Origin of the sequence: Sphingobacterium paramultivorum, assembly GCF_014109745.1 — a bacterium.
In the GTDB taxonomy this organism is placed as follows: Bacteria; Bacteroidota; Bacteroidia; order Sphingobacteriales; family Sphingobacteriaceae; genus Sphingobacterium; species Sphingobacterium paramultivorum.
The window spans coordinates 230686-346028 of record NZ_CP058555.1; the positions used below are offsets into that span (position 1 = coordinate 230686).

87 protein-coding genes (2 of these 87 only partly in view) are annotated in these 115343 nt (G+C 40.1%); 51 read left to right on the forward strand and 36 right to left on the reverse strand.

Annotated elements, in window-relative coordinates; genetic code table 11:
• The 6 genes from HS960_RS00990 to HS960_RS01015 form a co-directional block, all read right to left on the reverse strand.
• Nucleotides 1-608, reverse strand: partial view of a lipopolysaccharide biosynthesis protein gene (locus HS960_RS00990; RefSeq protein WP_159728119.1) — the 5' end (the start) only. It extends 835 nt beyond the left edge of the window; only the first 608 of its 1443 coding nucleotides appear in the window; it begins with the start codon at nt 606-608; its stop codon lies off the left edge, out of view.
• 3 nt (nt 609-611) lie between these two features.
• Nucleotides 612-1907, reverse strand: a complete 1296-nt coding sequence (gene tviB / locus HS960_RS00995; RefSeq protein ID WP_159728117.1) for a Vi polysaccharide biosynthesis UDP-N-acetylglucosamine C-6 dehydrogenase TviB — start codon at nt 1905-1907, stop codon at nt 612-614.
• The gene (locus HS960_RS01000) at nt 1895-2449 is read right to left on the reverse strand and encodes a UpxY family transcription antiterminator (protein ID WP_159728115.1); all 555 of its coding nucleotides are present in this window, start codon (nt 2447-2449) and stop codon (nt 1895-1897) included. Before HS960_RS01000 ends, tviB begins: the two co-directional genes overlap by 13 nt.
• Nucleotides 2450-2743: 294 nt before the next feature.
• Entirely contained in the window at nt 2744-5032 is a 2289-nt protein-coding gene (locus tag HS960_RS01005) for a GumC family protein (protein ID WP_159728113.1), read from the reverse strand.
• Between the two features lie 19 nt (nt 5033-5051).
• Nucleotides 5052-5810, reverse strand: a complete 759-nt coding sequence (locus HS960_RS01010) for a polysaccharide biosynthesis/export family protein (protein WP_159728111.1) — start codon at nt 5808-5810, stop codon at nt 5052-5054.
• Between the two features lie 528 nt (nt 5811-6338).
• A complete protein-coding gene (locus HS960_RS01015) occupies nt 6339-6812 on the reverse strand; it encodes a helix-turn-helix domain-containing protein (RefSeq protein WP_228280155.1) in 474 nt (157 codons plus the stop codon).
• 176 nt (nt 6813-6988) lie between these two features.
• On the opposite strand from HS960_RS01015, the gene HS960_RS01020 reads away from it, so the two are divergent.
• A complete protein-coding gene (locus tag HS960_RS01020) occupies nt 6989-8029 on the forward strand; it encodes a response regulator (protein ID WP_228280157.1) in 1041 nt (346 codons plus the stop codon).
• A gap of 212 nt (nt 8030-8241) precedes the next feature.
• Nucleotides 8242-9072 carry a universal stress protein gene (locus HS960_RS01025; protein ID WP_159728105.1) on the forward strand — a complete coding sequence of 277 codons (831 nt, stop codon included), beginning with the start codon at nt 8242-8244 and terminating at the stop codon, nt 9070-9072.
• A 34-nt stretch (nt 9073-9106) separates the two neighbouring features.
• Here HS960_RS01025 and HS960_RS01030 read toward each other — a convergent pair whose 3' ends face one another.
• Together HS960_RS01030 and HS960_RS01035 are read right to left on the reverse strand one after the other, a co-directional pair.
• Nucleotides 9107-9649 (reverse strand): hypothetical protein, encoded by a 543-nt coding sequence (locus tag HS960_RS01030; protein WP_159728103.1) that lies wholly within the window; start codon nt 9647-9649, stop codon nt 9107-9109.
• Entirely contained in the window at nt 9621-10139 is a 519-nt protein-coding gene (locus HS960_RS01035) for a carboxypeptidase-like regulatory domain-containing protein (RefSeq protein ID WP_153847640.1), read from the reverse strand. The genes HS960_RS01030 and HS960_RS01035 overlap by 29 nt, the downstream gene beginning before the upstream one ends.
• Nucleotides 10140-10637: 498 nt before the next feature.
• Between HS960_RS01035 and HS960_RS01040 the strand changes: the two genes are divergently transcribed.
• Complete coding sequence (locus HS960_RS01040) at nt 10638-12419, forward strand: right-handed parallel beta-helix repeat-containing protein (RefSeq protein WP_182331038.1); 1782 nt, start codon at nt 10638-10640, stop codon at nt 12417-12419.
• 260 nt (nt 12420-12679) lie between these two features.
• Entirely contained in the window at nt 12680-13210 is a 531-nt protein-coding gene (locus HS960_RS01045; RefSeq protein WP_159728096.1) for a cysteine hydrolase family protein, read from the forward strand.
• 115 nt (nt 13211-13325) lie between these two features.
• Here the strand turns inward: HS960_RS01045 and HS960_RS01050 are convergent, their stop codons facing one another.
• Nucleotides 13326-13712 carry a hypothetical protein gene (locus HS960_RS01050; RefSeq protein WP_159728094.1) on the reverse strand — a complete coding sequence of 129 codons (387 nt, stop codon included), beginning with the start codon at nt 13710-13712 and terminating at the stop codon, nt 13326-13328.
• A 304-nt stretch (nt 13713-14016) separates the two neighbouring features.
• Here HS960_RS01050 and HS960_RS01055 point away from each other — a divergent pair, with 304 nt between their 5' ends.
• The 6 genes from HS960_RS01055 (at nt 14017) to HS960_RS01080 (ending at nt 23399) form a co-directional block, all read left to right on the forward strand.
• The gene (locus HS960_RS01055; RefSeq protein ID WP_159728092.1) at nt 14017-14601 is read left to right on the forward strand and encodes an RNA polymerase sigma factor; all 585 of its coding nucleotides are present in this window, start codon (nt 14017-14019) and stop codon (nt 14599-14601) included.
• Between the two features lie 54 nt (nt 14602-14655).
• Nucleotides 14656-15864, forward strand: coding sequence for a FecR family protein (locus tag HS960_RS01060; RefSeq protein ID WP_182331039.1), 1209 nt, complete (start codon nt 14656-14658; stop codon nt 15862-15864).
• Between the two features lie 177 nt (nt 15865-16041).
• Entirely contained in the window at nt 16042-19581 is a 3540-nt protein-coding gene (locus HS960_RS01065) for a TonB-dependent receptor (RefSeq protein ID WP_182331040.1), read from the forward strand.
• Between the two features lie 34 nt (nt 19582-19615).
• A complete protein-coding gene (locus tag HS960_RS01070) occupies nt 19616-21367 on the forward strand; it encodes a RagB/SusD family nutrient uptake outer membrane protein (protein WP_182331041.1) in 1752 nt (583 codons plus the stop codon).
• Between the two features lie 11 nt (nt 21368-21378).
• Nucleotides 21379-22260 (forward strand): endonuclease/exonuclease/phosphatase family protein, encoded by an 882-nt coding sequence (locus HS960_RS01075; protein WP_182331042.1) that lies wholly within the window; start codon nt 21379-21381, stop codon nt 22258-22260.
• 65 nt (nt 22261-22325) lie between these two features.
• Entirely contained in the window at nt 22326-23399 is a 1074-nt protein-coding gene (locus HS960_RS01080) for an SGNH/GDSL hydrolase family protein (protein WP_182331043.1), read from the forward strand.
• Between the two features lie 431 nt (nt 23400-23830).
• On the opposite strand, the gene HS960_RS01085 is transcribed toward HS960_RS01080, so the two are convergent.
• From HS960_RS01085 to HS960_RS01100, 4 genes are all read right to left on the reverse strand, one after another.
• Nucleotides 23831-24280 carry a DUF1569 domain-containing protein gene (locus HS960_RS01085; RefSeq protein ID WP_182331044.1) on the reverse strand — a complete coding sequence of 150 codons (450 nt, stop codon included), beginning with the start codon at nt 24278-24280 and terminating at the stop codon, nt 23831-23833.
• A 217-nt stretch (nt 24281-24497) separates the two neighbouring features.
• Nucleotides 24498-24674, reverse strand: a complete 177-nt coding sequence (locus HS960_RS27090; RefSeq protein ID WP_394353591.1) for a KilA-N domain-containing protein — start codon at nt 24672-24674, stop codon at nt 24498-24500.
• Between the two features lie 50 nt (nt 24675-24724).
• Entirely contained in the window at nt 24725-25147 is a 423-nt protein-coding gene (locus tag HS960_RS01095; protein ID WP_182331045.1) for a hypothetical protein, read from the reverse strand.
• Nucleotides 25148-25160: 13 nt separating this feature from the next.
• Nucleotides 25161-26786 carry an ISL3 family transposase gene (locus HS960_RS01100; RefSeq protein WP_182329677.1) on the reverse strand — a complete coding sequence of 542 codons (1626 nt, stop codon included), beginning with the start codon at nt 26784-26786 and terminating at the stop codon, nt 25161-25163.
• Nucleotides 26787-26855: 69 nt separating this feature from the next.
• Here HS960_RS01100 and HS960_RS01105 point away from each other — a divergent pair, with 69 nt between their 5' ends.
• Nucleotides 26856-27323, forward strand: a complete 468-nt coding sequence (locus tag HS960_RS01105; RefSeq protein ID WP_159732720.1) for a helix-turn-helix domain-containing protein — start codon at nt 26856-26858, stop codon at nt 27321-27323.
• Between the two features lie 113 nt (nt 27324-27436).
• Nucleotides 27437-27817, forward strand: coding sequence for a helix-turn-helix domain-containing protein (locus HS960_RS01110; RefSeq protein WP_182331046.1), 381 nt, complete (start codon nt 27437-27439; stop codon nt 27815-27817).
• Between the two features lie 63 nt (nt 27818-27880).
• Here HS960_RS01110 and HS960_RS01115 read toward each other — a convergent pair whose 3' ends face one another.
• The 8 genes from HS960_RS01115 to HS960_RS01150 all read right to left on the reverse strand — a co-directional run bounded on the left by HS960_RS01115 (nt 27881) and on the right by HS960_RS01150 (nt 38295).
• Nucleotides 27881-28168, reverse strand: a complete 288-nt coding sequence (locus tag HS960_RS01115; RefSeq protein ID WP_202883728.1) for a hypothetical protein — start codon at nt 28166-28168, stop codon at nt 27881-27883.
• A 233-nt stretch (nt 28169-28401) separates the two neighbouring features.
• Nucleotides 28402-29409, reverse strand: a complete 1008-nt coding sequence (locus HS960_RS01120) for an AlbA family DNA-binding domain-containing protein (protein WP_182331047.1) — start codon at nt 29407-29409, stop codon at nt 28402-28404.
• A 15-nt stretch (nt 29410-29424) separates the two neighbouring features.
• Nucleotides 29425-30093, reverse strand: a complete 669-nt coding sequence (locus HS960_RS26740) for an HNH endonuclease (RefSeq protein WP_202883729.1) — start codon at nt 30091-30093, stop codon at nt 29425-29427.
• A gap of 125 nt (nt 30094-30218) precedes the next feature.
• Nucleotides 30219-31067, reverse strand: a complete 849-nt coding sequence (locus HS960_RS01130) for a hypothetical protein (protein WP_182331048.1) — start codon at nt 31065-31067, stop codon at nt 30219-30221.
• 165 nt (nt 31068-31232) lie between these two features.
• Complete coding sequence (locus HS960_RS01135; RefSeq protein WP_182331049.1) at nt 31233-31817, reverse strand: hypothetical protein; 585 nt, start codon at nt 31815-31817, stop codon at nt 31233-31235.
• 42 nt (nt 31818-31859) lie between these two features.
• Nucleotides 31860-34925, reverse strand: coding sequence for a TrlF family AAA-like ATPase (locus HS960_RS01140; RefSeq protein WP_182331050.1), 3066 nt, complete (start codon nt 34923-34925; stop codon nt 31860-31862).
• A 77-nt stretch (nt 34926-35002) separates the two neighbouring features.
• Nucleotides 35003-35890 (reverse strand): hypothetical protein, encoded by an 888-nt coding sequence (locus tag HS960_RS01145; protein ID WP_182331051.1) that lies wholly within the window; start codon nt 35888-35890, stop codon nt 35003-35005.
• A gap of 74 nt (nt 35891-35964) precedes the next feature.
• Nucleotides 35965-38295 carry a YecA family protein gene (locus HS960_RS01150; protein ID WP_182331052.1) on the reverse strand — a complete coding sequence of 777 codons (2331 nt, stop codon included), beginning with the start codon at nt 38293-38295 and terminating at the stop codon, nt 35965-35967.
• Between the two features lie 160 nt (nt 38296-38455).
• Between HS960_RS01150 and HS960_RS01155 the strand changes: the two genes are divergently transcribed.
• Complete coding sequence (locus HS960_RS01155) at nt 38456-39325, forward strand: HEPN domain-containing protein (RefSeq protein ID WP_182331053.1); 870 nt, start codon at nt 38456-38458, stop codon at nt 39323-39325.
• Nucleotides 39326-39328: 3 nt separating this feature from the next.
• On the opposite strand, the gene HS960_RS01160 is transcribed toward HS960_RS01155, so the two are convergent.
• On the reverse strand, nt 39329-39691 hold the full coding sequence (locus HS960_RS01160) for a helix-turn-helix domain-containing protein (RefSeq protein WP_228280159.1): 363 nt from the start codon (nt 39689-39691) through the stop codon (nt 39329-39331).
• A 464-nt stretch (nt 39692-40155) separates the two neighbouring features.
• Here HS960_RS01160 and HS960_RS01165 point away from each other — a divergent pair, with 464 nt between their 5' ends.
• From HS960_RS01165 to HS960_RS01180, 4 genes are read left to right on the forward strand one after another with little or no spacing between them, the layout of a single operon-like run.
• The gene (locus HS960_RS01165; RefSeq protein ID WP_182331054.1) at nt 40156-40509 is read left to right on the forward strand and encodes a hypothetical protein; all 354 of its coding nucleotides are present in this window, start codon (nt 40156-40158) and stop codon (nt 40507-40509) included.
• A gap of 1 nt (nt 40510) precedes the next feature.
• Complete coding sequence (locus tag HS960_RS01170) at nt 40511-41839, forward strand: TlpA family protein disulfide reductase (protein ID WP_182331055.1); 1329 nt, start codon at nt 40511-40513, stop codon at nt 41837-41839.
• Between the two features lie 6 nt (nt 41840-41845).
• Complete coding sequence (locus HS960_RS01175) at nt 41846-45070, forward strand: SusC/RagA family TonB-linked outer membrane protein (RefSeq protein WP_182331056.1); 3225 nt, start codon at nt 41846-41848, stop codon at nt 45068-45070.
• Between the two features lie 10 nt (nt 45071-45080).
• Complete coding sequence (locus HS960_RS01180; RefSeq protein ID WP_182331057.1) at nt 45081-46454, forward strand: RagB/SusD family nutrient uptake outer membrane protein; 1374 nt, start codon at nt 45081-45083, stop codon at nt 46452-46454.
• A gap of 57 nt (nt 46455-46511) precedes the next feature.
• On the opposite strand, the gene HS960_RS01185 is transcribed toward HS960_RS01180, so the two are convergent.
• The 4 genes from HS960_RS01185 to HS960_RS01200 form a co-directional block, all read right to left on the reverse strand.
• A complete protein-coding gene (locus HS960_RS01185; RefSeq protein WP_182331058.1) occupies nt 46512-46820 on the reverse strand; it encodes a hypothetical protein in 309 nt (102 codons plus the stop codon).
• Between the two features lie 163 nt (nt 46821-46983).
• Entirely contained in the window at nt 46984-47646 is a 663-nt protein-coding gene (locus tag HS960_RS01190; RefSeq protein WP_228280161.1) for a DoxX family protein, read from the reverse strand.
• 106 nt (nt 47647-47752) lie between these two features.
• Nucleotides 47753-48625: a hypothetical protein gene (locus HS960_RS01195; RefSeq protein ID WP_182331060.1), complete on the reverse strand. Its 873-nt coding sequence runs from the start codon at nt 48623-48625 to the stop codon at nt 47753-47755.
• Between the two features lie 21 nt (nt 48626-48646).
• Nucleotides 48647-49639: a helix-turn-helix domain-containing protein gene (locus HS960_RS01200; protein WP_182331061.1), complete on the reverse strand. Its 993-nt coding sequence runs from the start codon at nt 49637-49639 to the stop codon at nt 48647-48649.
• Nucleotides 49640-49955: 316 nt separating this feature from the next.
• Between HS960_RS01200 and HS960_RS01205 the strand changes: the two genes are divergently transcribed.
• The 10 genes from HS960_RS01205 to HS960_RS01245 all read left to right on the forward strand — a co-directional run bounded on the left by HS960_RS01205 (nt 49956) and on the right by HS960_RS01245 (nt 55923).
• Complete coding sequence (locus HS960_RS01205) at nt 49956-50096, forward strand: hypothetical protein (RefSeq protein ID WP_157626165.1); 141 nt, start codon at nt 49956-49958, stop codon at nt 50094-50096.
• 76 nt (nt 50097-50172) lie between these two features.
• Complete coding sequence (locus HS960_RS01210) at nt 50173-51057, forward strand: lysophospholipid acyltransferase family protein (RefSeq protein ID WP_182331062.1); 885 nt, start codon at nt 50173-50175, stop codon at nt 51055-51057.
• A 46-nt stretch (nt 51058-51103) separates the two neighbouring features.
• The gene (locus HS960_RS01215; protein WP_182331063.1) at nt 51104-52135 is read left to right on the forward strand and encodes a LytS family sensor histidine kinase; all 1032 of its coding nucleotides are present in this window, start codon (nt 51104-51106) and stop codon (nt 52133-52135) included.
• On the forward strand, nt 52132-52875 hold the full coding sequence (locus HS960_RS01220) for a LytR/AlgR family response regulator transcription factor (protein WP_153847823.1): 744 nt from the start codon (nt 52132-52134) through the stop codon (nt 52873-52875). The genes HS960_RS01215 and HS960_RS01220 overlap by 4 nt, the downstream gene beginning before the upstream one ends.
• 34 nt (nt 52876-52909) lie before the next feature.
• Entirely contained in the window at nt 52910-53203 is a 294-nt protein-coding gene (locus HS960_RS01225; protein ID WP_182331064.1) for a helix-turn-helix domain-containing protein, read from the forward strand.
• 74 nt (nt 53204-53277) lie between these two features.
• A complete protein-coding gene (locus tag HS960_RS26855) occupies nt 53278-53472 on the forward strand; it encodes a hypothetical protein (protein ID WP_228280163.1) in 195 nt (64 codons plus the stop codon).
• 321 nt (nt 53473-53793) lie between these two features.
• The gene (locus tag HS960_RS01230) at nt 53794-54435 is read left to right on the forward strand and encodes a DUF6266 family protein (RefSeq protein ID WP_182331065.1); all 642 of its coding nucleotides are present in this window, start codon (nt 53794-53796) and stop codon (nt 54433-54435) included.
• An 89-nt stretch (nt 54436-54524) separates the two neighbouring features.
• A complete protein-coding gene (locus HS960_RS01235) occupies nt 54525-54923 on the forward strand; it encodes a hypothetical protein (protein ID WP_182331066.1) in 399 nt (132 codons plus the stop codon).
• The gene (locus HS960_RS01240) at nt 54842-55474 is read left to right on the forward strand and encodes a CHAP domain-containing protein (RefSeq protein WP_159727969.1); all 633 of its coding nucleotides are present in this window, start codon (nt 54842-54844) and stop codon (nt 55472-55474) included. The genes HS960_RS01235 and HS960_RS01240 overlap by 82 nt, the downstream gene beginning before the upstream one ends.
• A 134-nt stretch (nt 55475-55608) precedes the next feature.
• The gene (locus tag HS960_RS01245; RefSeq protein ID WP_182331067.1) at nt 55609-55923 is read left to right on the forward strand and encodes a hypothetical protein; all 315 of its coding nucleotides are present in this window, start codon (nt 55609-55611) and stop codon (nt 55921-55923) included.
• Nucleotides 55924-56040: 117 nt separating this feature from the next.
• On the opposite strand, the gene HS960_RS01250 is transcribed toward HS960_RS01245, so the two are convergent.
• A complete protein-coding gene (locus HS960_RS01250) occupies nt 56041-56496 on the reverse strand; it encodes a PA2169 family four-helix-bundle protein (RefSeq protein WP_153847829.1) in 456 nt (151 codons plus the stop codon).
• 221 nt (nt 56497-56717) lie between these two features.
• On the opposite strand from HS960_RS01250, the gene HS960_RS01255 reads away from it, so the two are divergent.
• Nucleotides 56718-56903, forward strand: a complete 186-nt coding sequence (locus tag HS960_RS01255; protein WP_046675215.1) for a CsbD family protein — start codon at nt 56718-56720, stop codon at nt 56901-56903.
• 111 nt (nt 56904-57014) lie between these two features.
• On the opposite strand, the gene HS960_RS01260 is transcribed toward HS960_RS01255, so the two are convergent.
• From HS960_RS01260 to HS960_RS01270, 3 genes are all read right to left on the reverse strand, one after another.
• Nucleotides 57015-57173 carry a hypothetical protein gene (locus HS960_RS01260; protein ID WP_182331068.1) on the reverse strand — a complete coding sequence of 53 codons (159 nt, stop codon included), beginning with the start codon at nt 57171-57173 and terminating at the stop codon, nt 57015-57017.
• Between the two features lie 228 nt (nt 57174-57401).
• On the reverse strand, nt 57402-58133 hold the full coding sequence (locus HS960_RS01265; RefSeq protein WP_153847831.1) for a PRC-barrel domain-containing protein: 732 nt from the start codon (nt 58131-58133) through the stop codon (nt 57402-57404).
• 44 nt (nt 58134-58177) lie between these two features.
• Nucleotides 58178-58360: a hypothetical protein gene (locus HS960_RS01270; RefSeq protein WP_153847832.1), complete on the reverse strand. Its 183-nt coding sequence runs from the start codon at nt 58358-58360 to the stop codon at nt 58178-58180.
• A 215-nt stretch (nt 58361-58575) separates the two neighbouring features.
• On the opposite strand from HS960_RS01270, the gene HS960_RS01275 reads away from it, so the two are divergent.
• The 7 genes from HS960_RS01275 to HS960_RS01305 all read left to right on the forward strand — a co-directional run bounded on the left by HS960_RS01275 (nt 58576) and on the right by HS960_RS01305 (nt 74756).
• A complete protein-coding gene (locus HS960_RS01275; protein ID WP_182331069.1) occupies nt 58576-62478 on the forward strand; it encodes a hybrid sensor histidine kinase/response regulator transcription factor in 3903 nt (1300 codons plus the stop codon).
• A 149-nt stretch (nt 62479-62627) separates the two neighbouring features.
• A complete protein-coding gene (locus HS960_RS01280; RefSeq protein WP_202883730.1) occupies nt 62628-65204 on the forward strand; it encodes a glycoside hydrolase family 5 protein in 2577 nt (858 codons plus the stop codon).
• A gap of 201 nt (nt 65205-65405) precedes the next feature.
• Complete coding sequence (locus HS960_RS01285) at nt 65406-68390, forward strand: SusC/RagA family TonB-linked outer membrane protein (RefSeq protein WP_202883731.1); 2985 nt, start codon at nt 65406-65408, stop codon at nt 68388-68390.
• Between the two features lie 32 nt (nt 68391-68422).
• Nucleotides 68423-69988, forward strand: a complete 1566-nt coding sequence (locus HS960_RS01290) for a RagB/SusD family nutrient uptake outer membrane protein (protein WP_182331070.1) — start codon at nt 68423-68425, stop codon at nt 69986-69988.
• 111 nt (nt 69989-70099) lie between these two features.
• Nucleotides 70100-71152, forward strand: a complete 1053-nt coding sequence (locus HS960_RS01295) for a DUF5111 domain-containing protein (RefSeq protein ID WP_182331071.1) — start codon at nt 70100-70102, stop codon at nt 71150-71152.
• 36 nt (nt 71153-71188) lie between these two features.
• Nucleotides 71189-72211, forward strand: coding sequence for a glycoside hydrolase family 53 protein (locus HS960_RS01300; protein WP_153847836.1), 1023 nt, complete (start codon nt 71189-71191; stop codon nt 72209-72211).
• Between the two features lie 64 nt (nt 72212-72275).
• Nucleotides 72276-74756: a glycoside hydrolase family 2 TIM barrel-domain containing protein gene (locus tag HS960_RS01305; RefSeq protein ID WP_182331072.1), complete on the forward strand. Its 2481-nt coding sequence runs from the start codon at nt 72276-72278 to the stop codon at nt 74754-74756.
• A 98-nt stretch (nt 74757-74854) separates the two neighbouring features.
• On the opposite strand, the gene HS960_RS01310 is transcribed toward HS960_RS01305, so the two are convergent.
• Together HS960_RS01310 and HS960_RS01315 are read right to left on the reverse strand one after the other, a co-directional pair.
• The gene (locus tag HS960_RS01310) at nt 74855-75409 is read right to left on the reverse strand and encodes a hypothetical protein (protein WP_182331073.1); all 555 of its coding nucleotides are present in this window, start codon (nt 75407-75409) and stop codon (nt 74855-74857) included.
• A gap of 163 nt (nt 75410-75572) precedes the next feature.
• On the reverse strand, nt 75573-76382 hold the full coding sequence (locus HS960_RS01315; protein WP_182331074.1) for a metallophosphoesterase family protein: 810 nt from the start codon (nt 76380-76382) through the stop codon (nt 75573-75575).
• A 165-nt stretch (nt 76383-76547) separates the two neighbouring features.
• On the opposite strand from HS960_RS01315, the gene HS960_RS01320 reads away from it, so the two are divergent.
• From HS960_RS01320 to HS960_RS01340, 5 genes are all read left to right on the forward strand, one after another.
• A complete protein-coding gene (locus tag HS960_RS01320; protein WP_182331075.1) occupies nt 76548-77270 on the forward strand; it encodes an aspartyl protease family protein in 723 nt (240 codons plus the stop codon).
• Between the two features lie 482 nt (nt 77271-77752).
• On the forward strand, nt 77753-80164 hold the full coding sequence (locus HS960_RS01325) for a TonB-dependent receptor (protein ID WP_182331076.1): 2412 nt from the start codon (nt 77753-77755) through the stop codon (nt 80162-80164).
• Between the two features lie 227 nt (nt 80165-80391).
• Nucleotides 80392-81879 (forward strand): tetratricopeptide repeat protein, encoded by a 1488-nt coding sequence (locus HS960_RS01330; protein WP_182331077.1) that lies wholly within the window; start codon nt 80392-80394, stop codon nt 81877-81879.
• Between the two features lie 118 nt (nt 81880-81997).
• A complete protein-coding gene (locus HS960_RS01335; RefSeq protein WP_182331078.1) occupies nt 81998-83482 on the forward strand; it encodes a TlpA family protein disulfide reductase in 1485 nt (494 codons plus the stop codon).
• A 416-nt stretch (nt 83483-83898) separates the two neighbouring features.
• On the forward strand, nt 83899-87963 hold the full coding sequence (locus tag HS960_RS01340) for a two-component regulator propeller domain-containing protein (RefSeq protein ID WP_228280167.1): 4065 nt from the start codon (nt 83899-83901) through the stop codon (nt 87961-87963).
• A 56-nt stretch (nt 87964-88019) separates the two neighbouring features.
• Here HS960_RS01340 and HS960_RS01345 read toward each other — a convergent pair whose 3' ends face one another.
• A complete protein-coding gene (locus HS960_RS01345) occupies nt 88020-88874 on the reverse strand; it encodes a heparin lyase I family protein (protein ID WP_182331079.1) in 855 nt (284 codons plus the stop codon).
• A gap of 61 nt (nt 88875-88935) precedes the next feature.
• Complete coding sequence (locus HS960_RS01350) at nt 88936-90138, reverse strand: glycoside hydrolase family 88 protein (RefSeq protein ID WP_228280168.1); 1203 nt, start codon at nt 90136-90138, stop codon at nt 88936-88938.
• A gap of 360 nt (nt 90139-90498) precedes the next feature.
• Here HS960_RS01350 and HS960_RS01355 point away from each other — a divergent pair, with 360 nt between their 5' ends.
• The 5 genes from HS960_RS01355 (at nt 90499) to HS960_RS01375 (ending at nt 100921) form a co-directional block, all read left to right on the forward strand.
• Nucleotides 90499-93657: a SusC/RagA family TonB-linked outer membrane protein gene (locus HS960_RS01355; protein WP_182331080.1), complete on the forward strand. Its 3159-nt coding sequence runs from the start codon at nt 90499-90501 to the stop codon at nt 93655-93657.
• Between the two features lie 26 nt (nt 93658-93683).
• The gene (locus tag HS960_RS01360; protein ID WP_182331081.1) at nt 93684-95564 is read left to right on the forward strand and encodes a RagB/SusD family nutrient uptake outer membrane protein; all 1881 of its coding nucleotides are present in this window, start codon (nt 93684-93686) and stop codon (nt 95562-95564) included.
• Between the two features lie 155 nt (nt 95565-95719).
• Nucleotides 95720-97078, forward strand: a complete 1359-nt coding sequence (locus HS960_RS01365; RefSeq protein WP_159727941.1) for a sulfatase family protein — start codon at nt 95720-95722, stop codon at nt 97076-97078.
• A 21-nt stretch (nt 97079-97099) separates the two neighbouring features.
• Complete coding sequence (locus tag HS960_RS01370) at nt 97100-99778, forward strand: DUF4962 domain-containing protein (RefSeq protein WP_182331082.1); 2679 nt, start codon at nt 97100-97102, stop codon at nt 99776-99778.
• Nucleotides 99779-99910: 132 nt separating this feature from the next.
• Entirely contained in the window at nt 99911-100921 is a 1011-nt protein-coding gene (locus tag HS960_RS01375) for a LacI family DNA-binding transcriptional regulator (protein ID WP_182331083.1), read from the forward strand.
• Between the two features lie 120 nt (nt 100922-101041).
• Here HS960_RS01375 and hepC read toward each other — a convergent pair whose 3' ends face one another.
• Nucleotides 101042-103036 (reverse strand): heparin-sulfate lyase HepC, encoded by a 1995-nt coding sequence (gene hepC, locus HS960_RS01380; RefSeq protein ID WP_182331084.1) that lies wholly within the window; start codon nt 103034-103036, stop codon nt 101042-101044.
• A gap of 196 nt (nt 103037-103232) precedes the next feature.
• Here hepC and HS960_RS01385 point away from each other — a divergent pair, with 196 nt between their 5' ends.
• Both HS960_RS01385 and HS960_RS01390 read left to right on the forward strand, forming a co-directional pair.
• The gene (locus tag HS960_RS01385; RefSeq protein WP_182331085.1) at nt 103233-103919 is read left to right on the forward strand and encodes a hypothetical protein; all 687 of its coding nucleotides are present in this window, start codon (nt 103233-103235) and stop codon (nt 103917-103919) included.
• Between the two features lie 328 nt (nt 103920-104247).
• Nucleotides 104248-106497 (forward strand): alpha-L-fucosidase, encoded by a 2250-nt coding sequence (locus tag HS960_RS01390; RefSeq protein ID WP_182331086.1) that lies wholly within the window; start codon nt 104248-104250, stop codon nt 106495-106497.
• Nucleotides 106498-106684: 187 nt separating this feature from the next.
• Here the strand turns inward: HS960_RS01390 and HS960_RS01395 are convergent, their stop codons facing one another.
• Entirely contained in the window at nt 106685-107050 is a 366-nt protein-coding gene (locus HS960_RS01395; protein ID WP_182331087.1) for a lipocalin family protein, read from the reverse strand.
• 276 nt (nt 107051-107326) lie between these two features.
• Between HS960_RS01395 and HS960_RS01400 the strand changes: the two genes are divergently transcribed.
• From HS960_RS01400 to HS960_RS01415, 4 genes are all read left to right on the forward strand, one after another.
• Nucleotides 107327-110233 carry a glycoside hydrolase family 2 TIM barrel-domain containing protein gene (locus HS960_RS01400; protein ID WP_202883732.1) on the forward strand — a complete coding sequence of 969 codons (2907 nt, stop codon included), beginning with the start codon at nt 107327-107329 and terminating at the stop codon, nt 110231-110233.
• Between the two features lie 46 nt (nt 110234-110279).
• Nucleotides 110280-111191, forward strand: a complete 912-nt coding sequence (locus HS960_RS01405; RefSeq protein ID WP_228280169.1) for an alpha/beta hydrolase family protein — start codon at nt 110280-110282, stop codon at nt 111189-111191.
• A gap of 253 nt (nt 111192-111444) precedes the next feature.
• Nucleotides 111445-114630, forward strand: coding sequence for a SusC/RagA family TonB-linked outer membrane protein (locus HS960_RS01410; protein WP_202883733.1), 3186 nt, complete (start codon nt 111445-111447; stop codon nt 114628-114630).
• Between the two features lie 15 nt (nt 114631-114645).
• Nucleotides 114646-115343, forward strand: partial view of a RagB/SusD family nutrient uptake outer membrane protein gene (locus HS960_RS01415; protein ID WP_182331088.1) — the 5' end (the start) only. It continues 1171 nt past the right edge of the window; the window shows 698 of its 1869 coding nt (coding positions 1-698); it begins with the start codon at nt 114646-114648; the stop codon falls past the right edge of the window.

Genomic DNA, 115343 nt, shown 5'->3' on the forward strand with positions numbered 1-115343 from the left:
CTTGTTTTATCAAATATCAAAGCAGGACGCCAGTCTGAATATATCCAATGAAGTATGGTAGATAAAAATGTAGTAAATAAACTCATCCATACCAGACTCCAAACCCCATATCCGGTCTTAGCCAAAATAATTCCTAAAATTCCCCCTGCTAAAGATGAAGGAATTTGTATGTTTGTTTGTGTTTTAAACCTCATCTCTTTTACAAGACAGGTGTTTTGTACACCAAAGAAAGCATTTAAAATAAATATCAGACTATAAACACGAATGATAGTTGTAAGGACTTGCTGATGGTAAAACGATGAAATAAGAGGGGCGCAAAAAAATAATATAAAATAAAGTATTGTGCTCCCTATCAAATTAAAATAAAAAACGGTAGAAAAATCTTTTTGATCTGCATCGGCCGTTCGTATAAGCGAAGAAGTAAGGCCACTGTCTAGTAATGTATTTCCGATGGATATAAATACCGATAACATAGCTATTAACCCAAATTCTGCCGGGGTTAAAATGCGGGCAAGCACTATGGTTATAAAAAAACTAATTAGTTTAGAACCAAATTGCTGACCTACTGACCATATTAGGCCAGAGATGGTCTTTTCCTTTAAAGTCATTTGTTATAAGCGTGCACTTACCATGGTATTTGGCAAGACTGATTTGATGTCGTAAACGACTGTATTTTCTTTGCAGAGCTTTGTAAGGTCCAGGTGTTTAAATTCCTGATGAGCAACGGCTATTAAAATTGCATCGTATTGTCTCTTTTTCGATTCCCCGTTCTGACAAATCACGCCATACTCTTGTTTAACTTGATCTGAATTGGCCCAAGGATCGTGAATGCAGACCTTTACTTTATATTCTTCTAACCTCCTAACTATGTCGATTACCTTTGTATTCCTTACATCGGGGCAATTTTCCTTAAAAGTAAATCCTAACACCAACACTTCTGCATCTATGATATGCGTGCCGTTATAGATCATTTGTTTAATAAGCTGATCTGCTACATAAGCTCCCATTCCATCGTTTACGCGACGCCCAGCCAAAATAATTTCAGGATGATAACCAACTTCTTGTGCTTTCTGTGCAAGGTAATACGGATCAACACCTATACAATGCCCACCTACCAGACCTGGTCTGAAATTCAGAAAATTCCACTTTGTACCTGCAGCAGTAAGCACTTCAGTGGTATCTATACCCAGCCTGTTAAAAATCATCGCTAATTCATTAACAAAGGCAATATTGATGTCTCTTTGTGTATTTTCTATAATCTTTGCTGCTTCTGCAACTTTTATTGATGAAGCTTTGTGGGTGCCTGCCCCAATTACAGATCTATAAAGATTGTCAATTGTAGTGGCCGTTTCAGGTGTAGAGCCCGAAGTTATTTTTAATATATTGGCAACTGTATGTTCCTTATCACCAGGGTTGATCCGTTCTGGCGAATATCCTACGAAAAAATCTTCGTTATAAACTAGTCCTGATTTTTCTGCTAAAACAGGAACACACTCATCTTCTGTCACACCAGGATATACAGTCGATTCATAAACAACAATATCTCCTTTTTTTAATACACTTGCTACTAGAGTGCTAGCCTTTATTAATGGCGTTAAATCTGGTCTATTATTTTTATCAACAGGTGTCGGAACGGTGATGATAAAAACTTTACAAGAATTTAATTTGTCTTTTTCGCTCGTGCAATACAGTCCATTTTGAACTGTATAGTCAAAAGTTAGCACTTTTTTGAGTTCTTCTTCACTTACCTCTAAAGTACAATCTTTGCCTTCGTTAAGTTCATCCACCCTTCGTTGAAGAATGTCAAAACCAATGACTTTATGCTTTTTGGCAAACTCTACTGCGAGTGGAAGTCCAACATACCCAAGGCCAATTATGGCTATTCTTACGGGTTCTATCTTGTGCATAATGCTGTGTTTAAAGGTGAAGCTTTTATAAGATGATTAATCTCGATACAGGTTACCAATGCGCATTCTATATGGTCAAGCGACATCAGGACTGTTTTTCCTTGTACTTTGATTATTTTACCTTCATGATTGTAGAATAAGCCACTTTTAATTCTTACTCTATCACCAGGCGAAAGATCTTTTAGGTTAATTATTTCAAGGTTATTATATGTTTTCACCAGTTCCTTAAGCTGTTCAATTTCTGACTCCCTTATCACAGCTGGCTTCCCCATAAAATAGATATAGTTAACTACTCCAAGCGTATATCTGACCTTTGTAAGCTCTCTATCATCTATTTTAACAAAAACATAACCAGTAAAAAGTGGTACACTTACCATCTTTTTTCTATCCGCCCATTGGTTTTCTGTAGTTCTTAAGGGACAGAAAGTATCAATCCCTTGTTCCTGCAACAACTTATCAACCTTTTTTTCCCAACGAGGACGTACATAAATAACCAGCCAGTTTTTTTTAAGTTTTCTTTTGTAATTTAATGCCATTTCCATTGTCAGATTTGTTAAGAGGTAGTAAAAAAATGTGTTGTTTTATTAGACCCAATAGAGTTTTCCGGACATTGTGTAAATACTAGTTTGCTACTTTGGGGTGCAAGGCTTCGCCATATCACTTACAGTGATGAGCGTGTGTTTTGTGAAGTAATTAGATAAAGGGTAAATTGGAGGCGGCTAAAATAATTATTTAAAGATCATTTATTTCAAATCAGGTGCAGCGTAAGTTTGTTTTTATAATAGTTATTGCTTTAAATATTGTAATAGATCTATTTTTTTCTTTTAAGAAGCGTGTTAGTTAGGCATGGCATATCCGTAGCCACCATAACCATACTTTTGGTTCTTTCCTCTTTTAGCGTCGTTAAATACTACCATTAGATTTTTAAGCTTATTTTCGTCGTTAATATCTTTCAGGATACCTAATTGATCGTTATTCGTGTAATTATATCTTACCAGGTAAATGCTTACATCTACATAAGGCGCTAAGCTGAAAGCATCAGCTACTTGTCCAACAGGGGATGTATCTACAATTATATAGTCAAAGCGTTTTCTTAATTCACTTAGGAGTTCATCAACTCTGGAGCTCATTATCATTTCTGCTGGGTTTTTTGGAATTTCTGAACACCCAATTACACTGACATTATCTGATAATAGACTGGGTTGGATAATATCATCTACAGAAATACACTCATCATCAAGATAATCTGTAACTCCTAGCGTTGATGATAATTTTAACTTTTTTAATAGTACGGGGCTCCTCAAATCAAGTTCTACAATAACAACTTTTTTATTAAGCATTCCTAATGTAGTCGCCAAATTGATGCTAAAAAATGTTTTTCCTTCCCCTTTCATACTTGATGTAACCAATATCATTTTATGACGTTGATTTGTCATAAAGCTTAAATTCATGCGTATGTACCTAAATAGCTCGGAAATAGTGGAGCGATGGTCTGTTTGAAAAACATTGGTACTTTTATCTAGATTGTGGGAAAGTTCACCTAGCAATTTTGCACCTGTAAGCTCAATTGTTCTGGCATCCCTCACTTTATTGTTAAAAAATCCCCTAACATAAATAAACCCTGCAGGTATTAAGCATCCGAAGACAAAACCACATAAATAAAGCATTTGTGCTTTTGGAGCAATAGGTGTCGTATTATAAGCTGGTCTATCTATAACTTGTGATGTAGGTACAGTTGTAGACAATGATAATGCTGTTTCTTCACGTTTTTGCAACAAGTAATGGTATAGCCCAGTTTTCACACTTTGATCTCTACTTCTTTCTAAAAGTCCTCTTTCTATTGTAGGGACAGATTTACTTTTACTATAGAATTGCGAATAATTTTTTTGTAAATTTTTGTTCTGAATATTAAACCCACTTTTAATTGACTTTAAGTTTTCCAGAATGTTGCTTTTTAAACTTGATAATTGCTCATTCAAATTTAAAACAAGAGGATTTTCAGCATTAGCTGTACGAAGCATTCTGTTTCTTTCTAACTGTAAATCATTAAACTTTCCGATCATTACATTTAGTATAGGATCTTCTATTCCCATGGCGCTTGGCGCTAAACTGCCTTGTGCCTGATTGCTTTGAAAATAACCTTCTATAGATTTTACTAGGCCGAGCTTTACAACTGATTCCGCTAACAATTGATTGTATTCAACCGATCTTGTTGCATTTAATTGCGCATCTATACCGAAATCGGTCACTTGATTTTGTTGTTTGAAGTTCTCTACATCTTGTTCCGCTCCGGCGAGGTCATTTATTAAATATTTTAATCTGTTATCTATAAACTTAATTGTATTTTGAGCGATAATATTTTTATTGTTTACATTATTAGTATTATAGTTTTCAATAAGATTTGTTAAAATATCTAATCCCCGTTGCGGAATATTATCGTTCAAACTAATTACAATAGTATTAGCATCTTTAACTACAGGAACTATATTCAACCTAGCTAAGCTATATGACTCTGTCAGTTTATACAGATCTTGAAATTGAATATTTATTTTTCCATATTCAGGTTTAAAAGCAGGACCTTTCTTTATTAGTATTGTGTAGTTTTTATTTTTGATAGGTTGATTATAGTTTGCAATCATATTAATATTACCAACTGTTAAACGAAATTGGTTGTTGTTAATAGATGTAATTTCTATAGCTCTGGAATAAGCTCCTTTTTTCAATTCCTGTACTTCTACTTTAATAGGTAATGTATTACCGTATAACTCTTTTGTTTTAAAACCTACTTTCTGAAAGTATGATGTCTCAAGATTCAAATCTTTTAAAACTTTAGATATCAAATCTCTTGATCTGAAAATTTCAGTTTCATTTTCAACTGTTTTAGTGGTTTGAAACATGTTCAAATCGCTAAAAGCAGTGCCGTTAGACATAGAAGCACCCTCTTTATCGTCTTGTACTAACAATGTGCTACTAATTTTATAAACAGGAGGTGTTATGAACAAGAAGCCATAAACGAAAGCTATTGCTGTCGTAATGCTAATTAAAAAATAGGGCCAGTTTTTGGTAAAACTTTTCAAAGCTTCTGCAACATCTTTAGGGCCGTTTAAGTTCTTTTCTGCAAACATGATCTTATTCCTTAAGTAATTAATTTCTTAAAATGGATGAAATCAGGACAGCAACTGCCGATATAGAGGCAATAACAATAGGCATAATTCTCGTGCTAGGGCTATACTCTATAGCTTTAGATTTATCCGGCTCCACATAAACTATATCGTTTTGCATCAGATTAAAAAAGCGATCATTAAGCACATCTTCTTTGTTTAAATTCAACCTTTTCATTATTCTTTTCCCATTTTGCTCTCTAATGACTAATACGTTTTCTCGTTTACCATAAACCGTCATATCACCTGCCATACCAAGCGCCTCTAATAAATTAATATGATCGCCAGGTATGATAAAGCTCGAGGGTTTATTTACTTCTCCGATTACGGTAATCTTAAAATTTAAAAGTTGTACTTCAACCATTGGTTCTTTGACATATTTAGCTAGTTTTTCTATTAATGCATCCTGGGTTTGCGTAATAGTCAAACCTTCCACTTTAATATTACCTATTACGGGGAGAGTAATCGTTCCATCTTTAGCTACTCTGTAACCTGCCGGTCCTTCATAGGTAGCTCCTGCTGCATTTTGGCGGTTAACCGTAAATAGCGTGTTTGATTCCGGGTTAAGACTATTTATATTTATCCTCAAAAGATCGTTTTGTTGTATTTTTATTGATTCGTCTTGTATCGTTTTCTCGGCGGTTTGCGGAGCTAAATTGCTGAAATAAGCCAACTCTCTTTTTTGCGCACATGAGCTAAAAGTGAGTATATATATAATAATTAACAGGTGTTTTGTTTTCATGATTTTATATCTTAAAATGTGCAAAACTTCTTGACAACTAAGGTATATAGAAAACTATCAATAATTTATGCGGCAGATTACTTTGTATTTAAAGTGTATAAATGGTATACCGGTTTTACAATAGTTTACGGTTTTGTTCAACAGATTTACCAGGAGTTGTAAAAAAAGTGAATTACTATATGTATAATACTTGGTTGTATTTAATGTTTGATGAATGTAATTTTTGTTGTATATCAATTTGAGAAAAGTAGTAAAACAGGATATTTGCATTTCTCAGTTTAAACATTTTGATTTCTTTACAGTTTTAAACGACAGATAACCAAAAGAAAAATGCATATAGCAGATAGAATGGGGGAGGAGCCCGTCAGGTATTGTGTAGTCTTTATGGTGAGGTATATAAAGATGGGTACAAATCGGGCGTTATATCCTAAGCACGATCATAACCAAGTTTTAGTGACCTTAGTACATATAAGCTAACGGAAAAGATAAAAGGGATGTTTTTTTAAAGAAGATAGCGAATTAAGAAAGTTATTTGGGGTTTTGAGAGTGATTTTGATTTATTAGACACTCGTTATATTTTTCTAACAGAAGGATATATTTTCTTATCCAATAGTCAATCTTCTCATTTTCTTTGGATGGGTTTTGTAAAGGATGCTGTTCTATTTCAGCCTCTGAACTTGAGCGAAAAACTTCGGGAAAATCAGAAGAAAAATCATAATTAGTATAAGAGCCAATTCTAACTAATATATCAAAAGGTAAAGTATCATGCTCAAACCATTTGTATAACGTACACCTGCTAATCTTCATATATTTGGCCAGCTTACTTATATTATGACCTTGCTTTCTAATAATGGATTCTACAATACTACCTGCATGTTTTTGCGAAGAATCTTTTGAGGCAGCTCTGCTGCTTTCGGGATTTAAACCAACTTTAAAAAAATCCTTCCCCGATATGATAGCGTTCATAATTCTCTTAATTTTTAGGCCATAATTACTTTTCATATAAATTTCCTTCAAATGTTCTTTGTGTGAAATGATGCTTGTCAGGGTTTATAGTGACGATGGTCACATATTTTGATCGGTTTTGTCGCTGAAAAGCTATGTTTTTTAAGAAAAAATTGTCGCAAAGCAGAATTAGAAGTAGATTTATGAATTATCTTATACAGGTATTGACAAAAATGAATAATATTTTAATTATCGAAAATGATCTGGATTTACTGGGTAAATATTCGGATTTATTAAAAAATTCAGGGTATGAAGTAACAGCAGCATTTAATAGCGAAATAGGGATTAATCTAGCATTAAGTAAACATCCTAGTTTAATATTATGCAATACTGTGTTGTCAAATATAGATGGTTTTGGTGTATTATCTATATTGTCAAAAAATCCATCAACTACTAAAATACCCTTCGTCTTTTTAAATGCTTTATCGACTCCAGATATGGTAAAAAAAGGGATAGCATGTGGCGCTGATGATTTTGTCACCAAGCCATTTCAGGGCGATCAGCTTGTTAGATCTGTAGAAGGTCGAATTAACAAGAATAAGAATCAGACATCATTGCCGATTAGCGAGGCGAATAACAATCATCCCCATAATGGTACAGGCTGGGAAAAACTGTTCGATCTTATTTCTCAATGCAAAATACGAAATATCAAAAAGAAACAAACGTTGTATTACGAAAGCGATCATTCGCAATGGCTTTATCTATTGATCGAAGGTTGTATTAAAACTTTGAAACTAACAGACGATGGTCGACAAATGATTACAGGGTTGTATAAACCAAACAGTTTTATTGGTCTGGATACTTTGTTGCTAGATGATCCTTGGCTTGAAAGTGCCGAAGCTACTCAGGATTCATCTCTTTATCTTATATCTAAAAGTGCAATTATTGGCTTGTTAAACGAACATGTTGGACTTAATCAACACTTTATTAAAATATTATCAGCCAATTTACGCGAAAAAAAAGATCAACTCGTCGAGCTTGCTTATGAGTCTGTGAGAAAAAGACTTACACAAGTATTAATTAGGTTAAATAAGAATGCAGTCCCAATAGACCAAATAGATATTTGTAGGGACGAACTTGCTGGACTTGCCGGTATCGCTACAGAAACGGTTAGTAGAATACTTACCGATTTTAGAGAAAGAGGATTAATAGAAAGAAATGGAAGTCAGATCCACATTATGGATCTTGGCGGTTTAATAAAGATGAAAAGCTAAACAAACGGTTTACAGCCCCGTTTTCATCAGAACAATTATAATTACCTTCCCTAAAATGCCTGTATAAGGTGTTCTCTCCAAATCTTGAAAAATGTATATCATCAAATTATCTGTGAAGCATATTTTACGCTAACGATCAGTGTTTTAACTGATAGCCATCATTGTATCTGTATTATTCTAAAAGTAATTTTAGCGAAAAATGATGAGGATGTATGGAAAAAATTCTGGTAGCTACAGATCTTTCGGCTGGTTCTACTTCAGCCATTCATTTTGCCTATAAATTGTCACAGTTAAAAGGTGCTAATTTGATTATTGTGCATGTTTATCATCTTTTGAAACCCAAAAGCTGGAGACCTCATAGGTTTGAAAATTACCGTCAAGTCAGAAGAGATTTTATATTAACTAAGTTAAACAAGTTTTTAGATCGAATTTTTAGTAACATAGAAGCGCCTGCCGTCAATTTTGAGATCGACCTTCAGATGAATCCAAATACAGTGACCACTATTTTGAGATGCGTGTCCAAGCATAAATGTAGCTGTATATGCCATGGTATTCAGGGGGGAGGAAGATTAAAAAAGACGATTGGTGCCACAGCAAACAAATTAATTGCGAAATCTCCAGTTCCCGTGATTAGTGTGCCTAGTTTTTATAAGACAAAAACTATAGATAGTATTTGTTACGCTTCAGATATGACTAATTATCAAAAGGAAATCAAGAAGATTGTAGAGTTTGTAAAAACACTTAATTTTGAAATTAAATTATTGCATATTGTCTCTCCAAGAGAAATTATGCTTAAAGCTACGCTTTTAGAAGCGCGGTTGTTCAAAAGAATAGGAGTTGCGGTTAAGGTTAAATATGCTCTCAGAACCTCGACGAACACTTTAATTGAAGATATTGATCTTGCGGTTAGAAAAATAAGACCGTCTCTAGTTGTTTTTTTTATAAATAAATCTAAACATTATTTAAACCCAATACTTTATGCTTCAACGACGCACGAACTATCTCGCTTGAGAAAAATTCCGATATTAACTTATAAAAAGTAAATAAATCCCTAAGAGTGGCGGTAAATACTAGAAATTACTTCTTTTGTTTTTTCATTTCTTCTATCTCTCGCTTTAGCTGGTCTCGATCTTCTTTCTTTGAAAGTTCTAGCTCTGTTGCAGAATAATCATAGTTGAAAAGTCTTGCTTTAATCTTGGTGCTATTGACAAAAATACCAAAGTCAATGTTTGCTATAGTGAGAAAACCAGCACTATTTCCATCAATTTCGATACTTCCAAATTTTGAGAGTTTTGCCAGTTTTGTATGAAAAGACCCGTTGTTATCAGAAGATATTTTTTTAAGTGTATTTCCTTCAGAATCTAAAAATCTTATCTCGGCATTGATTACCTTTCTTTTTGTCTTAGCTGCAGTGACAACGCCTGAAATTGTTACTGAGTCCTGAGAAGTGTTCTCGTCTAGAAAGCTTGAAGCTTCATATCCTCCGAGAATCTTAACTTTTTCCGTTCTCGATTGGATGATAGAACAGGACGAGAAACAAAAGATCAAAAAATATAGTGAAATTTTAAAGCCCCAAACCTCATTGCTACATCTATTTATGTTTTCTATTTGCTTTTTCAACTTCTTTCCTCAACTTTTTCTGATCCTTTTTTGAACCTATTTCATTAATATACATGGGCTGCCTTGGTAATTTTATGTCTAAGACATAGGTTTTAAAATTTGGCGCAATGTAAACATGTTCGATAGTCATCCCCGTTCCAAATGTATCTACAATAATTTTTCCATGGAGCAATCCCTCGGATGGGACCGTTAGCGAAAATTCTCCATTTTTATCGGTGATGGCTGTACCAATTGTATCACTCTCTGAACTAAGAAAAAAAACTTTAGCAGAAGGAACATTTTCATTATTATGGCACATTCTTACTTTACCTTTTATTAAAGGAAATACCTCCTCATCTGTATAACCTTTACCTCGTTGGCTATAGCTGCTGCAGTTGTTTTGGTCTATATCAACCCAGTCATTATAATTCTTCTTTGTAGAACAGCTAAAGAGGGTAAGCAAAAGAAGAAGTTTAAAACCACAAAGGTTTAACTTTATGCGTAATGCCATTAAAAATTTGGACCTTTTTTATATTTCAAAAATAAACAAAAAATCTTTATATGAATAGGTTCCGTTGTAAACAAGACGAAATTTTTAGCACCACCAAAAGCTGTTTTTTTACTTGCTTGTACCTACCTCTAAAATCTAACTCATTTCAATATTAATAATTTTTGTGAGTTGGGTTTCATTTATATCTATTTATTATTTTGATTCTTGATTTCTTTAATCTCTTTTTTCGAAAGGGGGATTGTGCTTGTTATAACTCCATTTATAGTAAACAGCTTCACAGATATTTCTACTTGTGAATAAAATCGACCCATATCAACTTTAGCGATTTCAAGTTCACCTAATGAATTTCCATCGGATCCATTTATATTAATATTCCCGACAGTAAAGACAACTCAGACTTTTCGGTATCTCCTCACTACCGCTTACATACCCCTTCTTTTCCTCAGTTTGCGGTGCAAGCCAGGCTACTTTTGCTATATACTTTAAAAGAAAAGAAATATGGCAAATCAATTTTTAGTTAAGAACACGATGGCAGATATGCGTGCATTATCTGCAAGTGAAATCACAGCATTGCAAAATGGAACCTACAATGGGGTGGAACTATTAGGCTATTACGAAAAAGGAGATACAGCGGCACCGATTATTTATTACTTAGCTCCAGTAAGTCCAGATCCCGGAGCAGACGATGGTGGTCGTGTTATTGCTGTTCAAAGTAACAAGCTGATACACGAATTTGTGGATCAGATCGATGTACGTTATTTTGGCGTCAGTACCACTATTACTGACAATACCGTACAGCTTCAGAAGCTTGTGAATGTCGCTATTATAAAAGGACTGAATGTATACTTTGATGGGTTTTATGCAATCAAAAATATTCAGATTGACCAGGCAAATAATATCAAATTCTATTCGAATAACGGCGGTTTGTATCAGTATGTGGCTGGACGGAATTTTATCAACCTCACTAATTCCTCAAAAGTTGCATTTGAAGGGCTTAAATTAAAGGGGGTCGGTCAATTTGAAATTCCGCAAGGTGAAAGTGGAACCTACTACCACAATGTTTACATCTCCGACTGTAGCGAAATTTCATTCGACCGCTGTGAAGTCTTTAATGCGACACGAGGAGGTATACTCAGTATTCGGACAAATTATCTATCTGTTGACAATTGCCGTTTTTACCAAAATCGGAGCATGTTTGACCTGTCCTTTGGCTATTCAATTACCACCACAGCTCGGAGTATCGGATTTACCTGCACCAATTCCAGTTTCATCGGCAGTAATAGCTATGGTATCCATTGTATGGGCGGCGGAAGCAATTATATCATCACTGGCAATCGGATCTCAGATAAAAGTGAATACGGTATTGTATTTTACCATCTCGGAACTGATTTGGATCCATTGCAAGTAATAGACGATATTGTCATTTCCAACAATATTGTTGAGAATATCTCGGATGGTACAGGTACAGACGCAAAAGGGATGGGCATCTATCTTCAAACTGTTGAAAAGGCTGTTGTCAGCGATAATATTGTAAGAAATACCTTGATTGGAAGAAATAAATGTACAGTAAATAGGCAGTTGAGCCCGGCGGCGATTTCGATCAATGGATCCCGTGAGGTGACCTGTACCGGCAATCTTGTTGAAAAATCGACGATAGACGGGATCGGTGTTACCAATTCTGTCATCGGTAGCCGTGGTACTATTATAGCCAACAATGTTATTTTGGCGGTTGAGAAAACGGGCATCTCATTATATACGGTCAACAACTGTTCCGTACAGGGAAATATTATCGAGGGGAATGGTTCCAATGAGGCAGGTATCGATATTCAATCTTCTTCGGCACGCAGATCATCAGATATCAATGTGAGTGGAAACCAGATCAAAAGTGGATTTAAAAACGGTATCAACACATTTAAATCGACAGGAACTGGATTTGAAAGGATAGCTATCACAGACAATCGGATCAGCAATTGTCAGCTCTATTATATTTATCTCTCGGCCATCAATGTATTAAAATGTACGGGGAATACCATTTCGAATGATACTGTAACTATGGTCGCTGGAGGTTCTGGCATACGTGTCGATGCAAATGAAAATTTACTTGTTTCGGATAATGTTTTGATCGGCTCTCCAACTGTAAAACTTAAGCGCGGACTACAAAGCAGCAATAATATTTTTGGAAAGATTACCGACAATATCATCCGAAATATTGAAGATCCTACTTACAGGTTATATACCACTGGTGAGAGCTTGGATATTTCTAATAATTTGGTGGAGTAAGTGTTGACGCAGTAATGGAATAACGCTCATTTTCATATCAAATAGCATACGAGAAAGGGAGGTTCACATAGATTGTAAGGGCTCGGTTATAAAGATATAATTGAGCCCTTCTTCCTTTTACTTCGAATCCCCTGGTTTGATTGCTTGAATTGTTCCTATATAAAAAATGTTTTTATCTAAATTTTTGTCCGATACCAGACGGATGATGTTGAATAATGAACATTCGGTATATTTATCAATAATATAGATTTAGTTTACAAATGAGAGCCTTATTAATTATAGATATGCAACTGGGGAGTTTTAGACCCTATGAGCTGAGGCAGGATACCTTTGCTGTTATTGATCGGATAAACAGACTTTCTGATGCATTCAGAAAGAACGGAGACCTGGTCATTTTTATTCAGCATGATGGGACAAAGGAAAACTGTTTCATGCCGGGGACAGAAGAGTGGTCTTTGTTACCTGAGTTGATTAGAGGGGTCGCAGACATATGTGTCTCTAAAACAGCCAATGATTCGTTTTATAAAACAGAACTTCAATCATTATTAACAATTAGCGGAGTGAAGGAACTGATCGTGACCGGATGTGCTACAGATTTCTGTGTGGATGCCACTATAAAATCAGCCTTGACGAGAGACTATTCTATTACCGTGGTTGCTGATGGACACACCACCGCCGATAGGCCCATGATCTCAGCTCGGCAAGTGATTCAGTATTTTAACTGGCTATGGTCAGAGATCACGCCAACAGAAGGGGGGATTAAAGTAGAAACGTGTGATGCAATTTTATAATTTATATCAAAACAAGATAACACTTCTAAGATATAGAGAAGATAATCCTTAAATTATGGATTATATAGCAACAGGAATTGATACTGTTATATTATATTCACTGATCCGCTGTCAACTAACTGAGCGGTTTAATCCATTGGGGTATACCGATAAACATATCATTTACAAATTTTCCTGTATACCGTTGCATTCCAGTTTCTTCCTTATCAAAGTAGGTCTTTATTTTTGAGCATACTTTAGGATTGTAGCATAACTTGACTCGGAAGTTTTCGATCCATTCGGCCCGTATAACGATGGTAATTAATTTTTTCGTATCTCTGGACAAGCCTATTACGGTGATAGCTTGGCACATCCCAGCATACCAATCGATAATATACACCTTGGTGCCCGGGCTAAACTGTTTCGTGCCATAACGGGTTTGCAGTTTTCCTTGACCATAGCTAATTTCCTGTTTGATGTTAGCTACCAATGTCCATAATGGTATAGGTTCTAAATGATCCATATGACTTTACTGGTTTTTGAATTTACAGAAAAGAATCTAACATGGCAAAATATAGAGCTCATTAACGATGATTTCCATCTCTATTTGTAATCTTGGTATTACATTGCCCAGATATATAGTGTCGGTTGTGAATAAACTTTTTTGGAAGAATGGCCTATAGATCGGTTTGTCGGGAAGTAGTCCTGTTGAAAACTGACTGAAATTTTGGGATACTCATATTTCATTTTGAAATAACCTTGCATTTATATAGATTTAATATAAGTTTTGTTGCTTAGACCAAGTGTAACCTAGGGAAAATATAACCATGGATTTAAATGCAGTTCCATTGAGTCTTGATGAGTTTAATCGCTTTAAATTGGGAGACGAGAAGGTTTTTAAAAAGATTTTTGATTTTTATAGGCCTTTGATGTATCACAAGGTACGTCGTGTATGTTCTTCCGAATTAGACGTGGAGGAGGTTATGCAAGAGATTTTTGTGCAACTTTTTCTAAAACGGAATTCAATCCCTTCTGCGGAAGCTATCTTTCCATTTTTATTTTTAGTAGCAAAGCGAACGGCCATCACTTTGTTTCGAAAAGAGCTGTCTAGACAAAAATATCAAGTATCACAATTAGCAGAATGGGATGAACTGAGTGATGAATTAGAGCGGACGATCGCTCATAAAGATTTAGATAGAGTGCTCAAGACGATTGTATCCTGCTTACCGCCACAGCAAAAACTTGTATTTCATAAGAGCAAAATAGAGGAAATGAGTTATGCAGAAATTTCCGAAGAAATTGGTATTTCCAAAAATACCGTACGCAACCATCTTGTAGCAGCATGCCAGTTTGTACGTTTGAAACTTGATGGCTTACTTTTAATCCTTTTTTTAATAAAAAATATCTTTTGACTAGTTCATCGATCCTAGTTGTACGAATAATATTATAGCGTACAATAGATAAGGATGTCCAAAGTAGAAGCATATAAGATTATTATCAGCCAATTTTTGGCAAAAACATTAGACGAGTGTGCAAAGCAAAATTTTGCCAATTATCTCAATGACCCGGATTTTTTGAGTGCGTGGCAACAGCTTATGGACGAGGGAGAGATAGAGCAGTCTCCTGACAATCAAATTGCGCATGATAATCTTTTTAAGACAATCATTGAAGACGAAAGAATAAAAGACCAAGTTGTTCCCAGTCCAATTATAAAGAAATCATCAAATCACATTATAAAGTATGTTAGTATCGCAGCTATATTGTTGCTAGTTGGTATATCTGCTTCGATCTTCTTCTTTATACGAGAAAATAGACCGGATGACCGGGCAATGTTCAGCAATCTACCTGCGGTAGTTCCCGGATCCCAAAAAGCCGAAATAATTTTAGAAAGTGGCGAGCGTATAGATCTCGAAAAATTGAAATTGGATACGATCATAGATAATGGTGCGTTTGAAATTATCAAATCCGACAAAGGTATTATATCCTATCGTCTGAAAAGCTCAGGGACTAGCAATCAGCAGACAGCGTATAATACAATCGTTACGCCACGAGGTGGAGAATATAAGCTGCTATTGGCAGATGGCACAAAGATTTGGCTGAATGCCGCCACTACACTGCGTTATCCAATTAGTTTTAACGGTGATGAAAGGAAAGTACAATTGCAGGGTGAAGCTTATTTTGAGGTTGCTAAACAGGTCTATCAAGGAAGACGGGTGCCCTTTATTGTTCATGCAGGTAATCAGAAATTGGAAGTTTTAGGGACAGCATTTAACCTTCAAAATTATGGCAAATCGATTGTGACAACTTTGGTGGAAGGCAAGGTGAAATTAAATGTTCAAGATAGCCCACAGGACAACCTCTACTTAAGTCCTGCTGAACAAGCTGTGTTTCAATTTACAAGCAAAAAGTTTCTAAAGACGGCTGTTGACCCGCGCTATTTCATTGCCTGGAAAGAAGGAAAATTTGCTTTTTACAATACACCTATTGACGAAGTCATGGAAATCATTAGTAGATGGTATGACGTGGAAGTCCACTTTGATTATCATCCCGAAAGCTTTGCTTTCTCGGGCACAGTGTCAAGATATGATAATATCGACAAACTACTCCGTACGATCGAACTAGTCGGAGATATTCATTTTGAATTGAAAGGGAGGAAAATTTATGTGAAAAGATAACCCATAAAGAAGAGTTCAGGAGCGTTACGACCGCCCCTGAATTTGTCTTCGAAAAGACCAGGCTGAAAAAGATTTAATAGACTTAAAAACCATTACAACCGTATGCAAAAGTACAAAAAAAAACGGTATGGAGATCCTTTGCCTAAAAGTAGGATCTCTGCCAAAAAAGAATTTGCTATGAAAATGTCATTAGCGATTCCCTTGTTGCTGGCCTCTAACCTCCAGTTGAGTGCAATTACATTTGGGCAAGGAGTCAATTTCCAAAAGAAAAATGCTAAACTCGAAACCATATTAAAGGTTTTAGAAGAACAGAGCGGTTACAATATTCTGTATAAAGCTACTCTGCTAAGCAATGCCAAGCGTATCGATGTCGATTACAAAAATGTAACTTTCGAATATGCATTGAAGGATGTGCTTGCAAACTATCAGATCGTCTATAAGATTATGGACAATAATGTCGTATTAAGCAAGCCAGCTTCTACAGCAGCGGGAATCCCGTGGAATCGATATGTTCCAGGTCTCAATAATACTCTTGTCCTTCAACAGCGTCGCGTAGGGGGAAAAGTGGTCGATTCAAAGGGCAATCCAATTAGCAATGTTATTATAACGGAGAAAGGAACGGATAATAGAACAACTACCGACGACAATGGTAGGTTTGAGATCCGCCTTAAAACAAATAATGATCAGCTTGTATGTTCAATGTTAGGCTATCAGTCCAAGGAGGTAAATGTAGATGGACAAAATGAAATTCAAGTTAGCCTAGATGTCGCTATTACTGCAATGGATGAGGTCGTTGTAGTCGGTTACGGTGAACAGAAAAAAGTTAACCTAACCGGGGCGGTGAGCCAAATATCGGGTAAGGAGTTTGAAGATCGTCCTGTCACACAGCTTACCCAAGCCCTTCAGGGCAATATTCCCAATCTCAACATTGTCTTTGGATCAGGAAAACCCGGTACAAGTGGTTCAGTCAATGTGAGAGGAAACACATCCATTAACGGTGGTGGTCCATTGATTTTGATTGATGGTATTCTAGGTACCTTGGATCGTATTAATCCCAATGATGTAGAGTCCGTAACGGTGCTTAAAGATGCTTCCGCAGCGGCTGTTTATGGAGCGCGTGGTGCCTTCGGTGTTGTTTTGGTCACAACAAAAAAAGGGGGTAAAAATGGAAAGACCTCCATTGAATATAATAATAATATTGGTTTCACTACCCATGCCACAAATACTGATTTCATCACGAGTGGTTATTGGAATGCGAAGATCAACGATGACGCTATGTACAACGCATTAGGGTATCGGACCACGCGTTATACCGATGAAGATTATGAAGAATTACTTGCACGTGTTAACGATAAGACTGAAAATCCGGATAGACCCTGGGTTGTGGTTAAGAAAGATGCTAGTGGCAATGACATATATCGTTACTATGCCAACTTCGATTGGTTCAATTATTTGTACAAAAAAACAAGACCAAAAAACGAGCATAATCTTTCTTTTTCTGGATCTTCTGGCAATACACGTTATGCGATATCTGGTTCCAAGGCGAGTGAACAAGGGATATTCAATATTGATCCCGATAAATTTGGACGTTATAATCTACGTGCAAATATCGCGTCAGATATCCGAAGCTGGCTGACCATCAGCAATAGCACACATTTTTTCAAATCCAGCTATGATTGGGCCGGACTGGAAAATAATTTCAGTACCGTTGCCAACAACGTGAGCAATAGTCCGACCTACCATTATCATGCGATGTACGTGCCGCGAAATCCGGATGGCACACTTACGGGGTATTCGGGTATTAATAGTTATCCTATTGGGTACGGCCTGCACAATGCGCTCGAAAGTGGCACAATGCATGGCTATACGCGGGGCACAGAATTTACCAATATGACAGAAGCGGTTTTGAAATTGGGAAAAGGTCTATCCCTAACTGGAAACTATTCCTATCGTGAATATCGTTCTGACTATTCCTACCGACAGACCAAACAGTATTATTCGAAATATCCGGGACAGCTCGAATTGTCTTCACTCGGAGCTTTGAATCAAGATAAGCTTCGGGAAAATATGGGTAAATATGCTTGGCATTTTATCAATGTTTTTGCTACTTACCAAAAAGATTTTGGCGATCACCACCTTACTGTAATGGGCGGTTTTAATCAAGAAGACCGTTTTTATAAGCGCATTGGAGGAATCGGTCAGGATCTATTGTCTGAGAATTTAAATGATCTTGATTTGGTGATCGGGGAGAAGCAGTTTGAGGCAGGTGGCGATGAATGGGCAGTACGTGGAGGGTTCTATCGTGCCAATTACGATTACAAAGGCAAATACTTGCTGGAGGTAAGTGGTCGATACGATGGTACCTCACGTTTTCCAAAGCACAGTCGTTTTGGATTCTTTCCATCCTTTTCTACAGGCTGGCGCATCAGCGAGGAGAAGTTCTTCGCTCCACTGAAAAACAAGATCAATAACCTGAAGATTAGGTATTCGTACGGCTCACTTGGTAACCAGGAGGTGGATACCTATGCTTATATTTCATCCATGGGTACAGGTCAGATCTCCTATTTAGTCAATGGTCAAAAGTTAAATGTTGCCAATAGTCCCGCTCCGGTAGCGCCCACATTGACTTGGGAAAAAATTACCACCAGCAACATTGGCCTTGATTTTAGTTTACTTAATAACAAGCTCGATTTTCAATCTGATTTTTATGTCCGGCAGACAAAGGGTATGCTTAGTAAAGGCAAAACCCAGCCGGCTGTATTTGGTGCATCTGAACCCAAGGAGAATGCAGCCGACCTCAAGACCAAAGGTTTTGAGCTTTCCCTTTTATGGAAGGACCATTTTGATGTAAGCGGAAAACCTTTTAATTATTCCGTTAGGGCAATGCTGTCAGATTATCAGGCTGAAATTACCAAGTTTGCCAACGATGCTGGGCTATTGAGCAATTATTATACAGGACAAAAATTGGGCGAAATATGGGGGTATCATTACGACGGATTTTTCAAGACAACCGAAGAAGCACAGGAGTATGCGAAAATCGTCAATCAAGATCAGATCAATAGGCGTCGTGTTCAGGCTCCCACAGCAGACTTGCGTATGCTTCAGGCAGGAGATATTAAAATCTTGGATCTCAATGGCGATGGTATTATTGATGCTGGCGATAATACGCTTTCCAATCCTGGTGATCGTACCATTATCGGAAATGATCAACCGCGTTATTCCTATGGGTTAAACCTAGGAGCGAATTGGAATGGCATTGATCTTTCCGTCTTTTTTCAGGGAGTAGGGAAGCAAAACTGGTATCCTAATCTTGAAGCACAAGCTTTTTGGTCCGTTTATGCCAGACCATACGATTCATTTATTCCGTCTAATTTTCAGGATAAGATATGGTCGCCAGAAAATCCTGATGCTTATTTCCCTTTTTTACGCGGCTATACAGCGCAAAACTCTGAACTCTCTGTCGCCAACGATATGTATATGCAAGATATAGCCTACCTAAAGCTGCGTAATCTGACTGTAGGTTATACATTTCCAGTCACACTTACTCAAAAGGCAAAGATCAATAAGCTACGTGTGTTCTTCAGTGGAGAAAACCTACATACCTGGACGAAGTTGAAGACCGATTACATCGATCCCGAACAAGTAATGAGCGATAATACGGGGCGGAGTTATCCTGTAGGCCGCGTCTATTCTTTTGGAGCTCAGTTATCGTTTTAATTTATACATGACGATTATTTAAAATGAAAACATCATGAAAAGAAATCTTAATATTTTTACACTTATTGTTGGACTTGTGGTTGGCTCATGCAACAACGACTATCTGGAACGATATCCCATAGCAGAGCTGGCCCCTGAAAACTATTTTCGGACCGCTTCCGAGTTGCAGACCTTTACCAATGCTTTTTATGCAGATCTTCCTGATGCGCTGGCCATACATTACAATACACCGGGTCAGGGCGATGACGAAGCACGTAATACGCTCGCTTCTGAGTTTCAGGGCACCCGTACTACTCCAGCAAGTGGAGGAGGGTGGACATGGACGTCCCTTCGCCGTATAAATTTCTATCTTGAAAATTCGCACAAATGTGCAGATGAGGCAGCACGGTTGCAGTATGATGGTATTGCTCGATTTTTTCGTGCATATTTTTATTACGACAAGATCGTTCGCTTTGGTGACGTACCATGGTATGACAAAGTAAATCAGCTGGATGATCCTGCGATGTTCAAACCTAGAGATTCACGTAAAGTTGTTTTTGCTAAATTACTTGAAGATCTTGATTTTGCTATCGCCAATTGCAGTACAGCCAAAAGCGCTCAATTGATCAGCAAATGGACCGCTTTGGCTTTTAAATCCCGCATGTGTTTATTTGAGGGTACATTTCGCAAATACCATGGCTTGGGCGATTGGGAAGACATGCTTCAGCAAAGTGTGTCTGCCGCCGACGAGTTAATGAAGTCCAATACCTACAGTATCTACAAAAGTGACCCAAATAAAGCCTATCAGGAGCTGTTCATTGCAGAAGATGCCAATCCTGCAGAAATGATCTTGGCGCGGCAGTATAGCGCATCTGTTCCTTTTGTCCATTCTGCGAATTTCTATATTTTGTCCGCTTCTTACGGCCGTCCGGGTATGGTTAAAGAGCTTGTGAATAATTACTTGATGAAAGATGGAAGCCGATTTACCGACAAGCCTAACTTTGATAAACTATCGTTTTACGAAGAAACGCAGAATCGCGATCCGCGGCTATCGCAGACGGTTCGCACACCTGGCTACAAGCGTATTGGTGCGAATACAACATCAGTTCCTGATTTTGCAACATCAGTAACAGGTTATCAATATATTAAGTATATTCTTGCACCGGGCTTTGATGCTGGGCAAAGCACCAATGATATGCCCATTATCCGTTATGCAGAAGTATTACTTAACTATGCCGAAGCAAAGGCCGAATTGGGTACAATCAATCAGAATGATATTGACAGATCCATTAAATTACTTCGGGATCGTGTCAATATGCCCAATTTGGTGTTGGCCGATGCCAATTCCAAAGCTGATCCCTATCTTTTGGCTGCTTATCCCAATGTTAGTAAGAGTGGCCAAACAGGGGCAATCTTGGAAATTCGCCGAGAGCGCCGTATCGAGCTTGTAAAAGAAGGTCTACGCTACAATGACTTGTTACGCTGGAAAGAAGGAGCGAAAGTTGCCAAACCATTTTATGGTATGTATTTTCCTGGAGCAGGCGAATACGATTTGGATCAAGATGGCAAATTGGACCTGGTGATTTACGAAGGCACTGCGCCTACCAAAAAACCTGGTGTCCAATATCAGAAACTAGGTGAACTGGTTTTGGAAAATGGAAAAAATGGTGGCCGTATTGTCAATTTGCCGGACATCCTCAAAAAATGGACGGAGGAAAAAGATTACTACTATCCAATTCCGACACAAGAACTACAGTTGAATACCAAGCTCGAACAGAATAAAGGTTGGGATAAATCAGGTACTTAAAGAAAAAGAAAATGAAAAATTATAAAAATTTATTTGTTATTGCCGTCATTGTAGCTGCGAATGTGTGTATTGCAAATGCGCAGGAAACATTAAAGATTGTCTCGTATAATGTCCTTTATGGATTAAAGAAAGATTCGGTCAATATCGATCGGTTTGCAAACTTTGCAGAGGACTGGAAGCCGGATGTGATTGCCCTGGAAGAAATGAATGGATATACGCAAAAAACACTGGAACAATTGGGACAGCGTATCGGTCACGACTATGTCTTACAATCTAAGGAAGATGGATTTCCTGTGGCCATTACCTCCAAGTATCCTTTGGTCAATTTTAGGAAGGTCACTGAAAATATGTGGCATAGCTACATCTATGCGAAAATAAAAGGCATACACTTTTTTGTCATTCATTTTTCGCCATTCAGTTATGAGAAGCGATTGAAGGAAGTGACCGATATCTTGGCGCAAGTCAATGAGATCCCGAGTAACGAACCTATACTCATTATGGGCGACTTTAATTCCCTGGATATATCGGACAAGGACAAATATGGAAAGGAAGTTTTGGACGCAATGAAGCAAAGTGAGCAAAAACATGATCACATCCGTAACTTGCACAATGGAGCGATCGATTATTCTGTATTGGGGAAACTACATGAAGCAGGGTTTAAAGATACTTATCGTTTGTTACATAAGGAGTTTGAAAGTTCTGTTCCGACTTTTAAGGATGGTAATGGGAATATCAAACAAAAGAATACCGGTCATCCTAAACGTATTGATTTTATTTGGGCCAATTCAGTAGCAGCCTCACGGGTTACCAAAAGCGGTATTGTCAAAAATGAATATACACATTATATTTCTGATCATTACCCAACATTTATAGAGCTTAAGCTCAGTAAATAATAAAATTCGTCCCCATAGGGGGCGAATTTTATTACGATTTTTGTTCATCATTAATTTAAAGTGCAATGAAAAAAAAGATCAATACGCTTCTCTTTATCATCCTTATTTGTAGTTCATTTTCTAGCTATGCGCAACAAGTTATTCCTGCATCTAAATTTGAGATTCAAGGTAAGCCTTTTGAAAATACCCCTAGATATCACCGTGTAGACACATTAAAGTATAAAAGCCTTCCTGCTGCCGTAAAGAAATTGTATACACACGCTACTGGAATGTATGTCACTTTTAAGAGCAATACCGGTAAACTATCCTTGAGATGGAAAACAGTCGATGCGGAATTGGGTAATAATTCGACCCCAATTATGTCACGGGGATTTGATGCATATGTGAAGGAAGCTAACGGCTGGCGCTTTGCCGGGGTGGCCCGTCCCGATCTCAAGAAAGCAGAAAGTAATGCTATAGTGGTCGAAGATATGGCTAACACCGAGAAAGAATTTCTTCTTTATTTTCCTTTGTACAAAGAATTATTGGATTTCGAGGTGATTATTGATGAGAAAGCTTCCTTTTTAGCCACTAGACAATCTTTTAATAAAACGGTGGTGGTTTATGGGTCAAGTATTGTCCATGGAGCCTCAGCAAGCCGTCCAGGCTTAGCTTATCCGGCTCAATTAGGACGCAGATTAAATGCTAATGTGATTAACATGGGAGTGAGCGGAAATGCCCGTATGGAGCCGGCTGTCGCAGATATGCTCGGTGATATCGGTACTGTTGATTTGTTCATTTTGGATTGTGTACCAAATAGTAGCCCCGAGGAGGTGAAAGAAAGAACCTTTAATTTTGTAGCGCGGCTTCGTAAATCTCATCCGGGTGTACCTATATTGTTAATAGAAAGTATTACACGGGAGATAAGCAATTACAATTTGAAGTGGAAATCAAGATTGACTGAGCAGAATAAGAATTTTAGATTACAATATGAAAAACTGCTGCAAGCCGGATATAAAGACTTGTACTACTTGCCAACCGATCATTTAATAGGCGATGATTCGGAAGGAACCGTGGACGGTACTCATCCGACGGATGTCGGATTTGAAAGGATGTTAAAAATAATTGGTGCTAAAGTAGGGGCAATTCTTCATGATTAGTTACGTTGAAAATTCTAACTCTGTCGCGGAATAATCATACTTGAATAGTCTAGCTTTTATCTTGGTGTTATTGACAAAAATACCAAAGTCAAAGTTTGCTATCGTGAAAAAACCAGCACTATTTCCGTCTATTTCGATACTTCCAAATTTTGTGAGTTTTGCCAGTTGACCTCTCCTCTCAAAACAGGACATTTTAAAAGTGGAGTTTCGGACGTCTGGTTAAATGTGGTTCGGCCAGTGCAACCAGTTTGATTTAATAATCTGACCCCAACTCGGATAGCATTCGTTCGTGATTATTCATAAAATACTTCATCAGCTTATACTGTTCGGTAATCTGATATGAAATTGGCTTTATTCCATTTTCAGATACCTGCCGTAAAACGAACCCCTTATAACGCCTGACCCATGTAGCGGTTTCATGGCTTTTTGGGTTACGCTCCAAACTGCTTTAAATGGTGGTTGCAATGTTTGTATATGAACTGACCTAATTGGGCTTTGGACATTTTACCAAAGAACCAATGTACAAATGTATCTTTTTCAAATGTTTCATATCGCTCGATTAATAATTTCCAATTTCGTTTCTCCATTTCTAAATCATGTATGTCTTCATTTACGATAAATACAGCGGATGTGGGGGCATTTTTGCCAAAACTTGTTGTTTCATCTTTCAATATCCCCTTTATCGCATTTTGACCAAACATTCGCCCTAAAAATGAACGCTTAACCTTTATGTATCCTTGGTAATATTGTTCACATAATATACAATGCCTAACCATTTGCATTACTGTCATTTTTCCCCAAAGAGCATCGCTGTCCTCGTGTAATAAGTTAATTCTTTCGATGACCGCTTCTCTTATGTTTTTCTCAAATATTGATTTCATATTAGGAATATTTATCCATTCTATCTGGATTTTGATCATTTGCAGTCTTACAAATTTAACAGATTTGTTCTTCGATCGACTTTGCATAGGATAAGAAATAGATTTGCAAATGTCCCTCTATATCTTCCAGCTTTTACGATCATCCCTACAGCCTTCGCTCGTTCAATCCATTGGCCCACAGACATAATGAATCTATTTGTCCCCGCTTCCTGTTCAATTACCCCGAATTCGGGGTAATTAAAACGGAATTATTTATCTTCTCCCAAACCCTCAGATACTCTAATGTATTTTTATTAGTAATCCATTTTCCAATTAGGCCACTTCCTTCACGAAAAGATGCGGTCATATCAGTCAGATTAATGTAGTCAATTTCATTTTGAGTGAATACAGCTATACTTGAATTCTAAAATTGGCTATAATCTAGCCATTCCGTTTTCCTTATTACTAGTCTTCATCATTCCATATCAACAGTTCGCAGATTCTTTCAATATTTAAATTGTTGTCCCGATTTATCTTCTCCAGTCTTACTTTAAAATTTTCGAGTTCCTGTTTTACAATTTCAATTGCTGATTTTAAAGATGAGATTTCAAATGAAACTAATACATCTTTTGGTGTGGGGGCAAAGTGTTCGTCAAACTCTTCTACAGTAAAATCAAGCGTAATTATGTTCGTGTCTACTTTTACTTTTGGTTGCGGATGTCCTGCATAAAAGCCATCTTTTCCATTTGTAAGTTTTTCCCAATAATGGATATCTGAAAGATCACCACAACATTGTGGAAAATATTTGTCCTGCTGGTCGATGCGAAGAACATAGCCTCCAAAAAATGCACTTGCTTGTTGGGTATTTCGGAGTAATGGGTTCTTCATCAATTTTGGTGAATTAGGCTGATTTAGCAAGAACCATTTTTCTTAATAACTCAAAGCCTGCCTTCCCATACATTTTCCTTTTGATGTTTTTTATTCGGTTTACCTGGCCTTCAACTTGACCATTGCTTATGGATGTTATGACAGCATTATTAACTGCCTGATAGTCCTTTATGAGGTTTTTAGCAAAGTTTTTCAAACCACATTCTGATTTTATCGCCTCATCAATCCAATTTTTTAACAGACCGTCCTGTTTGCTCTGAAACAATCGCTTAAAACCCTTTACCTGCTGCTCCAATTGTTTTATCTGCGGAAATTTATCAAACAGTAATTTCAAAAATTCCTTGTCATCATTTCCCTTAATTTGCTCTAATTCCATATAGAGCATCAAGGAGAGCCTCGCCGGTGACCAGGTTTTTGCTACTATGGGAGTTACTGTTTTGGTTCTAGTGAATGGCTGCATTTGATAAACTTCGTTCATCTTGTGGCAGAACTGTGTGTATTTTCCGTTGAAACCCATCTCTACAATTGTTTCATGCAGTTCGCGGTATGTTTTACCTCGGTTCTCTTCCATCAAGAGAAAGTTAATAAAAGCGTCCAGGTTGGTTGAACTTCTGGATTGCCTTTTTGTAAGTGAGTCCATTAAAACGTATCTTCTAACAGTGCCACGCGCGAGCTTCGTAATTCTGGCAATCTGTCTTAGCGTAATACCGTTTCCGTGTAGCTCTTTAACTTTGTCAAAAAGATACTTTCTAGCGACACTATTATTAGCCGTCGAAATGTTCGGCTCTACGATTTCTAATACTCTTTTAGCTGGCTGCTCAGTCTCAGCTGATGTAGATCGTTCGCTTTTGGGATCATTGTAAAGCTTAAATATCTCCCTTAGTTCTTTTCCTTTTGATTGAAAAATCCTTTTGGTTGCTTCTCCAAGGTTCAACAGTAAGTGAAAGCGATCTGCAACCTGGTTGGCTTGAGGGGCGCCCGCTTTTATGCCCAAAGCATATGGTCCATATCGATCCCTGGAAACTGTTTTTATTTCCGGATGCTTTTTTAGCCATTCGGCGAGGGTGCCCGATTCACGATCGGGCAGCAGGTCGATAACTTCTTTTCTTTTTAAATCAACAATAACGGTTCCGTAGGTCCTTCCTTTTTTGAAAGCCCAGTCATCTACGCCAATTACACCAGATGTTAATGAATTAGGTTGTATATTGACTCTTTTGATCACCCGTAAAATAGTGGACGGGCTGACAGGTAGTCCAACATAACCGCTTATTGATGCGCCTTTATTTCCGCCCAGTTCAAGTGCCATTTTAAAAAGAAGATCATTAGAGCGCATAAGTCTTCTATAATAAGGCTTGATTTCACAGTGGAAGCGTTCAGTAAAAATCTTTCTTGGGCAGGCTATATTGTCACAGAAATACTTTCTAGCACGCAGCTTGACTTTCGTTATATGTCCGGAAATAGGAAGATCCAAAAGAGTCCTAAAATACCTACTGTGGATCCTAATACTCTTCTTTTTGCAAATAGGACAAACTGAATATTTTTGATAAGCACATGTATTAATACAAAGTTCTCCTGGAGAGGAATATATTGTGTGAGCTTTTAGCTGTAAATTAGAAGGAAGGATAAAATGTGGAATCATGACATAAAAGTATAATAATAAATTACACATTATTATCCATATATTTGTTTGTTTTCAAAAAGAAATATCGTGGGAAAATCAGTCTTAAAAATTCAAAGATCAGAGGCAGGAGAAATAAAAAAATTATTAAATACAAATGATGCTTACGTTGTCGGCGTAAGACTGTATTTGGTATATCTGGTTGCCTTGGGACATTCAAGCAGACGGCTATCGGAACTCCACAGTATCAGTTTCAAGCAGATAACAAATTGGGTGCACCGATTTGAAAAGGAAGGTATAGAAGGATTAAAAGATAAGAAAGGACGAGGGAGGCGTAGCGGGTTGTCGGAAGAACAGCTGGAAAGAATCAAAGAGCTGGTAATAAAAGAAACGCCATTGAATCATGGATATCAATCAGAAAAGTGGACCGGACCTCTTTTGATACAGTGGATTAAAAGAGAATATGGTTTAGTATATCAAAAGGCGCAAATTTATAACTTGCTAGCCAAGGTTGGAATTATCTTTGAAAAGAAACTTGGCCTAATATCTAAAGTGTAATTATTTATTGTACTTTCACCAAAATTGATGAAGAACCCATTGCTCCGAAATACCCAATTTGTTTAAACTGGCCCGCAATCACCGATACAATTGGACCTATATCGCCGATACGAATGGCCCGTTATGCACCGATATATACAGCCTTGGGACATTCAAGCAGACGGCTATCGGAACTCCACAGTATCAGTTTCAAGCAGATAACAAATTGGGTGCACCGATTTGAAAAGGAAGGTATAGAAGGATTAAAAGATAAGAAAGGACGAGGGAGGCGTAGCGGGTTGTCGGAAGAACAGCTGGAAAGAATCAAAGAGCTGGTAATAAAAGAAACGCCATTGAATCATGGATATCAATCAGAAAAGTGGACCGGACCTCTTTTGATACAGTGGATTAAAAGAGAATATGGTTTAGTATATCAAAAGGCGCAAATTTATAACTTGCTAGCCAAGGTTGGAATTATCTTTGAAAAGAAACTTGGCCTAATATCTAAAGTGTAATTATTTATTGTACTTTCACCAAAATTGATGAAGAACCCATCCGACCGAAATGACTGGCACAAATCAAACCGTAATATCCACTTGTTCTCGTTCGTATGTTCCTGCCCTCATTTCGTGTGTATGGTCAATTACAAGTTTCGTTAAATTGCTGTCTGTGATTTCAGAAAGTCGGTAAAATGATGATCCGGCTAAATAGGGAGTTAAATCGTCTTTAAAACCTGCTTTTTTGTGGCTTTCAGCATTATATTTATCCCATAATATAGGGTATTCCCAATAAGGATATTTGTCTGGTGTTGGAATGTCCTTATTGTTATATCCAATTTCTATTACAGGTATTAATTCGAGTGCCATTGTGTGTCTATTGGATGCCGTGCTATAAACCTTCCGAAACCTAGCCAAGGTTGCGAGGCTTTTTGAGTAAATATAATAAAAAGAAAAACAATAACTTTTGGTGGATAAAATAGGAGAGAAACACAATACTTAAAGTTAAAAATTCAAAAAGGTATGTCCTATCTTCATATATATATATTATGAAGGTTTTTGTGCTATGCAATAACACATCTTTGACTATATCAACTATTGAATCAAAAATCATCATCTTCAAGAAATCTAGCAATCAGTGACTCCCTATCGTTGGCTAATAAATCTTTCGTTTTGTGTAGATCAAGATTTTCATTTATTGGTATCAATGCTTCTCTAAAGCTGTGATTCAACTTTCGAAAATCAACTCGATATTCAGAAAATTTAGTTGGAAGGTTTTCTCCGGAAATAAATATTGTGATATTACATTTAAAATTTGGATTTCTTAAGTGCCATACATTAATAGCTAAAGTTAATTTGAGAGATGGATTGAGCCCGAAACATAATAATTTCGTTGGATCTGGTTGAACAAAACTATCGTTGCTTTCTTCAAATATTCCACCCGTAGTATTTATATATAATTGAATATCTTTCCCTGGGATTGAAGGAGAAAAATTGAAGAGTTTGAAATCAAAATGTAAAATTAAGTCGCCGTCTTTTTCGATAAAATATAATGGTTTTAGGTATCCCTCAATGGTTGGAAATTTAACTTGATTAAACATTGATTCAACAAGATAATGGGGGGCAGGGAGAGATTGTCCATCTATTCTTATAGGATATTGATCATTATACTGATGAGGTTTGTTTTGGCTTTCCTGTACTTCGAAGATGTATACATATTGATCATTTTCTTCTAATACGATTACATTGACGCCAACTGGCATATAAGAAATAGATCTAATGATTTTATTTACAAGCTTATCTTTCTCATTGTAAACTTTATTTGGCTGTAAATCACCTTGTGCTATTTTTACTTTCTTATCACCTTTTGTTATTTCGGATTCACGTGGCGACCCCCAAATTAAAATTCCACCTTCCGAATTTAGGAAAGAAGCGATAGCTCGAATTATCTTTTTATTGAGGATATCGTCAAATGATTTTGTATTATCCTGTCCACTCTTAAATTCCAAAGTAATGGACTCTTCCCTTTCTTGTTGGAAAAAAGACTGGATATCCGAATAGGTAAGATCATTCAGAGATTTGCTGAAGTAATATGAACAATAGTCTGTCATAGTTATAAAATAAGCTTAAATTACTTTATTCCCTTTTCCCATATTGCAATCCATACAAGCGGTAATAAGGTTTTCATACGTATCTTTACCCCCATCTGAGTACGCAATTTTATGATCTAAGGACAATTTTGCACCATCTTGCGGTGTTCGGCCACAATATTGACAAGTATAGTTATCCCTTTGAAATATTTCAAATCTCAATGATTTTGAGATTAACGATCTTTTCCTCTGACCTGTACTTTTCTGCTTTCTATTGTGGAAAATAAAGTGATTATATTCTGCACACTCGCTAAAGTGACCATAAGATCTATTTTTAAATTTATTTGTGTTTCTATAATCGTCGCATTCTCCATCTGTACTTGCTGTATCAATAGCAAAGGGTAGTGCAAATTCACTCTCAAAGAGATTTACTTCGGGACACATATGTTGATAATAAATGTGGATATTCGATTTCTTCCAAATGTTGACAGGACTTTGAAGCGGAATGGCCTTTTGTTCGAAATCTTCGGGGATAATACCTTCTTTTATTAATGTCGTTATTTCAGAATTATGGTAATTCAAATACTTGAAATCTGCATAAAAATAGATAGTCAATGCCCTCCTTGTGCAATAATTTGTAATTGGACACCTCAATGTCTGGCATTTTGATGTTTTGCTTTTTAAAAAATATTCTTCTTTATTCATACTAAGGTATATCTTCTATATTGATGACTTTATTGCCTTTTCTTATTTAATCTTTTTGAAGAATTGATAGTAAGATGCTTCTGATATCAAATTATAGCTAGTATTATCCTTATTTAACAAAAATATTATTCCGCATCTGGATCTGGGTAGCCAATGAATCCTTCATAATGTAACGCTGAAAATATTTTAAGAGCTATGTCGTTCAATCGACCGATTAGGTGAGTATATAATTCTACTGTTGGTATATTCTCATGGTATGAAAATGGATCGGTCCATTTTACACTTTTCCCATTTCGGAATACAAAATGAGCTTGACCAAACTTATAGTCAAAATCTTCTCCAAAATATATGAAATTTGAATGAACAGTATTTCTAAACTTTCCGAAAAAAGTTAGGAATTCTAAATCGTTTTGTTTATTTCCATCATAACCCTTAGCGATTTTTAGGAGATATCCATATTTCGTTGGCATTGGAAGTAAATTGATTGATTTTATTTTCAATGTTTTTTTAACTTGTTCCCAGTGTTCTTTAGGAACTTTATTTTTTATCTCTTTAAATTTTGTATTAAAATAATCTTCTTTCTTTTTATCAGGACATACATGATTGAAAACTGTTGAAATTGCTAATTCAAAAAGTGACCATGCCATAATATATACTCTATGATTCATAGAATAAAAACATCCATTCAAATCTCTAATATCTTTTGTCAATGCTTTTACTTCTAGTAAATGACCTCCATATCTAGAATCGACGCCATCTTGACTAATTAATAGGGAATCGTTTATTAAATATGACGTTAAATATGATGTATACGAAATATAATATTGTTTAACATTATTATAACTCATACGGAAATAATCCTTTCTAATATCGCCCTCCTGGTAATTGAGCTGTTGTATTAATTCGTCAAGTTTATTTCTCCAGTTTTGGAGAAAATCAAGTTGGCTTTTAATTAGTTCTGGAAATGCATTCATATTTTTAAACTTCGGTTAGATATATAATTAAAGTAGATATATGGACCTTTTTGATGGGATCAATTCATTTCTAATAGAAATTAGGCCGAAAAAGTATCGGCAAAACTTTTGAGAAAATAGTATGAAAAATAGATCAGTCACTTTTTTTTGTTTTAAGATTGAGATTTATAATAGATGTTGTCCAGTATAATCTCCAATTTTTGTAACTAAATATTCAATGAATTTTTCTGCAGAAATTCTTTTCACAGACTCGAAGATATGAATAAACTTATTAGATGTTTTTTCATTATTCTTATAGCCTTTGAGTTTCTTTACATATACATCAATAACTCGATACAATTCCTCAAAAGCAAAAATAATGTTGGCTTCTTCCAATTCAACAATTTCAATATCTTTGACTTCGCGATCTATTATTTTAAAAAATAATACAAACGGTAGATTACTGTCTTGTGATATATCAAATGCATGAAGAAAAATTTCGTTAAAGCCTTTTAATTGTCTTTTATTTTCAGAGTGCAAAAAGAAAATTGATAGTTCTTGTCCTGATAAACGATCTAGTTTAGTAAATCCGCCTTGATTTCTTAAGACTTGTTTTGTAGCGTTATCACTGAAGTCATATAGAATAAAAGCAAATGCTTTTGCTCTATCATTCTTTAAGTGCTCTTCGCAGATATCAAGAAATCTTCTTAAAAATGTGTCAAATGAGTGTCCGATACCTTGACCTTTCCCTTGTTCAAAAATTGGAACCATAGTGTTTTTACGCCATTAAATTTATTTGTAATTATATTGTTTTTATAAGTGTGTTCTATATTTTACACGACGATTATCAAATGCCTTCATCTTTCCTTCTAAGATATTTACAATATGGTTATTAATCGTTTTATCTTCAATGGATCCTGCATCAAATGAAATTGAATGATCGTTCTCTTTATCTATATTCATATAGATTATTTGTTCAGCATCAGACACTATAGCGAGATTTGGATTGTGAGTCACCATGATAATCTGCCTAAATTTCTTTGCTCTCTTTATGTATGGAACCAAAATTTCGGCAACACTTTGATTGTCAAGATTATCTTCTGGTTGGTCGATAATGAGCGGTTTATTATCTTTATCAAGAACGAGGTAAAATATCAATAATAAACCACCTTTTTCACCGGGAGATAGTTGATTAAGGCTCTTATTATTTAATCGAAGATCGTATTCTGGTTTCAAGTAATCCATAGAAAATAAGAAATTATAAAAATCTCCTTGTCGCCCATCTTTTATGAAGAGCTTACCATTAAATAATTCCGTTACAAATCCTATTATATCATCGATATTGTTAAAATTGAATTTATTGATAAGCTCGTTAAGGTATTCATCTCCATTTTGGTAAAAGTCACCATATCTATTTACAAATTCGAAGAACCTAATATGAAATAATTTATCCAATTTAAAAGAAGTTTCGATTGTAATATTTTGCCCATCTGCAAATTCTTTTAGAACATAAGTAATCGCGCCCTTCATTTTATTATAAATCAATTGTATTTGTTGCTTAAGATCAAATATTCTTGAAAGTGCTTCATTGCGTTTTTTTATCTGCTTCTCCAATTCTGTAAGTAGAGAATTTTCTAGGTATTCGAGCTCAGTAGTGAAGAATAGAAGAGTCCCCGGGGTAAATTCGTCACCCAGTACTTCCTTCTCCTTTAACTCGAAGTCCTTAATTTGATTTAGATATTCTTGATATTCCCTGTAAGGTTTTTCTAATTCTACCCCGATCTGTGTTTTATTTAAAAGATGTTGGTTTAATTGGAATGCTAGACTTATTTCCACCCCATCATTTATCACAGAAATAGGAGATATAAGACTTTCACTAACTTGTATTTCCTTTGTAAATTGTTTGATTTGGTGTTGAATAATACTCGTGTCAATAGTAAGTTGTATTGTCTTTTCAATATCTATTTGAAAGTGATCAAAAGTATTTTTTTTCTCATTCGTCCAATTATCAAAATACTGCTTCTGGTAATTTATTTCTTTGAGCAATGCATCTAAATCAGTATGTGATATTTTTTGATTTCTCAGGTTATCTTGAACAGATTTTATTTCACCTTCAAGTCGATTTATTTCGTTACTTATTCTTGAAATGTTCTCAAGCTTGTTTTTCTGTTCTACAGAAAGATTTGGATCTTCCTCAGGATTCTTAACAATTATTAATTGATCCTTCGCCTTTTTTAAATTATCTAAATCTAATTGTCTAGATCTCTTATTATTTTCTAGGACCGTTTTGTATTCAATTTTTTTCTTGTTTTCTAAAATAAGAATTTCTTTATTTAAAAGATTAAGCTTACCAATTTCTAATTCTATTTGTTGGTTTATTAATTCAGAGCTATATTTTTCTAAATCATCGAAGCTTTTCCTGCCAAGTTTGTCCGTGTCATCTAAACGAGAGAAAACCACCTTATTAATCTCATCTTTGAATTTGGTATCTTCGCCATTACACAGTTTTTCAAGGTAAGCTTGCGGGATATATTTTACTCTTTCAATATCGGAAAGATCTACTAATTCGTTTAAATTTTTTGAATTGACAGAATTATCAAACCATGTAAGGCTACCCTCAAAGTTCTCAGCATAGCCTTTTTGACAAAATTTTTCTTGGTTTAAAAATGAAAAATCTTTTCTATCAACATGTGCGTTACCTAGCAATCCAATGATATCAGCTAAAGCACTCTTCCCTTTACCTTTATTCCCTATAATTACTGAAAGCTCCAATCCTAGGGGTAACTCGAATGATGAGAACCATTTTCCCTTATTTTCTTTATACTCAGGGATCGCACTAATTTTAAGAGATTTGAGATATTTTCCTTTTGCCGAAACTATCCTTTTGAATAACTCTGGTTGTTCCCCAATAAAAACTCTATCTTCTGGCTCAAATAATATTTGTCTAATTCCTTCAAATGTTGCGTCAGCTTTTACCCAACAATACCTTGCTTTGTCTGGTTCAAATAGCTTCTCAAAATCATGAGCATCGGAACCCCATAAACATGGTTTTAAAGATTTAAATTCTTTTAAAAATGATTCAAGACCTTCTGACTTTTTGCCCAAGGCGAACTGAATTGTATTTGGGTTAGAACTAAAAAAAGCATGAGCTCTAGAAAGAAGCACTTTTCTCGTAAGATGCTCTTGCGAATTCCATGCTATTTCGGTCAAATCCTCATCTGCTGGTATTACAATTAGATATTTATTTTTAAAAGTGTTGTTCCCTGTCAAAATATTGTTAATATCTCTATCATCCACCACAGCATTTGTCATTCCAACCTGTAAAGCTGATCCAAGAAAATTGGGTTGTTCCTCTTTTAACCTGTCGCCGAGCTCTATCAGGTTGTTCAACTTTAGCGGTCTAAATTTGTCTTTTTCTTCAACATCAGCCTCATAAATGAATTTAAGATCATGAAGAAAGTTTTCTTCAATTTTTGTAATTGACACCTCATCCGAAAATATGACGTGCATATTAACCCTGCCATTTTCAGTTGATATCTTTTTACCATCCCTAATTTTATTTATTTGAATAATCTTGTTTAGCCTAAACTCGATATTAGGTAAAACAAGAATTTTTTTTATTTTTTCAATTTCTTGGGCTGAAAACAGCATTTTCATTTTCTCAGGCTGTGCCAAATACTCCAGCCTTATTTTTTTGTAGCCTTCTATCGTAAAGTAGTCCGTAATGCCAATAATGTGAATTTTCTTTTCAATAGCTGTTTTAAACAACTGTTGAACATAATTATCGAAATCATCACCATAATTATTTAATAAGGCTGAATATGGTGTATGTACGTGGAAATCGGCTTTGCGCCAGATTGATCCAAATGTTTTGCTCATATATTTAAAATTGTTCTTTTGGTAACTTTGTTAAGATAATTGTCGATGAGTGTTTGTAAGCTTTATTGGTGAGGGATTTATTTTTTCAGCAGCTTACTTATGTCAAGCTGTTCAATTTTCTCGACATGTGTAGAAATGATTTTTATCCCATGCAGCATCTCCTGTTTTTGAGAAAGCAATAACATATCATTTGTTATCTCCAGAACTTTTTCTTTAATAATAGTATAAGTATTGTAAACAAATAAGAGAACAGGTTTTGCCTTTCTTCTAACAGACGTTTTGTATGAATAGATCGGTTGGGAGAGTTTCGTCAATGATTTTTCAATTATAGATTTGTTTATAATTGTTTTAAAATATTTAATTTCAATAACCTGGTCAATAAATTTTTTGTTTTTTGATAACATTAGAATATCTATTTCGGCTGAATTTACCTTTCTATGTGTCAAAATTTCAAATGATACGTTATTATAAGCTTCAAAAACTTTATAGATTCGAGACTCAACATTCATATAATCAATTAAGGGGCTTCTAAAAAATGGTTCTGACAATTCAGAACTAGAAGAATTAATCTCAGAAATCTCTATTTGAGCTTTTTCAATAACTTCCATTGGAGTCATAGCCTTAAGTTCCCATTTTAATTTTTCCAATTCAGTGTCGAATTTTTCATCAATACGTTTCTGTCGTTTGAACCACCTTTTAAGGCCATAAATCAGTGAAATAATTCCAATTGTAAAAAATAAAAGTGACAGATATAGAATAGCCTGCTGAACAAATAATACCTGTTTACGTTTTACTAATATAATTGACTGAACTTCTGATTGCAGGCTAAAAAATACTTTATTATCCAAAAAAATGTTAAAATCTTCCTTTAAAAAGTAGTATAGTAATACAATGCCAAAGACAATTAGCATTAAACCTATAGAAACCAAAAATTTATTTATATCGGCGTATTCTATCTTTTCCAAAATTTGTCGGTTAATGCTTTAATTTAATAATTATATTCTAAAAATAAATATTTGTTTAGAAAAATTTATAAATCTTATTTGGATCTGAGACCACAACACCTTTTATATTTTAACCCACTTTTACACGGACAGGGATCATTGCGACTTATTGATAACTTTGGATTAAGTTTTATAGCTTTTCCTTTAGCGTGTGCAAAATAATCTTTACAAGCTTCGTCTAACTCATGGTCGAAAGACCAGGGTTCGTCTAGATATATTAAGAAATCAACTATATTTCCACTTTTGGCAAAACTTCCTAACCCTAGCCAAGAATCACATTTCTGTTGATATTTCTTTAAAATAGAATAAGCTTGAACTTTGTCTTCGAGATTGTTTAAATCAATGTTTTTGAAAACCTGATAGCTAAAGCCAAACTCTGGAGCAGTTGTTGTTGCAATACTCTTATCGGAATTTTCCTTAATAGAATCTTTTTTTATTTTAATCATATGATCAACAAGATCCTTTCTGGTTTCTCCTGACCAATCTAGAAGGTTGAAAATAATATCCACAATATATGAATGTTTACTACCTTTTATTATTTTGGCAAGATGATCAAATTTTGGGTCTTTCCATCTATTAAGAATAGGATCATTTTTATCAGAAAGAAGGTGCGATAGACCTGTTTTAAAAGGGTAATAATTTCGATCTATAATTGCGCCAAAATCTGTATCAATGATTCCTCCACTATATTTATCATTCTTCCATAGTTTATATTTTAAATGATAACCGAGAAATGCAAGCTCTTCATCGGCAAAAAAATAGTCCATCAACGCTATTCTTTGACGCACATAATAAAGAAAATCATATGGATCGGGAAGGTAATGTACTAATAGTTCTAGGTCAAATATTGACAAAACGAGTGGAAATGGTGCTTCTTTTTCTTTAGAAAGAAGAGTCCTAACTTGATGAACTAAAGAGGGGTGATTTTCAGTTGTCAATCCCATAATATACACTTCGTTTATTTCTTTGTTTAGATGAATTTCATTACCATCTTTATCAGTGAATTTTGCACCTTTCCCTAATATACGTTCTCTTGAAACAAGCCCCTGGTCATAGGCATCTTGGACAGCTCCCTTAAAATCCTTTTTTAACTGTTCGAATACCCCTCTTTTGGCGTTCATTGTAACCTTTTTAGACTTGACTTGAACGCAAATAGCTTTGTTTCCTAATACGCATAGTACATCGATATCTGTATCGGGTTCTCCTTTTTTAGTCGTGACTAGAACGGATTTAAACGTATTTTCTTCACCGAAAACTTTAGAGAGTAAGTCAAAAGAAATCTCCTCTCCAACATTTCCACGATGTTCTGCGATTTTATTAATGTAATTTTTATCATCATACATCCAATAAAACGGAGATTCATAAACAGCTTCGGCAACGAGAAAATTAATAGGTACGAAATAACTACTAGAATCAATTTTTATAAACGGTCGAGAGTTTAGTACATTGAAATAGCCGGGTCCATTATAATCTTTATTTACATCATTTGAGGGACTAAAAGAAAAGTTTGCTATAAAATTATTGAAGCTATTATGTTCACTGAAATCTTCATTTCTTACAATAAATAAGTCAAGTAAATTTTTATAGAAGAAATCCCAATCTTCCTTATCAGCCTCCATCTTGTCAAAGCCTTTTTTAAATAGATTGTGGTATTGGTAAAAAGTGGCCAGCACATATTGTTGTCTTGTTATTTCATCAATTTCTTTTTGCGAGTGATGCCTTTTTAGTTTTTTTGATTCTTTTTCAGCTATTTTGGGAAAGGTCTCCCTCAGATCAAAGAGGTTTACTTTTTTTGATTTTTCATGTAAAATAGCTTTTACTTTGTTTACTAATATTGAGGATTCTTTTATATCAAATTTTTTATTATTCCAAAGCCATTCTTTGTCATATTTATATTTCTTCTCTAAATATTCAAGGTATTGGAAATCGTATATTCCATCTCCTGCATAAAACATTGGCTCTACCATACCACCATTTTTAGCAAATATGTCAGGTTCGTTATTAAATAGATTTGAAATATCTTCACCTCTACTTTGTTTTTCAAACATTTCTTTAAGCTGTGTCGACTGTGGTGAGTTTAAGGATATTTGTAGCTCATGCATGACTTCATAGGTCTTTTCTTTTAGTTCAATAACTTTTTCAGGAGAATCGGGAGTTGTGAAATCTATTTCATTTTGGACTAAAAAACCTATTATCAATGCACATTCTTTAACACTCAGTTTTTCTCGATAATTTACCAAATGTATTTTATCTAAATCATGATGAAAGTCTTCAAAAAGTATCATGCATAATGCATATATAAATCCTTTGGTATTAATTATTTGCTTAAGCTTCTCTAAGACTTGTTCTTTGGATAAATCTAACATACTTTTGATGTTTTTTATATGGCTTATTGGTTATTTAATTTAATGCAAAAAAAAGAAATCAACAAATTAATATTTTACGGAATCCCGTATTAAAATACTTTACAATGATTTATTAAAGTCGCGCTTTTTTGATTGAAAGTAATTTTCTTAAATTTACCCTATGAACCAACTGTCTCATTTACCCCAGCATAAACAAGACGAATTAGCTGAAATTGTCGGAATAATCTGTGAGATAACAAATCCGGCTAAGATCATTCTGTTCGGAAGTCACGCTACTGGCAAGTGGGTAGAGGATGAGTATATCGATAAAGGAACAACCTATACCTATATTAGTGACTATGATATTTTGGTGGTTCTATCTGACAAGGAAAAAGTTGAGGAAGTTGACGTTGCGAGTAAGATTGATAATCGTACAGGGAAGTTTAAAAATGAGGTAAGCGCAATTGTACATTCAATTTCTTATATCAATAGCGGTTTAGAAAGGGGGCAATACTTCTTTAGCGATATTGTCAAAGAAGGGATAACGCTCTATGATAGCGGAGAACATTCTTTTGTCGAAAGTAAGCCTTTGACTAATGAACAGCTAAAGGAACTTGCTGTTGAAGACTTTAATAAATGGGTTAAAAGTGGCTCGAGGTTTTTAAAGGCTACTAAATTATTATATGAAGAATTTCTAGCAGATAAACTACCTTTGAATGAAGTAGTTTTCATTTTAAATCAAACAGCAGAAAAGTTCTATGGAGGAGTTTTATTAGTTTATACGGGTTATAAACCCAAAACTCACCGTATTAAAGCGTATCGTAAATATGCTAAGCATATTTCTGAAGATCTCTATCGAGTCTTTAGAGATCCACGCACGGACAGTGAGGAGAATAGATTGTTTAAAATATTAAACGATGCTTATATCGATGCTCGTTATAAGGATGATTATTATATCGATCCCCAGGATTTGAAGAAATTAATAAGTAAAGTTGATAAATTAGAAGAAGTAGTCATTCGGTTATGTGACGAGCGTATCGAACAACTTTAAGAATTAAGCCTTTCGATCTCTTCTTAGTGGTAAATGTTTGGGAATTTTGATCTCGAAATCAAATACCTCCCTAGGTTGAACTTCTAACGCTTTACAGATTGCAATCAAACCACTTACTGACATGTTGTTACTCCCTCGAACGATCCGGTGGACCTGACTATAGCTAAATCCAGTGCGATCTTGAATATCCTCAAGAGTAATTTTCTTTTTATTTGAAATAGCCCAAAGTCTTTCTCTAATAATTTCTAAATTTTCCTTGTCTATGTACTGTTCAGCCATAAACAAATAGACATCTAAAATAAAAAATTTATTATACCAAATTTGGAATAATATTATTGTTTTTCTTATCTTTGTATAGTCATTCATTGGTAACAGCGTGAGAAACTGAAAACCAAAAATGAATGAAAATTATAAACTTAAAAAAATACAAAAAATTCGTAGAGAGGACCTCCCTTATTAATTTGATAATAGGGTCGCGTAGTTTCTCACGCTCAGCCTTTGAGCAAGGGAGGTTTCTCTTCTATTTGTATATAGGGACTATAGCATTTAAGAATCAATTGATTCTTAAAATTTGCCCTCCGGAATAGTTTTTAAATAATTATTCCTTTTCGAATTCAGGTTCGGAAAGAAATAAATCAGTCTACAAAAGTCTGAACTTCTTTAACTGATGCGGTGTCGTTTCTATTAAATCCTCGTGTAATTGTTTTATAACCGCATTTGAGACGCCATTTTATTTACCTCGCGTAACTTTTTTCAAAGGGACTATTATATGCGTTAATTTAACGCAATGGGATCATTTTGCTTAAAGTTATGCCCTAAAAACTTAAAAAATGAAACCCAAATGCAATTACATTCTCGCGTTAGAAAGAACTCTTTATGACGTTCATCTATCTGATTATTACCCTTTAAAAGACATTGAAGGTTTTTGGAAACAATATCCAATTGGTATAATCAGACACAATCTTATTGAACTCCAGTCAAAAGTAAATTCAGAACAGCTTTCTGCATTCTCACTAGACTTATTGAAGGCTCTTGTTGCTTATCTGACAGCGCATTTAAGCAATTTGGATTTGGCTCCGCTGTTCCTTTCGGAAGTTTTCGAAACAAGCAAAGAAGAGTTAAAGACAACCAAGGAAATCTCCGATTTCTTTAATCGCGTATCCTCATCCAACCCCAATTCCTAAAATGATGAAAAAATTAAAACTAGAATCCAATAGCAGCGCATTACTGCATATGCAAATACTAAAGATCTCGGTACTTGTGATCTTATACTTCTTAGTTTCTATGTTTAGTTTATCAGCTCAGACGCCCCGCAAGGACAGCGGGGCCAATGGGCTTTTAATCAAACCGTTGAAAGTGGGGGACAGTATCCCACAGTCCCTTTGGGATTTGCCAATAGACATTGTTAATGCTCCATCTAAAAGTGATCCATTTAAACTTAGTCAGTTTCGCGATAGGAAATTAATCATCATTGATTTTTGGGCAACATGGTGCAGTCCCTGTATCAAGTCTATTCACAAGCTGGATAGCCTACAGCCAATTTTTAAAGATGAATTAGCGGTATTTGCGACAAGTTATGAAGATCGAGATCGGGTAAATGCTTTTCTGAAAAAACAGGGAATTAAACTGTTCTCGGGTACAAAAACAGAATACCTGAAACAATATTTTCCCCATAAAATGATTCCGCATCAGGTATGGATCAAAAATGGCAAAATCATCGCTATTACTGAAGGATCTAATGCAACAGATGAAAATATTCGGCGCGCTTTGAAAGACGATTCTTTTAAGTTGGCGACTAAAAATGATCGGCTTGATTATTCGCGGAGCCGATATCTTACAGATTTTATAGACACGGCTGATATTAACAGTTTCGCTGTTTCTACATTTAGTAGCGGACAAGATGGCCTCGGAAGCATTATTTCGGAAAAAATAATACAAAACAAAATCTTTGTCTATTATATCAATGCTGATCCCATTTCCATGTTTATGCGGACCTTGCAACAACCCAACAATAAAACTGTCATCACCAATAAAAAGCTTTTGGAAATTGATAAGCTTCATGGCTTGGAGGCTATGTTCTGTTATCAGTTGATCAGCAGGGATACCACCAGATCATACTGGGTAAAGCAAGTCGTAAACGATCTATCCCTCCAATTTGACGTCAAAATTGAGCGCAAATTACTCACCAAGGATTGTATCATTATTGGCAAATTAAAGGAAAATAGCCCTAGAGAGAGCATTTCTAGCACTGGCCGTCCGCAGGTTTTTCAAGACTTTGTTAACCAGCTCAACTATTCGACACGATGGAAAATGGATCAACCTCTTTTTATAGATGAGTCGGGATTTACGGGTAAAGTGTCGACGCCTTACTATAAAGACCTCCAATTTGATCTTGATAAGCTCAATCAGGCCCTGAAACCTTATGGTCTTATTGCTTCGAAAAAGAAAAGAAAAATAGAGGTGCTCGTTCTTGCGGAGAACAATACAGCTGAAATTAAGCCTAATATAAGATAACCCATAATGAACCCTATACTAAAACTAAATAGCGGGATCAAAGTATACTTTGTGCTCGTCATCATATCATTTTTATCGGTCAATTTTGGCTATAGCCAAAATAATCTAGGTCTATTGACAGGAATACTACGCGACTCTTCCACAAACGAGACGATCGAAGGTGTTACCGTGGTACTTGTCGGTCAGTCAACAGTAAAAGCGTCTACCGATAATAAGGGCAAATTCGAAATTAAAACAAAAGTGACAAAAGGAACCCTGACCTTATCGCGGGTAGGGTATCGACCTAAGACAGTAGCATTTGATCTAAGTGCATCCAACACGATAGAAATTGGATTAGCTAAAGCTGAGAACATGTTACAAGAGGTGTTGATCAACACAGGATACCAGCGTATTTCAAAAGAAAGGGTAGTCGGTAGTGTCGATGTGATCGGAACAGAACTGATCAATCGGAATGTCGGTGCAAACATAATCCAACGTATCGAGAATCTATCTCCAGGATTATTGGTTAATCATGGAGATGCTGCGGCACAGGATGCCTTTCTGATCCGTGGCCGCAGTACCATCAATGCCGAAGCCAAACCTTTGATCGTACTGGACAACTTTCCGTATGAAGGTGATCTGGAAAATATCAATCCCAATGATATTGCCTCCGTATCTGTTCTTAAAGATGCAGCTGCTGCCTCCATTTGGGGTGCACGTGCTGGTAATGGTGTTATTGTACTGACCAGCAAAAAAGGAAAAATAGGAGCGACCACAGTCTCCTGGAATAGTAACTTGTCCTATAAGGGAAAGCCTGATCTCGATCACCGCAAAATAATGTCTTCGGCAGATCGCATCGCTTTGGAAAAGTTTCTTTTTGACAATGGCCGATATGATGCTTATAAAAATCCGACAACCTTAGGCAATAGAATTGCTGTAGTGCCAGATGCGGTGGAACTGATGATTGCCAACGCGCCTGATCTTGATGCGCAGTTAGCACAACTGGCTGGTCAGGATGTGAAAAAAGATCTTCGGAAATATTTTTATCAGGGCACACTAAATAGTCAAAATGCCGTGAATGTCAGTGGTGCAAATGACAGGATGCAGTATTACATTTCGACTGGTTTGGATCAAGGGCGTAGTCAATTGGTTGGTACATCCAATCAGCGATTTACACTGCGTTCCAACAATCGCTTCAAAGTAACGGATCGGCTCGGATTTGAAACGACAATCAGTTATATCCGTACAAACAACAAGAATGGAAATAATGATGGGATGGGAACAGCACCCTCTGGTACGTATACCTTATCACCGTATGCACGCTTGGCTGATGACAATGGGAATGCGTTGCCCGTGTATCTGAATTATAGAAAAGGATTTTTGGACACCGTGGGTAATGGCCGCTTGTTGGACTGGACATATCGTCCCTTAGACGAAATAAATCGCGAGACGCATTCCACAGATAAGCAGGATTTACTTTTCGCTGTCTCGGCGGACTATAAAGTTCTCGATGGATTGCAGGCTTCGCTCCAATACCAATATCAGCATCAAGCCGGCAACGGTCGGGATCTATTTTCCGAAGAATCGTATTATGCACGAAACAATATCAACGATCTTGCACAGATCAATCGTACCACAGGCCTGGTCACCTATCCATTTCCATTGGGTGGCATTATCTGGCAAAATTATAGCAGCACCCGCAGCCATCAAGGGAGAGGGCAGCTCAATTATTCTAAAAATTGGAAGCAAGAACATCAACTGGATGCGATGGCCGGATTTGAGATCCGTACAATTCGGACTCAAAATGAAAACTACCAAAACATAGGTTACAATGCCGAAAACGGCGCCCTAGCTAATCAAGTGGATCTGTTGATTTATTTTCCACGGCGGACAACTACGGCAACGAGGCGAATCGCGTTCAATGATTACAAGGATGGGGCAGTAGACAACTTCTTGTCTTACTTTGGCAATTTATCTTATCGCTACAAAAATCGGTATGATGTATACGCCAGTTTACGAAAGGATGAAGCGAATCTCTTCGGCCTCAATACAAATGACAAGGGGACACCATTATGGTCATTAGGTGCGGCCTGGGATATGGCAAAGGAAGATATCGGATTGGACAAACTGTTTTCCCGCTTTAAACTTAGAGGTACCTATGGTGTCAGCGGAAATATTGCACGCAATGCCAATGCGATATCGACCATTACATTAAATACAAGCGGTACTACGCATCCTTTCCCAACAGCTTATCTCAATACCATAGCGAATAGTAAACTTTCTTGGGAAAGAGTGAAACAGTGGAATGCGGGGATTGATTTTGAGTTTTTGAATAAGCGTATTAAGGGAACGATCGATTGGTACACTAAAAAAGCGGTCGATCTACTTGCCAGTACTCCAGTAGATCCTACCTACGGTGTGTCAAGTGTCTACATGAATGTGGCTGATATGAAGGGACGCGGCATTGATATTCAGATCAACACGCAGAATATTAAAGGCGCACTGAGCTGGGAAACCGTATGGATGTATAGTCATACAAGTTCCAAAATAACAAAGTACTTATTGCCGGTAGCGAGCACAAGCCAGCAATACCTACCGATCACCTTAGCAAATCCGCTGGAGGGCAGACCGCTATACAGTGTGTTCGCTTTGAAATGGGAGGGACTTGATCCGGCCAATGGCGATCCACAGGGTTTATTGGCAGGAAATCTTTCGAAGGACTACAATGCTTTGTATAACCAGACGCCCTTGGAAGATCTTGTTTTCTTTGGCACTGCCCAGCCGACACATTTCGGCGCGGTAAGGAATAGATTGACCTATAAACAGTTTGACCTTTCTTTTAGTATCAGCTTTAAATTCGGTTATTACTTTAGAACAAACTCGGTCAATTATACCAATATGTTTGCCGGTGACTGGTACGGGCATGCAGACTATGCGGCTAGGTGGCAAGAAACTGGGGATGAAATGTACACAGCTATTCCTTCTCTTGTGTATCCGGCTAATGTGAATCGGGACAATTTTTATAAATACTCAGAAGCACTCGTGCAACGTGGCGATCACATCCGTTTTGATGACATCAATATTGGCTATTCCATTCCTAAACTCGGAAAATTGAAAAACGTAAGAGCCTTTCTATATTTCAGCAATCTGGGAATGCTATGGAAAGCGAATCACCGCGGCATTGATCCTTACTATAACAATAATCCAAGAGAAGCGAGACAGGTCGCGTTTGGTCTAAATCTATCACTTTAATTTTTAACACATGAAATCAATTATAAAACTGTTGATAATAAGCCTACTGTTCAGTGGATGCAGCAAGGAAGAGTTTCTCAATGAAAAGCCGAAAGATTCATTAATCATTCCGACCACATTGGTTCATTTTCAGGCACTCTTGGACAGAGATGCCTATCTAAATGGAACAAATGGTCAAGGGGTGACACCACAACTGGGGGAGTCAGGTGCAGATAATTTTTATCTGCTGGATGCTGACTTCAATGCCAACTTGCGCCCCCAGATGCAAAACTATTATACCTGGGATGCACAGCCTTATACAGGCGTCGAAGTATTGGACTGGCTATATCCTTACCGTGCGATTTTGGCTACAAATACGGTTTTGAATCATTTAGATAAGATCGCTGCATCACAAGCTGATTTAAATTATCTTAAAGCGCAGGCTCTATTTCATCGTGCCCATTTATTCTATCAGTTAGCACAGGTCTTTGCACCGCCATATCGTAAAGGGACCGCCAATGATGAAAAATCAATTCCCTTACGAATGACAGATGATATCAATGAAGATTTGGTGAAGTCTACTGTATCGGAAACTTACAGCCGTATTGTAGGTGATCTGAAGGAAAGTGTGCAATACCTGAAGGAAAATAATGATTTCCCGACAAGACCTTCCAAACAGGCAGGCTATGCCTTATTGTCACGTGTGTATTTAACGATGCAGGACTATATGGAAGCGGAAAAATATGCTGACTCCTGCTTGGCTATCACAGATTTTCTCTTGGATTATAATCTGATCAATATGGCGCTGACAGAACCGCTGACAGGCAATAATCAATCGGGCATCATCAAACCGGAGGTGATTTATTGGACTGGAATGCTGGCAGATCCGTATCAATATTATCCAACTACATTTTTGAGTGCCCTAATTCCGGATCAGCTTTATAATAGCTATGCCGATAGTGATCTGCGCAAGAAATTGTTCTTTGAAAAGAGACCGAATGGTTATCGGTTTAGGGGAACATATAATTACTTCTCTACCCGGAGTAATTATTTCTCGGGATTGGCGGTAGACGAAATCTATTTAAATCGGGCGGAATGTCGTGTAAGAAACGGTAAAGTCTCAACGGGACTTGATGATTTAAATCATCTTTTGGAGAGGCGCTGGGAAAAGGGGAAATATGTGCCTGTTGAAAATCTTTCTCAGGCAGAAGCCTTGAAAGCGATTTTAGAGGAGCGAAGAAAAGAATTGATTTTTCGTGGAGTCCGTTGGTCTGATCTGCGACGGTTAAATATCGAGGGGGGCGATATCACTTTGGAACGAACGGTAAATGGAAACAAATACGTTTTGCCACCCAATGATCCGCGCTGGACCTGGCCATTTCCTTTGGAAGTAACTGCAAAATAATGAGAAGCTCCGTGAAAGACATTGCTTTCACGGAGCTTCCTTTGCTAACCAAAAATATTACGGCTCTGCATGATAACGAGTCGCATCTGCGGGAGTTACATCATTGATAACTGATGGGGCCGTACCCGGTTCGAAACCTTTTGCACAAATCTCCTCAAGAACTGGCTCACAGCCATTTGATGGTTCGTCGGTTGGACCACCAGACAGTAATTGATACGTACCATCAGGTTGTCTTTCATACCAATCCATTGGATCGGCATATTTAGTGGTGTTTGCAGATGTCAACGACCAAGTTGATAATCCGGCTGCAATGGCTAATCCCAGAATAGGCATCACATTTGTCTTGATAAATTTAATTAGGTTCATAACCTTAACTTTAAATGGTAAATAAGTTGTTTTTAACCGCCTGTAGCTGCCAATTTTTTCTGTCCGTAGCCATCAGCAGGAATACAGGGTAATCCATGTCTTTTGGCAGACGTGCCCTTCACTCCGATAGCCTTGCATCAGAGATCCGCTGTGGATTTTGGTGCTATTCTTTCGTATGCTTGTGCTTACATTTCAACCTATGCAGGGTTTCCCTTTTTCGATTTCTCATTAATGGGATCGAGTTGGTGATTTTATAACGATCTATGTTATTTTGCTTGTCGATATGAAGTTTAGATTTTAATATCCACCATTGGAGTACAAAGGCCCAGCTGCTGATCAGTAGTAGAAAGACGTTGAATACAAAATGTTTTTTCCAGCCAATCTGAATGATCAGACCGCAATTACAGGGTAGCTTGTCACTCCATACATGTAATATGGCCAATCCGACATAGACTGTAAACGCCATCATTAATAGTGCTGATAATCCCAGCCCAAATAACCGGGTGCGATGATAGCCGATCAATAGTGCGGCAGTAAGCTCACTACCTGGTATAGCGTATGCCAAGAACATGGCAAAAGGTCTTGGGAATGGCTGACGAAGCATGCCTTCCATATTTTGGTCAAAACCTGTAATCTTGTTGTAAGCGACGAAAATCCAGAGGCCCATCATAAAGGAACCATAAAATGTCACCGCGATTTCTTTCCAATGAACTAAGCAAAAGCGAGCAAGCGACATGGCCAATCGTAACAATAGTTCTATTGCTTTTTTCGATTGTAATGGAATCTTATCAAGCTGAACATCTTTATTGTTGATATGTCTATTCATTTGGTTCATGTTGCTTACCAAGTTTTACAATACTAAATTACCTCCTTATACAGCCCCAGTGTTAGGCCAAATTTGATCGAGCGATATGCCAAGTTTGATCGGCTCCTTAGTAGCCTTCATAATCCGAAAGCAGATAGGGGTAGCCTTTTGGAAATTCATGATAGACATGGAGGTAGGCCAATACAAAAGGGCATACCCAGCGCCGGTTGAGCAGGTCGACAATTGATGACAGGTTAAGCGGATCAATGTAGGTGCTGTCATAACGCTGAAGGATTTCGCTGATATCAGATTTGATCTGCTGGCGCCGACTATTTTTTTCTTCGTAGTCTAGATCCCCATACAGGATAGCCCAATACATATCTTGCAACTCTACAATGTAGAGTAATTCACCATGCCAATAATCCAGCTTAAAGCCATGTTTTTTTAGAATTGTGAACAAAAGTTCCAGACAGTGATGTACGTCCATCTCATCGAGATAGGGTGGCGGAAAGGCCGTGAAAGCGATATTAGCCCATTCTTTGCCAACCTGATTATTGACATAAGCTAGCTGGATCATGATGCCTTCACATTGCACTTCGTCAAAATAGTAAGCATCGAACTCATGGTCTCGGTAGAGAGCAGAAGTAAAGGTAATTTCAATCAAAATGCTGGATAGGATATAGAAGAGCTCCAAATGATCATTGCCCAATGGAGGAAAGGTGAGGTAGAGGTATTCATCAAAACTGAGCGCTGATTCGGAGCTGATTTCCTGATCCGTTTCCGATCGCCTACAGTCGATCTCTGTGGACGGATAATCATCCACATGGAGAAATTCGTGGTAGAACTCATAGCGGCAGACCATAAGCTCCTGATGGAAGGAACTTTCTCGCCATCCTTCCGGAGCCAACAAGGTCATCAGTTGTGGTACGGCCTCATAAGTATCCTGAAGAATGGCTTGGGTGATTTTAGTGCCTAGTTTTTTGTTGTTGTTAAATTTCATGTTTAAGTTTATCGGTTATTTTTAGCGTTTGAGATCTTTTTCAATTTCGGCCTTAAACTGCGATGCAGTTTTGCCGGTCAACTTCTTTATAAACCGGTTGAGTTCACTCGGACCACTAAATCCGGTCTCATCTGCGGTAGCACCCAGTTTATCATGCTCCACGATGGTAACTTGTACGAAGGCCAGCAAGCGCATATTGCGTTCCTCCTGCATGCTGATACCGTAAAATTGATGGTATTGGCGGCTTAGACTCGCTGGATCGACACCTAGGACCTGAGCAATTTCATGGATGCGCGTCTTCGCGCCTTCATGAAAGACGATCACTTCGAGCAGTTCTTTCGCTTTCTGTGGGAGAGGAAGGATCGGATCCTCTACCTCGATGAGCTTAAAGCGGCTGAGATGAACCAGGAAAATTAAGTATCTGAGCAGGATATGCTCGTTATTTAGCGTATTGGGGTTAAGCTTGCCAAATAGAATGCGCAGATATTTGATGGTCAGCGGGCCGACCCTAAAGTCTGCACTTTTAAGTGTTGCCGCAGACTGTTCCTTCTTGGCTTGTATAAGATGTCTGATAAAAGCGAATTGCTGTAGGACAGGTGGTCTGAACATGCCCGCATCGACAATAAAGCCAATCAAAATGTGGTGGCCTACTGGCAGGTGTAGGTTGTAAATGCCTTTAGCGAGGTAAAAATATGCACCTTTTGCTTCTGATAGTTCGAAGGTAAAAGATTGATCCATACGTTTGCCGTAAATATGCCCTGTGCTTAACTGGGGATAGATGAGATGCAGGTCGTTCATGGTGATCTCCACCTGGAGATCTATTGCCTCGTTGATCCAATACTCGTAATAATAGAGGTAAGCATACCGCCCATCGAAGATCTGCTCGCTAATCTGGTTGTCGGTAGATTGCCAATGCATTTGCTCTGCATTGCGGATGGGGTAACTAAATGTTTGCTGAGGTTGGTTGACTGCGCTAAAACCCTCATCTAAAGAAAATTTGTAAGTTCTTTTCATCTCGATTATATAAATAGTTAAAAGATGATTTTATGAAGTTTAATTGGAGGGAGCCAAATATAATTGTACATGACTTGTTTTTTAATGCAGTTGACGGAATTAAATTTCAGATGACATTTTTTGATTGTGGATGACAGATCTAAGCTGTATTTGAATTGTAAGTGACATTAACCGGTATATGTACAATTTTTTTTGAAAGGATTTATTTGTTCTAACATATTTGCCACCGTCGGATCCGATATGGAGTAGTCAAGTGTTCGACAAAGGGAAGGTACAATCCTTTGAAGGACCAATTGTAAATCAAAGATAGTATGAAATGAAAATCTTGAAAGATCAGGTATTCAATGGCATAGATCAGGCAATGGAAGCGCAGCCTATTTTACAATGGGATGAGCTGCAATCTTTTATTTCCGGTGAGATCAAAGATGAGGAAAGTTGTCCCATCTTAACTTTCTAATTCGCGCAGCCAAATACCCTTGAGGGAGGAACGAAAACAGGGATGTTTTCTTCCTCCCTTCAATAAATCGCCTTAAATGATATATTCAGAAGACAACCACAGCTGGAGCTATGCGCTATTTTCGGCGCATCTGCACCGCTACATGCCCCGATTGAAATGGGAGCAACACCAATTTATTTACCAACAATGGTGCAATTATCATTTGCCCAAACCCTTGCATTCTAATCTGATTTGGAATACTGACGCTATAGAATCGCTCCCGAAAGCCGAACCGAGCATTTTGGTACTATATCACTTGGGGATGCATGCCTATATCCCCCAAATACTAGCTGAAAATAACATCCAGTTCGATATCTTAATGGATAGAAAAGTATTTGCAAAGCATCAGGAAGAAATGTCAGCACTTCGTGATCTATGTCATGAAAAGGGAACATTACACAGCTTTTTGATGAGCGACGATCCAAGTGTACTATTGAAGGCCAGGACGACGATGCGTGCGGGGAGACACTTGCTGATATTTGCCGATGGAAATAGTGGAACTAAAGATACGCTGGAGAGAAAACTGAAAGTTAGTTTTTTGGAAAGCTCTATCTATGTACGCAAAGGTATTGCTGTACTGAGTTTTTTACTTCAAATGCCGATTGTCCCACTAGCCCATTCCGTCAAAGACGGCCGCTATTACCTTTTTATGGGGGAAGAGATTTTTCGATTGAGCCACGAAAGTAGAGAAGATTATCTATTGCGCAGTATGCAATTGCTGTTTCAATTCTTAGCCAATCAAATCAAGGATGAACCCTGGCGTTGGGAATGCTGGGCATATCTACATGTTCTCAATTGTTATAAAATCAAATCATATATAACGCCTAACTTTAGTTTGAAACTAGCAGAAAATATTCATATTCAACTCGAAGAAAGGAAAGGAATATTTAACAGAAAATATTTTTGTTACCAATTTGAATAAAAATATTTTTTTAACTTAAACTTGTTAAGTAAACTGACGGGTTACCATGCGAAACATACTTCATTTGGCGTATCAGAATATGCTTGTTTTTGCTTTTATGTTGACTTTAGTAGGGTTGGCAAATTTGTTATGGAGTGAAGAAGCTATTCCCTTCATCCAGATTGTAATCGCTGCATCTTTGTATACGGTATACAGTTATGTGATAACTGTACTGTACTTATATATCTGGAAAGAAGGGTATAAACGAAGAATAGTCAGCGTTGTGCTGTATGTCCTTATTTCCCTGACTGTTATCCCCTGTGTCCATACCTTAATTTATACGATACTTCCGAAGGTTAATATACATTTCTCCCGTCATGTGCAATCCGCTAATCTGCCAAAGTTTTATTTTAGGATTATCAGTGGATATCTGGTCGCTAATTTATTGGCGGCAGGAGTTTTCTTTCGTTATAAAGCATCGCTGTTAAAAAAGGAGAGAAATGAGCTGAATAAGGACTTGGGACAATTTAGGGAAAGGGCTTTGGGTATTCAATACACCTCGCATTTCCTGACAACGATATTCCTGACGAGCTTTGGTAAGATGTTGATCGATGAGGAACCATCCGATAAACGTACCAAAAGAGATATCATCCAGTTTTTGGCTTATTTGCTGGAAATCGAGAAAAATGGTGAACTCAAACCTTTTGAGGAAGAGCTTGACGAGCTCAATTGTTTCGTTCGACTACTACAGGATTACTATGGAGAAAGAGCCGTTCGCTATGAGCCTACAATAGGAAAGCCTACTTACCCGGCAATACCAACAGGCATATTATTCTTCCCGTTGGAAAACTGTCTAAAACATGCCCTTATATCGGCAGATTATCCAATCGTATTTACGCTCCTTGGCAACGGGGTTGAAATGTCTTTGTGTTGCACAAACCATTGGGCGCCCAAAAGTGATAAAATCAGCACTGAAACTGGCTTTGGATTACTGCGCGCGAAACTGGAACAAGTAGATTATCAGACCACACTGGAGACACAGCAACAAAATGGGGTCTTTTCTATACATATTAAACTAAAATTTTTTGAAAAGAAATGAATAAGCTAAATTATAGGGTATTGATCGTGGACGATGAACCCAGTTCGTTGGTATATGTGCTGATGTCCTTAAAAGAGCTTCCTTTTATCAATGAGGATATCGCGATCGTGAATAAACCCGTGCAAGCCATTGAATATTTGAAAGAAAATGAAGTGGATATTTTGATACTGGATATGGACCTTGGCGATGCCGATATCGATGGAATCAAACTGGCTAAATTGATCCCTAATCCGCCATTGATGGTGGCCTGTTCTGCGCATACAGATTATGTCTTTAAAGCCAATGAGGCTGGTATCTATACTTATTTCAGTAAAAAGATTAGTTTTAACGCCTTAAAGGCGAAAATGGAAGATGTAGTCGAGATGGTCGACAAAAGATTGGATGTGAAAACGCGTGATGTAAAAAGCCTAAGGATGAAAAGTCTCGAAAACAAAATGATAGAAATAGAAGTTGATCAAATTTACTATGCTTTTGTCGACGATAACAAAATAGATATTTTCATGGCAGAAGAGGCCTATCGATGTGGTGGAAACCTTAGAGCATTACAATCCGAGCTTCCGGTCGCTAAGTTTGCGCGTCCACGACGTAATACCTTGGTTAATTTAGCGAAGGTTGATCTAGTACGCACAGATGAATTATACTTGATGAAACCAAGAAATACTTTTCCTATTTTAATGACGAGATCGTATAAAGAGAATTTTAAACACCAATATGAAGTATATAAACAAAATAATAAGTAAAGGGTAGGCTGCCCTCATTTCATGGTATCGACCAATGGAATATTTTATGTCACAATTGGATGAAATCGTACAATTGTTGCGAGAAATCAATGCAAAACTATCAGCACACCACCTCTCTTCGGAGTCTGGACAAATGACAAAGTGGAACATTGATGAATTGATGACCCGCATGGCCGTGGTGTCAAGATTAGGTATCTCCGAACGAACCTACAACCGCTGGGTAAAATCGGGAGTCCTTAAGCCCATTTACCTGGGTAACAAACATTACTACCGCGAAAAGGATCTACAGGATGCAATCAAGCGGAGTATCGCTAAGGGACTGATTTGAGTCCTAGTGTTTAGTAGGCTGATCTTTTATGAAAAGGTTGGCCTTTTTTTATTCTCTTTTTTCATAGCTGATTTATGGCCAATTCTTTACTTGTTGTGGCGCATTGGTTTGGTATTGCTAGTATACTGACCTGCTATTTCCTTACTGATAGCTTACCTAAACTAGCCTACTTCATTGCATATCCTTTGGTCTTTCTCTGCATATCCTTTGCTATTTCTCTGCCTATTCTCTGGTATTTCTTTGCCATTTCTCTGCCTATTCTTTGGTGATTCTTTGCTGTTTATCTGCTTAGATCTTGTCATATTAGCAATGCAGCGGCCTTTGAATGGCCTCAAAATAGCCTCCAACTGACAAGGAATGACTAATCCTGAAGCGGGCGAGACTGTATCGAAACCGCTCGAAAAATACAGTATTTCCCAACATATAGCTCGGTTTTATGTCGCCATAAATGGCAATTTCAGGCAAATGGCGTCAGATGGCGTCGTTAGACCAAATGCGCTTCTAAACCACTTTACCTTAGTGTCATGATATCGATATCGTGGCTGCCTGCAGCGCCACATGATGGTTAAATATTTTAAAAAAATAATAGTATGGCAAGATTTATAAAAGGAATTCACGGGGCCTTCCAGGGTAAGGTCGGCAACATCGTAGGTTCGTCGTGGCGGGGTATAGACTATGTACGCTCGCTACCAAAGAAAAGTTCAAAGGCAGCATCGGAAGATCAGCTGGCACAGCGCATGAAATTTGGGATGACAACCAGTTTTCTCAAATCCATTAAAGATATCCTGATGCTGGGTTTTTCGGACAGCAAACAAAGAAACAAAACGGGCTACAATGTAGCTTTCCAACAATTTATCAATAATGCGTTTCAAGGGGCTTATCCCAATTTTACGGTCGACTATAGTGTCGTGAAAATCGCAAGCGGCGGTTTGGCCGCTCTTGTAGGGTTGCAGACAGTTGAATCTTTTCCGAAGGTATTGTCTTTGACCTGGGATCCGATCGGAAACCGCTTCAATGCGTTTGACGATGATCAGGTCCTTGTGATTCTGTACGACGTAATAGAAAACCTCTTTTTTGCATTTGAAGGTGCAACACGACTTGATGCCGCAATGGATATTACGCTGCCAGACAGCTATACCGGTAAGACAATAGTCGGCTGGACATTTAACATCCATCGGGACGGAGTGATGACATCAAGCAGCCAGTATTTAGGTGAATTTGTGCTCACCTAGCTGTGTGGATTTATGGAGACTGCTCTTTCGGGAGCAGCTCTTTTTTTGAAACGAATTGATTCGATAAGGTAAAATTTAAAATCAAACAAATGAAAATAGTACAACAACAACAACAACAACAATTGGTCGCGGATATCGAGTATATCTATTGGCCTTTGACAGGGAGATGGGTACTGGGCATTAGTCTGGTCTGTCTTATGGTATTTTTTATTGCTGCAGGCTTTCTGCTGCAAGCGATAGATCCCACGGCAGGGGTATTGGATATTGGTATTCTTTCGGTATTGTTCTTTGCCGTTTTGGCGGCACTATTGATTATCTACTGCTGCTTTTGGCTACAGGAGATCCTCTGGCAGCCTTTTAAGCTCTTTCGTCAGCAATTTAGTGTTCACTTTAATCAATTGACATCATGGCAAAAATGCGTTATTTATTTTTCGGTTTTCTTTCTGTCGCTGTTCTCTTTCTTGGCGGTGCTGGCAATGCTGCTATAGCCGATAAGGAGCAGTCAGGCAGTTATGCTGAGCTCCCAAGTACCAGCCCTGGGCTGGAGCAGGTGGATGACCCATCAGTGAAACGCTACGCCAGTTCGGGTGTACGCGAACGCATTGTCGATATTGCGGTACACGAAATTGGTGTGCAGGAAGCCACAGGCAATAACGATGGCAAGCGGGTAGAGGAATACCTAGCGTATACCGGACTTGGAAAGGGGGATGCCTGGTGTGCCGCTTTTGTCTCCTGGTGTTATGGCCAGACGGGCCTTGCTGTTCCGCGCAATGCCTGGAGTCCGGCACTTTTTCCAATGGCCCGGCGTTATACGGCCCAGCAGATCAGGCAGGGAACTGTGCGCCAGGCAGATCTCTTCGCTATATATAGCCCCAATCTCCAGCGTATCAACCATGTGGGTATTGTGCGCAAAAAGGAGGGAAGCTGGATACTGACCGTGGAGGGGAATAGTGCGGACCAAGTGCTTTCCAAGCGACGCCCTTTGATAACTATTTATGCCTTTTCGAATTGGTTGGACTGCGGGGAGGGGATATGGTAAGGTATATTTACAAGCGGTTGCTTTTTTTTATTGTCTTCTTGTTTTTCTGTTCCTGTAAGCTTTATCGAAACAGGGGAAAGGAAGATCAGCGAGAAGAGCGAATTCAATCACATTACAAGCGGCAAGTGGATGTTGTGTACAAGGAACTAAAAGACAGTCAATCGCGGTATTGGCATTTTTGGACGAATAGCAGTTTCCGCTTTCACCCAGATAGTGGTCTGATTGGACAAAACGGTCAACTGGCGATGCTGGAATCTAAAGTAAATACACGCGCGAAAAATGAGCTTTCCACAAGCAGCAGCGATAGCTACATGCAAACGAAATATGTACTCAGCACAGATAAACGTAGCGCATGGGCGGTCCCTAAGCTTTGGCTCATCGGATTTGTTTTGGTAGCAGTTGCTATTACCTGGAAATTTCGAAATTTTTTTAAAACATTCTTGCGCTGACAGTGGTTTTTTGGATACCTTAAATAAGTTAGATGATTGTATTTATATAGGCTAGGTATGGTTTCCTAGCCTATTTTTTATTCGATATTTTTGTGATTTACTCATCAATGCAAAAATTTAGATACCGCAAAGAATTTTAATATTTTCATGGGCTTCGCGCTGCTGGCTGAGTTGAATCTGGATGAGGTTTTTGGCCCCAATGGATAGCTTGTTTTCCTCTGCTAGCGCTTTCTCATAAACTTCACTGAAAACCGCTTCTCCCCGCTCACATTGCTCCAATAAATGCTGCATATTGCCACCCGATAATTTTGATTTGATCACCATCCACAGCCGGAAAAGTTCGCCGCTCAGTTTCGTCCGGTCGGTGGCGTCTTGACCGGCAAACTCAACCAGCGGACTGAGTTCGGCAATGAATTTTTCGGACTGCGCAGCGAGCTTTTTGAAGACAGCTTCCCGGGCACCTTCGCCTTGCTCATTGGCCAGATCGACCGCCAGCTTGTATCCTTCGATGCGGTCATTATTGATTTTTATAAGCTCATTTAAAATATTAGGGTTGTTCCGATTACTTTTCATTTTTTCGTGATACTGTTTTTAATCTTTATGCTGTTTTTAAAAGGAACAAGGTAGATTAATCATTAGTTTGTCTTTATTTCTTTTATAGTAATTATTGTGGTTTATAAAATGAATAGCTGAAATAGAAGATTCGAAAGAATATTTTAACATTTGATAACATTTTTTTTTAAACGATTTCAGCTGCAGGATGTTCTATTTATAAAAAAACGAAAGGAAATATTATGAGCGAATTAACATGGAAAGGTCGTTGGAACGAAATTAAAGGTAAGGTAAAACAACAATATGCAGATCTTACAGATGATGATTTACTATATGCAGAGGGAAAAGAAGATGAGTTGGTAGGTAAACTTCAAAAGAAAACAGGAAAAACACAAGATGAGGTGAATAGCTGGTTGAACGGTTTGTAGAATAGTGTTTTTAGGTTAAAGGCGGATAGCAGCAATGTTATCCGCCTTTTTTATGCTGTTTTATTATATCCTGGCAAAACTCGATAAGCGTAAATTCAACGAAAACGGAGTTTACCATAGCAACCAGGTAAGAATCGCTAGAAAACCACCCCGGATAAGTAATTCCTGAGTAAGCTCCTCGCGGTCAAGTTTATACCAGCTATATTTTTCATTATACCTCCTGATGGTTTGCCTGTTCTTTTCGTTGACGATTTTATATGTTGCTTTCATAACCGATTTGTATTGATTTTCTACAAATCCTGCAATTTTAATGCAGTTTATATGACGTTAAAGGGATTTCAGTAGTTATTTTGTGAGATAGGTTATAAAATACTGGCGGTTTGGGTATTTTAACGAGTCAATTCAGGAAATACGGCCCGATAAAACAGCTATAAATAGACATCAGGTATAGATAAGTGCTGTTATCTATACCTGATGTAATAGTTATACCTGATTGTCCTATAGTTCACTGTTATTGTCAAGCGTACCGGGCTCATGTCCGGTACCTTGCTCATATCGGGCAGCCACTCTACGGGTGCGCTGCCTCTGATCTGTAGGAAGACTTTCCGTCTTTTTCCCGCCGCTGTAGAACGTATCTTCACTAAAGTGATAATGATCATAGAATTCAGTCGGGTGATAGCTGATGTCGCTCACGATAAAACCGACGTCGCCGGTACCTTCAAACACATGACGGACGGATAGCTCAGTTTGCGGATCAACTTCATCTGGTCGGTAAGCAGGTAAGCGGATTAACTGATCTTCACTGACAGCTATGACCACAACTTCGCCATCATCGGCGGGATTATACAGATAATCCGTTGCGGGTTCCTCTGTTGGTATTTCGTCTATAGTTAGGATCACGCTATGATCGATCGGTTCGACAGGCGGAGTGGCGTAAGCTTCCTCATTGCTGGCCTGAATCTGTGTGCCATCGTAAAGCGACGCCAGTCCAATGGGGGCCAATACCTTTTTATCTTCGTCAATAACAAATTCAGCGTCATGGAGATCGATTATAATGTAACGGACCTGTTGGCTTTCAGGGTCAAAGAGCAGATCATCTACCTTGCCGAGCAGTTGACCGGCCTCATTCTTTACTTTCCAGCCCCGGATATCAGGTTCGCCGTCGACAATTTCGTAATCGCTTCCACCGAGTTCAATTAAATGATTATATTTTTTTTCTTCTAATGCCATGTCTTCAATTTTTTTGGTGATCAATTCTTATATGCAACGGAGGTCTAAAGGGTATCTCTTTGCGGCGCTGTTGTGTTAATGCTTGTATCGGGAGTGGGTTTATCTAACCTAGCGTCACTGTTGTAACGGTTTATAAAATACAGGACCAAGCCCAGCGCGATAAGTGAAAGCAGCAGCCATAGCCACCAGGGGGCTCCGTTTCTCGGTTTTACTTCTAAATGTGCCATATATACTTTTTTAAAAAGAACAACCGCTATAGGGCTTCGTTTGAAAAATTTTGAGTTGGGCAGGATTGCCGGGTAAAGAATATCAGCTGGAAAACGGTCCAAAAGTCAGAAACGGATCATCGACGTACAGGATGCTATTTCCGCTTCGGACGATTGATTGGATAAGTGGCATTCCATTTGAAATAATTAAGTTTGTGGTATAGCGCTTATAAAAAATGCAATCTCTTTATTTCTATTGGTCACTTGTCTTTTCCTTTGTGGGTACGGCTGTTTTCGGGCAATCGCTGGATTATCCCTCTTTTCGGAATATTTCCTTGGGAACGAATGCAAATACAGTTCATTCTTTTGCACAGGATAGCTTGGGGATGCTTTGGCTGGGAAGTAACAATGGGTTATTTAATTATGATGGCTATGCGCTGCAGCCGCTCACGGGGACCAAATCTCCTTTTCAGACTTTCGTTTACTGCATTGCACTGATCGATAATAAACATTTCGCATTGGGGACGGGGCAGGGGGTGCTGCTCTATAACTATCAGTTCGACCGATTTGAATCTTTTCCGGCAGGGGGACCTGGAGATGTCAGGTCTTTGCTACTTGTTGACGACACCTTGTGGATAGGTTCAATAAGTGGTTTGTATTGCTATAATACCAAGACACGTAAACTTATTGATTATCATAATTTATTTCCAAAGAATAAATCAAAAACCGCCGTGTATGCACTGGAAAAGGTGGGCGATAGAATCTTAATCGGTACCTATAATGGACTTTTTGAGTTAAATCCAGCGAGAAAAGATATTGTGCCTCTACCGCTCCCAGATTATAGGCCGGGGAGTAATCAATTTGTGAATTCTATATTTTCTATTCCGGAATCGGCAAGTACCTATGTTGGAACAGAATACGGCCTGTATCGCTATAATACGAAGAACCATACGCTTCAGAAAACTCCGGTATTACAAAATCATCCCATCAAAGCAATGGCTTCCAAAGATTCCAACACCTTGCTTGTCGGTACGGATGATGGTCTTTTTACGTATCAGCTGGATCAGCAGTTGGTTAAACGGATCAAACATGATTCCCGGAATAGAAACTCGCTGGCCAATAACATCGTGTGGAGTATCTTTAAGGATCGGTCGGAAAATATCTGGCTGGGTACCGACCTGGGATTTTCCTTATGGTCCAACCGCAAGGTGGAAAAAATACTGCCGATCTATCAATTGACAGCGAGCAGCGACGGCAACCGTTTTTATAAAATTAACAGGGATCGCAATGGCTGGTATTGGCTGGGAGGCGATAATGGTTTGATCCGTGTACGTGGGCTGGACGACAAAAATACGGAAAGCAACTGGTACCGTATGGATGCCAAGACCTATCGTCTGGCACACAACCGTATCCGGGATATATTTGAGGATCATACGGGATTGGTGTGGATAGCCTCCGACGGTGGCGTCAATGTGTTTGATGCGCATACGAAACAGTTTAAAACCTTTACAATCGTCGATGCCAGTGGAAGACGAAATGCGAAATGGTCGTACGACATCTTGCAAGATGGACAGGATAATCTCTGGGTGGCCTCCTATATGGGGGGGATATTTGTTGTCAACCGAAGCCGTTTATTGGAGGCGACGGGCCCGGTCATAGCAAACCGTAATTTCAGTAAAGCTGACGGTCTTCTGGAAGATTTTGCCAATCAGATCGTTGACAATGGAAGGGGGAAGATCTTGGCGCTGTTCTATAATAAGGGGATCAGTAGCATTGATGTGGCCACAGGGAAAATAACGGAGCTTAAAGACAGCGCTGGGCATGCATTGGATCAGGCGACCTTTATGCTGAAGGATGGGCAGCAAACGGTGTGGGTAGGGGAACATGGCGAATTGAGGCGAATTGCTCCGGACGGGAAAAATACATTGCTTCGTTTTGATCCTGTTGGTAAAGGAGAAGTAACTGCCATGGCCGAGGTCAAAGAAAGCATCTGGCTGGCAACGAGTACTGGAGTATGGCAGGTTAATAAGCAGAGTTTAAAAACGGAATTATTAAGATACGGACAAAGGATATCCTCGATGTACTACGATGCCGAGCGGGAACAAGTGGTGCTGGGAGGAATTGATGAGGTGGTCCTGTTGCCCGCGCAAAATGAGCTAGCGGATCTGGATGGTTCCAAAAAGATTGTGCTCACCGCAATGTATGTCAATAATGAACGTTTCGGTAATTACGACTATGGCTTACGGTATAAAAACGAGATCACTTTGGCGCATGATCAGAATAACCTCCGGCTTGAATTTTCCGATTTGGATTATGGGAATCATTTGGGCTATCGCCTAGCTTATGCTTTTAAAGGAAAAAATGAAACCTGGATTCCGATGGAACGGGGTGATAACAAAGTGCTTCTGTCCAACTTAAGTTCGGGTAACTACGACCTTCAGTTGGCTAAAGTGGATGTCGCCGGTCATGTTGTGTCGGAGATTTATACCTACCATATTCAGATCCGTTATCCATGGTATGCAAGCTATTGGGCCAAAGCTGCTTACGCCCTCATTGTTATTTTCCTGCTATTTTGGGTTGTCAATTTTTTCAGGGTTCGCAGTACACTAAAATGGGAAAGGCGCGAACGGAGAAAGGTACTTGAGCTCACAAAGATGAAAATGGACTTCCTGACAGCTGTGTCGCATGAGCTGAAAACCCCTTTAAGCCTGATTTTGGCTCCTGTCAGCCAAATGATGCGGCAGACAAAGAACAGTGACAAAAAGAAGCAGTTGGATGGTGTTCATCGAAATGCCTTAAAAATCAGCCATCTCATCCAGGAATTGATGACTTTTGATCAGGTCGAGCAGCAACAGACGCCCTTGCAGGGCTTGCTTACCTCTCAGGTGGATCTGGTCGCTTATAGCAGGCAAATTATCACTGACTGGCAGCAGGTTCCGGAGTACAGTACCGTCCATATTGACTTTGTTGCTGATGTAGAGAGCTTTTTTATACAGACCGATGTAGCCAAACTGGGGTCGATTCTCAACAACCTCATTGCTAATGCCTGTAAGTATAATCGTCCGGAGGGTAACGTGGAACTGCAGCTGAAAGTAATTGGTCCAGATGTCAAGCTTATCGTTCGGGATACGGGAATTGGTATAGCACCCGAAGACCTACCTTATGTCTTCAGCAAATTCTATCGTTCTTCCCTGAAAGAAGTGAGTGCTGTACAGGGGACGGGCGTTGGTCTGTACCTGGTCAAAAGTTATTGTGAGCAGTTGGGCTGGAGCGTTGATATAGCGAGCGATCAAAAGGGCACAGCCGTAACGCTTAGTTGGAAACATGACTATGTAAACGATAAGGAGGCGACCGATAGCATACCTGTAGGGGGTAAACGAAAACTACTCATCGTAGAAGATAATGCCGAACTCGCTGATTTTTTACGAAATGCCATGCAGCCACATTACGATTGCCGCATTGTGAGTGATGGTAGCGAGGGCTTACGCTTGATTGACGGACATGCTTTTGTGCCCGACATTATTCTCACTGATGCCATGATGCCCAATATGGGGGGGATTGAAATGGTGAAAAAACTACGACAAAATATCGTGACGGCAACTATTCCGATCATTTTGCTGACAGCACAAAACGATGAGCTGATCAGACGCGAGTGGGTTGCCGTCGGAATAGATGCTTATATGGCGAAACCTTTTGATCTGGACTTGCTCCAGATACAGCTATTGCAGCTCTTGGATAGGAAAGATAAGATTGTCGCTCAATTGCGTATCGACGAAATAAGTAAACCCACAGAATCAATAGCTGTACATTCACCAGATGAAAAATTTCTGACCAATGTGACGCAGCTGATCGAAGAAAATTTGGACGATTCGGAATTTTCGGTACAGAGGCTCAGTGAGCTCACGGATGTCGCCGCCAGACAACTCCATCGTAAAATTAAGCAACTAACAGGTTATACACCGGTGGAATATATACGCAGCATTCGTATCAAAAAAGCAGCGCTGTTATTACAGCAAAAAAAGTTTACCGTTTCCGAGGTGATGTATATGGTCGGGTTCTCCAATGCTTCTTATTTCTCAAAATGCTTTCAATCGGAATTTGGGATGTCACCAAAGGTATATATGGAGGGTTATTTGTAAATGACTGATTGTTAGTGTTGTTTGTTGTGTTGGGGGCTGAAAGATGTCCAATTTGTGTTGTTCTTTGTCCGATATGTGGCCTTAAAAAATAATCACGTTTGATAGGTTTGTAAGAGTAATAACCAAAAAATTATAAATCGATACAATCCATGCGTGTAATTATTTTATGCTGCTTTGCTCTTTTGGGCTATATCAATTCTTACGCTCAATCTAAGGCGATTAAAAAGGTCCCTACAGTTTTTGTTGACCGTGAAGGTGTCATGCGCTGGTCCGACTCCAAAGCTGAAGCTTCATTTTATGGCGTCAATTATACCGTTCCTTTTGCCCATGCCTTTCGGGCTTTGCACAATAAAGGCTTCGATCGAAAGCAGGCTATTGATCGCGACGTTTACCACTTCGCCCGTTTGGGATATAATGCTTATCGTATCCATATCTGGGATGTAGAAATCTCCGATAAAAATGGTAACCTGATCAACAATGAACACCTTGATCTATTGGACTATCTACTTTTTAAACTTCAGGAAAGGGGAATTAGGATCCTGATTACGGGAATGACCAATTTTGGTAATGGTTATCCTGAAAGAAATATAAATACAGATGCATTTACGTATCATTATGATAAGTGTGCGGTGCATGCTAATCCACAGGCGATAGCTGCACAGGAAAAATACATTACCCAATTACTTCATCATGTTAACCCTTATACCGGAAATGCTTATCAGACGGACCCCTATATCATTGGCTTTGAAATAAATAATGAACCTTGCCATACAGGTGCCATTCAGACAACGTCGGACTATATCGGTCGAATGGTGAAGGCCATGAAGAAAAGTGGTAATAAAAAACCAATTTTCTACAATGTAAGTCATAATATGGAACATGTTAAGGCTTATTTTGATGCTGATATCCAAGGGACAACTTATCAATGGTATCCTGTGGGACTGGTTGCTGGACGGGAGCGTCAGGGGAATTTTCTTCCTTACATTGATCAGTACGATATCCCTTTTTCAAACTTGAAAGGCTTCTCCAACAAAGCGAAAGCGGTTTACGAATATGATCCTGCTGATAATCTCTACAGCTATATGCATCCCGCGATGAGCCGCACATTTCGTTCGGCGGGATTTCAGTGGATCACTCAGTTTGCTTACGATCCGATGGATATTGCAGCCTACAATACCGAATATCAGACACATTATCTCAATTTGGCTTATACCCCGGCAAAAGCACTGAGTACCATGATCGCTGCGGAGGTAGCTTACACGATACCAAGAAATAAAAAGTTTGAACAGTATCCTCAAGACACCCTATTTGGCGATTTTAGCGTCAGTTATGAGCAGGATCTCTCCGTGATGAATGCGCAGGATAAGTATTTTTACACCAATAATACGACAGTAAGCCCTTTAAATCCAGTGAAATTGCAACATATTGCCGGTCATGGTTCATCACCTGTGGTGGAGTATGGCGGATCTGGTGCTTATTTTTTAGATCGTCTGGAAGATGGTCTATGGCGTTTGGAGGTTATGCCGGATGCAGAAAAAATCGCTGATCCTTTTGCAAAGCCATCGCTCGATCGTGAGGTGGTACATATCCTGTACCGGTCACAGATAATCGATATTCGGATTCCTGATCTAGGCGACCTTTTTACCGTCCGGTCACTGTTAGGGAAAAACAACAGCGATGAAGATATTTCAGTCGCTAAAACAAGTTTCAGCGTTGAGCCTGGAGTATATCTGTTAAAACGTAAGAATCTCCAGCTGAAAAATAGCTGGCTAGCTTCCTCGCCCTGGAAAAATGGCTATTTGGGCGAATATTACGCGCCAAAAACTGAAGCGCTGAAGCAGCCTTTATTGATACACGAGCAGCCCGAAGTATTGGAAAAAGGGCGCTCTACCAAATTGCAGTTCCGTTATGTTTTTGAAAAACAGCCCGATTCCATTATTCTACAAACGGATCAGGTTTCGTTTTGGAAAGATCATAATCCCCACATCAAGTTGTTCTCCAAAGATAACCGTACCTATGAAGCGGACATCCCGGCATCCTTATTAGTGGGCAGTGAATTGAAATATACAGCTACTGTGTTTGTGGGTGGTGAAAAAATCACCTACCCAGACAATCAGACTGGAGCCCCACTGGAATGGAATTATCGCGTCAATAGTTATTGGACGGTGGGCTTATATGAGCAGCGTGCGTCTATAGGACTTTTTGAGTCCTTGTCCAAAGTCTCTTCATTGGAAACTTTCGCTATTCCAGAAACGGCTTACATGACTGCGCAACGGGAGCATCATGATCTCAATAAAGTTCCTTTTTGGACGTATACCTTTCATGCCAAGGATTCGGGGGTACAGTATTTTTGGGTAAAAGATATCAAATCGACAATTGCTGAACGGCCTGCGGGTATCGTTGCTGCCACAAAGCTCTGTATACTCTTGAAACATGAGGGCGGGAATCCGCTACTGAATGCTGGTTTTGTGACAAAAAAAGGGTATACCTATGTGGAAAACATAGCTATTGGGGCATCCGGCGAAACATTGGTCCGTATGGATCTAGCCGACTTAAAGCTCGTGCCTACGGCTTTGCTACCTGCTCCTTATCCTGTATTTCTCGAACGGTTTTTTAAGCCCACGGTTCCGGTTCAATTTGACAAAAGGGATATCGAAAAACTAATCGTTTCAGGCGAAAAGATGGAAGGGGTGGCACTATCTATAGCTGCGATATGGCTCGAATAACGATAAAGCTGCTTAATACCACCGATTATTAGGGCATGGATAATAATCCGTCAGGCTGTAAGGATCAAGGTTTGTAGCAGGACGACGACCTGAAAAAAACGGCTGCGTTTTTTTAGGGGAAGGCTTAACAAAGCGATAAGGAGTACAAAGAATATAATAAAGGGAAAGAAAACAATTATAAACACATCTAAATTTTAAACAATGAAGGGTTTTGCATTTAAAACAAGTTTATTGGGCTTGTCCTTGCTATCCTGTCTTGGGGAAACGCAGCTTTATGCTGCAACGAAAGGGGAAAGCAAGTGGATCAGGTCGATGCAACAACAGGATGTCCGTGGGGTGGTCCGCAACGAGCATGGACAGGTGATGGCAGGTGTAACAGTACTGGTGGCCGGAACTACGGTGGGCACTTCAACAGCGAGTGATGGCTCGTACCGTATCTCATTGCCCAAGGGTAAATCCCAGCTTCTATTCTCTGTTGTAGGCTACAGTAGCCAAACCTTGACGGTTGTAGGGAGAACATCCGTGGATGTTAGTATGGTGCCTGCGGGAAATGTGCTGGAAGAGCTCGTCATCGTAGGTTATGGTAGTACGACAAAAAAGGATCTAACAGGTGCCGTTAATACGGTCGGAAGCAAGGATTTTAACAGTGGACTTGTCGGCTCTCCCGAACAGCTGATCAATGGAAAAACAGCTGGTGTGCAGGTGATGTCCAACAGCGGTTCACCTTCTTCCGGGAGTACGATACGTATCCGTGGAGGAGCTTCCTTGAGTGCCAGTAACGATCCATTGATCGTATTGGATGGGGTACCTTTGGAGACTGGTGGTATTAGTGGCAATAGTGGCAATTTTCTCAGTCTGATCAACCCGAATGATATCGAAAGCATGACAGTGCTCAAAGATGCATCATCGACAGCAATATATGGATCCCGAGCGTCAAACGGGGTATTATTGATTACCACAAAGAAGGGTAAAGGAGATGCTTTGCGGCTTTCTTTCTCTTCAATCGTGTCCATGCAGCAGGCTATGGGAGTGGCTGATATGATGTCGCGCGACGAGTTTGCCTCGCTGATCAATACCAAAGGGAGCACTGCCCAAAAGGCATTACTGGGCAATGCCTCAACAGATTGGCTGTCTGAGGTTTTTCAGGATGCCATCGGGACTGATAATAACTTAAGTCTACAGGGAAAGATCGGCAAAACCTTGCCTTTTCGTACATCGGTGGGCTATTATAATCAGCAAGGGACTTTGCGGACCGACAAAACGGAGCGCGTGACGGGCGCTTTGGTGTTAAATCCCACTTTTTTTAATAAACACCTGACCGTAAATTTAAATGTTAAAGGTGCCCATAACAACAACGGTTTTGCCAATACCGATGCGATATGGTCTGCTGTAGCGTTTAATCCTACGCAACCGATTTATTCTGGGGCAGATGCTTATGGCGGCTATTACGAGAGTTTGGATAATGCCGGTCTTCCGGCAACAGGTGCAAACCTCAATCCACTGGGATTGCTCAAGCAGGAAAAACACCGTAGTACAGTCAATAGAGCTGTGGGTAATCTTGACCTCGATTATAAATTCCATTTGCTACCTGAATTGAAAGCGCACGTAACACTCGGATATGACTATGCCAAAGGAAATGGATCGAATCTTATTCCGGCAAGTGCGGCCAATAATTTTACGATTGGAGGTGCTTTTGACCGTTATGAACAGACGCTTAAAAATAAATTGTTTACAGGCTATCTAAACTATAACAAGTTCTTTCCGGAAATTAAAAGTACAATTGATGTGACAGCAGGCCACGATTATCAATATTGGAGTGCCCGACGGCCACCTATAGTATACTATAACGAAGCTGGTGATATACGCTCGACTGCTATTGCATCTGACGAACGACATACCCTGATTTCCTGGTACGGACGGATCAATTACAATTACGATAGCCGTTATTTATTGACGGCTACGGTCCGTAAGGATGGAACTTCCCGATTCAGTCCCGAAAACCGCTGGGGAACATTTCCGTCAGTCGCCTTGGCCTGGCGTCTTTCGCAGGAGTCTTTCATGAAAGGAATCTCTTTCCTGGACGATCTAAAGCTCCGTGCGAGTTACGGTATTACAGGACAGCAGGAGGGAATCGGAAATTACGAATATTTGCCGGTATACAATTTGGGAACAGCCTATGCACAGTATCGTTTCGGCGATCAGTACCATCTGGTGTATAGACCATCGGTTTACAATAGGGACTTACGCTGGGAAACGACCAAAGCATTTAACTACGGCCTCGATTTCGCTTTGTGGAAAAACAGGGTGTCTGGTGCAATAGAATATTACACAAGAAAAACACATGATCTATTGGCTAATGTGCCTGTAGCCGCGGGAACCAATTTTGACCAGAATGCGACTATTAACGTAGGTAATGTCGAAAGTAGTGGCTTCGAATTTCAACTGAATACCGTGCCCATACAAAAGGATGATTTGCGCTGGGAAGTCAATTTCAATGCGACTAATCAACATACAAAAGTGACCAATATAGCTCTGGTGCAGGATGCGAATGCCGTGGGAACTTATGTGGGACCGAATGTCAGTGGTCGTGGTATCCAGATTCTGACAACGGGGTATCAGCCTTACATGTTTTATGTCTACAAACAGTTGTATAATGAGGCTGGCAAGCCGCTGGAAGGTGTATATGCGGATCTGAATGGTGATGGAGCGATCAACGAAAAAGACTTGTACCGCTATCAATCGCCGGCAGCAAAATGGCTCTTCGGTTTCAATACGCAGTTAACCTACAAAAAATGGACAGCAGCAACGACGCTACGTGCAAATTTGGGTAACTACGTATTCAATAATACCAAAATGAACCTTAGTGCTTGGGAGACAGTTCAATATGTCGATGCGTCGATCAATAACTTACATCGGGATTACTTGAATACCCAATTCCAGACCAGACAATATTATTCGGATTATTATGTCGAAAATGCTTCCTTCCTTCGGATGGAAAACCTGTCGGTGAACTATAATTTTGGTCAGGTAGGTAAGATCTCCAATCTACGTGTGGGTGCAGTAGCTCAGAACGTTTTTATTGTGAGCAAATATAGCGGTATGGACCCTGAGGTTCCGAATGGATTCGACAGCTCGTTCTACCCACGCTCAAGAACTTTCTCCTTGAGTCTCAATATGGATTTTTAATGGCTACCTCAAAAAAGAAAACTTATATAGCGATGAAAAATATAAAAAGATATTGTTTTGGATTGTTGGGTATAATCGCATTGCTGCAATCCTGTACAAAGGACTTAAACCAGTATCCTACTGTAGAAACGACTTCGGAGTCGGTATACACCTCTGTGGATGGTTACCGGGCTGTGCTTGCTAAATTGTATGCCTCATTTGCCGTTGCGGGCAATGGACGTGGTGATGCCGATCCGGATATGGCGGGCAGCACGGCTTCTTGGGGGTACCTTCGGGTGTATTTTAACTTGCAGGAGGTACCGACTGATGAGGTGATCTATACATGGGCCGGAGGCGACAATATGACCGATATCCAGTATATGACCTGGGGAGCTTCCGATACCTGGGTCAATGCCATGTATTATCGGATCTATTATACGGTAGCCATCTGTAATGAATTTCTACGGAATGCAACAACAGAGAAGCTGGCGACTTTTAATTCGGCCGAACAGACACAAATTTTGGAGTTTGCAGCCGAAGCGCGTTTTCTGCGTGCATTGGCCTATAGTCATGCCATGGACCTTTATGGGAACGTTCCTTTTGTGACCGAAAAGGACCCGGTAGCTGCATTTTTTCCACCACGGATGACACGAGCTGATCTCTTTGCATTTATTGAAAAAGAATTGACAGAGATCGAAACGATCTTACCGGAAGCACGTCAAAATGAGTATGGCCGGGTAAGCCGTGCTGCTGCCTGGTCCCTATTGGCCAAGAATTATCTGAATGCTCAGGTTTATACGGGCACAGCTCGTAATGCCGAATGCCTAAACTATGCGAAAAAAGTGATTGATGCTGGATATTCCTTAAATGCGAATTATAAGCAGGTATTTAATGCTGATAATGATAAACGGACCAATGAAATTATTTTCCCGATAGAGGCCGATGTAGCGCATACAACGACATGGGGTGCGACAACGTATCTTGTCAACGGCCCTATTGTTGGAAGCATGAAATCATCGGATTACGGTGTGCTTTCCGGCTGGAATAGTTTTCGTACACTTCGCGAATTTGTGGCACTCTTTCAGGCGGAAGACAAAAGAGGTGATTTTTGGAAAAACGGCCAGTCCCTGGATGTCGAAGACCCCGCTGCCTCGAGCCAGGGATATGGGCTTGTTAAGTTTACAAATTTGAAAGATGATGGTACCTATACGACAGATGAAGGTTTGGTAAGTACTGATTTCCCGATGATCCGCTTGGCCGACGTGTATCTAATGTATGCTGAGGCCGTACTGCGCGGTGGCGGAGGAAGTGTACAGGAAGCGATCAGGTTGGTCAACAGTATCCGTCAGCGGGGGTATGGTAGTTCGGCCGGAGCCATAGACCAGGCGCAGCTGACGCTGGATTTTATCCTTGCAGAACGCGGTCGTGAACTGTTTTGGGAGTGTACGCGTCGTACTGACCTGATTCGATTTGGGAAATTTACCGGTAGCAATTACCTCTGGCAATGGAAAGGCGGTGACATGAACGGCCGTTCTGTGGATGCAAAATTCAATCTGTATCCGATTCCAACCACTGATATGAGCGCTAACCCGAATTTGATTCAAAATCCTGGCTATTAGCAGTGGCTGGCATTAATAACTAAATCTATGGGGATATACTGCTATTTGAGCACACATGCTGCGGAGAGTATCCAGGTATTCCCATATGGACTTTTAAAGATAATGATACCTATGAAACAATTGACACTCTATATCCTGGTGTTGCTTTTCGTTGCCTGTAAAAAGGAGGGTGGGACACCGGCTGTCAGTGGGATAAAACCTGCAGTGTTTTACAGCAGTACAACAGAACTGGTCTTAAAATCTACTGACCGCAAGGCCGTGGCCCTGCAGCTTGTCTGGGATGAGGCGATTTTGGCCAGCGATGAACCAATGGCGCAGTCGGCTTTAAAAAATAAAATAGAAATTGCTGCTGATCCATCTTTTTCTGCTGTCACCAAAAGTATCGAGCAGGTAGCAAGCTCGCTCAGCTATACGCATGAACAATTGAATAACCTTGTCACGGGAATGGGATTTTTGCCCGATGAAAAGAACGTGTTTTATGTCCGTATTGCTTCACGATTGGGAACCAATACAGATTGGCTCTACAGCAATGTGATCGCCCTGACTGTTACAGCTTACCAGCCCGTCGAGGATGCTGCCTATCTCTATCTATCGAATAAAGAGTTTACGCAGTTTCCATGGAAACTGTGTTCGAGAAAGGAAGATGGTTTTTACGATGGTTTTGTGCGTCTCGACCAATGGTACAACTTCTATTTGACCAATGCGGAAAGCGCGAGTGCACCGCTCATCTATGGTTCTTATCCCCTGGATGGTAGCCAATACATCTTGTATAGCGGAGCTGATCGCTGGAATTGCTGGACGAGTAAAGGTGGGTACCTATACTTGACAGCCGATCTCAATAAATTGGCCTGGAAAGAGACTTCCGTAGAATCCATGACGGTAACGGGCGATTTTAATGGTTGGAGTGCAACAGCAACGCCAATGGTATATGACCAGACGGCGAAGGTTTGGAAAGCAACCATCACGACAACGGCAGCTGAACAATGGGGAATTAAGGTATTGATCAATGGCAGCTGGACTTGGTTTTTTGGCGCAGCAGAGGGCGATGGAAACTGTGCCTTGTATACGGCCGATGGAACTGGCTTCGCTTATGATAAGATCGGTACACATACATTGATTCTTGATCTAAGCGATCCAAAACAATTCAAATATCATGTGGAATAAAATAGATCGAGACGGGTTCTTAAACGAAATAATCGGATGAAAAAAATAAAAATAATCTTGGCCTTGGTAGGCTTGTGTTTGGGCTTGTCTAGCTGCAACGACAAAGATAATCTTAAGGTGGATGTACCCACAACACATTTGGCAAAAGGTGCGGACGTGAGCTGGATTACTGAAATGGAAGCCTCAGGTATGCAATTTTTTAATGCAGGAGGCAGCGCAGTGGATGGGCTGAAAATCTTGCGTGGACTGGGGATGGATGCGGTACGATTGCGTGTTTGGGTAGATCCTCAGCAAGGCTGGTGCAACAAGAATGATGTACTGGTCAAAGCTCGTCGGGCGCATCATCTGGGCATGCGCATTATGGTGGATTTTCATTACAGTGACACCTGGGCGGATCCGGGACAGCAAACAAAGCCTGCCGCATGGAAGAGCTTATCGTTTGATGGTTTAAGGAAGGCTGTTAGTGATCATACAACGGAGGTCCTTCAATTGCTAAAAGATAGCGGTATCTCACCTGAATGGGTGCAGGTAGGTAATGAAACGGGCAATGGTATGCTTTGGGAAGATGGAAAAGCCTCTGTCAGTATGGCTAATTATGCCACATTGAATAATGCCGGCTATGATGCGGTAAAAGCGGTGTTTCCGGCAGCAAAAGTGATCGTACACCTGCATAATGGATTTGACAATGACTTGTTTCGTTGGATGTTCGACGGTCTGAAAAACAACGGTGGGAAATGGGATGTAATTGGCATGTCACTTTATCCGACCCCAGAAAACTGGGAAGAGCGCAATGCGGCCTGCATCAGCAACATCAAAGATATGGTTGCCCGATACAATTCAGAAGTGATGATCTGCGAGGTGGGGATGAGCTGGGATGAAGCAGATAGTGCTGAAATATGGTTAAAGGATCTTTTCAACTTGGTTAATAGCGTGCCCGATCAGAAAGTACTGGGTATATTCTATTGGGAGCCTTTGGCGTATGGTGGGTGGAATGGTTATACCCTGGGTGCATTTGACAATAATGGGCGGCCAACAAAAGCATTGAATGCTTTTAAATAAGGTATATTTAAGCCGCTGAATGACAATGAAAAAATTGAACTGTAGACTATAAACACATGATTTGATGATGAGATTACTGCGTACGACTTACTTTTTGTTTCTTTTATTCTTACTTGTTCCGGGCAATTCGCACGGACAGTCTACCCGCCAATCCTTCTTGTTGGAGAAAAACTGGCGTTTTTTTCAGGGTGAGGTTGTTCACGGGGAATCAGTAGCATTGGATGATAATACCTGGAAAAATGTCACTGTACCGCATGATTGGGCTATTTTCGGGCCTTTTGACCGGTCACACGATCTGCAGGATGTTGCAGTGACACAAAATGGAGAGAAAAAGGCAACGGTAAAAACGGGCCGGACTGGCGGTTTGCCTTATGTGGGGGTGGGGTGGTATCGTACCAAATTTGATATTCCACAATTCAATCCCGTCAATAAACGCGTGGTACTGAAATTTGATGGTGCAATGAGCGAAGCCCGGGTCTATGTCAATGGAAAGGAAGCCTGCTTTTGGCCCTACGGTTACAATGCTTTTCATTGTGATGTGACCGAATTTCTACATCAGGACGGGATGAATAATACGGTTGCTGTACGGTTGGAAAATAAAGCGCAGTCATCACGCTGGTATCCCGGTGCAGGACTTTATCGCAATGTGCATGTAATCGTGACGGAGAAGATCCATGTACCTGTTTGGGGCACGTATATCACGACGCCTTTTGTGTCGGACAGTTTAGCCTCAGTTAAGCTTGAAACCAGTTTGAAGAATGCTGATGGCAAGTTGGTACGTATGGTAACTGCGATTTTGGATGCAACTGGACAGGTGGTTGCGCAGAAAGAAAACCAACAAAAACTAAATTATGGCAAGCCTTTCGTACAAAATCTTGAAGTGATAAACCCTGCCCTCTGGAGCCCCGAACATCCAAATCTATATCGGGCCTCCACACAAGTATTTGTAGAAGGCAAATTGACAGACAGTTTTGAAACCCGTTTTGGGATTCGGGAGGTACGTATTATTGCCGACCGGGGATTTATGTTAAATGGAAAGGTCCGAAAGTTTCAGGGGGTATGTAATCATCACGATCTTGGACCATTGGGGGCTGCAATTAATGTTTCGGCTCTTCGTTATCAATTGGAATTACTCAAAGATATGGGCTGCGATGCCATTCGTACGGCACATAATATGCCAGCTCCGGAATTGGTTGCCCTATGTGACGAATTGGGCTTTATGCTGATGATTGAACCTTTTGACGAATGGGATATTGCTAAATGTAAAAATGGATATCATCGATTTTTTGCGGATTGGGCCGAACGGGATATGGTCAACATGATCCGTCATTTTAGAAATAACCCATCTGTCGTGATGTGGAGCATTGGAAATGAAGTGCCCACACAATGCAGTGCTGAAGGCTATAAAGTAGCTTCGTTTTTACAGGATATATGCCATCGTGAGGACCCGTCCCGACCAGTGACCTGCGGTATGGATCAGGTAAGCTGTGTGCTGGAAAATGGTTTTGCTAGTCTGTTGGATGTTCCGGGGTTAAACTATCGCGCGCACCGTTACGAAGAGGCTTATGCCAAATTACCCCAAAATCTAGTGTTGGGTTCTGAAACGGCGTCAACAGTGAGCTCAAGGGGCGTTTATAAATTTCCGGTGCTAAAAAAAGGTGATATGTTGTATTCCGATCATCAGTCGTCTTCTTACGATATGGAATATTGCTCTTGGTCCAACCTGCCGGATGAGGATTTTGCCCTGGCGGAAGATCATCATTGGACCATGGGGCAATTTGTCTGGACTGGCTTTGATTATCTTGGCGAACCTTCCCCTTACGATACAGATGCCTGGCCCAACCATAGTTCCATGTTCGGTATTATTGATCTGGCGAGCATTCCCAAAGACCGTTATTATCTGTACCGAAGTTTATGGAATAAAAATGTGCATACACTGCATATAATTCCACATTGGACTTGGCCTGAGCGTGTGGGAAAAGAAACCCCTGTCTTCGTGTATACAGATTATCCAAGTGCCGAACTTTTTATCAATGGGAAAAGTCAGGGAATACAGCGCAAGAGTAAGGCTTCTTTACAGGAACGTTACCGCCTCATGTGGATGAATACGGTCTACGAACCCGGAGAAGTCAAAGTAGTGGCTTACGATGAATCTGGAAAACCAGCGGCCGAAAAAATAATACGGACGGCGGGAAGAGCCTTCAGGATTGAAATGGATGCGGTTCATGATTCCATTTCTGCTGATGGCCGTGCATTAGCCTACATCCGTGTCAAAGCAGTGGACAAAGAGGGGAACCTCTGTCCACGGGCCGCAGAACTGGTACAATTTGACGTAGTTGGCGATGGTACATTTAAAGCCTTGGCTAACGGTGATCCAACCAATCTGGAGGCTTTTCATAAACCGCAGATGCATTTATTCAATGGACAGCTTACCTTGATTGTGCAGGCAGGCGAAAAATCGGGAAGGATTCAGATAAAGGCGAAATGCAAAGGTTTAAAAGAGGGGGTATTAAACGTACAGACTGTAAATTCTAAAACGTTTTGACCGTAGCTTTTGTTTAAATGATACCTTAAATAAGTTAGTGCGTTGATTGTATTTTAACAGAAAGGCTAGATCGATATCGATCTAGCCTTTTTTGTGCATTATTTTCGCCTAATCTGTAGCTTGACACCTAGGGCCAGTCCAATGTAATCATCAAATTTAAGATACTTGTTCTGTACGCCGCTAACGAGGTAAAGATCGCTGGTATGAAGATCATAATAGAATTTTATGCCTTCAAAATAAGAACTGTTGGATTTGATTTTATAACTGAAGTCCTGTCCTACAAAGATATTGATGCGTAGCCTGGTCGAAAACCGATAATAGCTATTCGGGTATTTGTCGGGTTCTTTATACCAAAATTGTTTACCCAAGGTCGTATTGAGATAAGCGCCGGTACGCAAGGGATGATAAGTAAACTGTTCACTGAGTTTAATTTCCCAAGGGGTATACGATTGACGCAGCGTTAAGGTAAGTTTAGCCCGGTCTGTATCGTATTTTGGTACATAGCCAAGCAGGAAATCTGTCGACCACTGCTTGTGTCGGCCATAATCCCAGCCTGTTCCGGCAGAAAGCAGTCCTATGGATCCTGCGTATTGAAGCATATAGCTTGATGGAACAAGGCTAAAGGCGGCTTTTTTTAGTTCTTTAGATCTCATGTTTCCCGTTTTGATGCTGTCCGTTGTGATGCTATTCTCCTGGAGGGTGTCCGTTTTGTTGCCAGCCAAGCTTGTTCGTGGGAGATAGTGGTGTTCGGAAGCCTGAGCCATATTGTGAACTGAAAAGAAAAGGGTAACAAGCGCGAAAGATCGTATTTTTGATTTAGTAAGAAACAAGTTCATGGGTATAGTGATCCTTAGTGATTGTAAAAATTAGAAATTGACGTTTACCGATATTGGGAGTACCGTAATAGATGATACCATCCTTAAAAATATCTTCTTCTTGATAGATATGATCGTGGCCATTGGTACAATAAAGGAGATTGGGGAATTGTTTTATACTGTATTGGAAGACCGAAGCCACATTGTTGTTAAACTGATCGGATGTGGGTCTGGCATGCATGACGACAACTGTTTGATCAAAACGTGTGGTATCTTTTTGACGCTCTTGCTCAATAAATGAAAAGTCGGGAACGGGATTGGAGTAATCTGATTCCAGCGCATTGGTATTTAAACATAAGAATTTTGTTTTACCTGCAATAAAACTATAATTGGCTGTGCCAAACACCTGTTCGAAGATCTCTTCGCCATTGGCGAGACAATCGTGATTCCCCAAAAGGGCGACATAAGGTTGTTTCAGCTTTTCCAAAATATCACGCTGCCACAAAAATTCCTTGGTAAGTCCAAAATCGCTAATATCGCCGCCGTGTACAATAAAATCAATGTCATTTCTTTTATTGACTATTTTTACAAAATCGTCAAGTTCATCGTGCCAGCGCTGCGAATCACTGATAAAAGCGTAGCGGATGGTATCCTGATTAGCATAATCATGTTCGATTTTGACGATATTATCTGCATTAATATGTTTTCTTCCATCGATTTTTCCTGAATAAGGGTGGATGTCAAACATGTTGCAACTGTTGGTAAGAAAAGAGAGAGAAGCTAGTGTGATGAATTTATAGCGCTTTTTCATTTGAATTCTTTTATTGACTTTTTGAATCCAAAAGTAAGTTTTAACGAACGAAAGCACAGTTTTTACCTTTTATTATTACTCTGAAATGATATTAATGGACGCTAGAAGGAGATTGCTGGGTATCTGGTTAGATCAATAGATTGAAAGGGATTAATTTCGCTACGAGTGCAAAAATTTGTTCCCGCAGAACAGATTCGTACTGATGTTTCAGTAGATTTCGCAGGTATTGGCGGGCAGATGCAACAGGTGGTCTGGTCAGCAGGCAATCGCCTTCAGATAGGAGGCATTGTACTCAATGGATTGGAGGCTCCAGTTTCTGAAATGGACGATATGCAACTGGAAGATGGCAGTCCTATCTTCGGTTTGCTGGGCATCGGCGTATTGAAAAACTACCAGTTTACATTAGATTATGGACGGCAGGAGTTATTGCTCGAAAAATTGGACGAACGTGGTGAGCTGCTTGCAAAGTCAATCGAGAAAGGGCCTCTGCTTGCGCAATATCCTTTACGTTTGAAACGGCATATTCCGATTGTGGATATTGCTATTGGCGGAAAGATGTATCCAATGGGAATAGATTGTGGTGCAAATGCCAATGTATTGAAAAAGACATTGGAAACTGAACTAAAACCTTATATTGATTTCGAGGAAGGTGAGGTGGATATCAAAAAGGTGAATGGAACAAGTCAAGGCAATCGTATAGCGTTTCTAACGCATGCAAAAGTAGGTGAGCTGGCTCTGCAGGATATGTATACTGTGATTACAGATCAGGCTATCGGTGGCGGAACAGGTAACGATGCCTTACCGATAGAAGGCTTATTGGGAACTCCGTTTTTAAATCAGTACAAGATGACAGTAAACTTTCATAAGAATATAATCAGTTTTTATTGATATGACCGAATTTTAAGGACAATTATTATTCAATTCTAATCCTAAAGGTGGCCGATTTTATCGGCCACCTTTTTTTACGAGGTGAGGCTGCTTGGAGAATTAAGCGACTTTTAAAATCTTTATCGATAATTTCCTTCTGGATAAGGTTGGTCCGATAGGGCTGACCTTTTTAGCTTGTAGGCTGATCGAGATAAATAGGGTAGCCACAACCCTGATATGTACTGTTACAGGATGTTGAAAATAATTTGTCGCTATAAGGTTAGTTATTTTGAGAATACATACGCTTTGTTACAGTTTTTTTTGACAGTGGATTAAGCGTGGAATTTTCCGATAGCCAATCAATAGGCCAATAAAGCGAGTTGAGCACCGTATTATTTAACCTGTAGGTTAACAGTTAATTGGATTATTATTTATAATTAGTCTAATTAGTTTTAATTAAACATCAAATAGTATTATATTCGGCTCCATAAATTTTTTATGGAATGAAATCTATACATATTGCTGTAGCGATGTTATCGCTTACCGGTGTCGCCAATGCACAGACAGCCAGTATCTTTGGAAAGATTACGACTTTGGATGGCAATCCAGCGGAATCTGTCAACCTAACCATTAAGGGAACGAACAGACAGACACAGACAGATAAAAATGGTCACTACAAATTTGAACGCCTAAAACCGGGCAGCTATCAGCTCGTCACCAGTTTTACGGGTTTAAATTCAATTGAAAAAACATTAACCGTTGAAGGCAATAAGCCAACTGTGCTTGATTTTGTCCTCAATGAAAACTATGCGCAGTTGCAGGAGGTACTCGTATCTGCATTCAAATCCAACCGGACGCTAAGCTCTGTCGCCAAAATGCCGCTGAGCAATCTCGAAAACCCACAGGTATACAGTACAGTCTCTCATGAAGTAATGAAGCAGCAGGCCATTACCAATTTTGATGATGCTTTGCTGCGCAATGTATCGGGTATAAGCCGTACCTGGGAATCGACAGGACGGGGTGGCGATGGTGGTGCTTATTTTTCGCTGCGAGGTTTTGAGGCGCAAAGCAACCTGGTCAACGGGCTTCCGGGTTTGTCGAGCGGTATCCTTGATCCAGCGGGTGTAGAGGAAATACAGGTGCTTAAAGGGCCTTCGGGAACGCTTTTTGGCGCTAGTTTTTACGGTTACGGGGGCGTGATCAACACCATCACCAAAAAACCTTATTTTGATTTTGGTGGTGAAGTGGCCTACAACTATGGTAGCAACGACCTGCATCGTGCAACCTTAGATCTCAACTCACCGCTAAATAAAAATAAGACGATCGCACTCCGGATCAATTCGGCTTTCCACCGCGAGCATAGTTTTCAGGATGCGGGTTTTAAAAACTCATTCTACTTTGCGCCTTCACTGACCTATAAGGTCAATGACAGGCTGACGATCAACCTGATGGCCGAGCTGCTCGATATGAAACGAGCTGTAGCACCGGTTTTCTTCCATTCGGACCGTGTGGCTCCGCTGACCTTTAAAAATATTGCCGAACTCAACCTCAACCCCGAACTTTCCTTTACCAGCAACGATCTGGCCATTAAAAATCCGCGGTCCAATGTACAGGGCGAGGTGCTGTACAAGATCAATGAGCAGTGGAATTCACAGACTGTGGTTTCCATGGGCAACGTGAAGTCTGATGGGATCTATAGCTATATATGGGGAAATCAGCCTGGTGATAGCTTTTTTGACCAGTACTTTCACAATGAAAACCAGAAGACCCGAACCTTTGATATACAGCAGAATTTTAACGGCGACTTTAAGCTGGCTGGTCTGAGAAACAGGCTCTTGGTCGGGGTCGACTATTTTGCCCGCGACGTGAAGGACCATGGTTCGGGCTGGGGACTGGGACGTCGGGTAAATCCGCAGGGACTGATCAAGGGGCCACTGGATGGCGATGGTAAGGAGCTGACGCCGGTTCCGCTCACCAGTCAGGCGATTGATCAGCTGTTGGCAAATACCGAAGCTGGCGATCCTTCGCATATCAAAAACAGTTCGTTCAGTGTATATGCCTCAGACTTATTGGATCTGACCGACCGCCTTTCGTTGATGGCGAGTTTGCGTGCCGATTACTTTGATTCAAAAGGGGAGGTTTCCAATGCGGACGACAATTATAGCCAATGGGCACTTTCGCCCAAATTGGGCTTAGTTTACCAGGTAGTAAAAGACCGCGTTTCGCTCTTTGCCAATTATATGAATGCATTCTACAATGTTGCGCCAAGTATTGTATACGATGCCAATAATGTCAAGACCGGGGTACAATCCTTTAAGCCGGAGCGGGCCAACCAATGGGAGCTCGGCACCAAGGTGAGCCTGATCAAGGACAGATTGTGGACAACACTGGCCCTGTATGATATTAGGGTTGCCAATCGGGTGTATAGCACTCCCACAGGTTCCATACAGGGTGGAAAGGTCGAGAGTAAGGGATTTGATTTTGATGTCGAAGCAATACCATACGCCGGTTTTTCGGTCAAAGCTGGATTCAGTTACAACCATATTGCCATCATTGCCGGAAACGGAAATGATTTCTACAACGAAAAGGGACGTGCTCCGGGTGGACAAGGACCGAGTACACTGGGCAATCTCTGGGGATCGTACCAGATTCAGAACGGTAAACTCAAAAATCTGGGCTTTGGTCTTGGTGGTAACTATGGTGGCAAATACAAGGTCATCGACAATAGCGTAACCGGTGTATTTGAGCTCCCGAGCTATGCGCTTTTAAATGGCAGCGTATACTACTCGTTTAACAAATTCAGGGTCAATTTCAATCTCAATAATATAAACAACAAGCAGTATTACATTGGCTACTGGTCTGTGAATCCACAGCAGCGCAGAAACTTTGTGGCGACGGTTTCTTACCGATTGTAAACAATTTGACTTCTATTTGGAATTGTTCTAAATAATATGTAATTTTAGATTATACTTAAAATTTGTTGTTTCGTAAAATCAAAGACTAGTCGTGAGACTAGTCTTTTTTTTTGTGGCGGGCAGAAAGACCTTTCTGTCAAAATTCTTATGTTTGCATAACCTGTCATGCTGGCTTTAGTAGGGTTCAGATGATACTTATAAAAAAATCTTAATTGACAATCTATCCTATGAAAAAACGAATTCTCTCTTTGATTTTATTGTTATTTGCACTGAAAACAATAGCCAATGGTAGCAAAGAAAAAGAGATTGATTCCATCTTAAACCAAACGAAAGAGCTCCATGTGGCAGCAAAAATGGCTCCCCAACTGGAATCAGCTATAAAAGCTCTTGATTTGTCCATTGAATATGGCTATGATGAAGGAAAAGCAAAAGCTCATTTTTGGGCAGCAGATGCACTTTTGAATATTGGATTGTTTAAGGAGGCCTTTAGCCATCTTCAACAGATTCAGACGACAGATTATTATAAAAAGGAGATCTTTTTACAATCCGAAACGCATCGCTTAAAAGGACGGGTGTATTTGGGACTAAGGTTATTGCGCCAAGCGATTCGAGAATTTCATCTCCAAATAGCATCTACCGGTAGCTTGAAGGGTGAAATACAAATAAAATCCTATTTACATGCATACGGGAATTTAAGTACAGCATATGATTGGCTGGGACAGGCGGATTCTGTATTGAAATATAGCCAATTTCAGTTGGATATATTACCCAAGTTGCATGGAAAAGATTCAGCGATGATCGGTTTAGGCGTTTATGATGACCTTGGGACATTGTATACCAAGAAAGGGGATTTTGCAAAAGCAAAATTTTACCTCGAAAAGTCGCTGGAATTGATTGAGCAGAATAAAATTCCCATATACTTCAATACATATACTTACCTGGGTAGCTTAGAGCAAGAGAAAGGTAATATTAAAGAAGCATTGCCTTATTTTTATAAAAGCCTGGCCAACATGCAGGCAGTTGGCGATAGAAATGCCATGCGAAACCAATACAAGTTTCTAGCGGAGTATTATCAATACTACAAGTTGGGCGCCAATAAAGCCAGTGAATATAATATTCATTATAATCAGCTCAATGATTCGCTAGAGAACGAAAATAAACAAGTATTGGATATTGTGCTCAACCAGATCTTGAAATCAAAAGATATAGAGTCTGCTACAAAGGTTTCAAAATCAGTAGCCTTTTCAATCATGGCCTTCGTGTTGCTCGTTATCGTAATTGCATTTTTTATAAGACGCTCTAGACACAACCGAAAGGTCCTGGACGAGAAAGAAGGGGCCTTACAGGAAACGAAGAATACAAATAGAGCGCTGACCGAACAGATTGGAGAAAATAAATTCAATAATCTGGTCGACCTCGCCAAAAGTAATAATCCCGAATTTTTGATCTTGTTTACCGATTTGTACCCCGAGTTTATTCAAGCATTAAAAACATTTGACGCAAATCTTAGAAGCACCGAATTGGAGTTTTGCGCAATGGCCTTTCTCAACTTTTCGACAAAAAATATTTCGGAATATACCTTTGTGACAATACGGGCGGTACAGGTCCGTAAAAATAGGCTGCGTAAGAAATTCGATATCCCTTCGGATGTGGATTTCAATAATTGGATGCGTGAACTGGTGGATAAGATCGATCAGCCAGAGGTACTCGAGTAACTCTCGGGCCTGCATTGCCGATTTCACGACGCCGTTAGCTTGGATGGATTGCTTTTAATTTAAAATATTATTTAAATTAGAGGGTAAATAACCCGGTAAACTATATAAATCCTGAGCTATGCTAAAAAAAATGAGCTGTGTCTTTTTCTTGTGCATCCTGTCGCTGAGCTGTACTTTTGCGCAAAGCCCTTCGCTTTCAAGTGGTTTTGTAACCTTGGTCGTTAAGGTTAGGGGCGATAAGAATGTGAAAGATCTCGATCTGCCTATTCCGTTTATGAGCAATCCCTTCCAACAGGATAAACCATTGCCATTTAAACAAGTAAATGATTCTACATTAATGGCATCAGCCTATTCCTTTGGACCTTCTGCGGTCTATATGCGGCTAAATGGACAATACCTTGCTTTTATACTAGTACCAAAACAGGTAGGCACGTTAACCATTGATATTCAGAATGGTGAAAACGGCGGCTTGCATTATCAGGGGCCGTTTAAGGAGATTTTTGACAATTCGGCAAAGCAGGAAAAATTGCTGATGGGCTTGTTTACTTATCCAACCGATAAAAAAAATATAAAAACACCATTTAAATCAGCCAATGATTTTAAAAGATATCTTTTGGGCCAGACGGAAGAGATGACAAAGAAACTGATCGCAGATACAACTTCGGGATTCCTCAGGGAATACTATACCCGACTCGTTGAAGGTTTTCAGGTACCAAGCTTTCTTTTAAATTATGCAGCTACTGTGTATGAGCACAATAAAAATGCTGGACTGGATTCTACCAAGTTTCCGATGGTACCAACACGGGATATTTCGTTTTACAGCGATATCCTTAACCCCAGGTATCAGGATACGATGAGTCTCTATTATTCTGTGTATTCGAATGTTCAGGCTGCTATCCTACAAGATACGCTATTACATCTTCCAGATATTACAGCGGTTGGGCCTAGAGCCTTCAGAACACAGTTGCAGCAGCGCTTTGATCCTATATTTAAAGGGCAGGGCAACCTGTTTTATGAGATGACAACAGCAAGTGCCTTTGTTCAAAAGATGAACAAGGGTTATCTGTTAAGTCCACAAGATAAATACGATATAACAAATAGTTTTACAATTAAAGACCTGGGCGAATATCTTCTTTATCAGGATGAACAAAATGTGCTCCTAAAACAGCAATCTAATTCAAAGGTCTCGATGTTTCCTTTCGCAGTCGACAAAGAGGAGGTTATTGAAGAGTTGATCAAACCCTATCGGGGGAAAGTGGTGCTGGTCGATTTGTGGGCGACCTGGTGTGGTCCCTGCATTGCATCTTTTCCTGAAATGGAAAAGGTAAAGAAACAGTATAGCGATCGCGATGATGTGGTATTTGTGTATGTGACGGATGAAAGCTCCGATCGCAAAAAATTCCAGGAGTTTACAAATCTGCTGGAAGGCGATCATTATTACCTCTATAAAAAACAATTTGCAGCAGTTATCAAACAGTTTGACTATGCTATTCCGAGCTATCTGGTTTTTGATAAAGCAGGTAACTTATCTGATCGTGCTGTCTCCCCCGAGAACAAGACTGAGGCTGCCAAATCCTGGATAGAAAAGGCGCTGAATAAATAGGGAATACAACACTACTTTCCGTTGCGGGAGTCATCATCATGGCTCCCTTCAAATTGTCTGTTCTTTATAAACAGCTGATAGGGTCCATGGTTATTGACACACCACCATCGACCTTTGTCTGATAGGGCACCTATTCCAACTTATTTTGCATTTGGTGTAAAACAAAGGCAAGCCTTCGACAAAAAATAAACTGGGTACGCCGATATTGGCTGAAGTTACAATTCAGGGAAATAAAGTGCCAAGCCTTAAGATAAGTAATTCGGATAAACTTATCCTGTTTTCATTCCTTTCTGATAATATTTTGTCGATATTTGTTTTCGAATAAACCAAAAACTTTCATAGTATCAATGAACCATATAGGGGTATCGGATGATATAGGGTTGATTTAAATAATGATATTTTCCAAGCTACGATTTATGTTCACAAAGAAATATATAAGACAATTATTGTACTTATTAGGCTTGTTTTTGTTGAGTATTGGAGTTCATGCTCAATCTACCTCAAAATCATTTATTAATATTTCTGTCGATAAGGGCTTGTCACAGAGTACAGTATTTGCTATTACACAAGATACACTTGGGTTTATTTGGGTCGGTACGCAGGATGGGCTCAATCGTTACGACGGCAAAACTTTCACCATCTATAAACCATCAAAAGACGATAAGTCAAGTATAGGCTCATATTATATATTTTCTTTATTTGTAGATCGCAGCGGAAAGCTCTGGGTAGGAGGCAATGGAGGTGTTAGTGTGTACAATTCGAATACAAATAGTTTTAAGAATTATTCCCTAAATCCCGAGCCTGGCGAATGGTATGTTACCAACATCATCCAGGATAAGTCGGGAGATATCTGGGCCTCCACCAACACAGGCGAAATTTATCGATATGATCCTAAAAATGACCTGTTCAAAGCGTTAAAACCCAATGTGCATGCCTATGGAGCCAAAGGAATATACAGCATTGCGATGGTGGGTAAAGAATTGCTGCTCGGTACTGAAAATGGTCTCTTCTTTTATGACGTGCAATCGGGAAAGACAAGACCTCTGGCAACTCCATTCGGAAATCTTTGGGTGAATTATTTTTATAGCGATGGCCCTTTCCTATGGATCGGAACCGAGGGCAAAGGACTCTTGCGATTAGATACCCGAAATCTTCAATTCCTGAATTTTCTCCGAATTCCTATGAACGGCCATAGTATTGCAGATAATAATATCCGTGGTATAACGAAAGATGTAAGTGGAAAACTGTGGATCGGAACTTTTGGGGGACTGTCCATTTTTGATGGAATCGGCAATTTTGAAAATTATTATCATCATGCCAATTCACCCCTAACATTAAGCCAAAACTCTGTACGTTGTATCTTCCGCGACAGACAGGGAGGCATGTGGCTGGGTACGTATTATGGAGGCTTGAATTATTTTCATAACGATCACATTAGCTTTAATCTACTTTCTCAGAATACCGGTAATGCGGTATTGAACGATAAGGTAGTGAATGTCATTAAAGAGGATAAAACTGGAAACTTTTGGATTGGAACAAATGACAAAGGTGTCGATTACTGGCAACCGAAAGAAAATGTCATTCGCCATTTTGCATATCAAGAAACCGGGGGATCCATTAGTTCCAATAATATCAAAGCGATAGAATTTGGTACCGATGGTAAAATTCTATTGGGTACGCATAATAGTGGTCTCAATATACTGGATCCAAAAACCGGCTACTGCCGTGTGTTTAAACACAGTCCGAATAATTCTCAAAGTATCTCGGGTGATATGGTCTATGCACTGCTGAAGGATCATAGCGGTAAAATTTGGGTTGGAACGAAGACCGGCCTTGATCTATTTGACGAGAACAGTGCTGAATTTAATGAATTTAAGGCGGATAAATCTGGGGTTCAATTGAGTTCGACAGAAATTAACTTTCTGATGGAAGACAGTAAAAAGAGGCTTTGGATTGGTACCAATAACGGAGTGAATCGCTATAATCTGGTGAGCAATAGGTTCGAACAGCTCGCTAATAGCACACTGAGCAATGACGTGGTTAACTGTATCGCTGAAGATAAAAAAGGACGGATTTGGATCGGTACCCGGGATGGTCTAAATCTTTTTGATGAAGTAAAACATTCCTTCATCAACTATAAAGCCAGACCGGACTTTGCAAAAGGGACCATTAATAGTATACTCCCTGATGAAGGGGGAGACCTTTGGCTGGGACTTAGTAGTGGCTTGATCAAATATAATACTGATGCAAGACAGCGTGTTTACTTCGATGGCCTGCATACTCTACAAAATACACAGCTCAATTTGAATGCGGCCTGTAGGGCCAAAACGGGGATGATGTTGTTTGGAGGAATTAATGGTATTACCTATTTCTATCCTAAATCCATCAGTCATGCACCTTTAAAGTTAAGAATAGCGTTTACAGGCCTGGAGTTGTTTAATAAAACAATTTCAGTCGGAGATGGGAGCAATATTTTGGTTCAGCAGCTCGATGCTGTTCATACGTTGGAATTTAGTCATGAACAGAAACAATTTACAATTTTCTTCAATACATTCAATTTTATAGCTCCGAATAGTACTAAATATAACTATAAGCTAGAGGGGTATGATCTGGAATGGCAGCAAGCTGAAAATATTCCGAAGGCCAGCTACGCCAATCTACCGCCTGGTCAATATGTCTTTCGCGTCAAAGCGACCGGTTCGCAAGGGGAGCAGAGCCCTGAGCGCACCTTAGAAATTATCATAAAACCAATCTGGTACAAAACAAGTTGGTTTTACCTATTCGTCACAATTGCGGTGGCAGCCGCAGGATATATCATCTATCGTATCCTTATCGAGCGGGTACAGGCTAAGCATCAGCTTAAATTGGAGCGGATACAACGGGAAAAAAACAATTACCTCAACAAGGTAAAAATGGATTTCTTTACCAATGTTTCCCACGAGTTTAGGACGCCACTTTCCTTGATTATGGCACCCTTGGAAGAAATACTCGCACGACCGACGCTGGATCGGAAGATGAGACAAAGCCATGAGCTGATTATGCGTAATACAAGAAGGCTTTTTGATATGGTGAACCAATTGCTCGATTTTCGAAAAACAGAACTTGGAACGCGAAAACTACAGGTCGCCAAATTGGATGTCGTCGCATTGACGGCACAGGTTTGCAAATCTTTTACACCGCTGTCGGAAAAACAACATATCGACTTTACATTTGATACTGCTCTTGATTCTTTCGTCTGTTATATCGACCGTATCGCGGTAGAGAGTATGCTCTATAACCTATTGTCTAATGCGTTCAAATATTCGGCTGCTGGAGATTCCGTTCGCGTCGAGCTGGAAGCAGATGACGTACAGGTTATTATCCGGGTGAAAGATACGGGGAGAGGAATGGCGAATGAACATCTGCACAAAATATTTGAAAGTTTCTATCAGATCGATCAGAAGGAAATGAATTTGGGTTCAGGTGTAGGTTTGGCTTTCACCAAAAGTCTGGTCGATTTGCATCACGGGGAGATCAAAGTTAGTAGCGAATTGGGCAAGGGCAGCGTGTTTATCATTAGCTTACCCTTGGCCGACGAATGCTATGCGCAGGATATACATGGCATCGACCCACAGGAAACGAATCGGGATCAACCTCACTACAGATCAACAGAAGAGGAAGGTAGACCGGATGAGGATGTTTCTACCATAGCGACAGATACAAAGGAAAAAGAGGTCTTGATGATTGTCGACGACAATCGTGAAATTGTGACTTATCTAGCGGAGTATTTTGGGCAAGAATATACGGTCATAACGGCATTTGATGGTAAAGAGGCATTGGCGCTATTGGCCGATAGACATCCTGATGCAATTATCAGTGATGTTATGATGCCCGAAATGGATGGCTTGCATTTTTGTAAAAAAATTAAACAGAATATTCAGACAAGTCATATACCGATCATCCTACTTACTGCAAAATCGGAAATTTCGCAGCAGCTTAAAGGTTTTGAGATGGGAGCCGATGATTATGTTTTAAAACCTTTCTCTATCGCCTTGTTGGACGCAAAAGTGAGAACATTGTTGCGTACACGTGACCGTTTAAGGGAATATTATAAAAACACAGGGGAAATAGAACCAGAGAAGTTGACGTTCAATTATTTGGACCAGGAGTTTTTGGAAAAGGTAATTGCGATTGTCGAATCTAATCTGGATGAGTATAATTTTTCTGTCGAAATACTCAGTCAACAATTGGGGATGAGTCGCACAAATCTATATTTGAAGATCAAAGCCATTACTGGCGATACGGTGACAGCAATGATTAAACGAATACGCTTGAAGAAGGCCGTGGAACTGCTGCAGGAAAGGAAGTATACATTATCGGAAATCGCGTATAAATGTGGATTTAATACACCATCTTATTTTTCTACGACATTTAAGCAGTACTATGGTTGTATGCCTTCGGAATACCTGGAAAAGCAAGGGGTGGATAGGGCGAATTCCTAATAAAAAAGCCGCTTCGAACCATTCGGTACTGAAGCGGCTTTTTTATTTTACTGCTGCTAATGCAGACGATATATCTTTATATCATCGTGATAAATAATGCGAGTGGGAACTTCCGGAGGTGTGCTGTTGGGCTGTGACGCCGGTAAGTAAAGCCCCCATTTGAGGTATCCTGATGGATTAGGGCCGGTTACAGCTTGATTAAACGTAGCGATATTATTAATCTCCCATTTTAAAGTATAATCAGGCTCGCCCTGCAGTCTACAATAGACTTTATAGTAACCTGTTGTGTCGGTGGTCATCTTTGCATCAATACGGATATCGATCCATTGGTTGATATAAGTACGAAAATCGTTTATAATCTTTGGTTCAATATTGGCATAAGGGAGACGGAAAGTGATTGTATTCCGCTTTACATTGAGGTACCAAGCGGGATTTCCACCACCGTTTTGCTTGCCTTGAAAGATAATGGCGCCGTTTGCAGCCCAGGCTGTGGTGTAAGGGACCCAATCTTTTAACAGAAAACTTGCTTCAAAACGGCGTTCGTCGCCATTGTAATATTTTCCGTCATCAAATAACTGTGAGGTCGCGGCTTCACTGCGCCAATGATTATCAGAAAAGTAGCTGCTATCACCAACAACGACTTTATGGGCTATGGCATAATTCCCTGTTCGGCTGGAGCCAACTACGTATTCGGCACTGTCAGCAGTAGCGTGGGTGGTGGTTAGGTTGGGGATGTCTGAGTTTTTGGTTCCTGATTCATAATTGACGTCCACGAGCAGCGTGGCAGAATCTGCTACAGCAGTAAGGTTGTTTCGTGCGCTAAGTTTTGACGTTGTGGCGGGTTGGTCTAGCGTGGCGACAGATTTTGAACAAGAGCTGAGAATCAGCAACATGATCGATAATTTGCTCATGTTGTTTAAATTTAGGAATTGATTTTTCATGCGTTACACAATTTATCGTTTATTTTAGGGGTTATTTTAGTTTTTTAAGTTCAGCATAACGTTTCATGGCTTCTAAGTAATAGTAATCGGCATAATCTAATGGGGTATCAATTTCTGAATTGTAGAGAAATGCTCCTACGCTATGTTTAAGGAGGAAAAAGTGGTTGTCGCCAGGTTTTGCGAGGTATTTTTCGGAGGAGAGGGTTTTTAGAAGATCTTCGGCATAATCGAAATATTTCGCTCCATTTTTGACTTCGGTACTCAATTCAAGAAGACCGCATGCGATAACAGCGGCGGCTGAGGCATCGCGCGGAGCTCTGCCGTCTTCGTCTAGGTCATAAGCATTATGTACATCGAGATCCCAAGCTGGTATTTTATCGACTTGTAATGTCGGGTGGTTCATGATAAATGCAGCTATATCTTCGGCCTGTTTTAAAAATTCGCTTTTCTTGCTAAAGCGATAACACATGGCGTAACCGTATAGCCCCCAAGCTTGCCCACGAGCCCAGGATGACTCATCTGTTAGCCCCTGATGGGTCTTTTTACTAATAACATGGCCCGTTGTGGCATCGTAATCCACCACATGGTAACTACTGTGGTTAGGTCTGTAATGATTTTTCAGGGTAGTCAGAGCATGCGTATCTGCAATGCTGCTGTATGTGGGTTTATGAAATTGTCCTGCTCCCCAATAAAGATATTCCAGATTCATCATGTTGTCGATGATAACGGGATAATGAAGCCATGCAAAGTCCCACGAACGGATGGCTCCCACTTTGGGATTGAATCGCGCAGCCAAATTTTTGGCTCCATCTTCCAATACGGGGAGGTATGTTTTGTCTTTTGTAATGCGATAGGCATTTCCATAGGAACAAAACAGCATAAATCCAAGGTCATGGGTATTGGTGATGTAACGGATAGAATCGAGCGCTAATGTAAACCGTTTGGCTTGGTTTGCCAATTTCGAATCCTGGGTGAGTTCATAAGCATACCACAGTGATCCTGGAAAGAAACCTGTCGTCCAATCTTTGTAATTCGCCAAACGGACAGATCCATCCGGATTGACCGAACGAGGATTTTGACCGGGAGTATATCGTTGAGTTGCTTTGTTCAGCTGTTGACCAATAACTTCCACGGAATGTTGAAACCAACTTGGAGCTTTCGTCTGTTGCGCATAAATGGTCGTACTGCTGCTAAGCGCTAGCGTAATAATAAAGGTGCGAAATCCTTTCATCATGATTTTTTTTATAAATGTAAGTCGATCATAAAAGTACCTGCCGAAGGGGTTTTAGACTTTCTCATTTGTTGCGGATACTTTTAAAAATGATAAACAAGCCCCTGGGATGCCTTGCAGGATAACTTGCGCTGAATGATTTTTTTGAGATTTATTTAAGTTGATACTAAGTTGGTTAGGTTTCTATTTATCAAAACTGTAAGCTTTTTTATCATTATTGAAATCGATTCAGACCGTGGAATGCTAAGTTTGTCCTAGCGGTATTGCCAAAGATATATCCACCTATTGATTATGATGATTACGCTGGCAAACGACAAACTACTTATAAACACAATTAAATTAATTAAAAACCTAATTTATACAATGAAGCAATTTTGGTTGATTTGGGTATTATTGTTTGGCTGCCTGGGCGCCTATGCACAGCAAACGATAACCCTTAAAGGACGGGTCCAGGATGAAAATGGCAAACCATTGGTCGGTGTTACCATTCTGGAAAAAGCCTCGAAACGAAATACGGCATCGAAAGAAGATGGCAGGTTTTCAATTGCTGCTCCAGCCAATGGTGTATTAATCTTTACCTATGTTGGGTATAGAACCCTGGAAAGACAAATCGATAACCAGACAACGCTAAACATTTCCCTTCAAACGGAGGATAATAGTCTGGATGAGGTTGTTGTGATCGGCTACGGCACGCAAAAACGGAAAGATTTGACGGGTGCGGTTTCTTCTGTAAAAGGGGAGGAGCTCGCAAAGGTGCCTGTTCAAAACGTAGCGCAAGCGTTGCAAGGACGCCTTTCGGGAGTTCAGGTAAGTACCAATGACGGTACTCCGGGACAGAATCCTTCGATAAAAATTCGTGGTGGTACTTCAATCACGCAAAGCAATGAACCTTTATATGTTGTCGATGGTGTCCCACAAACAGACGGTCTGGCATTTTTGGATCCGATGGATATTGAGTCTATTGATGTTTTAAAAGATGCTTCTGCAACAGCAATTTATGGTGCTCGTGGAGCCAATGGCGTCGTGTTGGTAACGACCAAAGTGACCAAAGCCGGTAAGATGAGAATTAATTATGATGGCTACGTGGGCGTGAAAAAATTTAACGCTAATCTTCCTTTATTGAATTCCTATGAGTACCTGAAGCTGCAATGGGAACGTACCGGAACCGACCAGGTCAAGAAAGACTTATTTCTCAACCGTTACGGGACTTATGATTCGCTGCAATACTACTATGGAAATAAACCGGGTATAAATTGGCAGGATGAAATCTTTGGCGGATCGCCCGTCAGCCAGTATCACAAATTGAGTATGAACGGTGGTAGCAAAGATACGAAGTTTAATGTGTTCTATTCCCGCAACGATGATAAAGGAATTATGATCAACAGCGGAGCTTTGAAAAATATTGCTAAACTTACCTTGAATCATAAATTAGGTGATAAGGTTACCTTAAATGCCATTGTAAACTATTCAAATCAGAAAATTACAGGATTGGGAACCAATGAAGGTGGAAATACAAGATTAAGTTTTCTGCAGACTGTACTTAGATATCGGCCTGTTAATGGACGCAATGATTCGGATGCTGACCTCATCGATGCTGAACGGGATCCCTATGATCCAGCACCTGAAGCACCGACTTTTCAAAGTCCAATAATAGCCTTGGAGTCACAACGACGGGAACAACTGATCAAGACCCTGAATGCGAGTGCTACCTTGCAGTATAACATTACGAAAAAACTGATCTACCGGGGTTTGGTCAGTTATACGGAGAACGGCAACAAGAGTAAACAATTTACGGATTCTCGCTCCGTTACTGCAATTCGGGCAGGAGGTCCTTTTGGGAGCATTAATGATATACAGACCAATCGCTTCAACTATAGCAATACATTGAGCTATAGCGACACCTATCTTGATCATCATAAGGTAGACTTCACCTTAGGCCAAGAATATATCCGTAATTATATGGAGAGCTTTGGTAGCGGTGCGATCAATTTCCCGCAAGTCAATCATGGATGGAACGACCTATCGATGGGGACGGTCGCTAATTTTCCGACCTCGCATGCAGAAGAAGATATGTTGCTGTCTTTTTTCGGTCGATTAAATTATGGATTTAAAGACAAATATCTACTGACGGCAACCTTACGCGCTGATGGTTCGTCCAAATTTGCTCCCGAAAGCAGATGGGGATATTTTCCTTCGGTAGCGGGAGCATGGCGTATTGTGAACGAGGGTTTTATGAAAGCTATCCCCGCAGTATCGGATCTTAAATTGCGCGTCAGCTACGGGAAATCAGGTAACAACCGAATTGCAAACTACGCTTTCTTGGGCATTTTTAATTCGGGATTCTATCCGCTAAACCGTCAGATGACACCGACAGCTTATCAAAGCAATCTGCCCAATCCAAAGCTTAAATGGGAAGCGAACCAGGCAACAAATATAGGCCTGGATTTCGGCTTGTTCAATCAAAGGCTGACCTTGACGACCGAATGGTACAACAACCGATCGAAGGATCTTTTGTTCAATACGCGTATACCTGCGAGCTCAGGCTACACAACGCAGTTTCAAAATATTGGTACCACATCCAGTAAAGGCTTAGAATTTACTTTAAATACGGTTAATGTTAAAAACAATAATTTCAATTGGAGTACCAATTTCAATATTGCATTTCCGAAGACAAAAGTACTTGGCTTGAGCAATGATGAAAAAACGATGGTGACCAACAGTTATACGACCTCTAATGATTACATCCTTGAAGTGGGGAGACCTGTCGGAATTATGTATGGTTATCTTGCTGATGGCTTGTATACTGTTGATGATTTTGATTTTAATGCTTCAAATAATACCTATTCACTTAAAACAGGCGTTGTAAAAGATAATGTGACGGTGCAGCCCGGATTTCAAAAATTCAAAGATATTAGCGGGCCGAATGGTGCCCCTGATGGCATTATCAACGATTATGACCGTACCTACATCGGAAATGCCAACCCACGTTATACGGGTGGAATCGCGAACACATTCAGTTATAAAGGAATAGACCTCAGTGTGTTTTTGAACTTTGTGGTGGGAAATGATGTATACAATGCGAATACGCTTGCCAATATGGTCAATAACGACTACTACAATACCTTTGGGTTTATGGCCAATAGATTTACCACAATCGATGCTGCGGGCAACAATATCATGAACAATCCCGAGCAGCTTGCTGCGTTGAACCAGGGAAAAACAGTCGCTTCTTACTCCGGATATTCTACGGGAAGATTGTTTGATCGCGTGATCGAAAATGGCTCATTTTTACGGATCAATACTATTAGTCTTGGTTATACATTGCCTAAAAAGCTCCTTAATAAAGCAAAGATTGCTAACGCACGCATCTATGTTACAGCCTACAATCTGCATGTATTTACAAAATACTCGGGCTATGATCCGGAAGTGAGTGTGATCAACAATGCGATCACCCCTGCTGTGGATTTCAGTGCTTATCCAAAGGCTAAATCCTTTGTTGTGGGAGTTAATCTGTCTTTATAAACTGTGTATTTAAAATCATATTTGATATGAACCTTAAAATAAAATCTTCCAGAAATTTGCTTATCGCGGGTTTCTCTTTGTTCACCTTGTTACCCCTGCATTCGTGCAAAAAAATATTGGATGCGGAAGCGTATTCCAGCTTTACAAGTGATAATTTTTTTGCGGATGTCAATGAAGCAAATATGGCAACATTGGGTGTCTATGAAGTCATGTCTGCTGTTGACGTCTATGGTTGGAATCTACCTATGGTCTTTGACACGGATACCGATATTGGTCAAATTTCGGGTGATACGGGCGATGCTTGGCGGCTGATACCGCATTATAAAGCTATGCCAGAAACAAATGTTTATTATACGGTTTGGAGTGCCTTCTATACGGGGATAAATCGGGCCAATACCGTGATCGAAAATATCCAGCAGATGGATCAATTTAAAAGTGGCTCGCAAGATCAGAAAGCACAGTTGAATCGCTTTTTAGGGGAAGCCAAGTTTCTGCGAGGTTTCTATTATTCGGAATTGATACGTCTCTGGGGTGATGTGCCATTTAAAATTTCTTCCTCCAAAGCGGGAGATAATTTAACCGTTGGCTTGACCGACCGATACGAGATTTATGGGCAAGTCATAAAAGATATGCAGGAAGCCGCTGAACTTCTTCCTGCAGCAATGCCAACAAACGAACGTATTAATAAATGGGCCTGTAAGGCGATGCTTGCGCGGGTAGCTTTATTTGCCGGTGGCTATTCCCTTAATGCCGAAGGAACGATGAAAAGGCCTGACAAATACAAGGAATACTATAGTTTGGCACAGCAACAGATCAATGAAGTGATAGGAGCAAGTGTCTATAAACTCAACCCGGATTATATACAGGTATTCAAAAACCAATGCATGCATAAATTAGAGTTCACTGAAAATATCTTTGAGGTTGCTTTCGCTAACCCATCAGGGACGCGCGGTAACGGTTCGTGGATCGGGTTTTGGAATGCGCCAACGACTGCAAAGGGTGTTTTTCAGCCCACAAATCCAAGGTACATCGTGATGCGGCCATTTTACGATCTATTTCAGGATAATGATCAACGAAAAGATTTTGTCGTTGCAAAATACAACATTAATGCAGCAGGAGCACGGACTTATTTAACGGGAAACAACGAAGCCAATTGGGCGGTTGGTAAATGGAGTAGGGAATACCAGTCAAATGATGCTTTGGAAGCCAGCTTCACGTATATCAATCATGTCGTGATGCGCTACTCGGATCTGTTGCTTATGCGTGCAGAAGTGGAAAATGAATTGAATGGTGGTCCAAATGAGATTGCAATTGATGCAATCAATCAGGTGCGGAGAAGAGCGTATGGTCTGGATAACATGAATTATGGCCTTAGCTTAACGATCGTTAATGGCGGAGCAGGGTACACGGCCAATCCGATCGTTACAGTATCTGGCGGTGGTGGCAATTTTGCGGCGGCAAGAATTACTGCGCGAAATACAGGCACAAATAGTTTAAAGACCCTTGTCGTGGATAATGTGGGACAGGGATATACAGCTGTTCCTAGCGTATCGATTACCGGGGGGGCAGGTTCCGGTGCCGTTGTTACCGCTGCATTTTTACCGAAGGCTACGACAGCGCAGATTGCTGTTAAACCTGGTTTGAACCAGGCTGCATTCCTCGATCTTATTATCGATGAAAGAGCAAAAGAGCTTTGTTTTGAAGGAATGCGCCGCGCAGATCTGATCCGCTGGAATAAACTGTCCAGTGCGATTGCAGAAACCAATACTAAAGTAAAAGCTATACGCGCAAATTACCCTTATCCTGCCTTTGATAATTTTGTGCCTGGGAAACATGAATTGTATCCATTCCCTCAAAATGAAACAGATGTCAATAAGGCGATAACAAGACAGAATCCGGGCTTTTAAGTCGTGCAGCAAAAAGGAAGTTCGATACTTGTGGAATTAATACCCAAAAAGTAAATAAAAAATTATAGATCAAATTACTGAACAATTCAAAAGCAGGAATGAATAGGACGCGTATTTTTCGTAAAGGTTTCGGAACCGAAACGAAAAGGAATATAATGATCATAGTGCTGTTGTTTATAGGACTTTTAGGCAGGTCTGAAGCCCAAGTCCAGCAACGACCAAATATCTTGATTATTATGACCGATCAGCAAACGGCAGATGCCATGAGTGCTGCCGGAAATAGTGATCTGCATACTCCGGCCATGGATAAGCTGGCTGCCAATGGTGTAAGATTTAGGAGAGCATATTGCGTGCAACCCTTGTGTGCTCCATCACGTACGGCGATTTTCAGTGGTCGTCGGCCACACGAAACGGGTTTTGTAGGTAATGTTCCGGAAAAAGATGGTCTTTGGCCGGATAGCCTTCTGATGATGGGGAAGATTTTTCAGGCAGGGGGGTATAAAACAGGCTATGTAGGGAAATGGCATCTGTCAATCCCCGTCTCAAAGATAAGCCAGCATGGTTTTGAATATATTCAAAACACAGATTTTTTGGATTACAACGATGCTGCGACGCCTTCCTATTGTGCGCGCTTTATCCGTGATCATAAAAAAGATCCCTTTCTGCTGGTTGCGTCTTTTTTGAATCCACATGATATCTGTGAATGGGCACGGGATGAAGAATTGAAAATGGATGTTCTCAAAGATGCTCCAGCACCCGAACTATGCCCTGTCTTACCCATGAACTGGAAAAAACCCGCACATGAGCCAGAAATGGTGCGAGAGCAACAAAAGTCTAATTTTCGTACCTATCCGAGCATCAATTGGACAGAAGGCCAATGGCGTCAGTACCGCTGGGCCTATAATAGGTTAGTGGAAAAGGTTGATAATTATATTGAGATGGTACTGGCATCTTTGAAAAAGTATGGTATTGAACAAAATACGATTATCATTTTTACTTCTGATCACGGTGATGGCTACGCTGGGCATAGTTGGAACCAAAAGCAGGTCCTCTATGAAGAATCGATCAAAGTACCTTTTATTATTTCACAAATAGGGCAAATTAAACCTCGAGTCGATGATATGTTGATCTGTAATGGTACAGATATTATACCAACAATATGCGGGTTTACGGGGGTAAAGGCTCCTTCGTATTTAAAGGGATTGGATATTAGCAAAAGGTTGTCAGCAACCCACGTAAACCTGCGCGATACCTTGGTTGTGGAAACTGATTTTGCAGATAATGAAGAGCTCTTGGGGATCAGTGGCAGAGCAGTTATTACCGATGGTCTGAAGTATATTGTATACAGCGAAGGTAAGATACGGGAGCAACTATTTGATCTTGCTAAGGATCCAGGAGAGACAAACAATCTGGCAGTAGTGCCTGCTTATAAAGCAAAATTAAAGTCTATGCGTCAGTACCTTAAATCTTGGTGTAAAAATAATGGTGACGCTTTTGAACAACATGTTTTATAAGATGGTAACACATTCATAACTATGAAAACTTTATTATATCTTTTTTCAACCGTTGTCGCATTGAATGTATCGGCGCAGGAGGCTGGAGTGATTAAACTGAGCCAGGATAAACTGCATGCACGTGTACGTGAGTGGCCTTATCCAATGGGGGGGACGGTTGTTTCTTCCAATGCTCCGGCGTTGATGTGGCCTGCTACAAATGGTACGCAGATGGTCCTGCCGATGGAAAGTGGAAGTGAAGTACCGCAGGATCCAGGTATTGCTGATGTACGGTACAAAGTTGTTTTAGCTAGGGATAGCAAATTTACCAAAAATGTCATCGCAAGTGATGTTCAGGCCTGGGCGGTGTATCCGTTACATCAGTCCTTGGCCCCAGGTTCCTGGTATTGGAAATATGCCTATGCAAAGAATGGAAGCGACAGTTGGACATGGTCGCAGGTGTATGATTTTGTCATCGATGCGAAGACGCAAGGTCAACAAGTATCTCCGCCTGTAAGTGAGGTGCTTGCACGTAACCAAGTGGCCCATCCGCGATTATGGGATATGCATACACGTGGCGAAGTGTTTTATAAAAATAACCGGAACAATCCTGAAGCACATCATTTTATTGCCTACGCTGAAAAGCTGATGCAGGAACCTTTGCCAGTGGAAAAGCCAATGCGCGTCATCGATACTACGGGTAAGACGCCGCTCGAAAAGAAGAAGATTATCGAGGCGATGTACCATGGTTTTGGGGATGCGGTGGGGACACCGATCAGCAATCTGTGTATTGCTTACCAGTTGACCAGAGACGAACGCTTTTTACGCGATGCCAAACGACGAGCCTTGAATATCGCGCAAATGGATCCCAATGGACTCGCAACGGGTGACGATTTTACAAGTGGAGCAGTGCTTGAAGCTTTGGGCTGGTTTTATGATACAGGATATCACATCTTGACAGAAAAGGAGAAGAGCTTATTGCAACAGATAATAAGATTACGGGCGAAGCGCGTATATGACCATTTGCCCAATAGGTTCGAATTACATGTCAGTGATAACCATATTTGGCAAATTACCATGCGTAATTTGACCATTGCCACTGTAGCGGTTATAGGGGATGTTCCAGAAGCGAAAGAATGGTTGTCGTATCTCTACGAGGTGTGGAGTGCGCGTTATCCTGTATTGGGGACAACAGATGGCGGTTGGCATGAGGGCAATGGCTATTTCAAAGTCAACTATAAATCTATGATTTACCTAAGTCAATTATTCGGCGATCTTTCTGGGGTTGATTATTACCAGCTTCCTTGGATGAAGAATCTTCCATTTTACCTGATGTATACGCATCCACCTGCATCGGCAACAACTGCGTATGGAGATATGTGGGAGAACACGCCTTTTATGACCAGACAGCAAGGATTATTTGCTGATGCCTTTGCTTATCGTGCCGAAAACCCTTATTTAAATTGGTATGTAGCAACGATAAAAAAAGACAATCCCGAGTATTTTACAAGGCCTTCTGATGATTATCTTTTTTATCGGCTACTTAATTATAATCCTTACCGGAAGCTGCCTCAGCAGTCGCCAGAGGATCTCCCTAAGCTGCGAAATTTTGCTGATGTGGGTGTTGCGGCCATACATTCCAATTTGGCAGATACAAAAAAAGATTTGAGTAGCTATTTGATGAGTAACCCATTTGGTTCATCTGGACATGGAAGTGCTTCACAAAATGCGATAACAGTCAACTTTAAGGGAAAGACGGTTTTTGGAGGTTCGGGTTATTACGGTAATTTTAGTGATCAACATAATTTACTCTACTACCGTACTTCAAGAGCATATAGCACAATATTGGTGGATAGCCTGAGCCAAAAAATTGGAGAGGAAGGGTATGGATGGATTCCTCGTGCGCTAAGTGGCGAACGGATTCAATACGCATTAGGAGATGCAAGTAATGCTTATGGTGCTATTGAAAGTAGTTTTTGGTTGAATAGGTTTGACCAGTTAGGAATTGATCCTAAGTCAACGGGTGTATATGGTGATGTGGGGGTACAAAAATATCGTCGTCACATGGTACAGCTGGAGGGCGGAATAATCGTACTGTATGACGAGCTTGAAGCAAAACAGCCAATAAAATGGACCACCCAATTTCATGCACCCTATTATGCAATGAAGGCCCTGCCAGCAATGGACAGTAAAGTCCAAAACTTTGAAGTAATGATGGAAGGAGGGCATGCAACGGCCAGCGTTTTTGCGGCTGTCCCAATAGGGATGAAGATCCATAATAAATTTTCTGAGCCAGCTGTCAATTGGGCCAATGTAAAGGACGTCAATGGCGATATCAAAGAATTTAAAGATCAATGGCATTGCGGGGTTACCTCTACTGCGGTGCAGAAGATGCGATATTTGACAGTCATACAGGTTAAAGATGGTAAACCGCAGGTAATTAAAAGTATCCATACTGGCGACGGCCTTATGGTATTGCAGGTAGGTAATTGGCAGATAACTGTCCAGCTTGATGGTTTGAAATCTGCAAAGCTACAGATCGGTGATGCTGCATCAGTTTTTGATTACGGGGGGGGAATGGTAATCGATTTTGCAGGTAAAAAATACACGCGAAAACAGGAAGGTAGCACATTGTTAATGGAGGGCTCTAAAGGGAAAGTTCAGCAATATGAAACGATCGATGTCCTACCGGATGTGGTGAAATACGATGCTGTCAGGTAATGGCTCCTCTATAGAAAATCTTCATTTTGGTTATCAATTGCATAAAAGGTCTTTCCTGACTAAGATCAACTCGATTTTAATTGGGTTGACCTTTGTGCATTGGTTATTTTTTGAGTTAAAAACGAGTTCAGCATGCAACATGTGACGATAAAGGAAATCGCTAAAGCACTAAATTTGTCTTTTTCTACGGTATCGAGGTCTTTAAACGATAACTATCAAATCAGCGAAAAGACGAAGACCTTGGTCCGGGACTACGCTTCCTCGGTCAATTATATTCCCAATTTGGCTGCAAAAACACTAAAAACGGGTATTTCTAATTCAATTGCTGTTGTCGTTCCATTCTTGTCAAGTCCTTTTTTCGTTGATTTTTTTGAGGAAATCACGATGTTGTTTTCGAAGACGGATTACAATGTTATTCTGTTGCAGACCTTTAACAATCCGATAAAAGAATGTGAAGCATTGGATGTGGCGATCCAAAATCGGGTAGCGGCGATCATTATTTCGCCCGTACACGATGATTCCAACTGTTCAAAACTAGCCTATATTCAAAAACAAGTGTGCCCTGTGGTACTTTTTGACCGAACTAATCATCGATTGGAAACCCATAAAATAGGTGTACGGCACGAACGTGAAATCGCTATTGCTGCTAAACAGTTGTTAAAACAAGGTTGTAAAAATATATTACTGCTCTGCTGTAAAGGTATCGGTGCAAATGACGCACGAATTGCAGGCATAAGGAGTGCATTTTTAGGTAAGCAAGAACCGGATTATAGCTGGGCTGTTGTTGAAATTGAATACAATCATCCGAATGAAGATTTGAAAAAACAACTTCTTCGACCCTTGAAAGAACAGAAGGAGGGGTTATGCTATGATGGTATCATTGCAACGACGGATACATTAACAACAAAAGTTTTACCCTTGTTATTGACAGATGAAGGAATGCTTGCTGACTGTGCTCAGGTTATCGGTTTTTCAAATACCGCTTATGCAAGGATCCTTAATCCCACTTGGACGGTTTTTACACAACCTTCACGCCAAATGGCGATCAAGTGTTATGAAACAATATTAGAATTAATTAACTACAGAAGATTACAGATCAACCCAGCGTATAACACTGTTTTTTTGGATGTAATTCCGGGATAAAAGAGTCCTTATATCAGCAATAACGAGGTCAATGGTTAAGGTAGACAAGCTTCAGAATCCGCTATAAAAAAGAGAACACTGTTTTTTATAGCGGATTCTGAAGATTTCCTGAATTGATTTTTACTGATTGATATCTAGTTTTAATGATTTGACTTTGCCATCTAGCGTTAGTTTGATGTCAAGCAGACCATCCCGATAATTGTTGCCTTTGTTTTCGGTGAGTGAGATCTTTGGTATGGTGTTTCCCTGATAGGGGTACAGGATGCTCACCAAAGTGCGCATATTTTCATGAGAATCTTTAGCTGTTTCAAATACAAATGCAGGGCGATCGATTTCTTCACCATAGCTATAGGAGACTTTCCCTTCTTCTTGCTTGAGGCTGGCCTCGCGGTTAAAACATTGGATCAGGAGGTTATTACCATCTGAATATGTTGTGTTAACGGCATTAGTTTTATTGTTATAATCTGGTTTGCTATCTTCTTTAAGCTGATAATGGATGCCTATTTTCCCTACAGCGTTCCCGATGGCCCGGTCAATAACAACAAAGTATTTCTGGTCAACAAAAAGAACGGTACGTTGGTGCTTCAAATTGTTGTAACTAGGGTTGGTATAGGTTAATACGGTTAAGTCTTTATCTGTTGTCCATTTGTTTTGTTGCGCTTTGGTAATGATCATGTTTTCATTGTTCAGTGTAAGCGTACTGTGAACGCGTGTCTGCCTGAACCAATCTCTTTTTTTCATGATCGCTGCATCGCCGCTGTAGACAAAACAACCTGCGTCGGGCGTAAAATTCCGGCCATTGGTCCATAATTCAAAGGTCCCATTGTCAGGTTGAGCATGAAATTCACCTGGAGGACTTGCTTTAAGCATCAGGATGGTTGCAGCATTTGTCCAACCATTTCTAAAGGTATAGAATCCGGCGTTACTTGAGGCATTGGACAACCAGGTGGGTGCCTTTCCTTGTTTGCCATCACTGGCAAAGTATTGGATAAAAGGATTGTCGGGAAATAACTGAGCCCAAGATGAAAATTGTTTGAGCTTAAAGTCTTTTTTTCGGATCCAAGAATCACCAAACATAGGCTGGTTATAATTTGGAAAAGTAATGTTGATAAAAGCCAATACCATTTTTTCAATGGTAGTTTTGTAACTGGCGGGAAACTCATGTTCAAGGCCAAAATTCTGTGCGCTTCTGTAGGCTTTTGTAAAAATATCAATCGAAGCAGCATGATATACCGGAGATAATTCAAATTGAACACCATCGGAATATACCTGTTTCTTTATTTCGGTATTAAGAACGTCAATTCCACTTTTTCGCCAATCATCGGCATGTTTTAGTTCTGGAAACGAACCACCGGCAAAAAGGACGCGCTGTGCTTCAAATAAACGATGATTGCCTTCTGTCGCATAATGACTTGGCAAATAGTCAGCTTGTTGCTGGTAGCTGTTTAACACGCGAATAAGGAATTCGGGGGTGAAATGTGGCGACTGAAGAAAAATATGGATTACCGGTACTAAGCTTTGGATTCGGTCGGATACTTCCAATGGCCGCCACGCAAATCGATCATTATCCGCAGATAGTCCCAAAGGATTTTTTTTTACCCAGTCGTCAAATTGATATATCCACTCTTTGGCGTATTTTTCATCCTTGGTCTTACGGTAGGCGAGAGCCATAGACAACCACCACTTAACTCGATGTAGCTGCCAACGGACTTCATTGTCCTTGACTGGCCATAACTGCCAATTGATATCCTGTCCAAAATCAAAGAAACCATAGCTTTCCTGTGTTTTAAAAAGATGTCTGAGGGCATTGTCTGCAGTTTCGCGCGTTGCAGTACTAAGTGGCCCTACCGTATCGACAGTCGTTTCCATGTTGCTAAAATCAGGTTTGTTTGCCTGCAGCTTTGTTTTATAGTATTTTAATAAAGCAGTAGCTGCGACATCAAATCTGTTGCTTTCAACAGCATTCTTTACTCCTTCTAGACCTGGGTAATCGAGGTTGATGTTGGTAAAGCTAGACTTATCTATTTTTTGCTGCGCCTGTACCATCCCCTTGTTTAAACATAGGAGACAAAAGAGAAAATATAAATAGCGTACTTTCTTACTAAGAGTCATCATAATTGTTGGATAAATTGTGTTTTTTATGGTCTTTAATTAGAGTGTGAATTTATCGGAAAATTTAAGTTTAGGCTTTTAAATTTCGGTAAAAAACTTTTAAAATTGTTCAATTGAATTTAAATCTACTCTATTTTAAATCGTATTGTTTTTTATGAAAGCGTTTGGACTTCTTTTCTGCATTTTCAGTTTACTGACCATGAAATCATTTGCACAATTGCCAAGTTATAAGATGGTCGATTGGGCCACGGCCAATGATATGTCCTCAAAAGAGGGAGGATCGTTCCTGAAATCGATAGCATTTAACAATGCTCAGGTCTATAAATATAAGGAGACCTTTATTATCATGCCGCTCAACCCATTCAGCAAAGCGATCTTAACCAAAGACAGCGTATTGATGGAAAACTGGATCCAGAAGGAAATCTTTCCCATGGAAGGCACGCTGAACCGTTTCTATTTCAATAACAGAGAAAAAATGGATCATTTAAATACCTTTGTCCCTGTACTGAAAAAAGAGCTCCTGCAAGCAGCTGGAATTGAATCCGAGGTAGTTACAGCAGCTGAAATCGATAAGATTTATGCCTTTGTAGCAGACAAGAAGAATTTTGAAAAATATAAACTGAATTATATTGCGGTAATGGGCGATTACCTTAAATCAAAGGCAGCACCTGATGTAAAGTGGGGGCTGCTCAAAAGTAAGCAATTGCTGAACCCTCTGGTGCAGATCGCGCTGGTGAAAGATGACGGGGGAATAATCTATTATTTTGATCTGGAAGAGCGATTGGACAATTATGAGCTTAGCGACAGAGAATCGATGGAGTATAAATTTCAGGATGCACACTGGCGCCGTTCCAACGAGATTGAAACTGCCATGGCCATTGAATAGGGATCCGTTATAAATTTTGCCCGACTGTTTCTTAGCTATAGTATTTGAAAGTTTTGGGTTTATAATATCTTTCTGATAGCAGAATACCGTCTTAGGATAAAGCCTAAGACGGTATTCAGCAAGTCGATAATGTGCAATGATTGGTCGATAATCTTCTTTTTACTTTTTTTAGAATCTTCTATTTTTACATCAATCTGTATGTATGTAAACAAAAGTTTATTTAAATTAAACACCCGTTGCTTTTCGCGAAATTAGTCTATTTGGAAGATTGTTTTCCGCGAGGTATTATCCAGTTTAGAGTGAACTTTTTTAGAATAAATAACGAATTATGAAAAGGAAATTGATGTTTGCGTTATGTATGAGTAGTTTTTTTACACCCATCTATGCGCAGAAACAAATGAAATCCGATGCGCTGGTATTTAAAAATACCTACGCTATTGAGGTACAGGATAGTAAGAAAGATATTATTGCCAAGGCAGTCCATATTATACCGACTGACAAGCAGTATGAGGCTCTAAAAGATGAATTCATTGCATTTATACACTTTGGTCCCAATACCTTTACCAAAATGGAATGGGGTAGCGGAACAGAAGATCCAAAAATATTTGACCTCAAGCATCTCGATACTGATCAGTGGTGCGCTGCGATGAAAGCTGCGGGGATGAAGAAGGTGATCTTTACGGCTAAGCATCATGATGGCTTTGTTCTTTGGCAAAGTCGCTATACAAAACATGGTATTATGTCGACGGGATTTCAGCAGGGACAGGGCGATATTTTAAGAGATCTTTCGCAATCCTGTAAAAAATATGGACTCAAATTGGGGGTTTATCTTTCTCCGGTAGATCTTTATCAGATTGAAAATGAGAAGGGACTCTATGGGAATCAAAGTGTTTATACAGAACGTATGATACCGGAAAGGGCGTCGGGAAGACCCTTTAAAGATAAGCGTACTTTCCGCTATAAAGTAGACGATTATAATGCCTATTTTTTGAATCAGCTTTTTGAGTTACTGACTGAATATGGCCCCATCCATGAGGTGTGGTTCGATGGTGCGCATCCAAAAACAAAAGGTGGGCAGAAATATAACTATACTGCCTGGCGGGATTTGATTTCCAATTTGGCGCCGAAAGCGGTCGTTTTTGGTAAGGAGGACATTCGCTGGTGCGGCAATGAGTCTGGTAAAACACGTAGTACCGAATGGAATGTGATTCCATTTGATGCAGATCCTGTTCAGATGGAAGGTTTTCGTGATCTGACGGATGAGGATCTGGGCAGTAGGGAAAAGTTATATAGCGCAAAATTTCTTCATTATCAGCAGGCCGAAACCAATACATCTATACGCGAGGGCTGGTTTTACCGCGATGATGTGTATCAAAAAGTGCGATCGGCGGACGATGTATTCGATATTTACGAACGTGCTGTTGGTGGTAATTCAACATTCCTGTTAAATATTCCTCCCAATCGAGATGGGCGTTTCTCTGATGAAGATGTAAACGTGCTACATGCTGTAGGCGAACGGATTGCATTGGGCTATAAAAACAATCTGCTGACCGGAAGTAATCTGGACAAATCCTTGTTGGACAATAATGATAAAACGAATAAGGCATTTCCTACCGAGACAGGGGAGCTGATCGTTTCTTTGCCACACAAAGTTAAATTGAATCGCTTGGTGATTCAGGAAGCGGTGCACAGCAGTGGTGAACGTATTGAACAGCATGCGCTTGACATCTGGAAAGACGGAAAATGGCATCAGGTTGCGACAGCTACTAATGTAGGGTACAAACGCATTTTACGCTTCCCGGCACAAGAAACAGACCGCATTCGATTACGCGTATTGGCAAGTCGTGCGACACCGGTGTTGGCTGGTCTCGGTGCCTACTATGTACCAACACGACCACCTCAATTGGATATCGCTCGGGATACAGAAGGTAAAGTCAGCATTTATCCCGTAAAAAGCGAATTTGGCTGGAAACCACATCATGAAGATATTCTCAAAAATCTCAATAACGATTTTGAGATCTATTACACCGAAGATGGTACAATTCCTTCTGCAACGTTTCAGAAATACAGCGGTGCATTTGAAAGTAAAAGTAAACTCATTAAAGCGATTGCGATTGACAAGGATGGCGCAAAAGGGGCCATAGCGCAGAAAGAAATGGGAATTCCTAAACAACGCTGGAATCTGGTCGCTACAAGCAGCTCCTTAGATGGAAAGAATGGCCGTGAAGCCTTTGACGAGCGGGCCGATTCATACTGGCAATCGCAAGTAACTGGCCCGGTGCAGGAGCTGGTCGTCGATCTGGGAACGGCGTATTCAATCGTCGCATTCAGTTACACTCCACAGCGTAAAAATGCGGAAGGCATGATGCAATCAGGTAAGCTTTCCGTAAGCTCGGACGGTGCGCATTGGGAAGATGCGGGCAGCTTTGAGTTTGGAAATTTAATTAACGATCCTTCGACGCGTACCTATCGCTTGAAAAATGCAAAAAAAGCACGTTTTGTCAAGGTCGAATCGACAGTAATTGCCGGAAAATCGCAGTCACTGGCCATAGCAGAGCTTGATTTTTTTACACCATAATTGTCGAATCAATTGCCTTGGAAACTAGGGTGATGCTCTGATTTATGGTGCAAAAAAATTGCCATCATGCCTATACAGCTGGAGCTGAATGGATGATTGCTTAGGATAAAGTAGACAAAAGCCCGGCGATGGTAATTCATGCCGGGCTTTTAAATTCATTGCTCCCGATAGGGATTATTTTAGGCAGTTATTCCTGCACTTTTTTGTATTCTAGTGTGCCTAATTGTTTATGATAAATGATACGTTTGTTCGCATCAATGTACTCTAAATTAAATTTGACAGGAATCAGTTTGACTGTTACAGTCAATATCTTATCATCCTTTGAAAGTTTCCATTTTCCGTTAATGCTTTCTTCAGCAATAATGCCTTCAAATTTTCCGCCTTCTTCAAAAACCTGATAGACCTGATCGGATTTGAACTGCTCCTTAATGGATTTTTCGGTTCCATTTTTTGTGAGCTTGACCAGCTGCCATTTGCCAATAAGGTCTTTGGATGCCTGGCTATAACCTGCAAAGGAACAAAGGACTAAAAGAAGTGTTACGAGTGTTTTCATGTTGTGTTTGATTGCGGTGTAAAGTATACCTTAAATGTAGTAAATATTAGCGCATTTTGGATTGACATTTGTCTCATTAAAATTAAATTTTGGATAAATCTAAGTTCATAAGTCCCCACCGTTTTTTGAATAGCGCATGATAGTGGTAAGGGATCCGGTGTAAACGGGTAGGGATTCGGTATAAATAGTTGTGCGAACGGTGTGTATAGTTTAATTTTTTGATCTGGATTTCTTCTACCTTCGATTTTTATGAATTTATCTTCAAAAATGAACCGGATGAAAATACCGTTTATTGTGCTGGTCCTGATCTTTAATTGCTTCCTGTCGCGAGGGCAGGATTACAGCATTCCGACGCTGACCGCATTACCCAAAGATATCGCCGAGACAAAAGTTGATCTCAATGGAAGCTGGAATTTTGATGCAACACCTAAACCAGACTTCTGGACAAGCCTCAACCGCGGCAATACGCAAAATATACAGGTCCCTGGGCAATGGATTATGCAGGGAAAGCAGGTTCCGGCAGGACAACAGGCTGGTTATGCACGTAAATTTACGCTCCCAGAGAGCTATCGCGGCAAACGTATCAAAATAAGATGTAACGGCGTGTTTAGCGAAAGCACGATTTATGTGAACGGAAAGCGCGTGGGGTACCATCTTGGTGGTTTTACGCCTTTTGAATTTGATATCTCAGATCTTGTCCGCTGGGATAGGGCCAATGATATCGCTATAGCCGTACGGAGTGAGACCTTGGCCGATTCTTTGGCCAGTGCATCCAAATATGCGGCCCATAATCTAGGTGGAATTAGCCGTGATATATTCGTGTTTGCGGTGGCATCAACCAATATATCCTCCTTTCATGCATCAACTGATTTTGATGAAGCCTTTCGTCATGCAACACTGCATACAGAACTCGAAGTCGCCAATCAGTCGAATCAAAAACAACAAAACCTTCGCGTAAAATTTACGCTTTGGAATAAAGATGCCCAGGTGGTTCCGATCGGAAGTGAAATCCAACAAATCGATCCATTGTCGGTCAAAGAAAGCAAAAGTTTCAAATTTGCTATACCGGTCAATCAGCCAAAGCACTGGACCTCGGAAGACCCTTACCTGTATACGTTGCAGGCTGAATTGATGGACGGCGACAAATTGTTGCATCGTACGATCCGAAAAATCGGTTTCCGCGAACTGAAAGTGGAGGGTAACCAGCTTTTGGTCAATGGCAAAGCGGTCAAATTACATGGCGTCAACCGGCATGAGGTGATGCCACTTCGTGGTCGGTCCCTGACGGACGATATCTGGAAAAAGGATGTCGAATTGTTTCGTGCTGCAAATGTTAATTATATCCGTACTTCACACTATCCGCCCGATGAGCGTTTTTTGGATGCCTGTGATGAACTGGGTATGTTTGTGGAAGTGGAAGCTCCTTTCTGTTGGGCTCATCAGACCGACGTATCAGCCGATAAAATGGAAGCCCTGCTGGTTAATCAGCATGTTGAAATGGTCAATCGGGATAAAAGCCATCCTTCGGTGATTATCTGGTCACTCGGCAATGAATCGCTCAAATATAAGGAGTATTTTAAGCGGGCCGGCCAGGTGGTCAAACAGATGGATCCCACGCGGCCACGGATTTTCAGCCAATGGGGACCAGATGCGGATGATGGTGAACTGGAAATTACCAACCACCATTATCCCGGACCGACAGGTCCCGATAAATACCGTGACCTCAAAAGGCCGATTACCTTTGATGAATACATCCATGTCAATTCATACAACCGCTTTGAGCTTTCTGCCGACCCTGGAATCCGCGATATGTGGGGCCCACTTTTGGATCGGATGTGGACTGCGATGTACAACAGTAAAGCAGTGCTGGGTGGTGCGATATGGGCGGGGATAGATGATACGTTTTTCTTACCGGACCATAAAGTGGTCGGCTATGGTACCTGGGGGCCACTGGATGGATGGCGCCGAGAGAAACCCGAATATTGGAATGTGAAAAAGGCCTATAGCACTGTCCGTATAACCCAGGTCGCAAACCGTGATTCTAATGGCAAGCTGAAATTTGAACTAGAAAACAGGTATAATTTTACAAATACAGCGGCCTGTCAGATCGTATGGAAATGGGGGGATCAGGAGGGCATTGCCCATACGGAAATCGAACCGCGCAAAACGGGGACTTTTGAACTCGACCTCCATGGCATCGACGAACCAAATAGTCAGTTGTATATGAAGGTCGTTTCGCCATTGGGTTTTGTGGTCGATGAATATCTGTTTACCGTAAAACCTCAAGCCTTACAGGTACACAAATCGCTAAAGACTACGTTAGTGACCAAAGCATCTACAGCTAATATTACGGTGTCTACCAAACAAAACAGCTTTGTCTTTGATAAGTCGAACGGTAAAGTTACGGTGTCAAATGCTAAGGGAACAACGCTTATCCAGTCGGGGGCCAATTTGATGTTGCTTCCACTCAACTCGGAAGGTCGTGGCATTCAGATGTTGGGTGACGATCAGAATTTTGAGCCTTACAATCCCCTTTGCTCAAACTGGGTAGCTCAATCCATTCTGCTGAAAGAATCTTCTGCAGATAAGGTCGTGATTGAAGTGACTGGCACTTATGCCCAGGCCGAAGGGAAATTGAACTATACTGTTTCCAATGATGGTACCTTCACTGTTACCTATAATTTTAAATTGCTACAGGATGTCAGCCCAAGACAGATCGGACTGGTCTTTGACATTCCAAAAGAATTGGATGAACTTAGCTGGGATCGTGTGGGCTATTGGAGCTATTATCCGCAGCAGCATCTGGGTGCCTTGCAAGGAAGGGCAAAGGCTTTCAATCCGCAGCGGCCGATTTCTGTTTCGGCAGGACCTTCCGAAAAACCAACTTGGGACTGGTCCGAAGATCAGACCACGGCCGGGACAAATCTGTTCAGGGCAACCAAACAAAATATCAGATCTGCAAGCTTAGTTGCGGGCGATGGACGAAAAATCAATGTTTTAAGTAATGGGCAGCAACATCTCCGGACATGGCGGGATGTCCATACCGACGCCAATAAACTCCTGGTCGCTGATTATATTAACGCCGGTAGAGAAGGGTTTTTGAGTTCGCATGCCGAATTGGATTATAGGCCGCTTAAAAGAAATGATCAGGTGAGTGGATCGATAACGCTCAATTTTAATTAAATTTAGGAATCAATGGTATTGAACTTTTTAGGAACCTAAAACAAGCATGAAAAAAGCAGTGAAATATAAAATTTCTTACCTAAGCCGTACCCTACAGTACGGCTTATTTGTCTTATTGTTGACTATTGCAGGGCAAAGTATAGGGCAGCGAAAATCGAGTACCGACGGGATCACCTTAGGGAAAAATGGAGTGGGCGATTTCAACCTGGCCCAAAATATGAAATTGGGTGCCTCAAACTTAGATTTCCACGGTTTTGAGGGCTATAGTTTTTTATTTCAGGGACGTGAGGCCAAGATTATCCGTCCAAAAGTGACAGCGGTAGGGCATCCTTGGGTATGGCGGGCCCGCTTTTGGGGGCACGAACCGCAGGTAGACATTGGCCTGCTCGAGCGCGGCTACCATGTGGTATACTGTGATGTCGCCGAGCTTTTTGGTAATGAGGAAGCGATAACAATCTGGGATGGATTTTACCGAAAGTTACAGAAAGGTGGGCTCAGTAAAAAATCGGCTATGGAGGGAATGAGCAGGGGTGGTGTCTATATCTACAATTGGTGCCTACGTTATCCTGATCGGGTAAATGTGATCTATGCCGATGCGCCCGTATTGGATTTTAAAAGTTGGCCCGGCGGCAAAACTACAGGAAAAGGAAGTAAACCGGATTGGGAGATTTTTAAGAAAGACTATGGATTGACCGAAACACAGGCTTGGGCATTTGCGGATGCACCCATTGATAAAGCCAAAATCATTGCGGGTTTCAAAATACCATTGCTGCATGTTGTCGGCGATAAGGACGATGTCGTGCCTATTGCCGAAAATACCTTGCCATTTGCGGAGGAGATTCGTCGCGCAGGTGGTCATATTGAGATCATCCATAAACCCGAGGTCGGCCATCATCCGCATTGTCTGGTAGACCCAAGTCCGATTATCGATTTTATACTGAAAGCAAGCAGCAAATAGGGACAAAAGTCATTGCTTTCTTTGGCTAAACAAAAACCACATCAACAAGGGTTGATGTGTTTTTTTTTTTTTTTATTTTATTGAATACCTGAATTTTAAATGGGGGTAAAATAGTTTTAATAATTGATTTTCAAGTTTTAGTTTCTCCATTCGATCTGTAATAATTTTGGTTAATAATAGCGCTGTAAACCGAAGCGAATCCATGGTGCCGTCGTTTACCGATGCTGAATTATAAACTAACTTATTATTATTTATGAAAGAACTGTTGACCAATAAAAAGCCTAGGGATCGTATGGGCAATTTTGACCTGTTGAAGGCTGGAATGGGCGTAGGGATACTTGTTATGTCTATTTGCCATGGACAGGATTCATTTGCCAAGGAACGGCCCGAAAGTGAAAAGATGTTTACCATCCAATGGTCTTACAAAGGCGGGCTGAACAGCAAAGCACAAAAGGTGGAACCGGTCCTGATCGAGGGAACCGTGCGGAATAAAAAAGGTGAACGACTGACTGGCGTAACGATATTGTCTAAAGAGGATAGTAAAATCGGAACGAAAACTGACGATGAGGGCCATTTTTCCATCCGTGTGGCTGACCGTTCGACCTTGATTGTTCGCCATGTAAATTATAGAAATCAGGAAATCCCTGTTCACGGCACGCAAAAGAACGTAGAAATTGTGTTGGACGATAATGATATCGCATTGGATCAGGTCGTTGTGGTTGGTTTTGGTACGACCAGTGTGAAGAAAAACTCTACTGCCATAGCTTCTTTTGATGCGAAAACAATTGAAAACTTGCCCTTTGGGGACATGGGCTCAGCTTTGCAGGGAAGAATTCCGGGAGTTATCGTGCAGCAAGGTTCGGCCGAGCCGGGGCAAAATGGCGCTAGCATTTCCATTCGTGGCAATGGGACACCGCTTTATGTAATTGATGGATTTATCTCTACACAGCAGCAATTTTTTAGCCTCAATAAGGCGGATATCAAATCGATGACGATCTTGAAAGATGCCGCTTCAACTGCGGTGTATGGCATGAATGCCGGAAATGGGGTTGTGCTGATTACCACCAAACAGGGTGATTCGGGTAAACTCAATGTCAACTACCAGGCAAACTTTGGCTTTAATACGCCTTCATACCAAACCAAACGTATGGATGCCTATCAATATGCTACGGCGATAAACAACCTTAATCAGGCCTTGGGAATGGGAATCAACTCGTTCAAGACCGCTGAAGAAATGGAGGATATCAAAAACAATCCCGGTAACTACACCAATTGGGAAAAAGAACTGACCCGCAGGTTTGTGCCGCAACAGGACCATACGCTTTCACTGAATGGCGGCAGCGAAAAGCTACGTTTCTTTGGTAGTCTCAACGCCTTTAGTCAAGAGGGTATTTATAAAGCCAAATCACTGAATTATCACCGGTATACCTATCGGAGCAATGTGTCGAGCAACTTCGATAAAATCGGACTGAAACTCGATTTCAATGTCAATGGATACATCCGAAATGAGGATTATCCACCAGCAAGTGCCTATACGATCTACAGTAGGCTGCGCGATCGTAATCCATTTGAGAAACCTTTTACATCCAGCGGCCAAATATCCAATCAGTTTGATAACCCAGCATTGGCATTGCTGAGCCCTGGTTATATCAAGTTAAAGACGGTGTATAATCAACTATCGGGGGCCCTCAACTGGAACGTGCCGTGGGTTGAAGGGTTGAGCCTCGGATTTAATGGGAATTTTAACATCGAATCTCAGGATCGTGTAGACTGGGTAGAAACGGCTACCTATTACGATGAACAGGGAAATGCAACAAAAGAAGATCCTACAAACATTAGTGTCGGACGCTCTTCGTATATGACCCAAAACTTTGACGTCAATTTCAGAGCCGATTATCGGCGGACATTTGGCGATGGCCACAATGTGGAAGCAACCCTGGTTCAAAACATGCGTCAGTATTATAGCAATGCCTTAAATGCGGGTTCCCGCGGATTCTACACCACCGCGATCAAACAGATCCAAAAAGGCGACGCGGAGTTGATCACAGCGAGTAATACCGAAGGCAAACAGGCATGGATGGGTTATGTGGGCAAGTTTCATTACGATTATAAACAGCGTTATATTTTTGATTTTGCCGGACGTTATGACGGTTCAGACAATTTTATATCAACCAAAAGATGGGGCTTCTTCCCTTCATTCTCCGCTGGTTGGGCGCTGTCTGAGGAAAACTTCTTCAAAGACATAAAGGCCAAAAATGTCTTGACTTATTTGAAACTGAGGGGCTCTTACGGGCAAATTGGTCTCAATGATGCGGATCACTGGGCATATGCTTATCTCGCAACGTACAACTACAATACAAATGGGTATGTGGTGGATGGGAAGTTGGTCAATACGGTTACCCCTGGTGCACAGCCAAGTATCAACATGACCTGGTATACCCGATCGAAATACAATATAGGCGCCGATTTTGCACTATTCGGAAATAAGGTCGATGGTGCGTTGGACTATTTCTTTGAAAAAACCAAAGGCTATCTCGCCGCCGATAATTCCTATCGCTATACAGAACCCATCGGGTATACACTTCCATTGGTGGTGACCAATGCCGAAGACCGGAAAGAAGGACTTGATGGTTTTATCAAATACAAGGACAAGATTGGCAATGTCGATTTTAATGCCGGTTTTAACTTTACCTATTATAAATCGTTTGCTTTTAAAACCAACGAGGATAGTGTCACCTTGGCTAATCCGCGGATTCGTCAGCAAGGTAATTACTATGGTTACGTGGGTACTGGTTATGTGGGGGCACAGTTCTATACGAACCCACAGGATATTCTGAATAATCCCAAACGCGAAACTTCAACAGACCTCAGACTTGGAGATCTCTGGTATCAGGACGTCAATGGTGACGGTAAGATTGATGGGCAGGATCAGGTGCGTTATGGACATAATTCGAGCCCGACATTCGTTTATGGGGTAGACTTGGGCGCAAGTTACAAAGGTTTCAGTGTACAATCTACCATTCAGGGAACAGGGATGAAACAAAATTACTTCTCCAATGTGGCCATGGGCTCCGAAGGCGAACGACGCCTGGACTTTCAGTTTCAGAACGACAATTGGTCGCCATCGAATCCGAATGCGACGATGCCAAGACCCGGCAACGCTAGTTTGAACAATAACAATAACTATTCGTCCTCAGACTTCTGGGCCCGCAATACCTATTATGTTCGATTGAAATCCTTAACCCTATCGTATGATTTTAAATATTCGATCATGAAGTCGCAGCAATGGATGAACAACTTGACCTTTTTTGTCTCGGGTGTAAACCTGTTGGCATTTGGTCCATCAGTCAAATATGGTGATCCCGAATCCAACACTTTTGATGGTTACGCATATCCAATGATGCGAACCTACTCCGCGGGATTTTTATTGGGATTTTAATTAACTAAGAAAATTATGAAAAAACGTTTGATAATAGGGATGCTGGGCTTGACGGTGATGTTCTTCTCTTCCTGTAAAAAGTTTTTGGAAACAACACCATACGATAAAATTACTGGTGAGCAGACCTGGAATAGTGAAAATTTGACAACAGCCTATATTTATCAGGTATATGCTGATGTATTGGGTACCGATGCCTGGATGTCGGGATATGCGCATCCTTATTCGGCAAGATCGGAAGGGACCACTAAAAATGTGATGGTGGGTACGCTGAACGGTGCCTATTGGACAAAAGAAAGAGCCGAGCTCATGCTAAAATCAGATAATTATGGCTGGTTAAATTATTCACTTTTATGGCGTATCAATTCGGCAATTGCCAATATTGAAACAAGCACGACTTTTTCAAGTGAATTTAAGAACAGGAGTTTAGGGGAGTTATATTTTTTAAGGGCTGCGCACTACTTTGTGTATGCCAAACTGTATGGTGGACTGCAACTGATTGACAAAGTGTTGACACTGGATGATGATCTTCAGATTCCGAGAAGTTCAGCCAAGGAAACTTACGATTTTATGCTGGCCGATCTTCAAAAAGCTGCAGCCGCGCTTCCGGCAACTGCCGAAAGGGGACGGGCTACTGCCAAAGCTGCAAATGCTATGATCATGCGCATAGGGTTGCAGGCTGCTGCCTATGTGGATGGAGGGGCTGCAAATAGCGG

Excerpts from the sequence above, each read along its gene's own strand:
- HS960_RS01100 (WP_182329677.1), bottom strand. The coding sequence starts at position 26,786 with ATGATTCCACATTTTATCCTTCCTTCTAATTTACAGCTAAAAGCTCAC.
- HS960_RS01335 (WP_182331078.1), top strand. The coding sequence starts at position 81,998 with ATGCTAAAAAAAATGAGCTGTGTCTTTTTCTTGTGCATCCTGTCGCTG.
- HS960_RS01305 (WP_182331072.1), top strand. The coding sequence starts at position 72,276 with ATGATGAGATTACTGCGTACGACTTACTTTTTGTTTCTTTTATTCTTA.
- HS960_RS01040 (WP_182331038.1), top strand. The coding sequence starts at position 10,638 with ATGGCAAATCAATTTTTAGTTAAGAACACGATGGCAGATATGCGTGCA.
- HS960_RS01010 (WP_159728111.1), bottom strand. The coding sequence starts at position 5,810 with ATGAAAACAAAACACCTGTTAATTATTATATATATACTCACTTTTAGC.
- HS960_RS01210 (WP_182331062.1), top strand. The coding sequence starts at position 50,173 with ATGATATATTCAGAAGACAACCACAGCTGGAGCTATGCGCTATTTTCG.
- HS960_RS01400 (WP_202883732.1), top strand. The coding sequence starts at position 107,327 with ATGAAAATACCGTTTATTGTGCTGGTCCTGATCTTTAATTGCTTCCTG.
- HS960_RS01345 (WP_182331079.1), bottom strand. The coding sequence starts at position 88,874 with ATGAGCAAATTATCGATCATGTTGCTGATTCTCAGCTCTTGTTCAAAA.
- HS960_RS01000 (WP_159728115.1), bottom strand. The coding sequence starts at position 2,449 with ATGGAAATGGCATTAAATTACAAAAGAAAACTTAAAAAAAACTGGCTG.
- HS960_RS01280 (WP_202883730.1), top strand. The coding sequence starts at position 62,628 with ATGCGTGTAATTATTTTATGCTGCTTTGCTCTTTTGGGCTATATCAAT.
- HS960_RS01365 (WP_159727941.1), top strand. The coding sequence starts at position 95,720 with ATGATCATAGTGCTGTTGTTTATAGGACTTTTAGGCAGGTCTGAAGCC.
- HS960_RS01185 (WP_182331058.1), bottom strand. The coding sequence starts at position 46,820 with ATGAACCTAATTAAATTTATCAAGACAAATGTGATGCCTATTCTGGGA.
- HS960_RS01095 (WP_182331045.1), bottom strand. The coding sequence starts at position 25,147 with ATGAAGAACCCATTACTCCGAAATACCCAACAAGCAAGTGCATTTTTT.
- HS960_RS01155 (WP_182331053.1), top strand. The coding sequence starts at position 38,456 with ATGAACCAACTGTCTCATTTACCCCAGCATAAACAAGACGAATTAGCT.
- HS960_RS01315 (WP_182331074.1), bottom strand. The coding sequence starts at position 76,382 with ATGAAAAAGCGCTATAAATTCATCACACTAGCTTCTCTCTCTTTTCTT.
- HS960_RS01065 (WP_182331040.1), top strand. The coding sequence starts at position 16,042 with ATGAAAATGTCATTAGCGATTCCCTTGTTGCTGGCCTCTAACCTCCAG.
- HS960_RS01275 (WP_182331069.1), top strand. The coding sequence starts at position 58,576 with ATGCAATCTCTTTATTTCTATTGGTCACTTGTCTTTTCCTTTGTGGGT.
- HS960_RS01310 (WP_182331073.1), bottom strand. The coding sequence starts at position 75,409 with ATGAGATCTAAAGAACTAAAAAAAGCCGCCTTTAGCCTTGTTCCATCA.
- HS960_RS01195 (WP_182331060.1), bottom strand. The coding sequence starts at position 48,625 with ATGAAATTTAACAACAACAAAAAACTAGGCACTAAAATCACCCAAGCC.
- HS960_RS01150 (WP_182331052.1), bottom strand. The coding sequence starts at position 38,295 with ATGTTAGATTTATCCAAAGAACAAGTCTTAGAGAAGCTTAAGCAAATA.
- HS960_RS01140 (WP_182331050.1), bottom strand. The coding sequence starts at position 34,925 with ATGAGCAAAACATTTGGATCAATCTGGCGCAAAGCCGATTTCCACGTA.
- hepC (WP_182331084.1), bottom strand. The coding sequence starts at position 103,036 with ATGATGACTCTTAGTAAGAAAGTACGCTATTTATATTTTCTCTTTTGT.
- HS960_RS01385 (WP_182331085.1), top strand. The coding sequence starts at position 103,233 with ATGAAATCATTTGCACAATTGCCAAGTTATAAGATGGTCGATTGGGCC.
- HS960_RS01025 (WP_159728105.1), top strand. The coding sequence starts at position 8,242 with ATGGAAAAAATTCTGGTAGCTACAGATCTTTCGGCTGGTTCTACTTCA.
- HS960_RS01360 (WP_182331081.1), top strand. The coding sequence starts at position 93,684 with ATGAACCTTAAAATAAAATCTTCCAGAAATTTGCTTATCGCGGGTTTC.
- HS960_RS01115 (WP_202883728.1), bottom strand. The coding sequence starts at position 28,168 with ATGGCACTCGAATTAATACCTGTAATAGAAATTGGATATAACAATAAG.
- HS960_RS01175 (WP_182331056.1), top strand. The coding sequence starts at position 41,846 with ATGAACCCTATACTAAAACTAAATAGCGGGATCAAAGTATACTTTGTG.
- HS960_RS01075 (WP_182331042.1), top strand. The coding sequence starts at position 21,379 with ATGAAAAATTATAAAAATTTATTTGTTATTGCCGTCATTGTAGCTGCG.
- HS960_RS01270 (WP_153847832.1), bottom strand. The coding sequence starts at position 58,360 with ATGGCACATTTAGAAGTAAAACCGAGAAACGGAGCCCCCTGGTGGCTA.
- HS960_RS01405 (WP_228280169.1), top strand. The coding sequence starts at position 110,280 with ATGAAAAAAGCAGTGAAATATAAAATTTCTTACCTAAGCCGTACCCTA.
- HS960_RS01160 (WP_228280159.1), bottom strand. The coding sequence starts at position 39,691 with ATGAATGACTATACAAAGATAAGAAAAACAATAATATTATTCCAAATT.
- HS960_RS01265 (WP_153847831.1), bottom strand. The coding sequence starts at position 58,133 with ATGGCATTAGAAGAAAAAAAATATAATCATTTAATTGAACTCGGTGGA.
- HS960_RS01285 (WP_202883731.1), top strand. The coding sequence starts at position 65,406 with ATGAAGGGTTTTGCATTTAAAACAAGTTTATTGGGCTTGTCCTTGCTA.
- HS960_RS26740 (WP_202883729.1), bottom strand. The coding sequence starts at position 30,093 with ATGAATAAAGAAGAATATTTTTTAAAAAGCAAAACATCAAAATGCCAG.
- HS960_RS01395 (WP_182331087.1), bottom strand. The coding sequence starts at position 107,050 with ATGAAAACACTCGTAACACTTCTTTTAGTCCTTTGTTCCTTTGCAGGT.
- HS960_RS01180 (WP_182331057.1), top strand. The coding sequence starts at position 45,081 with ATGAAATCAATTATAAAACTGTTGATAATAAGCCTACTGTTCAGTGGA.
- HS960_RS01225 (WP_182331064.1), top strand. The coding sequence starts at position 52,910 with ATGGAATATTTTATGTCACAATTGGATGAAATCGTACAATTGTTGCGA.
- HS960_RS01355 (WP_182331080.1), top strand. The coding sequence starts at position 90,499 with ATGAAGCAATTTTGGTTGATTTGGGTATTATTGTTTGGCTGCCTGGGC.
- HS960_RS01135 (WP_182331049.1), bottom strand. The coding sequence starts at position 31,817 with ATGGTTCCAATTTTTGAACAAGGGAAAGGTCAAGGTATCGGACACTCA.
- HS960_RS01390 (WP_182331086.1), top strand. The coding sequence starts at position 104,248 with ATGAAAAGGAAATTGATGTTTGCGTTATGTATGAGTAGTTTTTTTACA.
- HS960_RS01190 (WP_228280161.1), bottom strand. The coding sequence starts at position 47,646 with ATGAATAGACATATCAACAATAAAGATGTTCAGCTTGATAAGATTCCA.
- HS960_RS01255 (WP_046675215.1), top strand. The coding sequence starts at position 56,718 with ATGAGCGAATTAACATGGAAAGGTCGTTGGAACGAAATTAAAGGTAAG.
- HS960_RS01330 (WP_182331077.1), top strand. The coding sequence starts at position 80,392 with ATGAAAAAACGAATTCTCTCTTTGATTTTATTGTTATTTGCACTGAAA.
- HS960_RS01165 (WP_182331054.1), top strand. The coding sequence starts at position 40,156 with ATGAAACCCAAATGCAATTACATTCTCGCGTTAGAAAGAACTCTTTAT.
- HS960_RS01240 (WP_159727969.1), top strand. The coding sequence starts at position 54,842 with ATGGCAAAAATGCGTTATTTATTTTTCGGTTTTCTTTCTGTCGCTGTT.
- HS960_RS01350 (WP_228280168.1), bottom strand. The coding sequence starts at position 90,138 with ATGATGAAAGGATTTCGCACCTTTATTATTACGCTAGCGCTTAGCAGC.
- HS960_RS01260 (WP_182331068.1), bottom strand. The coding sequence starts at position 57,173 with ATGAAAGCAACATATAAAATCGTCAACGAAAAGAACAGGCAAACCATC.
- HS960_RS01230 (WP_182331065.1), top strand. The coding sequence starts at position 53,794 with ATGGCAAGATTTATAAAAGGAATTCACGGGGCCTTCCAGGGTAAGGTC.
- HS960_RS01215 (WP_182331063.1), top strand. The coding sequence starts at position 51,104 with ATGCGAAACATACTTCATTTGGCGTATCAGAATATGCTTGTTTTTGCT.
- HS960_RS01235 (WP_182331066.1), top strand. The coding sequence starts at position 54,525 with ATGAAAATAGTACAACAACAACAACAACAACAATTGGTCGCGGATATC.
- HS960_RS01295 (WP_182331071.1), top strand. The coding sequence starts at position 70,100 with ATGAAACAATTGACACTCTATATCCTGGTGTTGCTTTTCGTTGCCTGT.
- HS960_RS01250 (WP_153847829.1), bottom strand. The coding sequence starts at position 56,496 with ATGAAAAGTAATCGGAACAACCCTAATATTTTAAATGAGCTTATAAAA.
- HS960_RS01220 (WP_153847823.1), top strand. The coding sequence starts at position 52,132 with ATGAATAAGCTAAATTATAGGGTATTGATCGTGGACGATGAACCCAGT.
- HS960_RS01045 (WP_159728096.1), top strand. The coding sequence starts at position 12,680 with ATGAGAGCCTTATTAATTATAGATATGCAACTGGGGAGTTTTAGACCC.
- HS960_RS01300 (WP_153847836.1), top strand. The coding sequence starts at position 71,189 with ATGAAAAAAATAAAAATAATCTTGGCCTTGGTAGGCTTGTGTTTGGGC.
- HS960_RS26855 (WP_228280163.1), top strand. The coding sequence starts at position 53,278 with ATGGCCAATTCTTTACTTGTTGTGGCGCATTGGTTTGGTATTGCTAGT.
- HS960_RS01290 (WP_182331070.1), top strand. The coding sequence starts at position 68,423 with ATGAAAAATATAAAAAGATATTGTTTTGGATTGTTGGGTATAATCGCA.
- HS960_RS01325 (WP_182331076.1), top strand. The coding sequence starts at position 77,753 with ATGAAATCTATACATATTGCTGTAGCGATGTTATCGCTTACCGGTGTC.
- HS960_RS01085 (WP_182331044.1), bottom strand. The coding sequence starts at position 24,280 with ATGAAATCAATATTTGAGAAAAACATAAGAGAAGCGGTCATCGAAAGA.
- HS960_RS01005 (WP_159728113.1), bottom strand. The coding sequence starts at position 5,032 with ATGTTTGCAGAAAAGAACTTAAACGGCCCTAAAGATGTTGCAGAAGCT.
- HS960_RS01060 (WP_182331039.1), top strand. The coding sequence starts at position 14,656 with ATGTCCAAAGTAGAAGCATATAAGATTATTATCAGCCAATTTTTGGCA.
- HS960_RS01170 (WP_182331055.1), top strand. The coding sequence starts at position 40,511 with ATGATGAAAAAATTAAAACTAGAATCCAATAGCAGCGCATTACTGCAT.
- HS960_RS01050 (WP_159728094.1), bottom strand. The coding sequence starts at position 13,712 with ATGGATCATTTAGAACCTATACCATTATGGACATTGGTAGCTAACATC.
- HS960_RS01015 (WP_228280155.1), bottom strand. The coding sequence starts at position 6,812 with ATGAAAAGTAATTATGGCCTAAAAATTAAGAGAATTATGAACGCTATC.
- HS960_RS01020 (WP_228280157.1), top strand. The coding sequence starts at position 6,989 with ATGAATAATATTTTAATTATCGAAAATGATCTGGATTTACTGGGTAAA.
- HS960_RS01370 (WP_182331082.1), top strand. The coding sequence starts at position 97,100 with ATGAAAACTTTATTATATCTTTTTTCAACCGTTGTCGCATTGAATGTA.
- HS960_RS01200 (WP_182331061.1), bottom strand. The coding sequence starts at position 49,639 with ATGAAAAGAACTTACAAATTTTCTTTAGATGAGGGTTTTAGCGCAGTC.
- HS960_RS01205 (WP_157626165.1), top strand. The coding sequence starts at position 49,956 with ATGAAAATCTTGAAAGATCAGGTATTCAATGGCATAGATCAGGCAATG.
- HS960_RS01120 (WP_182331047.1), bottom strand. The coding sequence starts at position 29,409 with ATGACAGACTATTGTTCATATTACTTCAGCAAATCTCTGAATGATCTT.
- HS960_RS01340 (WP_228280167.1), top strand. The coding sequence starts at position 83,899 with ATGTTCACAAAGAAATATATAAGACAATTATTGTACTTATTAGGCTTG.
- HS960_RS01410 (WP_202883733.1), top strand. The coding sequence starts at position 111,445 with ATGAAAGAACTGTTGACCAATAAAAAGCCTAGGGATCGTATGGGCAAT.
- HS960_RS01110 (WP_182331046.1), top strand. The coding sequence starts at position 27,437 with ATGGCCCGTTATGCACCGATATATACAGCCTTGGGACATTCAAGCAGA.
- HS960_RS01080 (WP_182331043.1), top strand. The coding sequence starts at position 22,326 with ATGAAAAAAAAGATCAATACGCTTCTCTTTATCATCCTTATTTGTAGT.
- HS960_RS01055 (WP_159728092.1), top strand. The coding sequence starts at position 14,017 with ATGGATTTAAATGCAGTTCCATTGAGTCTTGATGAGTTTAATCGCTTT.
- HS960_RS01035 (WP_153847640.1), bottom strand. The coding sequence starts at position 10,139 with ATGGCATTACGCATAAAGTTAAACCTTTGTGGTTTTAAACTTCTTCTT.
- HS960_RS01070 (WP_182331041.1), top strand. The coding sequence starts at position 19,616 with ATGAAAAGAAATCTTAATATTTTTACACTTATTGTTGGACTTGTGGTT.
- HS960_RS01375 (WP_182331083.1), top strand. The coding sequence starts at position 99,911 with ATGCAACATGTGACGATAAAGGAAATCGCTAAAGCACTAAATTTGTCT.
- tviB (WP_159728117.1), bottom strand. The coding sequence starts at position 1,907 with ATGCACAAGATAGAACCCGTAAGAATAGCCATAATTGGCCTTGGGTAT.
- HS960_RS01130 (WP_182331048.1), bottom strand. The coding sequence starts at position 31,067 with ATGAATGCATTTCCAGAACTAATTAAAAGCCAACTTGATTTTCTCCAA.